The organism is Shouchella miscanthi (assembly GCF_007725405.1).
Lineage (GTDB): Bacteria > Bacillota > Bacilli > Bacillales > Bacillaceae_D > Shouchella > Shouchella hunanensis.
The window spans coordinates 1,377,908-1,493,250 of the sequence record NZ_CP042163.1; the positions used below are offsets into that span (position 1 = coordinate 1,377,908).

The 115,343-nt window shown below is 39.6% G+C and carries 105 protein-coding genes, 17 tRNA genes, 3 rRNA genes and 1 pseudogene (2 of these 126 running past the window's edge); 91 read left to right on the top strand and 35 right to left on the bottom strand.

The genetic code is table 11. The annotated features are described in order from the left end of the window. From FPV17_RS06835 to FPV17_RS21810, 4 genes are all read right to left on the bottom strand, one after another. A protein-coding gene (locus FPV17_RS06835) for a PAS domain-containing sensor histidine kinase (RefSeq protein WP_144558584.1) crosses the window boundary here: on the bottom strand, window positions 1–820 show its 5' portion. Its footprint begins 809 nt before the window's first position; 820 of the gene's 1,629 nt are visible here — the first part of the coding sequence; its start codon is at window positions 818–820; the stop codon falls past the left edge of the window. Between the two features lie 347 nt (window positions 821–1,167). Continuing rightward, a complete protein-coding gene (locus tag FPV17_RS06840; RefSeq protein WP_144558585.1) occupies window positions 1,168–2,391 on the bottom strand; it encodes a YeeE/YedE family protein in 1,224 nt (407 codons plus the stop codon). Between the two features lie 155 nt (window positions 2,392–2,546). Next, window positions 2,547–3,422, bottom strand: a complete 876-nt coding sequence (locus tag FPV17_RS06845; RefSeq protein WP_246117148.1) for a glycine betaine ABC transporter substrate-binding protein — start codon at window positions 3,420–3,422, stop codon at window positions 2,547–2,549. A 158-nt stretch (window positions 3,423–3,580) separates the two neighbouring features. Next, complete coding sequence (locus tag FPV17_RS21810; protein WP_158332026.1) at window positions 3,581–3,754, bottom strand: hypothetical protein; 174 nt, start codon at window positions 3,752–3,754, stop codon at window positions 3,581–3,583. A gap of 190 nt (window positions 3,755–3,944) precedes the next feature. Here FPV17_RS21810 and FPV17_RS21815 point away from each other — a divergent pair, with 190 nt between their 5' ends. After that, window positions 3,945–4,091, top strand: coding sequence for a hypothetical protein (locus tag FPV17_RS21815; RefSeq protein WP_158332025.1), 147 nt, complete (start codon window positions 3,945–3,947; stop codon window positions 4,089–4,091). Between the two features lie 84 nt (window positions 4,092–4,175). Here the strand turns inward: FPV17_RS21815 and FPV17_RS06850 are convergent, their stop codons facing one another. Then, window positions 4,176–5,066 carry a diacylglycerol/lipid kinase family protein gene (locus tag FPV17_RS06850; protein ID WP_144558586.1) on the bottom strand — a complete coding sequence of 297 codons (891 nt, stop codon included), beginning with the start codon at window positions 5,064–5,066 and terminating at the stop codon, window positions 4,176–4,178. 122 nt (window positions 5,067–5,188) lie between these two features. Between FPV17_RS06850 and FPV17_RS06855 the strand changes: the two genes are divergently transcribed. The 8 genes from FPV17_RS06855 to FPV17_RS06890 all read left to right on the top strand — a co-directional run bounded on the left by FPV17_RS06855 (window position 5,189) and on the right by FPV17_RS06890 (window position 15,017). Then, a complete protein-coding gene (locus FPV17_RS06855) occupies window positions 5,189–6,997 on the top strand; it encodes a hypothetical protein (protein WP_144558587.1) in 1,809 nt (602 codons plus the stop codon). Window positions 6,998–7,296: 299 nt separating this feature from the next. Further along, entirely contained in the window at window positions 7,297–8,286 is a 990-nt protein-coding gene (locus FPV17_RS06860) for an ABC transporter ATP-binding protein (RefSeq protein WP_144558588.1), read from the top strand. After that, window positions 8,276–9,274, top strand: coding sequence for an ABC transporter ATP-binding protein (locus FPV17_RS06865; protein WP_144558589.1), 999 nt, complete (start codon window positions 8,276–8,278; stop codon window positions 9,272–9,274). Before FPV17_RS06860 ends, FPV17_RS06865 begins: the two co-directional genes overlap by 11 nt. After that, the gene (locus FPV17_RS06870; protein WP_144558590.1) at window positions 9,271–10,920 is read left to right on the top strand and encodes an ABC transporter substrate-binding protein; all 1,650 of its coding nucleotides are present in this window, start codon (window positions 9,271–9,273) and stop codon (window positions 10,918–10,920) included. The genes FPV17_RS06865 and FPV17_RS06870 overlap by 4 nt, the downstream gene beginning before the upstream one ends. A 76-nt stretch (window positions 10,921–10,996) precedes the next feature. Next, window positions 10,997–11,986 (top strand): ABC transporter permease, encoded by a 990-nt coding sequence (locus FPV17_RS06875; protein WP_412766074.1) that lies wholly within the window; start codon window positions 10,997–10,999, stop codon window positions 11,984–11,986. A gap of 13 nt (window positions 11,987–11,999) precedes the next feature. Beyond that, window positions 12,000–12,908: an ABC transporter permease gene (locus FPV17_RS06880; RefSeq protein WP_144558591.1), complete on the top strand. Its 909-nt coding sequence runs from the start codon at window positions 12,000–12,002 to the stop codon at window positions 12,906–12,908. A gap of 85 nt (window positions 12,909–12,993) precedes the next feature. After that, window positions 12,994–13,515, top strand: a complete 522-nt coding sequence (locus FPV17_RS06885) for a histidine phosphatase family protein (RefSeq protein ID WP_144558592.1) — start codon at window positions 12,994–12,996, stop codon at window positions 13,513–13,515. 206 nt (window positions 13,516–13,721) lie between these two features. Next, a complete protein-coding gene (locus FPV17_RS06890) occupies window positions 13,722–15,017 on the top strand; it encodes an MATE family efflux transporter (RefSeq protein ID WP_060705271.1) in 1,296 nt (431 codons plus the stop codon). Between the two features lie 41 nt (window positions 15,018–15,058). On the opposite strand, the gene proC is transcribed toward FPV17_RS06890, so the two are convergent. Further along, a complete protein-coding gene (gene proC, locus FPV17_RS06895) occupies window positions 15,059–15,859 on the bottom strand; it encodes a pyrroline-5-carboxylate reductase (protein ID WP_144558593.1) in 801 nt (266 codons plus the stop codon). A gap of 209 nt (window positions 15,860–16,068) precedes the next feature. On the opposite strand from proC, the gene FPV17_RS06900 reads away from it, so the two are divergent. The 5 genes from FPV17_RS06900 (at window position 16,069) to FPV17_RS06920 (ending at window position 24,463) form a co-directional block, all read left to right on the top strand. After that, window positions 16,069–18,093: a HelD family protein gene (locus tag FPV17_RS06900; RefSeq protein WP_186370748.1), complete on the top strand. Its 2,025-nt coding sequence runs from the start codon at window positions 16,069–16,071 to the stop codon at window positions 18,091–18,093. A gap of 75 nt (window positions 18,094–18,168) precedes the next feature. Continuing rightward, window positions 18,169–18,807, top strand: coding sequence for a GDSL-type esterase/lipase family protein (locus FPV17_RS06905; protein WP_144558595.1), 639 nt, complete (start codon window positions 18,169–18,171; stop codon window positions 18,805–18,807). A 748-nt stretch (window positions 18,808–19,555) separates the two neighbouring features. Further along, complete coding sequence (locus tag FPV17_RS06910; protein ID WP_144558596.1) at window positions 19,556–21,274, top strand: ABC transporter ATP-binding protein; 1,719 nt, start codon at window positions 19,556–19,558, stop codon at window positions 21,272–21,274. 7 nt (window positions 21,275–21,281) lie between these two features. After that, window positions 21,282–23,156 carry an ABC transporter ATP-binding protein gene (locus FPV17_RS06915; RefSeq protein ID WP_437183324.1) on the top strand — a complete coding sequence of 625 codons (1,875 nt, stop codon included), beginning with the start codon at window positions 21,282–21,284 and terminating at the stop codon, window positions 23,154–23,156. Between the two features lie 68 nt (window positions 23,157–23,224). After that, a complete protein-coding gene (locus FPV17_RS06920; protein WP_186370749.1) occupies window positions 23,225–24,463 on the top strand; it encodes an ATP-binding protein in 1,239 nt (412 codons plus the stop codon). Between the two features lie 103 nt (window positions 24,464–24,566). On the opposite strand, the gene FPV17_RS06925 is transcribed toward FPV17_RS06920, so the two are convergent. Next, window positions 24,567–25,310, bottom strand: a complete 744-nt coding sequence (locus FPV17_RS06925) for an SDR family NAD(P)-dependent oxidoreductase (RefSeq protein ID WP_144558598.1) — start codon at window positions 25,308–25,310, stop codon at window positions 24,567–24,569. A gap of 131 nt (window positions 25,311–25,441) precedes the next feature. On the opposite strand from FPV17_RS06925, the gene FPV17_RS06930 reads away from it, so the two are divergent. From FPV17_RS06930 to FPV17_RS06940, 3 genes are all read left to right on the top strand, one after another. Then, window positions 25,442–27,097 carry a glycerol-3-phosphate dehydrogenase/oxidase gene (locus FPV17_RS06930; RefSeq protein WP_144558599.1) on the top strand — a complete coding sequence of 552 codons (1,656 nt, stop codon included), beginning with the start codon at window positions 25,442–25,444 and terminating at the stop codon, window positions 27,095–27,097. 117 nt (window positions 27,098–27,214) lie between these two features. Next, window positions 27,215–28,603: an alanine/glycine:cation symporter family protein gene (locus FPV17_RS06935; RefSeq protein ID WP_144558600.1), complete on the top strand. Its 1,389-nt coding sequence runs from the start codon at window positions 27,215–27,217 to the stop codon at window positions 28,601–28,603. A gap of 87 nt (window positions 28,604–28,690) precedes the next feature. Beyond that, window positions 28,691–30,025 carry a polysaccharide biosynthesis protein gene (locus FPV17_RS06940; protein ID WP_144558601.1) on the top strand — a complete coding sequence of 445 codons (1,335 nt, stop codon included), beginning with the start codon at window positions 28,691–28,693 and terminating at the stop codon, window positions 30,023–30,025. 104 nt (window positions 30,026–30,129) lie between these two features. On the opposite strand, the gene FPV17_RS06945 is transcribed toward FPV17_RS06940, so the two are convergent. After that, complete coding sequence (locus tag FPV17_RS06945) at window positions 30,130–31,740, bottom strand: gamma-glutamyltransferase family protein (protein WP_144558602.1); 1,611 nt, start codon at window positions 31,738–31,740, stop codon at window positions 30,130–30,132. A 196-nt stretch (window positions 31,741–31,936) separates the two neighbouring features. Between FPV17_RS06945 and treP the strand changes: the two genes are divergently transcribed. The 12 genes from treP (at window position 31,937) to FPV17_RS07005 (ending at window position 45,699) form a co-directional block, all read left to right on the top strand. Next, window positions 31,937–33,367, top strand: a complete 1,431-nt coding sequence (gene treP, locus FPV17_RS06950; protein WP_060705247.1) for a PTS system trehalose-specific EIIBC component — start codon at window positions 31,937–31,939, stop codon at window positions 33,365–33,367. Between the two features lie 141 nt (window positions 33,368–33,508). Next, window positions 33,509–35,179, top strand: coding sequence for an alpha,alpha-phosphotrehalase (gene treC, locus FPV17_RS06955; protein WP_144558603.1), 1,671 nt, complete (start codon window positions 33,509–33,511; stop codon window positions 35,177–35,179). Between the two features lie 9 nt (window positions 35,180–35,188). After that, window positions 35,189–35,905, top strand: a complete 717-nt coding sequence (treR, locus tag FPV17_RS06960) for a trehalose operon repressor (RefSeq protein ID WP_035395504.1) — start codon at window positions 35,189–35,191, stop codon at window positions 35,903–35,905. 70 nt (window positions 35,906–35,975) lie between these two features. Further along, window positions 35,976–36,461 carry a glutathione peroxidase gene (locus FPV17_RS06965; protein WP_144558604.1) on the top strand — a complete coding sequence of 162 codons (486 nt, stop codon included), beginning with the start codon at window positions 35,976–35,978 and terminating at the stop codon, window positions 36,459–36,461. Window positions 36,462–36,519: 58 nt separating this feature from the next. Further along, a complete protein-coding gene (locus FPV17_RS06970; RefSeq protein WP_144558605.1) occupies window positions 36,520–37,587 on the top strand; it encodes a nitric oxide synthase oxygenase in 1,068 nt (355 codons plus the stop codon). 54 nt (window positions 37,588–37,641) lie between these two features. Beyond that, entirely contained in the window at window positions 37,642–39,516 is a 1,875-nt protein-coding gene (locus FPV17_RS06975) for an ABC-F family ATP-binding cassette domain-containing protein (protein WP_144558606.1), read from the top strand. Window positions 39,517–39,732: 216 nt separating this feature from the next. After that, on the top strand, window positions 39,733–40,497 hold the full coding sequence (locus tag FPV17_RS06980; RefSeq protein ID WP_144558607.1) for a DeoR/GlpR family DNA-binding transcription regulator: 765 nt from the start codon (window positions 39,733–39,735) through the stop codon (window positions 40,495–40,497). Next, the gene (gene pfkB / locus FPV17_RS06985) at window positions 40,494–41,405 is read left to right on the top strand and encodes a 1-phosphofructokinase (protein WP_144558608.1); all 912 of its coding nucleotides are present in this window, start codon (window positions 40,494–40,496) and stop codon (window positions 41,403–41,405) included. The genes FPV17_RS06980 and pfkB overlap by 4 nt, the downstream gene beginning before the upstream one ends. Window positions 41,406–41,420: 15 nt before the next feature. Then, window positions 41,421–43,304, top strand: coding sequence for a PTS fructose transporter subunit IIABC (locus FPV17_RS06990; RefSeq protein ID WP_144558609.1), 1,884 nt, complete (start codon window positions 41,421–41,423; stop codon window positions 43,302–43,304). Window positions 43,305–43,429: 125 nt separating this feature from the next. After that, window positions 43,430–44,728, top strand: a complete 1,299-nt coding sequence (locus FPV17_RS06995; protein WP_246117196.1) for an amidohydrolase family protein — start codon at window positions 43,430–43,432, stop codon at window positions 44,726–44,728. A 14-nt stretch (window positions 44,729–44,742) separates the two neighbouring features. Continuing rightward, on the top strand, window positions 44,743–45,444 hold the full coding sequence (locus tag FPV17_RS07000; RefSeq protein WP_144558611.1) for a hypothetical protein: 702 nt from the start codon (window positions 44,743–44,745) through the stop codon (window positions 45,442–45,444). An 18-nt stretch (window positions 45,445–45,462) separates the two neighbouring features. Then, window positions 45,463–45,699 (top strand): protein YuzH, encoded by a 237-nt coding sequence (locus FPV17_RS07005; protein ID WP_144558612.1) that lies wholly within the window; start codon window positions 45,463–45,465, stop codon window positions 45,697–45,699. A 68-nt stretch (window positions 45,700–45,767) separates the two neighbouring features. Here the strand turns inward: FPV17_RS07005 and mreBH are convergent, their stop codons facing one another. After that, window positions 45,768–46,775, bottom strand: a complete 1,008-nt coding sequence (gene mreBH, locus FPV17_RS07010; protein WP_060705273.1) for a rod-share determining protein MreBH — start codon at window positions 46,773–46,775, stop codon at window positions 45,768–45,770. Window positions 46,776–47,115: 340 nt separating this feature from the next. Between mreBH and FPV17_RS07015 the strand changes: the two genes are divergently transcribed. Together FPV17_RS07015 and FPV17_RS07020 are read left to right on the top strand one after the other, a co-directional pair. Beyond that, the gene (locus FPV17_RS07015; protein ID WP_246117150.1) at window positions 47,116–47,508 is read left to right on the top strand and encodes a thiol-disulfide oxidoreductase DCC family protein; all 393 of its coding nucleotides are present in this window, start codon (window positions 47,116–47,118) and stop codon (window positions 47,506–47,508) included. 86 nt (window positions 47,509–47,594) lie between these two features. After that, on the top strand, window positions 47,595–47,915 hold the full coding sequence (locus FPV17_RS07020) for a hypothetical protein (protein WP_035395521.1): 321 nt from the start codon (window positions 47,595–47,597) through the stop codon (window positions 47,913–47,915). A 146-nt stretch (window positions 47,916–48,061) separates the two neighbouring features. Here the strand turns inward: FPV17_RS07020 and FPV17_RS07025 are convergent, their stop codons facing one another. Continuing rightward, window positions 48,062–48,313 carry a hypothetical protein gene (locus FPV17_RS07025; RefSeq protein ID WP_035395522.1) on the bottom strand — a complete coding sequence of 84 codons (252 nt, stop codon included), beginning with the start codon at window positions 48,311–48,313 and terminating at the stop codon, window positions 48,062–48,064. A 172-nt stretch (window positions 48,314–48,485) separates the two neighbouring features. Between FPV17_RS07025 and rnhA the strand changes: the two genes are divergently transcribed. From rnhA to FPV17_RS07065, 8 genes are all read left to right on the top strand, one after another. Further along, window positions 48,486–49,118: a ribonuclease H gene (gene rnhA, locus FPV17_RS07030; RefSeq protein WP_035395524.1), complete on the top strand. Its 633-nt coding sequence runs from the start codon at window positions 48,486–48,488 to the stop codon at window positions 49,116–49,118. A 69-nt stretch (window positions 49,119–49,187) separates the two neighbouring features. Continuing rightward, window positions 49,188–50,549, top strand: a complete 1,362-nt coding sequence (locus FPV17_RS07035; protein ID WP_060705251.1) for an aldehyde dehydrogenase — start codon at window positions 49,188–49,190, stop codon at window positions 50,547–50,549. 10 nt (window positions 50,550–50,559) lie between these two features. Beyond that, window positions 50,560–51,861 (top strand): lysine N(6)-hydroxylase/L-ornithine N(5)-oxygenase family protein, encoded by a 1,302-nt coding sequence (locus FPV17_RS07040; RefSeq protein WP_144558614.1) that lies wholly within the window; start codon window positions 50,560–50,562, stop codon window positions 51,859–51,861. 120 nt (window positions 51,862–51,981) lie between these two features. Then, the gene (locus tag FPV17_RS07045; protein ID WP_144558615.1) at window positions 51,982–53,439 is read left to right on the top strand and encodes a catalase; all 1,458 of its coding nucleotides are present in this window, start codon (window positions 51,982–51,984) and stop codon (window positions 53,437–53,439) included. A gap of 99 nt (window positions 53,440–53,538) precedes the next feature. Further along, window positions 53,539–56,583, top strand: a complete 3,045-nt coding sequence (locus FPV17_RS07050; RefSeq protein WP_144558616.1) for a GNAT family N-acetyltransferase — start codon at window positions 53,539–53,541, stop codon at window positions 56,581–56,583. A gap of 6 nt (window positions 56,584–56,589) precedes the next feature. Then, the gene (locus FPV17_RS07055) at window positions 56,590–57,444 is read left to right on the top strand and encodes an amidohydrolase family protein (RefSeq protein ID WP_144558617.1); all 855 of its coding nucleotides are present in this window, start codon (window positions 56,590–56,592) and stop codon (window positions 57,442–57,444) included. A 234-nt stretch (window positions 57,445–57,678) separates the two neighbouring features. After that, entirely contained in the window at window positions 57,679–59,442 is a 1,764-nt protein-coding gene (locus FPV17_RS07060; protein ID WP_367614631.1) for a M3 family oligoendopeptidase, read from the top strand. A gap of 371 nt (window positions 59,443–59,813) precedes the next feature. Next, window positions 59,814–60,719: a hypothetical protein gene (locus FPV17_RS07065; protein WP_144558618.1), complete on the top strand. Its 906-nt coding sequence runs from the start codon at window positions 59,814–59,816 to the stop codon at window positions 60,717–60,719. A gap of 44 nt (window positions 60,720–60,763) precedes the next feature. Here FPV17_RS07065 and FPV17_RS07070 read toward each other — a convergent pair whose 3' ends face one another. The 3 genes from FPV17_RS07070 to FPV17_RS07080 form a co-directional block, all read right to left on the bottom strand. Beyond that, window positions 60,764–61,801 carry a cytochrome d ubiquinol oxidase subunit II gene (locus FPV17_RS07070; RefSeq protein ID WP_035395535.1) on the bottom strand — a complete coding sequence of 346 codons (1,038 nt, stop codon included), beginning with the start codon at window positions 61,799–61,801 and terminating at the stop codon, window positions 60,764–60,766. A 12-nt stretch (window positions 61,802–61,813) separates the two neighbouring features. Further along, window positions 61,814–63,154: a cytochrome ubiquinol oxidase subunit I gene (locus FPV17_RS07075; RefSeq protein ID WP_144558619.1), complete on the bottom strand. Its 1,341-nt coding sequence runs from the start codon at window positions 63,152–63,154 to the stop codon at window positions 61,814–61,816. Between the two features lie 121 nt (window positions 63,155–63,275). Next, window positions 63,276–63,479 (bottom strand): FbpB family small basic protein, encoded by a 204-nt coding sequence (locus FPV17_RS07080; RefSeq protein WP_035395539.1) that lies wholly within the window; start codon window positions 63,477–63,479, stop codon window positions 63,276–63,278. Window positions 63,480–63,679: 200 nt separating this feature from the next. Here FPV17_RS07080 and FPV17_RS21820 point away from each other — a divergent pair, with 200 nt between their 5' ends. The 3 genes from FPV17_RS21820 to FPV17_RS07090 all read left to right on the top strand — a co-directional run bounded on the left by FPV17_RS21820 (window position 63,680) and on the right by FPV17_RS07090 (window position 65,429). Then, a complete protein-coding gene (locus FPV17_RS21820; RefSeq protein ID WP_158318503.1) occupies window positions 63,680–63,826 on the top strand; it encodes a hypothetical protein in 147 nt (48 codons plus the stop codon). 109 nt (window positions 63,827–63,935) lie between these two features. After that, window positions 63,936–64,277, top strand: coding sequence for a hypothetical protein (locus tag FPV17_RS07085; protein ID WP_052008038.1), 342 nt, complete (start codon window positions 63,936–63,938; stop codon window positions 64,275–64,277). A gap of 351 nt (window positions 64,278–64,628) precedes the next feature. Then, window positions 64,629–65,429: a YfkD famly protein gene (locus FPV17_RS07090; RefSeq protein ID WP_035395543.1), complete on the top strand. Its 801-nt coding sequence runs from the start codon at window positions 64,629–64,631 to the stop codon at window positions 65,427–65,429. A gap of 44 nt (window positions 65,430–65,473) precedes the next feature. On the opposite strand, the gene yfkAB is transcribed toward FPV17_RS07090, so the two are convergent. Next, the gene (yfkAB, locus tag FPV17_RS07095; RefSeq protein ID WP_060705259.1) at window positions 65,474–66,589 is read right to left on the bottom strand and encodes a radical SAM/CxCxxxxC motif protein YfkAB; all 1,116 of its coding nucleotides are present in this window, start codon (window positions 66,587–66,589) and stop codon (window positions 65,474–65,476) included. Between the two features lie 128 nt (window positions 66,590–66,717). Here yfkAB and FPV17_RS07100 point away from each other — a divergent pair, with 128 nt between their 5' ends. Both FPV17_RS07100 and FPV17_RS07105 read left to right on the top strand, forming a co-directional pair. Then, window positions 66,718–66,909: an SE1561 family protein gene (locus tag FPV17_RS07100; RefSeq protein ID WP_035395547.1), complete on the top strand. Its 192-nt coding sequence runs from the start codon at window positions 66,718–66,720 to the stop codon at window positions 66,907–66,909. Window positions 66,910–66,926: 17 nt separating this feature from the next. Next, entirely contained in the window at window positions 66,927–67,574 is a 648-nt protein-coding gene (locus FPV17_RS07105; protein WP_035395549.1) for a histidine phosphatase family protein, read from the top strand. A 43-nt stretch (window positions 67,575–67,617) separates the two neighbouring features. Here the strand turns inward: FPV17_RS07105 and FPV17_RS07110 are convergent, their stop codons facing one another. Then, window positions 67,618–68,964: a hemolysin family protein gene (locus tag FPV17_RS07110; protein WP_035395551.1), complete on the bottom strand. Its 1,347-nt coding sequence runs from the start codon at window positions 68,962–68,964 to the stop codon at window positions 67,618–67,620. Window positions 68,965–69,348: 384 nt separating this feature from the next. Further along, complete coding sequence (locus tag FPV17_RS07115; protein ID WP_144558620.1) at window positions 69,349–70,173, bottom strand: DUF368 domain-containing protein; 825 nt, start codon at window positions 70,171–70,173, stop codon at window positions 69,349–69,351. A gap of 156 nt (window positions 70,174–70,329) precedes the next feature. On the opposite strand from FPV17_RS07115, the gene pdaA reads away from it, so the two are divergent. Beyond that, window positions 70,330–71,112: a delta-lactam-biosynthetic de-N-acetylase gene (gene pdaA, locus FPV17_RS07120; RefSeq protein WP_035395553.1), complete on the top strand. Its 783-nt coding sequence runs from the start codon at window positions 70,330–70,332 to the stop codon at window positions 71,110–71,112. A gap of 30 nt (window positions 71,113–71,142) precedes the next feature. On the opposite strand, the gene FPV17_RS07125 is transcribed toward pdaA, so the two are convergent. Continuing rightward, on the bottom strand, window positions 71,143–71,505 hold the full coding sequence (locus tag FPV17_RS07125; protein WP_144558621.1) for a GAF domain-containing protein: 363 nt from the start codon (window positions 71,503–71,505) through the stop codon (window positions 71,143–71,145). Window positions 71,506–71,663: 158 nt separating this feature from the next. On the opposite strand from FPV17_RS07125, the gene rlmD reads away from it, so the two are divergent. After that, the gene (gene rlmD / locus FPV17_RS07130) at window positions 71,664–73,046 is read left to right on the top strand and encodes a 23S rRNA (uracil(1939)-C(5))-methyltransferase RlmD (protein WP_144558622.1); all 1,383 of its coding nucleotides are present in this window, start codon (window positions 71,664–71,666) and stop codon (window positions 73,044–73,046) included. 761 nt (window positions 73,047–73,807) lie between these two features. Here rlmD and FPV17_RS07135 read toward each other — a convergent pair. Then, the gene (locus tag FPV17_RS07135) at window positions 73,808–74,035 is read right to left on the bottom strand and encodes a hypothetical protein (RefSeq protein WP_144558623.1); all 228 of its coding nucleotides are present in this window, start codon (window positions 74,033–74,035) and stop codon (window positions 73,808–73,810) included. A gap of 318 nt (window positions 74,036–74,353) precedes the next feature. On the opposite strand from FPV17_RS07135, the pseudogene FPV17_RS07140 reads away from it, so the two are divergent. After that, a pseudogene (locus FPV17_RS07140) lies at window positions 74,354–74,524 on the top strand (23S rRNA (uracil(1939)-C(5))-methyltransferase RlmD); the annotation flags it as partial. 671 nt (window positions 74,525–75,195) lie between these two features. Here the strand turns inward: FPV17_RS07140 and FPV17_RS07145 are convergent. Both FPV17_RS07145 and FPV17_RS21825 read right to left on the bottom strand, forming a co-directional pair. Then, entirely contained in the window at window positions 75,196–75,381 is a 186-nt protein-coding gene (locus FPV17_RS07145; RefSeq protein ID WP_035395559.1) for a hypothetical protein, read from the bottom strand. Between the two features lie 543 nt (window positions 75,382–75,924). Continuing rightward, on the bottom strand, window positions 75,925–76,092 hold the full coding sequence (locus FPV17_RS21825; RefSeq protein ID WP_158332001.1) for a hypothetical protein: 168 nt from the start codon (window positions 76,090–76,092) through the stop codon (window positions 75,925–75,927). A gap of 392 nt (window positions 76,093–76,484) precedes the next feature. Here FPV17_RS21825 and FPV17_RS07150 point away from each other — a divergent pair, with 392 nt between their 5' ends. The 4 genes from FPV17_RS07150 to FPV17_RS07165 all read left to right on the top strand — a co-directional run bounded on the left by FPV17_RS07150 (window position 76,485) and on the right by FPV17_RS07165 (window position 80,594). Then, window positions 76,485–77,000 (top strand): RDD family protein, encoded by a 516-nt coding sequence (locus FPV17_RS07150; RefSeq protein ID WP_035395563.1) that lies wholly within the window; start codon window positions 76,485–76,487, stop codon window positions 76,998–77,000. Between the two features lie 690 nt (window positions 77,001–77,690). Further along, complete coding sequence (locus FPV17_RS07155; protein ID WP_060705263.1) at window positions 77,691–78,986, top strand: phosphodiester glycosidase family protein; 1,296 nt, start codon at window positions 77,691–77,693, stop codon at window positions 78,984–78,986. A 16-nt stretch (window positions 78,987–79,002) separates the two neighbouring features. Next, on the top strand, window positions 79,003–79,170 hold the full coding sequence (locus FPV17_RS07160) for an SHOCT domain-containing protein (RefSeq protein WP_246117151.1): 168 nt from the start codon (window positions 79,003–79,005) through the stop codon (window positions 79,168–79,170). Between the two features lie 323 nt (window positions 79,171–79,493). Next, window positions 79,494–80,594 carry an AimR family lysis-lysogeny pheromone receptor gene (locus tag FPV17_RS07165; protein ID WP_144558625.1) on the top strand — a complete coding sequence of 367 codons (1,101 nt, stop codon included), beginning with the start codon at window positions 79,494–79,496 and terminating at the stop codon, window positions 80,592–80,594. A gap of 217 nt (window positions 80,595–80,811) precedes the next feature. On the opposite strand, the gene FPV17_RS07170 is transcribed toward FPV17_RS07165, so the two are convergent. After that, a complete protein-coding gene (locus FPV17_RS07170; protein ID WP_035395572.1) occupies window positions 80,812–81,015 on the bottom strand; it encodes a hypothetical protein in 204 nt (67 codons plus the stop codon). Between the two features lie 190 nt (window positions 81,016–81,205). Here FPV17_RS07170 and FPV17_RS07175 point away from each other — a divergent pair, with 190 nt between their 5' ends. After that, a complete protein-coding gene (locus FPV17_RS07175) occupies window positions 81,206–81,502 on the top strand; it encodes a hypothetical protein (RefSeq protein WP_035395575.1) in 297 nt (98 codons plus the stop codon). A 45-nt stretch (window positions 81,503–81,547) separates the two neighbouring features. Here the strand turns inward: FPV17_RS07175 and FPV17_RS07180 are convergent, their stop codons facing one another. Continuing rightward, complete coding sequence (locus tag FPV17_RS07180; RefSeq protein ID WP_035395576.1) at window positions 81,548–82,450, bottom strand: TIGR01777 family oxidoreductase; 903 nt, start codon at window positions 82,448–82,450, stop codon at window positions 81,548–81,550. A gap of 96 nt (window positions 82,451–82,546) precedes the next feature. Between FPV17_RS07180 and recX the strand changes: the two genes are divergently transcribed. Both recX and FPV17_RS07190 read left to right on the top strand, forming a co-directional pair. After that, window positions 82,547–83,377 carry a recombination regulator RecX gene (recX, locus tag FPV17_RS07185; RefSeq protein WP_144558626.1) on the top strand — a complete coding sequence of 277 codons (831 nt, stop codon included), beginning with the start codon at window positions 82,547–82,549 and terminating at the stop codon, window positions 83,375–83,377. After that, a complete protein-coding gene (locus tag FPV17_RS07190; RefSeq protein WP_144558627.1) occupies window positions 83,378–83,698 on the top strand; it encodes a YfhH family protein in 321 nt (106 codons plus the stop codon). A 37-nt stretch (window positions 83,699–83,735) separates the two neighbouring features. Here FPV17_RS07190 and FPV17_RS07195 read toward each other — a convergent pair whose 3' ends face one another. The 3 genes from FPV17_RS07195 to FPV17_RS07205 form a co-directional block, all read right to left on the bottom strand. After that, a complete protein-coding gene (locus FPV17_RS07195; protein ID WP_081762217.1) occupies window positions 83,736–83,897 on the bottom strand; it encodes a YpzG family protein in 162 nt (53 codons plus the stop codon). A gap of 18 nt (window positions 83,898–83,915) precedes the next feature. Then, entirely contained in the window at window positions 83,916–84,071 is a 156-nt protein-coding gene (gene sspK / locus FPV17_RS07200; protein WP_144558628.1) for a small acid-soluble spore protein K, read from the bottom strand. An 82-nt stretch (window positions 84,072–84,153) separates the two neighbouring features. Beyond that, entirely contained in the window at window positions 84,154–85,134 is a 981-nt protein-coding gene (locus tag FPV17_RS07205; RefSeq protein WP_144558629.1) for a metal-dependent hydrolase, read from the bottom strand. Between the two features lie 138 nt (window positions 85,135–85,272). Here FPV17_RS07205 and mutY point away from each other — a divergent pair, with 138 nt between their 5' ends. Continuing rightward, the gene (mutY, locus tag FPV17_RS07210; protein ID WP_246117152.1) at window positions 85,273–86,376 is read left to right on the top strand and encodes an A/G-specific adenine glycosylase; all 1,104 of its coding nucleotides are present in this window, start codon (window positions 85,273–85,275) and stop codon (window positions 86,374–86,376) included. After that, window positions 86,373–87,116, top strand: a complete 744-nt coding sequence (locus FPV17_RS07215; RefSeq protein WP_144558630.1) for an SDR family NAD(P)-dependent oxidoreductase — start codon at window positions 86,373–86,375, stop codon at window positions 87,114–87,116. The genes mutY and FPV17_RS07215 overlap by 4 nt, the downstream gene beginning before the upstream one ends. A 133-nt stretch (window positions 87,117–87,249) precedes the next feature. Here FPV17_RS07215 and FPV17_RS07220 read toward each other — a convergent pair whose 3' ends face one another. Next, window positions 87,250–87,606 (bottom strand): hypothetical protein, encoded by a 357-nt coding sequence (locus FPV17_RS07220; RefSeq protein WP_035395582.1) that lies wholly within the window; start codon window positions 87,604–87,606, stop codon window positions 87,250–87,252. Window positions 87,607–87,617: 11 nt separating this feature from the next. Next, the gene (gene yfhS, locus FPV17_RS07225) at window positions 87,618–87,839 is read right to left on the bottom strand and encodes a mother cell protein YfhS (protein ID WP_035395583.1); all 222 of its coding nucleotides are present in this window, start codon (window positions 87,837–87,839) and stop codon (window positions 87,618–87,620) included. Window positions 87,840–87,935: 96 nt separating this feature from the next. Here yfhS and fabL point away from each other — a divergent pair, with 96 nt between their 5' ends. The 4 genes from fabL (at window position 87,936) to FPV17_RS07245 (ending at window position 91,410) form a co-directional block, all read left to right on the top strand. Next, entirely contained in the window at window positions 87,936–88,685 is a 750-nt protein-coding gene (gene fabL / locus FPV17_RS07230; protein ID WP_035395585.1) for an enoyl-[acyl-carrier-protein] reductase FabL, read from the top strand. A 64-nt stretch (window positions 88,686–88,749) separates the two neighbouring features. Beyond that, window positions 88,750–88,905 (top strand): gamma-type small acid-soluble spore protein, encoded by a 156-nt coding sequence (locus tag FPV17_RS07235; RefSeq protein WP_035395587.1) that lies wholly within the window; start codon window positions 88,750–88,752, stop codon window positions 88,903–88,905. 182 nt (window positions 88,906–89,087) lie between these two features. Beyond that, entirely contained in the window at window positions 89,088–89,615 is a 528-nt protein-coding gene (ntdP, locus tag FPV17_RS07240; RefSeq protein ID WP_038478372.1) for a nucleoside tri-diphosphate phosphatase, read from the top strand. 52 nt (window positions 89,616–89,667) lie between these two features. Next, on the top strand, window positions 89,668–91,410 hold the full coding sequence (locus FPV17_RS07245) for an ABC transporter ATP-binding protein (protein ID WP_144558631.1): 1,743 nt from the start codon (window positions 89,668–89,670) through the stop codon (window positions 91,408–91,410). A gap of 27 nt (window positions 91,411–91,437) precedes the next feature. Here the strand turns inward: FPV17_RS07245 and FPV17_RS07250 are convergent, their stop codons facing one another. Further along, window positions 91,438–92,499 carry an aromatic acid exporter family protein gene (locus FPV17_RS07250; RefSeq protein WP_144558632.1) on the bottom strand — a complete coding sequence of 354 codons (1,062 nt, stop codon included), beginning with the start codon at window positions 92,497–92,499 and terminating at the stop codon, window positions 91,438–91,440. 83 nt (window positions 92,500–92,582) lie between these two features. Further along, complete coding sequence (locus FPV17_RS07255; RefSeq protein WP_144558633.1) at window positions 92,583–93,887, bottom strand: glutamate-1-semialdehyde 2,1-aminomutase; 1,305 nt, start codon at window positions 93,885–93,887, stop codon at window positions 92,583–92,585. A 153-nt stretch (window positions 93,888–94,040) separates the two neighbouring features. Between FPV17_RS07255 and bcp the strand changes: the two genes are divergently transcribed. The 4 genes from bcp (at window position 94,041) to perR (ending at window position 96,331) form a co-directional block, all read left to right on the top strand. Continuing rightward, on the top strand, window positions 94,041–94,508 hold the full coding sequence (gene bcp / locus FPV17_RS07260; protein ID WP_035395593.1) for a thioredoxin-dependent thiol peroxidase: 468 nt from the start codon (window positions 94,041–94,043) through the stop codon (window positions 94,506–94,508). Beyond that, the gene (locus FPV17_RS07265) at window positions 94,505–95,458 is read left to right on the top strand and encodes a D-2-hydroxyacid dehydrogenase (RefSeq protein ID WP_144558634.1); all 954 of its coding nucleotides are present in this window, start codon (window positions 94,505–94,507) and stop codon (window positions 95,456–95,458) included. The genes bcp and FPV17_RS07265 overlap by 4 nt, the downstream gene beginning before the upstream one ends. A 14-nt stretch (window positions 95,459–95,472) precedes the next feature. Continuing rightward, a complete protein-coding gene (locus FPV17_RS07270; protein ID WP_035395595.1) occupies window positions 95,473–95,775 on the top strand; it encodes a cyclic-di-AMP receptor in 303 nt (100 codons plus the stop codon). A gap of 124 nt (window positions 95,776–95,899) precedes the next feature. Further along, window positions 95,900–96,331 carry a peroxide-responsive transcriptional repressor PerR gene (perR, locus tag FPV17_RS07275; protein WP_144558635.1) on the top strand — a complete coding sequence of 144 codons (432 nt, stop codon included), beginning with the start codon at window positions 95,900–95,902 and terminating at the stop codon, window positions 96,329–96,331. 45 nt (window positions 96,332–96,376) lie between these two features. Here perR and FPV17_RS07280 read toward each other — a convergent pair whose 3' ends face one another. Further along, window positions 96,377–96,736, bottom strand: a complete 360-nt coding sequence (locus tag FPV17_RS07280; RefSeq protein WP_035395597.1) for a YgzB family protein — start codon at window positions 96,734–96,736, stop codon at window positions 96,377–96,379. A 510-nt stretch (window positions 96,737–97,246) separates the two neighbouring features. Here FPV17_RS07280 and FPV17_RS07285 point away from each other — a divergent pair. From FPV17_RS07285 to FPV17_RS07380, 20 genes are all read left to right on the top strand, one after another. After that, a 16S ribosomal RNA gene (locus FPV17_RS07285) occupies window positions 97,247–98,795 on the top strand. Window positions 98,796–99,258: 463 nt separating this feature from the next. Continuing rightward, a 23S ribosomal RNA gene (locus FPV17_RS07290) occupies window positions 99,259–102,195 on the top strand. A gap of 208 nt (window positions 102,196–102,403) precedes the next feature. Continuing rightward, window positions 102,404–102,519 (top strand): 5S ribosomal RNA (gene rrf / locus FPV17_RS07295). The 16S, 23S and 5S rRNA genes sit together here with 16 tRNA genes alongside, the layout of an rRNA operon. A 16-nt stretch (window positions 102,520–102,535) precedes the next feature. Continuing rightward, a tRNA-Asn gene (locus FPV17_RS07300) sits at window positions 102,536–102,610 on the top strand. A gap of 5 nt (window positions 102,611–102,615) precedes the next feature. Next, window positions 102,616–102,709: transfer RNA gene (locus tag FPV17_RS07305), tRNA-Ser, on the top strand. Between the two features lie 39 nt (window positions 102,710–102,748). Continuing rightward, window positions 102,749–102,823: transfer RNA gene (locus FPV17_RS07310), tRNA-Glu, on the top strand. Between the two features lie 25 nt (window positions 102,824–102,848). Then, window positions 102,849–102,924 (top strand) — tRNA-Val (locus FPV17_RS07315). 45 nt (window positions 102,925–102,969) lie between these two features. Next, window positions 102,970–103,046: transfer RNA gene (locus tag FPV17_RS07320), tRNA-Met, on the top strand. Between the two features lie 8 nt (window positions 103,047–103,054). Then, window positions 103,055–103,131, top strand: a tRNA-Asp gene (locus FPV17_RS07325). 7 nt (window positions 103,132–103,138) lie between these two features. Continuing rightward, window positions 103,139–103,214, top strand: a tRNA-Phe gene (locus FPV17_RS07330). 9 nt (window positions 103,215–103,223) lie between these two features. Next, window positions 103,224–103,299, top strand: a tRNA-Thr gene (locus FPV17_RS07335). A 62-nt stretch (window positions 103,300–103,361) separates the two neighbouring features. Beyond that, window positions 103,362–103,446: transfer RNA gene (locus FPV17_RS07340), tRNA-Tyr, on the top strand. A gap of 4 nt (window positions 103,447–103,450) precedes the next feature. Beyond that, window positions 103,451–103,524: transfer RNA gene (locus FPV17_RS07345), tRNA-Trp, on the top strand. A 22-nt stretch (window positions 103,525–103,546) separates the two neighbouring features. Further along, window positions 103,547–103,622 (top strand) — tRNA-His (locus tag FPV17_RS07350). A gap of 4 nt (window positions 103,623–103,626) precedes the next feature. Next, window positions 103,627–103,701: transfer RNA gene (locus FPV17_RS07355), tRNA-Gln, on the top strand. Between the two features lie 5 nt (window positions 103,702–103,706). Further along, window positions 103,707–103,778 (top strand) — tRNA-Gly (locus FPV17_RS07360). A 15-nt stretch (window positions 103,779–103,793) separates the two neighbouring features. Beyond that, window positions 103,794–103,867, top strand: a tRNA-Cys gene (locus FPV17_RS07365). A gap of 36 nt (window positions 103,868–103,903) precedes the next feature. After that, a tRNA-Leu gene (locus FPV17_RS07370) sits at window positions 103,904–103,992 on the top strand. 13 nt (window positions 103,993–104,005) lie between these two features. Continuing rightward, window positions 104,006–104,079: transfer RNA gene (locus tag FPV17_RS07375), tRNA-Arg, on the top strand. A gap of 111 nt (window positions 104,080–104,190) precedes the next feature. After that, the gene (locus FPV17_RS07380; RefSeq protein WP_144558636.1) at window positions 104,191–106,548 is read left to right on the top strand and encodes a peptidase G2 autoproteolytic cleavage domain-containing protein; all 2,358 of its coding nucleotides are present in this window, start codon (window positions 104,191–104,193) and stop codon (window positions 106,546–106,548) included. A 48-nt stretch (window positions 106,549–106,596) separates the two neighbouring features. On the opposite strand, the gene FPV17_RS07385 is transcribed toward FPV17_RS07380, so the two are convergent. Beyond that, window positions 106,597–107,079 carry a hypothetical protein gene (locus FPV17_RS07385; RefSeq protein WP_144558637.1) on the bottom strand — a complete coding sequence of 161 codons (483 nt, stop codon included), beginning with the start codon at window positions 107,077–107,079 and terminating at the stop codon, window positions 106,597–106,599. A 188-nt stretch (window positions 107,080–107,267) separates the two neighbouring features. Between FPV17_RS07385 and FPV17_RS07390 the strand changes: the two genes are divergently transcribed. Further along, a tRNA-Leu gene (locus FPV17_RS07390) sits at window positions 107,268–107,348 on the top strand. A gap of 106 nt (window positions 107,349–107,454) precedes the next feature. Continuing rightward, on the top strand, window positions 107,455–107,676 hold the full coding sequence (locus FPV17_RS07395) for a hypothetical protein (RefSeq protein ID WP_144558638.1): 222 nt from the start codon (window positions 107,455–107,457) through the stop codon (window positions 107,674–107,676). Here FPV17_RS07395 and FPV17_RS07400 read toward each other — a convergent pair. Then, the gene (locus FPV17_RS07400; protein ID WP_144558639.1) at window positions 107,668–108,468 is read right to left on the bottom strand and encodes a hypothetical protein; all 801 of its coding nucleotides are present in this window, start codon (window positions 108,466–108,468) and stop codon (window positions 107,668–107,670) included. The genes FPV17_RS07395 and FPV17_RS07400 overlap by 9 nt on opposite strands. A 75-nt stretch (window positions 108,469–108,543) precedes the next feature. Between FPV17_RS07400 and FPV17_RS07405 the strand changes: the two genes are divergently transcribed. The 3 genes from FPV17_RS07405 (at window position 108,544) to ykzS (ending at window position 110,123) form a co-directional block, all read left to right on the top strand. Next, entirely contained in the window at window positions 108,544–108,954 is a 411-nt protein-coding gene (locus tag FPV17_RS07405) for a DUF3997 domain-containing protein (protein WP_035398879.1), read from the top strand. Window positions 108,955–109,399: 445 nt separating this feature from the next. Further along, on the top strand, window positions 109,400–109,837 hold the full coding sequence (locus FPV17_RS07410) for a hypothetical protein (protein ID WP_144558640.1): 438 nt from the start codon (window positions 109,400–109,402) through the stop codon (window positions 109,835–109,837). A 91-nt stretch (window positions 109,838–109,928) separates the two neighbouring features. Further along, window positions 109,929–110,123, top strand: a complete 195-nt coding sequence (gene ykzS / locus FPV17_RS07415) for a protein YkzS (RefSeq protein ID WP_144558641.1) — start codon at window positions 109,929–109,931, stop codon at window positions 110,121–110,123. 530 nt (window positions 110,124–110,653) lie between these two features. Here ykzS and FPV17_RS07420 read toward each other — a convergent pair. Continuing rightward, entirely contained in the window at window positions 110,654–111,448 is a 795-nt protein-coding gene (locus FPV17_RS07420) for a hypothetical protein (protein ID WP_144558642.1), read from the bottom strand. A 411-nt stretch (window positions 111,449–111,859) separates the two neighbouring features. Here FPV17_RS07420 and FPV17_RS07425 point away from each other — a divergent pair, with 411 nt between their 5' ends. Next, window positions 111,860–112,087 carry a hypothetical protein gene (locus FPV17_RS07425; RefSeq protein ID WP_144558643.1) on the top strand — a complete coding sequence of 76 codons (228 nt, stop codon included), beginning with the start codon at window positions 111,860–111,862 and terminating at the stop codon, window positions 112,085–112,087. Between the two features lie 299 nt (window positions 112,088–112,386). Beyond that, on the top strand, window positions 112,387–112,584 hold the full coding sequence (locus FPV17_RS07430) for a hypothetical protein (RefSeq protein ID WP_186370750.1): 198 nt from the start codon (window positions 112,387–112,389) through the stop codon (window positions 112,582–112,584). A gap of 167 nt (window positions 112,585–112,751) precedes the next feature. Here FPV17_RS07430 and FPV17_RS07435 read toward each other — a convergent pair whose 3' ends face one another. Both FPV17_RS07435 and FPV17_RS07440 read right to left on the bottom strand, forming a co-directional pair. After that, the gene (locus FPV17_RS07435) at window positions 112,752–113,864 is read right to left on the bottom strand and encodes a UvrD-helicase domain-containing protein (protein ID WP_144558645.1); all 1,113 of its coding nucleotides are present in this window, start codon (window positions 113,862–113,864) and stop codon (window positions 112,752–112,754) included. Beyond that, a protein-coding gene (locus FPV17_RS07440; protein ID WP_144558646.1) for an ATP-dependent nuclease crosses the window boundary here: on the bottom strand, window positions 113,864–115,343 show its 3' portion. It continues 158 nt past the right edge of the window; the window shows 1,480 of its 1,638 coding nt (coding positions 159–1,638); its start codon lies off the right edge, out of view; the stop codon is at window positions 113,864–113,866. The genes FPV17_RS07435 and FPV17_RS07440 overlap by 1 nt, the downstream gene beginning before the upstream one ends.

The window sequence follows — 115,343 nt, forward strand, 5'->3', positions numbered from 1 at the left end:
GAACAACTTCTCGACTTGTTATCACTTGATAAAATGTTAGTTTTAAGCGAACATGATCTCGTTCATCAATAAATGAAATGAATGGTTCTCCAATACTTTCTTCTCTATCATAGCCGGTGACGTGGATGAAATGTTGATTAAGATCGGTAATATTTCCTTGAAGATCAATCATATAAACAAGCTCAGGGCTGTAATCAAACAATGCTTTATATCGAAGCTCGCTCTCTGCTAATCGTTGTTTTGCTTGTATTCGCTCTGTCACATCTCGACCTACAACAATTAAGGCTTTACGCTCACCGCTCTCTGTAAAAAGAGGCGTCTTCGTCGTATCAAATATTTTCTGTTCCCCATTCTCTAGCGTTATAACAGTTTCACTCCTCGTTGTTTTTTGGAGTGCCCACGTTTGTTCATCTGTCTCATTTGCTAGTGAAAATTCCTTTTTAAAAAAAGGTTGTTCTTCAGCAAGCTGGCTATTTGTTTTTCCGATGTAATGATGTTGATCTAAACGGAAAAGTTTTAAGGCAAATGTATTAGATTGAATCCAACGACCATCCCCATCTTTAAAGCTGATGAAGTCAGGAATAGAATTAATAAGTGTTTCGACCTTCTCTTTTTCTTCTGTTAACGTGTTAATCTTCTCTGATTTGTTTAACAAGAAATAAATAAAAACGCTGGTTGCGATAATAAAGAAAATCCCTTTTAATTTTTGGTAAAAGGAATATAGTTCAGGCTCCCAACTTAGTAATAAATAATCGGTTCCTATCACCCAAATAAGACTAAACCCAATAAAAGAAACAATGATCTTTCGTTTTACGTTCATTTTCATGTCCACCTTTAAGCTTCTATCGTCATAAGACTACCTGCTCTATTGGGGAAAAACAACCGGATTTGAATAAGTCTGTCAATTGATGCTAGCTTTCTGATGAATGAATTATGAGAACAACGAAGAGGAGTTAGTCATGGTTAATCAGCTTCCGCCAGATCATCTGCAACAATTTGTAGGTGGGAACTTTGAGCAAGTTGGGAAGGCGTTTTTAACTTGTTTTAACAAATTGGTGGTTTAAACCAAAATCGAAGTTGGTGTGGTCGTACTCACTATACAACGTATCAAGATTTACTGGTATTAAAGAAAAAAAGCAGTAGGAATATCACTACTGCTCTTCCGTTCTAGCAAAAACGATCTTGCGGTTTAGGAACCGACAGTCCGAACAAAGGTCGTAGCTTGAGTGCCAAAAAGGTTCCACCGATGGCCATTACGCCCCAGATGTAGCCATGTGCACTAAAGGATGCAATACCCCCAAAATAAGCACCCACGTTACAACCAAACGCGAGACGTGCGCCGTAACCCATTAGCAAACCACCAATAACAGAGGCAGCCGCATTTTTTGCAGTGATGTTTGATAGTGTAAACAACCCACCTGCTGCAGAAGCGAGAAAGGCGCCTAATATAACACCAAAGTTTAAAACTGTTGTCGTATCAGCGAAGATAGATGCATGTAAGGCTTCTGTACTTCCTTGCCAATAGCCCCAGCTCTCAACATCGAATCCAATTGCATCGGCGGCTTTTGAACCCCATAACGTAAATGCTGATGTTACACCCCATGGCGTACCGCGTGTCAATAGAGTTAAGGCGTTTAACACTGCAAGTACAATTGCCGCTGTAAATAAAGGCCAAGAACCTCTAAATACGCGCTTCCAGCCAACGGCAGAGGGTACGGCTGCCATTTTTGGTGGATTTTTTTTCTTTTCAATACGAATTGTAATCCACGCAATACCTGCAAAAATAAGTAAAGATACTAACAGTGCGCCACCGTAGCCTAGTCCAGTTGACGTTGCTAAAGAAAAGGGTTCGGCTGATGGCATATCGTCCATCCAAAACGTAAAGTGGGCTGCTCCGATTGTAGAACCAATGATAAAGAAAAGTAGCGTGATAAACATAACAGATCGTCCGCCACCAACAGCATATAATGTACCTGACGCACAACCTCCACCAAGTTGCATACCAATACCAAAAATAAAGGCACCGACAAGTAAACTGACGCCTACAGGGGAAACGTATCCGTTCGCGTCTGTTCCAAAAAACGTGGTACCGACTGCTAAGATTGGTGCAAACAATAAACAGGCTACTGCAAGCATAAGCATATGCGCTCGTAAAGATTGGCCATTCCCTACAGATGCTAACCTTCGAAAAGCAGATGTAAAGCCAAATCTAGCATGAAATAATGTAAATCCAAGTCCAATTCCTATTAGTGCTAACAAGGGTTGGACAACATGTTGTGTAAGAGCTAAAAAGACAGTTAATAATATGGATACAACTATACCAACTATCACTAAAAGACGCTGTGGTGGATTCAATGGTTTTGTTTCTTCCTGTTGCGCTTTCGTAGACACTTGATCACCTTATCCTATTAAATTTATCCGAAAAGGATTGTATTATCTTATTTAAAATTATGTACGCTGTCAAGGTAAATCCATTTGTACTTAGTATGCTTTATAAAGCGGGTTTTACCAATCAAAAGTAAAAACCAAGGCTCAGGCCCTGGTTTTTACTTTTCTAACCAACTGTCAACAAGTTCACGATTTTGTTCAATCCACTGTCTAGCCGCTTCTTCGTCATCATCTAATTCCGCTTGTAACTGAAGAAGTTCTCCAAGTGTTTCATCTGTGAATTTAGCATTATTAAGCCACGTGATAACGTCTGAATGATCTTCCGCTAATCCATTTCGAGCGAGATAATAAATATCGTCTGGCTCACCATAAATGCGGTCTGGATCATCAAGAAATTTCAAGTCATATTCTCCTAAAGTCCAGTGTGGGCTCCATAATGTAACAACAATAGGCTCTTCATTTTGATAAGCATTTTGAAGTTCTGCAACCATCGCTTGTTCAGACGAAGCTGCAAGTGAGAAATCTTCTAGTCCATAATGAGGAATTACGTCATCTTCTGTTAACCCCATTAACGCTGAGCCTGGATCAATGCCATAAATGGTCCCATTAAGCTCGTCATAAGCATCTGGGAGATCAGCTATTGACTGAATATCTTCCATATATGTAGGCACCGCAAGCCCTAATGTGGCGCCTTCATAGAGCACACCATCTTCTTGAACATCAAGTTTATCATTATTCTCGTCAATGTAAGCTTTATCTGTTAATGGTAACCAAGTGTTAAAGCCGATGTCATAATCTCCTTGCTCTACACCTGAAAATAAAAATGCTTTTTCAACAGAAGCTAGTTCAACATCATAGCCCTGTTCTTCTAAAAGCTGCTCCCAAACGTGGGAAAATGCGATCGCCTCTGCGTATAAATTATAGCCTATCTGAATAGAACCAGTTGAATCGCCTTGATTGCTGTTATCGCTTCCACATGCGCTTAAAGAAACCATGGTAGCGAATGCAGTTGCGACAAGGTAATGCTTTTTCATAGTGACATGTTTCCTCCTCATTGAAATACATAAGTTAAACCTTACCATATTGTTTCGAATCGTACATCTTTTATGCACAGGATAATCAGGTTTGTTAGGGAGAAGAAGAGGGAACTACTAAAAAACACCCCATCCTATAAGGGGGTGCTCGTAAGCCATTATGGTCGAAATACTTTATTTACTTTCCAGTGCATTTCAGGGAATGTATTTAAATTTAGTTTTGAAGCTAAATGGTCTGCATGTTCATAAGAGGAAAATAACTTGTCATAAGGTGTAGAGGAGTTTTTTAGCGACTGAGTATAGCCATCGACGATACGGGTTACAGCGTACATACAACGAACTCCTTCCCTCTTGCTCTTAACTGTATTATGGCATACATAAAGAGGGACTTCATTATAAATTTTCTGAAAAAAGAGCGAGCTTTTGTAGGATTTTGTAGAATGTGCATTAAATGTATCGAGCTTGATGTGAATGTACGCATTTTTGTCGAGTAAAGATTAGGTTCTTGAGGTGAAAATATTAATGGATACAATGATTTGGATCATTATTGCGGTTATTTTGTTTGTCATCTTAGCAGGTGTAACGAAAGCCATTTTACGTATAGCCTTTTCGTTAGCAGCGGTTGCAGCCGTTATCTTTTTCATTTGGCAATTGATTAGTAGTATGTAAGTGTATGATACGAACAAAAGGCAAGTGGTTATCTGGTTAAAACTAGTTCACGAGCGCGTTAAACGACGGTTTTTTTGCGCTCGTTTACTTGTTTAGTGGTACAAGGACATCTATATAACTAGGGACAAGTTCAATCGTGACAGGTAATGACATTCCTGACTCTCCATCAACATTCGTCGTTAATTCACTTTCTGCCGATACGTGAACGCGCTTTGCTTTGAAGGCATGAACGTATTTACTATGCTCTAAAGTACCGGCTAGTAAGGAAGTACCAACCACAGCTGTATTTAATAAATTCGTATCTTGTATGATGAAGCAATGTAAATAACCGTCGTCAATTTCTGCTGAAGGTGCTAGCTGTTCAAAGCCACCAACTGAATTCGTTAAGGCTGCAATAAAGAGTAATGCTCGTCCTTCCCATGTTTGCTCATCGTATTCGACACTCATTGTGCATGAAGCATCACCTGCGAACGTTTTAATGCCTTCTTTTACATATGCAAAAAAACCGAGTTTTGATTTATCTTCTGATGGAACTTCTGATAGTGAGGTAGCTAATTGACCAGCTGCTACAACATTGATAAATAATTGGTCATTTATTCTACCAATATCTGCTCTGCGTGTAGTGGTGGAACGTAACATGTCAATTGCTTTTTCTGGTTGTAAAGGAATATGAAGTGCTCGAGCAAAATCATTTACTGTACCAAGTGGAATAACGGCTAGTTTGGGTCGATATGTTTGGTCAATCATGCCGTTTATCGTCTCGTGTAGCGTCCCATCTCCACCAAGGGATACAACTAAGTCGATTTTTTTCTCGCACGCCTCTATACAAAAAGAGGTTGCGTCAAACTCTTTTTGTGTCTCTTTTACTGCAACTGTATAGCCTATATCTTCTAGCAAGCGAGATGCTTGTTCGCCATACGTGCGTGCTTTTTCTTTACCTGAACTTGGATTTAAGATAATGAGTGCTTGTTTCATCGATTTTCACCTCTAGCAAAGTTATCATAGTTTAGTTTTCTCATATCCACAGTAAATTTGCACGTAATTGAAACCCAAATCCATTTCACTCGTAGTATACTGTGAGGGGAAGGGGAGAGTCGATGTTTTTTTGGATTATGATTATGGGGTTAACGTGTTTAAATTTAAATCCGGTTGAATGGGTGCGCGGCATGAAACAAATGCCAAAGCAATGGTTGTTGAGCCAAGTACTCCGCTACGGAATTGGAGTAGTGTTAAGTTTTGTTATTATTTATATTTTATTAGTGGATCATTCACTTACTGGATTTTTGAATAGTTTCGGATTTATCGTTGCCTTAAACTTGCTTGTATCAGGTTTTTTTCAAGCAGCGAAAGGGTTATCTACCGCAACTAAAAAGAAAAAAGTGCAGAAACTTAAAAAAGGTAATGTTCGCTTAACTCAAGCAGGAATTGGTGCTGTTTTATTTGTTGGGTTGCTTATTATGAACATTGTATACCCACTAACCATCACGCAACAATTAAGTGAATTAGGTGAAATTGAGATTTCAACCGATTCAATTGATTCAGTAACGGAAGAAAGCGTTCGATCCGTTCCACATTCTTATGCTCGATACAAATCGGAAATTGTATTCGGGAATATAGAGAACTATTCCTTTTATGAACTAGGCGAGTCCGCCATTCAGCGAATTGATGGCGAATTATACTGGGTATCGCCAATTGAATATTCTAGTGTCTGGCGTTGGCTGAGAGCGGATAGCGCACCTGGTTACGTTATGGTTAGTGCAGAGAATCCAAACGCAGAAGCGGTACTCGTTGATGACTATGAAATGACGTATGTACCGAGTGCTTTTTTAGGAGAAAACTTAGAAAGGCATATTAGAAGTCTTTATGGTGACGTTATATTGATTGATTATTCTTTCGAACCGGATAATGATGGAAATCCTTATTACGCGTATTCCTATGCGTACTATGACCATTACCGTAGTGCACCGAAAGCAGATGGCGTTATTTTAGTTGACCCAGTTACAGGAGAAACGCAGAAGTATGCGTTAGGGGAACAACCCGACTTTATCGATAATGCTATTCATTATTCATTAGCACTTGATTATGCGTACTGGTTTGGAACGTACAGCAATGGATTAATTAATTCTTTATTTGCCAAAGAAGGGGTACACCAACCAACGAGTGATGAAGAGATGATTGGTGTGCTTGGACCAGATGGGAATATGTATTGGATGATCGATCATATGAGACCCAATCAGGAATCCAACGCAATGGTAGGCTTTACGATGGTTAATGCCCAAACAGGAGATGCGACCTATTATGCAGGAACATCTGGTATGACGAATGCTAGAGGTGCAAGGGATGCCGTGAATCGCTCATTCCAACGTGAGCAATGGGAAGGTACACAACCTGTTTTGTACTCAATCTATGATAACTACACATGGGTAGTACCGGTAGTGGATCAAAGTGGGTTAATGCGTGAAATTGCTATGGTTCATGCTGACACGTCAAGCGTTGCTACTGGAACATCGAGAGAGGAAGCGTTTCACCATTATCGTCAAATGTTAGCAAACGATTTAGGAACAGATGATTATATACCGACGAATCTACTAGATGAGTTAGAGGTTGAAGGAACTGTATATCGAGTGAGTCAAGTATCTAATTCTCGTTTCATCCAAGTGCTACTAGAGGGAGAAAGTCGTGTATTAGAATTTGATATGACAGGAAATGCAGCTGCTGTATTCATTCAGCCAGGGGACGAAATTGAAGTCATTGTGAACGATACCGGAGAAAGTGTTTTGCCAGTTATTGAATTCATTAACCTTACGACGGATGAAGAATTTGGAGAGATCGAAGACTTTGAGTTAGAGGATGAAAATGAACAAGAAGTGAACGAAGAGGGAGATGTAGACTCTTCAGACGAGTAAGAAATCTAGCCCGCTGTAAACGGTGATTCTGTGAAGAATCATTTGTTTACAGCGTTTTTATATGAATATAATACTTCATTATTATTCGACAAAAATTGCAAATAATTAAAATGTGTGATAAATTATATGAAATCGTTGAAGAAATAAAGGGAATTGTCGTTAAATAGAGAATATAGAGGAGGAGTCTAGGGAAAATTTTTACTAGATAAAACTATTTAAAAACTTAAAAAACATTGTTATATGAATCAATCTTATGTATTGTTATACGTATCTTTAGTAGTGCCGTAAGGGGGGGTCTAATGGATAACATTGTGCTTCAATTGAAAGATTTACAAACGACTTTTCAATCTGGTAGAAAATCTGTGCCAGCTGTTGATGGCGTTAGTATTCAACTACATAAAGGTGAAGTTGTCGGAATTGTAGGTGAATCGGGTTGTGGGAAAAGCGTAACGTCCTTATCCATCATGCGACTTATTCCAAGCCCGCCTGGGAAAATTAGTAGAGGTGAAATTCTCTTTAATGGGGAGAACCTCGTTACTGTTTCGAACAAGAGAATGAAGAAAATAAGAGGAAAAGAAATCTCCATGATTTTTCAGGAGCCGATGACTTCTTTAAATCCTCTGTTCACTATTGGAAATCAACTTGTTGAAGCCATTCGTAATCACAATAACCTATCAAAGAAAGAGGCGCTAGAAAAGGCCATCCAGTTAGTCGAGATGGTCGGTATTCCTCGTGCAAGAGAAATTGTTGAAAGTTATCCGCATCAATTATCTGGCGGAATGCGTCAGCGGATTATGATTGCGATGGCGATGTCGTGTGACCCTGAAGTATTAATTGCAGACGAACCGACAACGGCTCTCGATGTAACCATTCAAGCACAAATTCTAGATTTGATGAGGGAATTGAATCAAGAAAAAGGAACAGCTATTTTATTTATTACACATGATTTAGGCGTAGTAGCCGACATATGTAATCGTGTTGTCGTGATGTATGCAGGTCAAGTTGTTGAAGAAGGATCGACCCGAATGATTTTAAAAGATCCAAAACATCCCTATACTCAAGGGTTGATTCGTTCATTGCCAAATATGGCTGAAAAGCAACAGACGCTTTATTCGATTCCAGGCACAGTGCCACAGCCAGGATCTATTGAAAACGGCTGTCGTTTTGCAGATCGTTGTGAATTTGCTTTTGATGCATGTTTCTTCGAAGATCCAGCTTTACTCGATTTAGAAGAAGGTCGTGCTTGTCGCTGTCTGCTATACAAGGAGGAACAAGAAAGTGTCGGCTAAGCCCTTACTAGAAATTAAAAACTTGAAGACGTACTTTGATATTAAAGGTGGCGCTTTATCTAAGAAAGTAGGAGAAGTGAAAGCGGTTGATGGCGTATCCTTCTCCGTAGAAGAAGGGGAAATCGTCGGGATTGTTGGCGAATCTGGTTGTGGGAAATCAACAACTGGAAAATCGATCTTGCGGTTAATTGAGCCAACATCCGGAGAGGTTCATTTTAATGGAGAAAATATATTGGCGCTTCCTGATGAAAAAGTTAGAAAAATCAGAAGAGATATGCAGATTATTTTTCAGGATCCTTATGCCTCATTAAACCCTCGTCATAAAGTAGGGAAAATAATTGGTGAGCCAATGCTTATCCATGGAATAGGCGATAAACAAGAACGAAAAAAACGCGTAGAAGAATTGCTTGAAAAAGTAGGTTTGCGAAAAGAGCATGCCAATCGGTACCCTCATCAGTTCAGTGGTGGCCAAAGACAGCGAATCGGAATTGCTCGGGCGTTAGCGGTTCATCCGAAACTAATTATTTGTGATGAACCAGTGTCTGCTTTAGATGTTTCTGTACAATCGCAAATTCTTAACCTAATGGAGTCATTGAAGGACGAATTTAAGTTAACCTACGTGTTTATCGCCCATGATTTAAGTGTTGTGAAACACATAAGTGATCGTGTTGGAGTCATGTATTTAGGCAAGATGGTAGAACTCGCTTCAAGTGACGCTCTATATGAAGAACCGAAGCACCCATATACAAAAGCACTATTGTCTTCTGTTCCAATACCTGATCCTGATTTGAAATCAGAGCGAACGATTTTAAAAGGAGATGTACCGAGTCCGTCAAATCCGCCGAATGGCTGTACGTTTCATACAAGATGTCCGAATGTAATGGATATTTGTAAAACAGCAGTACCAGTCTGGCAGGAAGTGGAACCAAACCATCGCGTTGCGTGCCATTTATTCAATCAAAATGATGAAAAGGGGATTATTCAATGAAAAAAGTAAAAATGAATTTAATTTCAGTATCATGCTTGTCTCTTTTATTATTGGCAGCTTGTGGAGGCGATGAAGATACAGCAAGTGATGGAAACACAGATACAAATGACAATGGAAATGGTACAGAGCAAACAGATGGCGGGGTATTGATTTTCGCTAGAGGCGGAGACTCACAAGGATTGGATCCTGGTGCCGTAACTGATGGAGAATCATCACGTGTAACAAAACAAATCTATGAAACATTAATTGAGTTTGAACAAGATTCATTTGAACTAAAAGAAGGGTTGGCGACAAACTGGGAGCCTAGTGAAGATGGATTAAGCTATGTCTTTACATTAAGAGAAGGTGTAACGTTCCATGATGGTACACCGTTTAACGCGGAGGCTGTTAAAGTCAATTTTGAACGTTGGGCAGATCCAGATCACGAATTTGCATTTCGAGATGAAGGCTATACGTACAGTGTATATGGAACACTATTTGGTGTAGGCGAAGAAGATGTCATTGAAGAAATTAACGTTGTTAGTGATTATGAAGTTGAATTTGTTTTAAATGAGCCGTTAGGTGCGTTTTTACAAAATGTTGCGGCAAGTTATTTTGGTATTATCTCTCCAGCGGCTTTAGAGGAATATGGGACAGATATTGACGAGAATCCAGTTGGAACGGGTCCGTTTAAGTTCGAAAGCTGGCAACGAGATTCAAGCATTGTATTAAAGAAAAATGAAGATTATTGGGAAGAAGGACTTCCGTACTTAGATGGTGTTACGTTTTCTGTTATCGGCGACAATTCAGCGCGACTCTCTTCTCTCATGTCAGGTGATATTGATTTAATGGATGGATTGTCACCAGATGATATCGCCCAAGTTGAAGGCGCAGATGGGTTCGAAATCTTTGAGCGTGTACCAAATAATATTGGGTACCTTGGTTTTAATACCGAAGTAGAGCCATTTGATGACCCACTCGTTCGAAAAGCATTTAACCATGCAATCGATAAAGAAGGTGTCATTGCAGCTGTATACGGTGGACAAGCTACCCCAGCTAAAAATGCAATCCCGGAAGATTACTTAGGACATAATGATGACATCGAAGATTACGAATATGATCTAGATTTAGCGAAAGAACTCTTAGCAGAAGCAGGACTTGAAGATGGATTTGAATTTGATTTATGGACGATGCCTGTTGCTCGACCTTATATGCCAAATCCAATGCGCGCAGCTGAATTAATTCAAGCAGAATTAAGTGAATTGAATATTACCGCTAACATTGTAGAAAAAGAATGGGCTGTTTATTTAGAGGAAATTGAACTCGGCTATCATGATGTATTTATGCTTGGATGGTCCGGTGTCAATGGCGATGCTGATTATTTCCTAGGAACCATTCTTCATACTGATGGTATTCCAGGAAGTAACCAAACGTTCTATAGCAATGAGGAAGTAGATGCACTATTGGATCAGGCAAAACGAACGGTCGATCCAGATGAGCGAGCGAACTTCTACGAAGAAGCACAAGTGCTCATTCATGAAGATGCGCCTATGGTTCCACTTGTTCATTCGATTCCCGTGTTAGCAGGTTCGGATATCATTTCTGGTTATGTTCCTCACCCATCAACGAGTGAAAGCTTGAAGCACGTTTCACTTACAAATCAATAACATCGATGAAAGGCGGTAGCATGAATGCTGCTGCCTTCTTTATCCAAAGAATAGAGGTGAAACTGTGTTTTCTTATATGTTACGAAGAATCGCTTTACTAATTCCTGTTTTAATTGGGATGACGGTTGTCACGTTTTCGATTATTTGGCTCATTCCTGGAAACCCAGCACAAACAATCTTAGGCGAACAAGCTTCTCCTCAAGCAATTGCAGAATTAGAAGAGCAGCTAGGCTTAAACAACCCATTTTGGGTTCAATATGGTAGTTACATAGGAGATTTACTAACAGGCGATCTTGGGGTTTCCATGCGAACAAATAATGAAATCATTACCGAGATCTGGCCGTATTTAGCTGCAACGATGGAGCTAACGTTTTTTGCCATGTTATTTGCCATCATTATTGGCGTAAACGCAGGTATTGTCAGTGCGTGGAAACAAAATTCATTTTTTGATTATGCATGTATGCTTATCGCTCTTGTAGGGGTATCAATGCCGGTTTTCTGGTTGGCATTGATGGAGCAATGGATCTTTGCACAGGAGCTAGGTTGGCTTCCGACTGTTGGAAGAAGCGATCCACGAGCACCGATTGAACCAATTACTCATTTTTATATTATTGACACGTTATTAAGAGGAAATTTTGATCAAACCATAACGGCTATACGCCATCTTGTTTTACCTGTCATTGCTCTTGGGACGATCCCAATGGCGATTATTGCTAGGATGACACGGTCAAGCATGCTAGAAGTATTGCGGTCTGACTATATTCGTACGGTTCAAGCAAAAGGCTCTAGTCAAGGTATTGTCGTTTATAAACATGCACTAAAAAATGCATTTATCCCAGTATTAACGGTTGTAGGTTTACAAGCCGGCGCATTACTCGGTGGAGCCATCCTAACGGAAACGATTTTCAGTTGGCCTGGGGTTGGTCGGTATATTTATGAGGGTATTTCGTATCGAGATTACCCAGTTATTCAGTCAGGCATTTTAATTGTTGCTACCATTTTTGTGTTTATTAATCTCATTGTCGATCTTCTTTATGCATCTATCGACCCGAGAATTAAATATTAAGGGGGATTAAGAGATGGAATCAAGACCAATAGCCACTCAACCTCATCAGCGTCCTCCGTCGAAAGAAGAAAAAACAAGGTCGATATGGGGAGATACGTTCTACCATTTATTCAAGAATAAATTAGCACTTGTCGGTGCTGTTATTTTAACGTTCTTTATTTTGCTTGCTATTTTCGCCCCGTTATTAACGTCGTATACGATCGACAAAACGGATCCTTCCATTCGTTTAATGCCTCCTTCATCAGAACATTGGATGGGGACAGATGATTTAGGACGAGATGTTTTTACTCGTGTTGCACACGGTGCACGAATTTCTCTTTTAATCGGCCTCTTTTCAATTAGTGGTGCGCTTGTCATTGGAACCACACTTGGATTAGTAGCAGGGTTCTACGGACGTTGGGTCGATATGCTTATTTCTAGAATTTTTGATATTATGCTCGCATTCCCAAGTATTTTATTAGCCATTGCCATTGTAGCGATTTTAGGACCATCTCTACAAAATGCGATGTTGGCCATCGCTATTATTAATGTGCCGATATTTGGTCGAATTGTTCGTTCAAAAGTGATCAGTTTACGAGCAGAAGAGTTTGTCTTAGCCGCAAAAGCGCAAGGTATGAAAAATGGACGAATTATGTTTCATCACATTTTACCCAATAGTTTAGCGCCAATTATCGTGCAAGCAACTTTAGGATTTGGGATTGCGATCATAGAAGCAGCCGCACTTGGATTTCTTGGAATGGGAGCTAGTCCACCCACACCAGAATGGGGAAGAATGTTAGCTGATTCTAGAGGTTACATTCAAAATGCTTACTGGACGGTACTATTCCCAGGTTTGTCTATCATGCTGGTAGTATTAGGATTTAATATGTTAGGAGATGGATTAAGAGATGCCCTTGATCCAAAAATGAAAGACCAAGGGTAATAAAGGTATACTGAGAAGCGAACATGAAACATTTCCATGTTCGTTTTTTCAATTTATTCATACACACTAAAAGGAGCTGTTCTACATGAGTGGAATTCTTTATTTCGTAAGGCATGCTGAAGCAACAGGGCAAGAACCGTCTGCCAGATTAACGAGTAAAGGGAAACAAGATGCGAAGGATTTAGCTTTGTTTTTTCAAGAGAAGGCGATTAACATGATTTTTTCAAGCCCTTACAAAAGGGCAATTTCAACGATTGAACCGACAGCGGAATTGTTAGGATTACCAATTGAGCAAGAGGAAAGGCTAATGGAGCGTTGTTTAAGTCCGGTCTCACTTACCAATTGGCTTGTGCATTTACAGAGAAGTTTTGCTGACGATTCCTATTCTCTCGAAGGTGGTGAATCGTCCCATGAAGCTCAAGCGCGTATTCTGTCTGTCGTAAACAGCTTAACTGAACCAACCATTATCGTAAGCCACGGAAATCTTCTAGCGTTACTTATCCGCTATTATCAGCCTGAATTTGGTTTCAGCGAATGGGAAGCGATGGGGAATCCGGCTGTTTATGAACTCTGCTTAAAAGAAAGAAAGGTTAATTTGGTAAGGTGAATGCGTAGAATAAATGACAAGATGAGGTTCTATTGAGTAGACGATTGGTAAATGAATGAGGCAAACAGAAAAAGATTGACGCAGTACTACGAAAATTTGCTATAATACATACGATTTGATTTCGTTTGAGTTAAAGAGAAGGTGGAAATTTGGGAAGAGAAGATACTGCAAATCCGTTGGAAACTGAAAAGATTAGTAAGCTCTTTATGCGGTATTTAATTCCATCATTGGTTGGCATGCTATTAATGGCCATTAATCTAGCAGTTGACGGTATTATGGTTGGCAATCGACTTGGTCCTGTTGCGTTAGCTGGTGTAAACATTGCTGGTCCAGTCTATACCATTTTTGTGGGCTTATCGTTATGGCTAGGGATTGGTGGAGCGACTCTATATTCACAAGCAATGGGTAGAAAAGAAAAGGGACGTGCGCAAGTCATCTTCACCCATTCCATTTTACTAATTGGGTTGGGGACCATTGTAATAGGCGCTTTGGCTTTACTCTTTCACGAGCCACTTGTCTACGCACTAGGTGCAAATGAGGAAACAGCTCCATTTGCTGCTGCGTATATGAATGTTTTCTTAGTTTTCGGTTTTATTTTCACCTTGGAAAATGCATCAAGTATTTTTGTCCGTAATGATGGCAACCCAACGCTTGCTATGGCAGCGCTCGTCACAACGGCTTTTTCAAATGTGGGCATTAACTACGTTATTCTGTATGTACTCGATTTAGGGGTGCGTGAAATCGCATTCGGAACGATCATTGCTGCGTTCTTAGGCTTACTCGTTCTATCTTCACATTTCTTTACGAAAAGAAGTAATTTAAAGTTCGTAAAGGTGAAATTTGATTTATTATTATCAAAGCAAGCTTTACGATTCGGGTTTCCAAGTTTCTTAGCAGAAGTAGGCATATCTGTTTTTACAGTCTCTCATAACATTATGTTTGCACGTCTTGCGGGTACAGTGGGCGTTGCCGCTTTTTCCGTTGTCAATTATGTGCATGCAGTTATGTTGCTCATGTTCTTAGGAATGGGAGCAGCGGTTCAGCCTATTGTTAGTTATTTTCATGGTGCAGCAGAACATGAGAAAAAAAGACAGCTTATGAAACTAGCTATTCGAACAGGTTTTGTTGCCGGACTCATTTGCTTCTTAATTGGCCAGTTCGCAGCAGTCCCAATTGTGAATATCTTTGGAGATTTCCCTGAGGAAGTAAAAGAGTTAGCGGTAAGAGGCATACGATTATTCTTTATAGCGTATTTAGTTATGGGGGTAAACTTTGTACTGATGACGTATTTCCAGTCAATTGGAGAGGTAGCGATTGCAACATGGATTACCGCTGGGAGACAGATCATTCTAATGTTGCTGTTTTTATTAATAGTACCGTTCCTTTTAGGCGTTCATGCGATTTGGCTTGCCATTCCTTTTGCCGAAATAACCGTATTAATACTTATTTACGTTTATTTGAAGAGGAGTAACATTCACTTTGGTGAGAAACGTGTATTTTAAAGAAAAGGCTGTAGACATTGTCTACAGCCTTTTCTTATATACTAGTTGCTTTTTGCTTTGGCATGATCGGTTACTGCTTGAACACCACGAGCAATGGAACCACTAAAATCATCTGCCTGTAACGATTTCAAACCAGCTTCAGTAGCACCACCTGGTGTTGTGACTTGATCACGTAATTCTGTTGGTGTAAAACCTGCTTTAAGCATATCTGCACTTCCTGCCAGCATCTGAACAACGAGATTCCGAGCTTGAGATTGGTCAATGCCAAAAGATTGTGCAATTGATTCAAGCTGAATGACAAATTCATAAACGAAAGCAGGTGCGCTTCCAGTAACGGCAGTTAATTCGTGAATAAGTGATTCGCTTAGTTGGGCACCTGTCCCGATAGAAGCTACTAATGATTCGACATAACTTTTTTGTGTATCCGTTACATGTGAACCGTATGTATAAAGGCTTATCGAAGCTCCTGCTTGCGCTGCCGTATTCGGCATGATCCATGCAGTTGCTACCCCAGCCGGTAATTGTGCTTCAAGGTCAGAAGGTCCGATACCCGCAGCTACAGTTAACACGAGTTGGTTCCTAACGAGAGGACGTAACGTTTTCAAAATAGATGGGTGTGCAGAAGGTGGAGCGGCAATCAGAATGACATCCGCTTCAGTAACCTTTTCAGACCAATCTGAAATCGCTTCAATTGGATAAACCTGTGTGAGCTTATCTAAATGAGCTTTGTTTGTTTGATTACTTACGTATACGGGTGAGAATGCTGGATTTGGTTTAGCTAGAACGCCTTTAAATACAGCTTCAGCCATTCTTCCAGCACCGATAAATAATAATGATGGCAACGTGACTTCACTCCTTTAATATAGTAAAAGACTTACGCGAAAAAAAAGAAAAAAGCGTAAGTCTTTTATGAAAAAATACCAAATACTGGTATAAATATTTTAGGTAATTGAACTATATAAAGCTTATCAAACTGAAAAGAAAAAGTCTATATTTTTTTTAAAAAATTATGCAAAATAAGAAAAGAGACTTGAGAGAGGGTGAATATAATATGAACCAGCATGATTACGAAACGGCTGTGTTAAAAGCGTCATTAAAAAAGATTGATCGAATGTTTACACATGTTCAGCAAATTCCGATTTACCGAGGAGATGACTTTACTCAACAAGTGTTAGAAGATCGACGGGAAGCGAAGCGACAATCTCTCCGAATTGCAAATGAAGAACCATATTTTGCTCGCTTAGATTTTCTTGATTTTGAAAATGAGGACAAGAAAGCCCTATACATTGGTAAAGTTGGTGTACATGATGATGAAGAGGATCACCCTTTAGTGATTGATTGGCGAGCACCGGTTGCTTCTTTATTTTATAGTTTTAACGGCAGTGAAGAGGATGTCTATTACGAATCGCCAGATGGTATCGTGGAAGGCGAAATCCAATTAAAACGAAATGTAGTTATTCGAGGGCGTGAATTAAAGCGAGTTGTGGATAGTTACGTAGAGGGCCAAGAAAGTAGCGGTGGGGATGAATTCCTTCTCTATAAGTTAGGTGAACAAAAAGACAACAAATTAAAAGACATTGTATCGACCATTCAAGCAGAGCAGAACTCAATTATTCGCTCTGATGTAAAGAAGCCATTGCTTATTCAAGGGGCAGCAGGTAGTGGAAAAACAACGGTTGCTCTTCACAGGTTGGCCTTTCTTCTTTATGAATACAGAGAGCGTTTAAAAGCAGAACGAATGATGATCTTTGCTCCAAATGCAATGTTCCTTGATTATATTGCCCAAGTGCTTCCAGAGCTAGGAGTAGGCGATATTCAGCAGTCTACTTATGTTGATTGGGCTTTGCAAAAATTAGATGATTCCTATGAAGTGGAGTCAACAGAAGACCGGATCTTCACTCGTTTTGAGCTACAGGTTGAACCAGAAAATCAAGTCGTTATTAAAGAGAAAGGGTCTCTCGCTTTTCGAGATCAACTTAAGAAATACGTGGAGGAAGAAGTAGCCAATCGTCTACCAATCAAAGATTTTATACCTTGGGCGAGTGGCCTTGTTCAGAAGGAGAAGATACAGGAATGGATAACCCAGGATTTCGCTCATTCTGCTCCTTTAAAGCAAAGAGAACGACTGCAAGCAAGGTTAAAGCGCTGGGTTGAAATAGAGGTAAGGATGTTTGAGGATGAGAAAGAACGCAAAGCGTATAAAACAGAAGGGTTGAAGGCAGTAAGAAGTTATATGAACAGCTGGAAAAAACCAGATGAATTAAAGCTGTATCTGAATTTTTTACAGCAACAAAACCACCCAATCTCTCAGTCACTGCGCAGTGGTAAATTGTTTATTGAAGATCTGGCTCCAATGGTCTACATACACCAACAATTAATTGGTATAGATAAGGAAGCTCGCTTTGATCACTTAGTGATTGATGAGGCACAGGATTTATCGCCCTTTATCATTTCCTTATTAAATGACTATACGAGAAAAGGAGGCTTGACGATTCTAGGAGATCTTGCTCAAGGCATACACGGTGAAGAAGGCATTGTTACGTGGGACTCGTTTATAAAGGTTCTTGGTCAGAACTGTACTTACGTGCAAATGGAAAAGAGTTATCGCTCAACGATGGAGATTATTGAATATAGTAATGGTATTCTTGAACAGGTCGAAAACCATCCGCCTTTAGCAAAGCCTGTTTTTCGAAGTGGTGAGCCTGTGAAAGTGATCTCTTATTCACTGTCTTCCATGCTTCAGTGGCTAAGTGATGTAAAAGCGTATGAAACCATAGCCTTTCTAACTAGGACAAAGAAAGAAGCGGAAACGCTTGCTTTGGAATTAAAAGAAGCCGCTATTTCAGCGACGCTAATTCGTGCAGGGGATACAACGTACAAAGGCGGAATCTCCATACTACCAATTTACCTGTCAAAAGGGTTTGAGTTTGACGCTGTTATGCTAACAAATGTATCAAACCATCATTATCCAAACAATCCTGTTCATCAAAAGTTGCTTTATGTAGGTTGTACAAGAGCACTTCATTCGTTATCACTTTCATATGAAGGGACGCTCTCCCCCATTATTCCATTATAGTTAGTTGAAAGAGGAACGTATGCCGTTCCTCTTTTTTTGGCAACTGAATAGAGTGGATAGAAGGGAGGGTTTAGTTTGGAACGTAGAGGAGTTAACTACTTAGCGATCGGCGATTCACTAACTACGGGTGTAGGCGCTTCAGGCAAGCCTGATGGGTTTGTTTCAATCTACCGACATTATGCGAGTGGTGCTTTACAAGCTCCTGTGAAAACACTAACAGTAGCTCGGAGTGGTTTAACAACTGGTCAAATCCATCGTCTCGTCTATCAGCAACCAGTGACATCCATTACGGAAGCCAATTTCATTACAATTACAGGTGGTGGAAATGATTTAATTCAATCCGTGCAATATGGTCGACAACCTTTTTCCGTTGAAAAAGTAGAACATGCAATTAAAAACGCTATTTATTGGATGACTCAATTGGTTTCGTATATAACGGAAATCAAACGAGGTAAAGCCATTCCTTACAAAATCATTGTGTTTAATAGCTATAATCCACTGGACTCTGTACCATTTGTGGACCAGTCTATCAAGTCGTTCAACCGCGGAATACAATCATTAACACGGTTTCCACATGTACAAGTTGTAGACGTCTATCAGGCTTTTAAAAGACGAAATCACTATGTTCTTTCTCGCGATGCTTTTCATCCAAATAACAAAGGCTATAGTATAATGGCGAATGAGGCAGCAAAAAAAGGTTTTCAGCTAAACTAAAGTGTGGATTTTTAAGTCTATTCATTTAGAGCGGCTTTGCATGGTCAAGAGGAAGTCGGTATTTATTCGTCAGCGCCTTGAATGGAGAGACAAAGAGGAATGGACAAAGTAACAGTTTTTTTAAATCAATGGGACGGCTGGTTCATGTTTAGTGAGTCGCCGTTCTCTTTTGCGATTAGTCAATCACTACTATTTTTATTTGGGAAATGACGGGTGTAGTGTTCCGAAACGTATGGAACAGATTGTGGCTTAGAACAACCTCATCATCATGTGGAAGGTTCTGTCTGATTGCATTACAGTTTACCGTATAATCAACAGGGTATATCTAACTAATTTTTGACTTTTTTCTGTATGTTTTACATAGTACAACAGATCAAATCATTGTATACTAAGGGAAGCAATGATGAAGAGGGGGATCGGACGTGAACGCGCGGTTTGTTAAATTAATCTCTGCTGCTTTTTTTGTGTGTATAGCTGGTATACTTGTTTTTGCGATTACTGGATAATGAACGTGATAAATATAGATGGAAACGTTTAATAGTACTAGTAAAGTCGACAGTAGAATGTGTAATTATGTTAGTGAATAAACATGTTGAGTATATGTTTTCGTAAACGTACATGAATAGAATGATGACATTAGTCCCCGTAAAAATACGTTATGAAAAAAATTCTAAGTGCATTCTTAGGATTTTTTTTGTTTATATCGATTATAATAGTCTGAAAGAGAAAGATAGAGGGGTAGATAGATTTGAGGACAGTTTTTTCTTATTTGCTGTCGTACAAGTGGGCTGCAATTATTGCGTTTATTTTTATGCTGTTAGAACTGACAGTTGAATTAATCCAGCCTTTATTATTGGCCCGAATCATTGATGATGGCATACTTCAAGAAGATTTAACAACCGTTATCGTTTGGGGAAGTGTCATGATTGGCTTATCCCTCGTTGCGTTTGTTGCAGGCATACTGAACTCATTTTATGCAGGACATGCAGGGCAAAGCACAGGGTTCGATTTACGAAACGCGATGTTTAAAAATATTCAGCGGTCCAGTTTGGACAAATTGCAACCGTTTGCCACCTCTTCATTAATGACGAGGCTAACAAACGATATAACGCAAATTCAAAATACCATTTTTATGGGGTTACGTATTATGGCTAGAGCGCCCTTACTCGTTGTAGGTGGTGCCTTTATGGCTTTTTTAATAAATGCTAGACTGGCATTCTTTCTAATTCTTACCATTCCAATCCTTATTTTCTTTTTACTATGGATTTTGAAAAAAGGTGTACATATTTTTGGACAAGTTCAAAACCAAGTCGACAAGGTCAACCATGTCGTTCGAGAAAATTTGACAGGGATTCGACTTGTTCGAGTTTTTGTACGTAAGGCTCATGAAGTCAATCGTTTTTTTGTAGAAAGTGATACGCTACGAAAGCGTATGGTGCAGGCATTTCGATTGATGGAACTAACGATGCCAGTTCTTTTACTTTTAATGAATGCATCGATCTTGCTTGTGCTATGGTTCGGTAGCTTTCAAATTGATAATAATACCGCACAAGTTGGCGATGTTGTGGCAATCGTTAACTACGCAACGAGAATTACATCTGCTCTAGGTGTATTCGCAATGATTATTATGGTGTTTTCAAGAGCAAAAGCATCAGCATTGCGAATTGAGGAAGTTTTGTTAGAGCCTGATGATGAACTAAAAGGTCAAGTGCAGCTCCCGCAACCTCCTACATTTAAGGGTGAGGTTCAGTTTCAATCGGTATGGTTTTCTTATGATGGGCAAAAAGAGCCTGTTTTAGAAGACATTTCGTTTCACGTACATGCAGGGGAGACCGTTGCAGTTTTAGGTGAAACCGGATCTGGAAAGACTTCTTTGTTTCAACTCATTCCGAAACTTTATGAAGCGGATTCTGGTGAAGTGACAATAGATGGAACGTCCATTAAACACTGGAATATACAAGAGCTCAGAAAGCAACTGGGCTACGTCCCCCAGTCTATTCGTCTGTTTTCGGGAACAATTCGAGAGAACATTGCTTGGGGAGTCCCAGATGCTTCACTTGAACAGATTGTTCTAGCAGCTAAGGCAGCGCAAATTCATGAGACGATTCAGAAACTAGAACAAGGCTACGATACTGTGGTTGGACAACAAGGAGTCAATTTATCAGGGGGACAAAAGCAACGCATTTCAATTGCACGTGCATTGCTTCGTGAACCTAAGATCTTACTTTTGGATGATAGTACAAGTGCGTTAGATACAAAAACAGAAGAACAGTTTTTACATGCGCTAGAGGATTACTCATGTACGACACTCATTATTACGCAAAAACTTTCGACAGCGAGGAAGGCAGATAAAATTCTATTGCTAGAATTCGGTAAGATTGAAGGCTACGGGAGTCATGAGCAGTTAATGGAACAATCATCGTTTTATCGTAAAATCCATCAGTCACAATACGGGAAGGAGGAGTAGCGTGTCTATTAAAACAATCTTAAAAGAGCCGTTTCAATATAAAAAAATTGACTGGCGTCATTATCAACATAAGCAAAAAGAAGATCAGCCTTCAAAGCCAGCTCACCCACATGCTGCAAGAGTTGGTAAAAGTCAAAAAGCCCGTGACTGGAAAGAAGCAACGCGAAGAATTCTTGCATATCTACGCAAACGTCAGAGTGCCATTTTTGTTGTTATGGCTTTAGTTATCATCAGTTCCTTACTTATGTTAGTAGGTCCCTTTCTTATTGGCGTTATTATTGATAATTATATCATTCCAATGACGTTTGATGGGTTAGGCACCATCTTACTTCTTTTATTCGCTTCTTTTATTGGTTTATCAATTGCAACGTTTTTTCAAAATTTTATTATGGTTCGTATCGCGCAAGCTACGATTTATGAGATTAGGAGAGATTTGTTTAACCATCTACAACAACTGCCGATTCGCTTTTTTGATAAAAGGCAACATGGCGACATTATGAGTCGAGTGACAAACGATATTGAAAATATATCGGCAACCTTAAATTCATCTATCGTGCAAATTTTATCGAGTGTTGTTACATTTATCGGTATTTTAGCAGTCATGTTATGGTTATCACCCATTTTAACGATTGTGACGATGACGGTTATTCCTCTTATGTTCTATGGTTTAAAATGGATTACGAAGCGAACGCAAGTGTTTTTTAAAGAGCAACAACGTACTCTTGGGACATTGAACGGTTATTCAGAGGAGACGATTGCGGGTCAGCAAATGGTCAAGACGTTTTCTCGTGAAGATACGGTCATTGATGGATTTACTCAGCGAAATGAAGCCTTAAGAGTAGCTGGCTTTTGGGCGCAAACCTATTCTGGTTTTATTCCAAAAGTCATGAACGTCTTAAATAATTTAAGCTTTGCTGTTATTGCTTTTATCGGGGGAGTAATGGCGGTTAATCAAGTTGCTGGTGTTACTATTGGAATGATTGTTATCTTTGTAGAATATGCTCGTCAGTTTACAAGACCACTGAATGACTTAGCAAACCAGTTCAATGCTTTACTTTCTGCATTGGCAGGGGCTGAGCGAGTATTTGAAATCATGGATCAAAAGCCAGAAGAAGAAACGGAAGATGGTTCTTTTCAAAGTGATTTACAAGGCCATGTGGCGTTTGAACAGGTAAGCTTTTCCTACGGGAAATCTCCAATATTAAAGAACGTCTCATTTACAGTAAAGCCAGGTGAAACCGTTGCATTTGTTGGTCCAACTGGAGCTGGGAAGACGACGATTATTAATTTGCTGACGAGGTTTTACGATGTGAATCAAGGTGCAATTACTATTGATGGAACCGACATTCGAAAGCGTAATCGACCCGACTTGCGAAGTCAAATGGGCGTTGTACTACAGGACTCCTTTTTATTTCAAGGAACTATTCTTGAAAACATTCGCTATGGACGACTTACGGCAACTGATGAAGAGGTATACGAAGCGGCGAAGTTGGCAAATGCCCATAGCTTTATTAAGCGACTGCCAAAAGGGTATAAAACAACGTTAAAGCAAGATGGCGGCGGCATTAGTCAAGGTCAGAGACAATTAGTCTCAATTGCCCGTGCGTTATTAGCGGATCCAAAACTATTAATCCTTGATGAAGCGACTTCTAGTATTGATACTGTAACAGAGATGAAGATTCAAGAGGCGCTAAAGCGTTTGATGCATGGACGAACGAGTTTTGTAATTGCGCATCGGCTAAATACAATTGAAACAGCTGATAAAATTCTCGTTTTGCAGGCAGGAGAATTAACGGAAATGGGTTCACATGAAGAGTTAATGGAGAAAAAAGGCTTTTATTATGAATTGCAACGAACTAAAAATATGGACGCAATTCTATAAATTAGAAAGGAATGATGCAAACAGTGTCGAAATGATAAGCATAGTGAATGAGGGGGATGCTAAATGACATGGTTATTGAAAAACTCATTATTAATGTATTTGCCATTGTAATCCCCGTGCTTATCTATGGCCTTCGGGCTGAAGGTAGCTGGAAAATTCAACGTTCATTAACGATGTTTTTATTTATGAGCGGAGCGGTTTTATTGTGCCTGTTTTTTTCCATTAATGTTGGAAACATTCAATGGGACTTACGCTATATTCCGATACTGCTTGCGTTTTTATATGGAGGTAAACGAGCTGGTTGGGGCGTTGCAGCTATTGCGGTAGTAGGCAGAATAGGTCAAGGTGGAGATCTATTTTTACTAGGGGTAGTACTGATCGTGTTAACTGCTCTTTTTTATGCCTTATGTGTTAACCGCTTTTATATGTTACCACCTAGATGGTCAAGAATTCGTTATGCATCGTTGTTAGTGATTCTTCCTGCCACTATTCAAACCTTTGGTACCTTATACTTAATTAACTATGAAAACCACCTGTCTGAATCGTGGATAGCAGGATGGTTGTATATTGTCTTTCTTGTCGTCACCGTTGTGCTTGTTACTTATTTATTTGAGACTTTATTAGAAAAAGAGCGTATTGTAGCAGAGCTCGTTGCGACTGAAAAAGATTTTACAAAAGGGGAGCTGGCGGCTTCAATTGCCCATGAGGTACGAAATCCGTTAACAGTGGTAAAAGGGTTTGTGCAATTATTGTCAGAAGATAAACAACATGCTGAATATCATAAACTGATTTTAAGTGAACTGGATCGGGCAGAATCCATTATTTACGAGTTTTTAAATACAACGAGACCGCAAACGAACGCTACCTTTCATTTAAACGAAACCGCACGTGAGGTAGTGGCTTTACTCACTCCCTATGCACAAGAGCGGTCTATTCAACTGACAATCGGCACATGTGAGCAAGCCATCGTAAACGGGAACGAAAACAAGGTAAAGCAAGCGCTGATGAATTTTGTGAAGAATGGCATTGAAGCGTCAAATGAAGGGGATACTGTAACCATACAATTAGATCGTTTAAAAGATCGAGCGCAAATTGAAATCAATGATAACGGTGTAGGAATGAGTAGACAGCAATTAAAGCAGTTAGGCACAGCGTATTTCACAACAAAGGAGTCAGGCAATGGAATCGGAACAATGGTATCCATTCGTATAGTGGAAATGATGAACGGGATGGTAACATTTAAAAGTAAACCTGGAAAAGGAACAAAAGTAGTCCTTTCATTACCGATAGAAAAGGAAAATGAATAGGAAATATAAATTTTCCATATAAGAAGATGGAAGGTAGCGAATCATACTTGCTATCTTTTTTGTTTATAGTTGAAGGTATGCTGGTATACCAGCATACCTTTGCTTAAAGATAGTCATCGACACGAACGATTTGTCCATTTGCAAAAGTGGGGTTCTGTAGACAGCGAATAAGAGAACGGGCGACGATAGATGCAGGCTGAAGTCTTCCGCTTTCATGAAAGCGCTTAAACTGTGCTACAGATGGGAATTGGTTTTCTTGAAAATGTCGAATGGTTTGTTGCATAGTCGTATCCATGATACCAGGGTTAAACCCAGCTACTAAAACAGGTGACGAGGCATCTTCCTGTTCTTTTGCGATTGAATGTACAATCATATTTAGCCCTGCTTTTGAGCTAGAGTAACCGGACCAGCCACTAATAGGCTTTGAAGCTACTCCTGATGTAACAAAGAGCATTCGTTTTGAAATCGTTAACGATTGCACGGACTGAATAAATAAATTGCTTAGTTCGAGAGGGGCTACTAAATTCACTTCGACTTGTTGACTAAAGCTTACCTTTTCGAGAGTGCCGAGCCTCCCTACAGGATTAATAAGAGCAGCGTTATAAATAAATAACATTTCTGTGGCAAGCGAAACATTAATTGAAGCGAATACGTTTGAAAAAATATCCTGACGTGTAGCTACATGGCTAGCATCGAAGGGTACATGAGTAAAAGATGGATGTGTATGTATCTCTTTTGGTGCTTCTGTTCTTGAGAATCCAATCACTTCATACTGTTCTTCCAGCAATTGCTTAACAACGGCTGCCCCTAATCCTTTTGAGCTACCAATAACGATTGCAATGCGCATCTGTTTTTCTCCTTTTTGTTTAGTATAGTGATTCGTTACTAACCAATCAATCAATGTGTTTGAAAGATCGGTTACGTGGAATAATATAAAAGAAATGTCTGATTGGGCTACTAAGATGGGGGAATGATGAAATGACTTTTTCGTCAAAAACACGAAAAAACTCACTGGAAGACATGCAACGTAATGAATTAGACTTATTAATTATTGGTGGAGGCATTACAGGTGTAGGAACAGCACTTGATGCAGCTACAAGAGGGCTAAAAGTAGGTTTAGTCGAAATGCAAGATTTTGCAGCAGGCACCTCAAGTCGATCAACAAAATTAATTCATGGTGGTCTTCGGTATCTAAAACAATTTGAAATTAAGCTAGTGGCTGAAGTAGGAAAAGAACGAGAAATCGTTTATGAAAATGCACCCCATGTAACAACGCCGCTAAGAATGATGCTTCCATTTTATAAAGGTGGTACCTTTAACTCCCTTACAACATCAATTGGTCTGCGTGTATACGATAAATTGGCAGGTGTCAAAAAATCAGAACGAAGAACAATGATGCGTGCGAAGAAGGCGTTGAAGAAAGAGCCGATATTGGCTCCTGACCAGCTAAAAGGGGCAGGAATGTATGTTGAATATCGGACAGATGATGCCCGCTTAACAATGGAAGTAGCGAAAACAGCTTCAATGTATGGAGCACACTTAGCCAATTATGTGAAGGTAGAGTCGTTTACGTATGAAGATAATCACGTTAATGGTGTAGTTGCAAGAGACTTACAATCAGGGGAAGCTATTGTAATTCATGCAAAGCACATTGTGAACGCAACAGGGCCTTGGGTTGATACACTACGTGAGCAAGACCGCTCAAAACAAGGAAAGACGATTCACTTAACAAAGGGTGTTCACCTTGTTTTTTCAAAACGAAAGCTACCCTTAAACCAAGCACTTTACTTTGATACACCTTATAACGATGGGCGAATGATGTTTGCGATCCCTAGAGATGAAAAAGTGTATGTCGGAACAACGGATACAAATTATAAAGGATCAATGCATGAACCAGGTGTAACAAGAGAAGATGTAGATTATATTATCGGAGCTGTTATGGCTCGGTTTCCTGATCATAAAGTAACAAAAGATGATATTGAATCAAGTTGGTCGGGGTTGAGACCGCTCATTCATGAGGAAGGAAAGGACCCGTCTGATATTTCTCGTAAAGACGAGATCTTTGTTTCGAGTAGTGGCCTAATTACGATAGCAGGTGGAAAATTAACAGGCTACCGAAAAATGGCGGCTGACATTACAGACCGTGTATGTAAGTCTTTAGAAGACAGCGGGGTAGACACATATCCGCAATCAAAGACGAAACACCTTGTGTTAAGTGGTGGAAAAGTTGGTGGTTCTGATCAGCTGGAGCATTTCAATAATGTCCATATTGAAGCTGGCGTACAGTTGGGATTGGATAAACCGATTGCAAAAAAATTGGTTGAGCGATATGGTTCAAATGTGCCTCAAGTCTTCGCTTATTTAGATGATTCGAGGGCAGAAACGTATCACGTACCAAAAGATTTATGGGCTTCTTTACGATATGCCATTCAGTACGAGATGGCACTCACACCAGTAGACTTTTTCTTGCGTAGAACATCAGATTTGCTATTTGATATTCAAACTGTCTCAACGTTTAAGGGGCAAATTGTTCAAGCAATGGCGGATTTACTATCGTGGACAGAAGAAGAAATGAAAGCACACCAAGAGGAGTTAGATGAGCAAATTCGTCTCCTAACTCTTACAGATATCTAATCATAAAAGGGACTTACTAGAAAGCGTTATATCTAGTAAGTCTTTTCATAAATTGCAAAAAAATATGTAGTTTGGTATAATTCAAAGATTGTTTTAGTTGACTATTGGAGGATTTATATGGACGCATTTCACGATCTTATAAAAAGTATTAATGGTGTTACATCGTACATACTCGTCGCTGCTTTAATTAGCGTAGGGATCTATTTTACATTTCGGTCTAATTTTGTTCAATTTCGTTTATTTCCAGAGATGTTTCGGGCCATTACCGAAAAGAAAACGAAAAAAGGGGAAGTTTCTGCTTTCCAAGCGTTTTGTATTAGTGCTGCCTCTCGTGTAGGTGCTGCCAATATCTCTGGTGTAGCATTAGCAATCGTTATGGGAGGGCCTGGAGCAATTTTTTGGATGTGGGTCATTGCCATTATTGGTATGGCGACAGGTTTTATTGAAAGTATGCTAGGACAAGTTTATAAAGTACGTGTTGATGGTCAATTTCGTGGAGGACCAGCTTATTATATTGAGCGTGCGCTAGGAAAACGATGGTTAGGGATCGTTTTTGCAGTGTTAATTGCTGTTACATTTGGGTTTATCTTTAATTCACTACAGGCAAATACGATTGCCGTCGCATTTGAAAACGCGTTCCAATTTGATCCACTTATTGTCGGAATTATTATTTCCCTTGCAGTCGGTGTCATTATTTTTGGGGGAATTCGTTCTATCTCTGTATTTTCAGGTATTGTTGTACCGATTATGGCTGTACTTTATCTTGGAGTTGTGGGATTTGTCGTTGTAACAAATGCAGAAGCGATTCCAGCGGTGTTCTCATTAATAGTAGGAAATGCATTTGGCTTTCAGGAAGCAAGTGTCGGAATCTTTGCTGGCTTATTAGTCGGTGCTCAAAGAGGCTTATTCTCAAATGAGGCTGGAATGGGGAGTGTGCCGAACGCCGCTGCGACAGCGGATGTGTCGCATCCGGCAAAACAAGGGCTTGTTCAGTCGTTGGGGGTGTTCTTCGACACAATTATTATCTGTTCAGCAACCGCTTTTGTAATATTGTTAACGGATGTCTATTCTTCTGCTTCAGAAGGAGTGAATGGTGTGGCGTTAACGCAGGAGTCATTAAGTCTGCTAGTCGGTGATTGGGCTGTCCCATTCATTGCAATTGCTATCTTTTTCTTTTCGTTTACTTCTCTCGTGGGAAATTATTATTATGGAGAGACGAATCTTGCATTTATTAAAGAAGGAACTGGTTGGCTTCAGGTCTACCGTCTAGCAGTCATGGGCATGATCGTATTTGGCTCTCTTGCTAGTATTGGACTTGTGTGGGATATGGCGGATGTATTTATGGCGTTTACAACCGTTGTAAACTTAATCTCCATTGTGCTTATAAGTAAAATTGCCATTGCCGTTATTAATGACTATGTATTACAGCGAAAAGCAGGGAAAAATCCTGTATTTAAAAGCAAGAACATTCCTGGCTTAAAAAATGCAGATACATGGGACGATTAAAAACAAGCGACTACGCTTGTTTTTTTTCTGTCTTAAATTACGAACTTGTCTCATACCTTATTAAAGAGAGAAAAGGAGAGATGAGCTTTGGGTACGTTTTTCCGTGGTGTTCTTGTTTTGAGTGGAGCAGCTTTTATTGGAGAGTGTTTGGAATTTGTTATTAATATGGTGTTAGCTAGAGAATTAGGTGATGAAGCATTTGGACTATACATGGCGATATTGCCCACAATGTTATTTGTTGTTGTTTTAGCAAGTGTGGAGCTGCCAGTTGCGATATCAAAGTTAATTGCTGAAAAGGAGCCAAAGTATCATTGGGGTATACTAGTACAGTCCTTAAAACTAGCAACCATTTGTGCGGTAACTGTGATGGTAGCAGCACTTCTCATTTTGCCACACTTAAGTGTGTTACAGCAGTATCATGTTGGTGTACAGTGGATGCTCTTTTTACTTATACCAGTCATTACGTTTTCGTCTGTCGCAAAGGGCTATCTAATTGGTGCACACCAAACCTCTAAAATTGCAATCGCAAATATTTTAAAACGAACTGCACAGCTTAGTGGATTGCTCATTGTGTTTTACATGTTTTCCTTTACGAGCGATCTTGCTATTTTTATGGCGTTATTGGCATTGAAACTGAGTGAACTACTTGTTCTTTTTTATTTAGTGGTTGTATTTATTCGCAAGATACACGAAACAAAAAAGGGTCACCCACAAAAGAAAGTCAGTCAAAAGGAAGTACAGAAAAAGCTATTGGCTGTTTCCATTCCGACAACAGGCTTACGCATCTTTCATTCTATTACGTTTGCAGTAAAACCGTTCTTAATTACAACGGCTCTTACCAATGCAGGAGTTCTTGAAAGTGTCGCCCTCGTACAGTACGGAAAACTAGCAGGGATTGCCTTTACAATCGGGTTCTTTCCTGCATTTGTAGCGCATTCTCTTCTTGTTGTGCTAATACCTATTGTTGCTGATAGCTATGCAAAACGTCAGTATGATACGCTTCATTATTATCTGAGACTGTCGTTACTTGTTACATTTGGTTATGGATTACCAGTTGTACTCGTGTTTTATTTTTTTGCTGAACCAATAACGACCATGTTTTTTGGGCCATCACCAGCAGCCGACTACTTGAAAATCTTAATTCCTTATTTTTTATTCCAGTATTGTGCTACACCATTACAGGCGTATTTAATTGGAATTGGACTCGTTAAAGATGCGTTTCTTCATTCATTCTACGCAACGGTCGTATCTTTCTGTTTAATGATTTCGTTAGGTTCAATGCCAAGTTTACAGATGAACGGTATTATTATTGGCATGAATATGAGCGCAGTCTTGCTGACCATATTGCACTATATTACGATTTGCAAGAAACTAAAGCTAAATATGTTCATGCGGCCAGGTGAAAGCAGGATATTTAGATAATGAGAGAAGTGCAATAGAAGTAAAGGAAAAACGAAAGAAGGATAGATATTAGACTCCCTCCAATGTAGTCACTTAATGTGAAGTCGTTGGAGGGATTTTTTGTGTTAAAGCGAGGAAATGGCACTGTCAGTTCGTGTTTCCAAGCCACCGACATACGAACCTTTTGTTTCATCTCTCCAAATGATTTGGCCTCTTCCGAATGAAATGACATCATTTGCAACGCTAATTTCGTGACCCTTTCGCGCTAAGCCTTCTGCAATATGTCGTGGAAATGTTGGTTCTACTATTACTTTATTTCCTTCAGTCCATTGCCAACGAGGGGAGTCTAGAGCAGCTTGAGGGTGTAAAAGAAAGTCGATCGTATTCATAATTACCTGCACATGCCCTTGTGGCTGCATAAATCCGCCCATAACACCAAATGGGCCAATACCTTTTTCATCCTTAGAAAGGAAGCCGGGGATAATAGTGTGGTACGGACGTTTCTTCGGTGCTAACGCATTATCGTGGCTAGCATCTAAAGAAAAAGCATGACCGCGATTTTGTAAGGAGATACCGGTGTCAGGTACAACAAGTCCTGAACCGAAGCCCATGTAATTCGATTGAATAAACGAGACCATATTGCCTTCCTCATCAGCTGTACAAAGGTATACGGTCCCACTACCGACGGGTTTACCAACTGTCGGCAAGTTAGCCTGATCCGTAATTTCTGCTGCTCGTTTAGCTGCATAGGTTTTGTTAAGTAAAGACTCCGTTGGTACACTCATGTGACCCTCATCGGTTATATACGCTTTTCCGTCAGCAAAAGCAAGCTTAATCGCTTCAATTTGTTTGTGATACGTTTCTACGCTTTCTTTTTCGCCAATTTCTAATGCTTCGAGAATATTTAACGCAATTAGCGCAATTAAGCCTTGCCCATTAGGGGGAATCTCCCATACATCGTACCCTTTATAATTTGTGCAAATGGGTTGAACCCACTCAGGTTCGTATGCTGCTAAATCTTCTTTACGTAAATAGCCGTTATGTTTTTTAAAGAAGGCATCGATCTGATCAGCTAATTCCCCTTCGTAAAAAGCTCTTCCGTTTGTTTCACCAATTAAACGCAACGTTTTGGCATGATTGGGAGATCGCCATATTTCGCCGGGTTCAGGGGCACGGTTATGTAACGAAAATGTATCGAACCATGCGGTAAATTCTTCAGCTGTATGTTGCTTCTTAAAGCGATTGTAGCTCATTTTCCATTGTCTTGAAATCGTAGGGGTGACCGCAAAGCCTTCTTCTGCAATGTCGATGGCTGGTTGGAGTACATCTAGTAACGATAGTTTACCAAATCGTTCGGAAAGACTTGCCCATGAAGCAGGTGCACCAGGGACCGTTACTGGTATAAGTCCGGTTGTCGGCATTGAATCAAACCCTCGCTGTTTCACTTCCTCAATGGTTAATGCTTCAGGTGATGGACCGCTACCGTTTAATCCATAAATGGCTCCATCTAGCCAGACTATTGCAAAGGCATCGCCACCGATTCCATTTGAGCAAGGTTCCACAACAGTTAAACAAGCGGCTGTCGCAATGGCAGCATCAACTGCATTTCCTCCTTGCTTTAAAATGTCTCTACCAACCTGAGCGGCAAGTGGTTGTGATGTTGCGACCATACCTTTTTTTGCATAAATCGGCATTGTTGTGGAAGGATATGGGTGGTAGTGTGGATCAAATTCCATTTTATGAAGCCTCCTTTTTTAGTAGTGTAACACGATCAAAAAGAGGGAAGAAGAAATTAAGATTAAAATGGCTATCATTGTTATTGACTAATTTGTATATACAAGGTATGATCAATGCGAATAATATATTTGTATATACAAATTAGAGAAGAATAAAAGCGACGTTTTTGAAAACGTTAGCAAAGGAGGAAACAAGATGGCTGTTAACTATAAAAAGTCTGCTGAGCAGATTTTAGAGGCCATTGGCGGAGAAGCAAACATTTCTTCTGCCACTCATTGTGTAACAAGACTGCGTCTTGTTTTACAAGATGAAAGTCAAGTTGATACAAAGGCGTTAGAAGACCTTGACGTTGTGAAGGGGACATTCTCAGCAAACGGACAGTTTCAAATTATTTTAGGAAACGGCGTTGTTGATAAAGTGTATAAAGAATTAATGGCGCTTACGGGACGTGAAGAGCAGTCAAAAGACGATGTGAAAGAAGCGGCTGCCAAGAAAGGTAACCCCTTACAAAGAGCGATTAAAGTATTGGCAGATGTCTTTATCCCTATCTTGCCAGCAATTGTAACGGCTGGTTTGTTAATGGGGTTAAACAACGTTTTAACTGGTGATAACATTTTTTATGATAACGCATCAATCATTGATGTTCATCCTCAGTGGACTGATTTTGCGGATATCATTAACGTGATTGCCAGCACCGCCTTTACGTTCTTACCAGCGTTAATAGGGTGGTCAGCCGTAAAACGATTCGGTGGCAGCCCGTTACTTGGTATTGTGTTAGGGTTAATTCTCGTTAACCCAGCATTATTAAGCGCGTGGGATTACGGAAGTGCTCGTGAAGCAGGGGAGATTCCTGTCTGGAACCTGTTTGGATTAGAAATTCAAAAGCTTGGTTACCAAGGCCAAGTTTTACCAGTGTTCGTCGCATCCATTATTCTTGCAAAGATTGAAGTATTCCTAAGGAAACGCATACCTGATTCATTCCATTTACTAACGGTTGCACCAGTTGCCTTACTTGTAACGAGCTTTATCACATTTATTGCTGTTGGTCCAATTACATTTGCTATTGGAAATGGCATTGCCGACGGATTTATTTGGTTATTTAGTGCGGTTCCTGCCATTGCTGGATTCTTATATGGAATTATTTATGGACCACTCGTTATTACCGGCATGCACCATACCTTCTTAGCTGTAGATTTACAGTTAACGAGCGGTGGCGCAGGTGGTACGTTCTTATGGCCAATCTTAGCGCTTTCTAATATTGCCCAAGGGTCTGCAGCATTTGCTATGTATTTTGTATTGAAAAACAAGAACTTAAAAGGGTTAGCGAGTACATCCGGTCTATCAGCTTGGTTGGGAATTACAGAACCAGCATTATTCGGAGTGAACCTTCGCTTCCGCTTCCCGTTTTTAGCAGCTATTATTAGCTCTGGTTTTGCAGGCATGTTCATTTCTGTTCAAAGTGTGTTAGCAACTAGTGTTGGTGTAGGTGGTGTACCTGGAATTTTCTCTATCCAGCCTGGTAGCTGGGGGGCATTTGCAATTGGTATGGGAATCGTCATCTTATTGCCGTTTATTGCAACGCTCTTATACGGCAAGATTCGAAATCCGAAAAGCCTACATGAATAGGAAAGTAGTGCAAGAGTTAGAACTATAGTAATTCATAGAGTTTTTTAAAAGGAAGACTTGCCTTAAGCAGGTCTTTTTTTACTTGTATATACAAGTGTGGTAAACTAAGTACGTATGATACCAAAGAAAGGGTGAACTGTAATGGAATGGTGGAGAAAAAGTACGGTTTATCAAATTTATCCAAAGAGCTTTAATGACACAACAGGTAATGGTGTCGGTGATTTACAAGGGATCATTGAGAAGCTTGATTATATAAAAGAATTAGGAATTGACGTTATTTGGTTAACACCGATTTATACGTCTCCACAACAGGATAACGGCTACGATATCGCGGATTATTACACAATTCATGACGAGTATGGAACTATGGAAGATTTTGATCAGTTGTTAGAAGAAGCCCATTCACGTGGCATTAAGGTCATAATGGACTTAGTTGTAAACCATACTTCTACAGCGCATCAGTGGTTTCAATCGGCGATGCAAAGTAAAGACGCAGATTTTCGCGATTTCTATATATGGAAAGAAGCAATAGAAGGAAAAGAGCCAACAAATTGGCAATCAAAGTTTGGTGGCTCTGCATGGAAATGGAATGAAGCGACCCAAGACTATTATTTGCACTTATTTGATGTGTCTCAGGCCGATTTAAATTGGGAAAATGAAACAATGCGTCAGCATGTGTATGACATGATGCACTTTTGGTTTGAAAAAGGAATTGACGGTTTTCGCTTAGATGTCATTAATTTGATTTCAAAAGACCAGCGCTTCCCAAATGATGACGGTAGTGTAGCTCCTGGTGATGGACGTAAGTTTTACACAGATGGACCACGCGTTCATGAGTTCATCCACGAAATGAATCAAGAAGTATTGTCTAAATACGACAGCATGACAGTAGGAGAAATGTCCTCGACAACGATTGAAGACTGTATTAACTATTCAAATCCGAGGCGTCAAGAGTTATCCATGACGTTTAATTTTCACCATCTAAAAGTCGATTATCCAAACGGTGAAAAGTGGACTGTTGCTGACTTTGATTTTGAACAATTAAAATCAATTCTATCTGAATGGCAAGTACGAATGCATGAAGGTGGGGGCTGGAACGCGCTCTTCTGGTGTAATCATGATCAGCCACGAGTTGTGAGTCGTTACGGTAATGATCAAACGTTTCACCAACAATCTGCCAAAATGCTTGCTGCGACGATTCATCTTATGCAAGGTACGCCTTACGTCTATCAAGGTGAAGAGTTTGGCATGACCAATCCATATTTCACCTCTATAGATGATTACAGAGACGTAGAGTCGTTGAATATGTATAATGAATTGCTTCAGGCTGGTAAAAGTGAGAAGGATGTTCTAGAAATTTTACAACATAAATCACGTGACAACTCTCGTACGCCTGTCCAGTGGAACGATGAACGTCACGCTGGATTTACGACAGGAACACCTTGGATTCATGTTGCACGCAATTACAAGCACATTAATGCTGAAAAGGCGTTAGCAAATAAAGACTCGATTTTTTATTTTTACAAAAAGCTCATTTCACTTCGGAAAGAGTACGATGTGATTACAGATGGAAATTACACGCATTTAACACATAATCATCCGACTGTGTTTGCGTATGTAAGGGAAAATGAACAGCAGAAGCTTCTCGTTATCTCAAACTTTTATCGTACTAAATCCGTGTTCACGTGTCCCGCTTCTATGGTATCGTTAGAAGGAGAACAAGTCATACGAAATTACGATGGCGAAAAAAAGCTAACAGCATCATTAGAGTTAGAACCTTACGAAACCATCGCATTTCTGTTAAAAAAGTAGGGCGATACGTTGAAAAGTAAATTCCATTCCATTTACCAACATTTAATTCGTGATATTCATGAAGGACGCTATATGCCAGGTGATACATTGCCGTCCGAACATGAGCTATCGACTCAATTTCAAGCTTCGCGAGAAACCATTCGTAAAGCGTTAAAGCAGCTTTCTGAACATGGGTACATTCAGAAGATTCAAGGGAAGGGCTCTGTTGTATTAGATGTACAGCGACTTGATTTTCCTGTTTCAGGCGTAACAAGTTTTCAAGAGTTAAATCAAAAATTAGGTATGAATGCATCAACAGCTGTTGTAGCGTTTAATGAACTAAAAGCAACAGCAGAACAAGCTCACTCATTTCAACTGCCAGAGGGAGACAAACTTTTAGAAATTGCTAGGGTGCGGATGATTGATGGAGAACGTATTATTCTTGATAAAGATTGGTTCCCGAAAGCACTTGTACCAGGGCTAACAAAAGATATTTGTGCTGGAAGTATTTACGCCTATATTGAGGATATGTTAGATCTCACAATTAGTTTTGCCAAAAAAGAGATTGTCGTTGACGTTGCCACCCAAGAAGATGTAGAGCTTCTTGATGTTGAACCAGGGAGTCATATCGTTGTTGTGCACAGTTTGACATACTTGGAAGATGCAACTTTACTGCAAATCACAGAATCAAGACACCGTCCAGACCGCTTCCGCTTTGTAGAGTTTGCTAGAAGACATAAGACGTGAGCAAATTAGTTTTCTTGTGGAGGCAGAACCTTTATACTTGTTGAAAAGAAGCAATGGAGGAGAGGTAAACATGTCTGTATTTGATTACACGGTAAAAACGAGTAAGGGTGAGGATTTTCCGTTATCAAATTATGAAGGTGACGTTCTTCTTGTTGTGAACACAGCAACGAAATGTGGGTTTGCATCACAATTTGATGGCTTAGAATCGCTTCACCAAACGTATCAAAGTGACGGATTGCGTGTATTAGGCTTCCCAAGTAACCAATTTATGAATCAAGAGCCAACATCTGATGATGAAATGGAAAGTGTCTGTAAATTGAATTTTGGTGTGACCTTCCCTCTTTTTGCAAAAACCAATGTAAAAGGGAAAGACGCTAATCCGCTTTTTAAGCACTTAAAAAGTGAAAAAAAGGGTACAATAGGCGAAGAGATTAAATGGAACTTTACGAAGTTCTTAGTTGATCGAAATGGTCATGTCGTGAAGCGGTACGCTCCGCAAACGAAGCCTAGTCAAATAGAAAACGATATTAAAGCGGAAATCGATAAAAAGCAATAGCCAAAAAACTGTGTAGCAACCGGCTACACAGTTTTTTTTAGGAGGATTGTTGACATTTATGGGAATGGAACGGGAGCAACAAGCGATAGCATTTCTGAAGCAATTTTATGAAGAGACGAGCAAAGTAGGAGTCTCAGAACGTATTGAAGAGGTCCTTCAAGAGATTAACAGTAGGGGATCGTATACATTAACGTCAGATGAGCTTATGTATGGCGCAAAATTGGCATGGAGAAACAGCAATCGCTGTATCGGACGACTTTTTTGGGAGCGAATGCATGTATTTGATGCGAGGGATGCAAGAACGGAAGATGACGTTGTTGATGCGTTGAAGCGACACATTACGTATGCTACAAATGATGGGAAAATTATTCCTACGATTACGATCTTTCCAGAAGGAGATTGGGTACGAATTTTGAATCATCAGCTCATCCGTTATGCAGGATATGAAAAGAACGGAAACGTCGTTGGTGACCCAGCCTCACTTGAATTCACACGACTTTGTGAATCATTAGGCTGGAAAGGGAATGGAACTGATTTTGATGTGTTGCCCCTTGTATTTTCCATTAAGGGCCAGTCACCTGTTTATTATCCTATACCAGAAAAACTTGTGAAGGAAGTGCATTTGCATCACCCAACTTACAAATCGTTTCGTGATTTAGGATTGAAGTGGTATGCGGTGCCGATTATTGCTGATATGAGGCTAGAAATCGGAGGACTATCCTTTTTTGCTGCCCCTTTTAATGGCTGGTATATGGGAACAGAGATAGGCGCACGTAACTTAGCTGATGATTTTCGCTACAATCGCTTAGAGCAAGTAGCAGATCAATTAAATATTGAGCGAAAGAAAGAATCCTCACTATGGCGAGATGAAGCGTTAGTTGAGTTAAATCGTGCCGTTTTACATTCGTTTCAACGAGATGGCGTTAGTATTGTTGATCATCATACTGCTGCAAAACAATTTCAGCAGTTTATTAAAAATGAAGCAAAGCAGAATCGAGATGTAACAGGAGACTGGACTTGGTTAATTCCGCCTATGTCTCCGGCACAAACGTCTATTTTTCATCAGTCATTTCAGAATGAAATCAAGTCACCGAACTTCTTTTATGAAGACGCGTCTTATCAATAGTCCAGTGTGCTATACTGCATAGATAACGAATCATATGGAAAAAGGAAGATGTTCATGAGTTTAGTAAGAGTTGAGGGGCTAAGTAAAACGTTTGGGGAAAAGGCGCTTTTTCACTCTATCGATTTTACAATTGAAACAGGAGATCGAATAGGACTATTAGGTGTAAATGGGACTGGTAAATCCACACTTCTTAAAGTGTTAGCGGGAGTGGAAGGAAAAGAGGCAGGCCACTTCTATCACGCAAACGACTTTACAATTGAATACCTATCACAGCAACCGGAACTTCCAGATAACGAGACGGTTCTTGATTATATTTTTAAAAGTGAATCAGAGTTGTTGCAAACGGTCGCTCGTTATGAAGAAGGGTTAGCAATACTTGAAAAAGATCCAATGAATGAACGGTTGCAATCAAATTTGATTACATTACAAGCCCATATGGATAAAGTCGATGGATGGGAAGCAAGTACACAAGCAAAAACAATCCTTAGTAAATTAGGTGTTTTTGATCTCACAGCTACGCTTGCTACATTGTCCGGAGGCCAAAAGAAACGAGTAGCTATTGCACGGTCGCTTATTCAGCCAGTTGATTTGCTACTGCTTGATGAACCTACAAACCACCTTGACCATGAAACCGTTGAATGGTTAGAGGGACACTTAAATCACTATCGAGGTGCACTAGTTGTTATTACCCATGATCGCTATTTCTTAAATCGAGTGGCCACAACGATCTACGAATTAACAAACGGAAACCTATATCAATATGAAGGGAACTTTGAAACGTATTTAGAAAAGCGTGCGCACCGGGAAGAACAACTAGAGCAAGCAGAGGCAAAAAGACAAAACTTACTTCGACGAGAAATGGCTTGGCTTCAAAGAGGCGCAAAAGCACGAACAACGAAGCAAAAGGCACGAATTCAGCGAGTGGAAGCGTTAAAAAATCAACAAGGCTTAAAAAGTAAAGATCAATTGGACGTTGCGGTTGGTTCACAACGTTTAGGAAAGCAAGTAATCGAATTAAAAGAGGTTAGCAAAACCCTTAATAATAAGCCTTTGTTTACAAACCTTTCCTATCTGCTTACTAATCAAGAGCGATTAGGTATCATTGGTGCTAACGGGAGTGGAAAGACGACGCTCTTAAATATTATGGCAAATCGCATGGAGCCTGATAGCGGTGCATGTATAATTGGAGAAACGGTAAAAATTGGTTATTACACTCAAGAAGATGCTGAGCTTGATGGTAATTTGACCGTTATTGACTATATTAAACAAATAGCTGAAGTTGTGTATACCGCCAAAGGAGATCAAATTACGGCTGAGCAAATGCTTGAGCGTTTTTTATTCCCAAGAGCACAACAATGGACTTATATTCGCCGTCTTTCAGGTGGTGAGAAGCGCCGTCTTTACTTGCTTCGGATATTAATGAGCGAACCCAATGTACTATTTTTAGATGAGCCAACCAACGATCTCGATGTGGAAACACTGGCGGTTTTAGAGGACTATATTGAAACCTTTCCTGGTACAGTTGTGACCGTTTCTCATGATCGGTATTTTCTTGATCGTGTCGTCGAGCAAATGCTAATTTTTGAAAATGGAACCATTCAACGTTATCAAGGGGACTATACAGATTACCTAGAAGAGAAACGTATGGAAGTCGTTCCAAAGAAAGAAAAAGAACCAACCGTTGAGCGGAAAAAAACCAGTAAAAAACTTTCCTACAAGGAACAAAGAGAATGGGAGCAAATAGATGAAAAAATCGCTTCACTTGAAGAGAAGCAAGCGTCGTTAGAGGTGATCATCCAAGAAGCAGGTAGTGACTACGGAAAAATCGCTGATACGATGAAGGAAAAAGAAGTCGTCGATGCTGAACTTGATCAGACACTAGAACGTTGGGCAGAACTAGCTGAAAAAGTAGAACAGTTAAATGAATAAAATAGACAAATGAATAAGATTCATACTGAACGCTAGTAACGGACAATTTAAGGGAGAAGCTAGTTGAAAAAGCTACCTCTCTCTTACAATACGATTACTAGCGTTTTTGTGACGTTTACAGGATAAAGTTGTCACATACAAAATGATCGAAAATGATTGATTGTGAGTGTTTTTGAATGTATAATGAAAAAGTCTTGTAAGCAAAGAGGTGTATGTATGTTAACTGTAGAGAGACAAGAAATGATTCTTAAGCTAGTTCAAGAACGGGAAGTAGTAAAAATCTATGAGCTTATTGAAGCTACTCGTTCTTCAGAATCAACAATACGAAGAGATTTAACTGAACTTGAACAAGGAAAGAAATTAAAGCGCATACATGGTGGTGCGACGGTACTTCAAACGATGAGAGATGAACCAACGATGGCTCAAAAATCATTCAAAAACAGTCATGAGAAAAAGCAAATTGCTAAACGAGCAGCTGAATGGGTGGAAGATGGCGATTGTATTTTTTTAGATGCTGGCAGTACGACATATGAAATGATTCCTTATTTAAAAGGAAAGACTATAGAGGTTGTGACAAACGGTGTCATGAATATTCAAGCGTTGCTAGAAGCAGATATTCATACACATGGTCTTGGGGGTCATGTGAAAAAAGGTACGTATGCGTTTGTTGGAAGAGGCGCTCTTGAAGCCATTTCAAGTTATCGATTTAACAAAGCCTTTATTGGCACAAATGGGCTTACCCTTCAAGATGGATTCACCACACCTGATCCCGAAGAAGCCTACATTAAAGCAAAAGCCATTGCATTTGCTCAGCAAGCTTATGTGTTAGCTGATCATACAAAGTTTGGCGACATTACATTTTCTACATTTGCTTCTATCCAGGACGTACACATCGTAACAAGCTCATACGTTGAAGAAGAAAGAAAGAAGCTCTATCAAGAATTAAAGAAAAGCACGGCAGTAGAGGTGGTTAAGCTATGATTTATACGGTGACCTTAAACCCCGCAATGGACTATTATGTGTCCCTTCCAACATTACATGTAGGTCATGTGAATCGCTCAACAAGCGATCGAAAGGTAGCTGGCGGGAAAGGTATCAATGTATCAAGGGTGTTGAAGGGGTACGGGACTCATTGCGCAGCTCTCGGCTTTATTGGTGGATTTACAGGAGACTTTATACATGAAACCGTTAAGAAAGATGGAATTGACTCAAACTTTATCCGTATTCAAGGTGATACACGTATCAATGTAAAGATAAAAGCAGAAGAAGAATCAGAAATAAATGGTTTCTCTCCTGAGATCACAATTAGTGACAAAGCCGCTTTAGAGCAACAGTTTAAACAATTAAAAAAAGACGATATCGTTGTGTTAGCAGGGAGCATACCCCCATCGCTACAAGCAAACTTATATGCAGAGTGGACAGAACAATTAAATGGACAAGGTGTACATGTTTTTGTTGATACAAGTGGTGAAGCGCTAAAACAGGTTATTAATGCCAAACCATACTTTATTAAACCGAATCAACATGAGTTAGCGGAATTAACACAATCAGTCATTACCACAAAAGAAGAGGCGATTCCTCATGCCAAAGCTCTTGTTGAACAAGGTATTGACTATGTTCTTGTTAGTTTTGCAGGAGATGGGGCGTTACTGGCAACAAGAGATGGTATTTACAGTGCCAATGCACCAAAAGGAAAATTGATAAACTCTGTCGGTGCTGGTGATGCGACAGTTGCTGGATTTATTCATGCTTATCATGCAGGAGCAAGTCTAGAAGACGCCTTTCGTTTCGGAATGGCTTCAGGAAGTGCAACCGCATTTTCCCTTGGTTTTGGTGAACTAGCGGAAGTAAAACGTTTAGAAAAAGAAATTGAAGTGAGCACCACATAAGGAGGAAGATACGAGATGAGGATCTCTGACTTACTAAAGAAAGATACCATTATACTTGACTTACAAGCGGTTTCAAAAGCAGATGTCATTGATGAATTAGTGATGAAGCTTGATGAAGCAGGGCGATTGAATAATAAAGAGGATTATAAGAAAGCTATCTTAGCAAGAGAAGATCAAAGTACGACGGGGTTAGGTGAGGGAATTGCCATTCCACATGCAAAAACAGCGGCTGTTCGAACACCTGCAATCGCCTTTGGTCGTTCTGTTGCTGGGATTGATTACGAAGCACTAGACGGACAACCAAGTCAGCTATTTTTTATGATCGCTGCTTCTGAAGGTGCCAATAATGAACACCTAGCAACTCTCTCAAAGTTATCAACATTTTTAATGGATACAGCTTTTCGTGATCAACTCCTTGCCGCTCAATCGATTGATGACGTTATTGCAGTAATCGATAAAAAAGAAATAGAAGAAAGTGAAGAAGAAGAGGAAGTTCAGTCTACATCTGCTGAGGATACATTTATCATCGGTGTTACCGGATGTCCTACAGGTATCGCCCATACGTATATGGCCGCTGATGCGTTGAAAAAAGAAGCACAAGAGCGAGGCTTCTCTATAAAGGTAGAAACAAATGGTTCAGGCGGGGTGAAAAATCGTCTTACAAAAGAAGATATTGACCGAGCAGATGGTATTATTGTTGCTGCTGACACAAAAGTTGAAATGAATCGCTTTGATGGGAAACGAATTGTCATTGCGCCAGTAGCAGATGGTGTTCGAAAGCCTGCCCAACTAATTGATCGCTCTTTAACAGGAAAAGAAGCGGTTTACTCAGCCCAAGGCGGTCATAAAGAGGATCACGGGGAAAGCCAATCAAGTGGTGGTTTTGGAAAAAGTGTTTATAAGCATTTAATGAATGGTGTTTCCAATATGCTTCCATTCGTTATTGGTGGCGGAATCCTACTTGCTATTAGCTTCTTATTTGAAGTGGATGCGCTGTTAGGAGAAGACAATGTTGTTACGAATATTCTAGGCTTTATTGGTGGCGATAATGCATTTGCCCTCTTTATTCCAGTACTAGCCGCTTTTATTGCGATGAGCATTGCAGACCGTCCCGGGTTTGCGCCTGGTTTGATAGCAGGTTACATGGCATACAATGGAGATGCTGGGTTTTTAGGAGGCTTATTAGCAGGTTTCCTTGCAGGTTATATGGCTTTAGGTGTGAAAAAATTACTTTCTGGTATTCCACAGTCTTTGGACGGTTTAAAAACCATTCTCTTTACGCCAGTCTTAAATATACTCTTTACCGGCTTAATTATGTATGTCCTTATTACCCCACTTGCCTCTGTAAACACCGGTTTACAAAACTGGCTCGGTAATTTAGGAACAGGGAATATGGTCATATTAGGAATTGTTCTCGGTATTATGATGGCAATTGATATGGGAGGGCCGATTAATAAAGCCGCCTATACATTTGGTATTGCTATGCTTGATGCAGGGAATCTTGGGCCTCAAGCGGCTGTTATGGCAGCAGGAATGGTGCCACCGCTAGGAATAGCGATTGCGACAACGTTCTGGAAGCATAAATTTACAAAACAGCAACGTGAGTCTGGACGAACCAATTATGTACTTGGTGCATCCTTTATTACAGAAGGTGCCATTCCGTTCGCGGCAGCAGACCCGGTCCGTGTTATTTCAGCAAGTGTTATTGGTGCAGCAATTGCAGGAGGGCTGACAGGGTTGTTCCAAATTACGTTGCCAGCTCCTCACGGTGGCGTGTTCACCATGTTGCTCGTAAATGATTCAACGTTCTCCTATATGGGGCTTTATGCACTCGCAATTATTATTGGTGCCATTGTGACAGGTGTTCTATATGGCATGATGAAACGACCAATTGATTAATAGGTAATCGAGCCTGCTCTATAGGAGCGGGCTTTTTTGATTTTGAAACATGTGGGTATAGAAAGAATATGGTAAGCTTTTTACAAATAAAAAATAGCTGTTAAGGTGGTGGCTGTGTGAAGCAAATGGAGACACTTAACGTATTAAACTTGGAAACAGGACAGTTTGAAGGCCAAACCATTACAATTAACGATGGAAAAGTTACAGAAATGATGGAGGCACCAATTTCTCATTTGCGAACGTATGCATTACCTGGACTGGTTGATAATCATTGTCATATACAGCCTGCATATGCACCACTTTTTACAGCTGCTGGTGTTACAAGTGTTCGGAATACAGCAGGAAATTCGCTTCATTTAAAGCCATTAAAGGATCACCAGTACGCCTCCTTTGACCCGACCATTTTTACTGCTGATCGAATGATTGATGGTGTACCCGGCTTATGGGGGAAGACGAGTAGTGGCTCGTTCTCTACGCAGTCTAAACATGACGCTATAGAAGAAGTAAAGCGACAAGTTGACGTAGGCGCATCTTTTATAAAAGTCTATGGTCAATTAAAAAGAGACGTTATGGAGGCAGTGGTAAACGAAGCCGCCAAATATAAACTTGACATTAGCGCTGACTTATTAGCCTCTACCGATGTTGACGCACGAACAGCTGCCAAAATGGGTATTCGTTTTTTAGAACATAATTCTGGAATCATTCAGTCTCTTGTTCCAAATTGGCATTGCTTGCTTTCAGAGAAAGAAGATAGAGCGTTACTTGAGAAAGGTTTAGACGAAGATAAGCTTTCTACCTTGTGTGAAGAATTGATAACAGCAGGGGTCGTAGTCGTACCAACCTTAAGTTTATTTGCACAAGGAACAAAAGAGTCTCATTGGAGCATTTCAACATCTGTTAAAACGAGCGCGTTGACAAGCTTGGAGGAGCATTGGAACTATGTACGACCATACATTCAGTCAAGTAAACAAACACGACTATTGGAAGTGAACAAACAAATCACGACTGCCTACCATGAAAAAGGAGGCACAATATTAGCTGGAACGGATTCACCTGCAGGAGTCGATACGTACCCGGGTCAGCTTTTACATCGAGAATTGCAATTACTCGTCCAATGCGGTCTCTCTCCTTTTGAAGCGATCCAATCAGCAACATCGATTCCTAGTAAACTTTTCGGTTTGAACAGTGTCTGTAAAGTAGGGGGACAAGCGGACCTTGTTATCTTGAAAAGCAACCCTTTGAAAGACATTTCAGCAACACGACTGATCGAATGGGTTGTGAAAAACGGTATGTGGCATCGACCAGAGGCGCTTATTGCTAAAGCCGAACAAAACCAACAGACATACAATCAAGCTTCGTATGATAAGCAAGAACAAGTTTATTATGACTATATGAATAAACAGTATCCTCATTTAATGAAATAAAGAAGGTGTTCTAAATGGAAAAACAATTGTTCTGTTCAATGAATGTGAAAACCCCCTTTGAAGAAGAACAACAACTCGTGTATGAGCCATTTTGGCAGATGGGCATGATGAAAAATGAAGAAAAACGGATGCAGCGTATTGAAACGTTACTAGGTGTGAACCAACTTCAAGCGGAAAGAACGAAAGTATTGAAGCAGCAGCAGATGCAACGAGATGCCATTCAAACAGCACTAGAAGTAGGATGTGTTACCGCATGGATTGGGCCATCTGCTGGAGAAGAGCTTGCATTTATGGAGTTAGCAGAGCGTTTAAATCATTCAGAAAGGTTAACGCTTCGACTAGTTCCTGGCCCCCTGCACATTCATGAGCGCGCACCAGAGCTGTTTACGGAATTAGCGCAGCAACCTCCATTAACAAAGAGGGAATGGAGCGTTATGGTCCCATCGTTTTCAAACGTAGAACATGAAAGATTAGTAGAACGAATCGATCGGTTTACACACGAAGTACGTAAGGATAGCTACTTCGATCCAGAAGTCCTTGAGGTATTAAGGCAGTTTGATAAGCCTGTACCAATTGAAAAAGTTGTTGCTGAGATTTACGCTAAGCGGCCTGAATACCCGGTAGCTTTTTACTTTCAACGTGTGCGTGAAAACATTCGAAAAGGGTATATCAAACAAGAGCAGCAAGCTATTTATTTACATGATCAGTTGATGTAAGAAGGAGGTGTATGGATTGTGGAACTGGTCTCCTATTCATATTGGAAACGAAACCAAATAAAAGCCATATTCAACCGCTTTCCATCATCAGTTGTTACCTTTCGAATGGTAAGGAACTATTATTTCGTATATTCGGTTCAGTGGTCTGAGATGGATACAATGGTGATACGAGAAGACTTAAAAGAGATGGAATGGCTTCTAAATGAGGAATTAGGTTTAGTGCATTTCTATAAGAACCGAAAACGTGCATATTAAATAAACGAAGAGGTTAGGTAAAAAAAAGAAGCGCATAGCGCTTCTTTCATACCATGTTCTAAACCTGGTTAAACAGTTGCTTTTTGAAGTTTATCGATAAACGATAATGAACGGCCAGTTCCAATTGCAACCGACTCTAAAGGATTCGGAGCAACATGTACAGGAACGAAGATTTCATCCGAAATCCACTCTTTTAGTCCGTTTAAAAGGGCACCGCCTCCAGTAAGAAGAACTCCTTGATCAACGATGTCTCCACTTAATTCAGGAGGACAATCTTCAAGTGTTGCTCGAAGTGCTTCTAATAATTGGTGCAAGAGCTCGCCCATGGCTTCTTGAATTTCGAATGAATGGAGTTCAATCGTTTTTGGTAGCCCATTTACGAGATCCCGTCCACGAATTTCCATTGTCAGCTTCTCGTGCTCAATTGGTGCATAACCGATGTCTATTTTTATTTGTTCTGCTGTTCGCTCACCAATTAAAATGTTGTATGTTTTGCGAACGTATTGAATAATAGCTTCGTCAAGTTTATCTCCGCCAACGCGAACGGAATTAGAAGAGACAACCCCACCATAAGAAATAATCGCCACTTCAGTTGTGCCACCACCAATATCGACAACGACATTTGCCGTTGGCTCTTCAACAGGCAAGTCAGCGCCAATAGCGGCTGCAACAGGCTCCTCAATAATATGAACGTTTTTCGCACCACAGCTACGTACCGCATCTAATATGGCACGTCTTTCAACGGATGTTGATCCAGTCGGCGCACAAACAACTACATTTGGCTTGCGCATGGCAAGTCCCATATTTTTGCTTGCTTTTTTCATAATTTCTTTTAATAAGCTAGCTGTAACATCGAAATCAGCAATAACACCATCGCGCAATGGACGAACGGCAACGATATGTGAAGGGGTCTTCCCTACCATTTTCTTTGCTTCGATTCCAATCGCTAATACATCTCTTGTATCTATATTAAGTGCTACGACAGATGGTTCGTTTAAAATAATACCTTTTTCTTTACTGTAAACTAAAATGTTTGCTGTTCCTAAATCAATGCCTATTTGTGCAGTTGAAAACATAACCAATCACCACATTTCCTTCTATTTCTTTGACTACATGATAGTGTACCAACTGTGTGGAGAGAGATAAAGTGAAAAAGGATGGAAAAAACGTTTCAATTCGATTTGGAGATATAAGTCGTAATGCCTGCTTTGTTACAGAAATGTAAAGAAGCACCTAAATATAGGGGCTTCAAAAGGTGGGGGAGGGATTCATGTAATGGAAACAAATTAAGAAAATGCCCTCATTGAGTCATTACCGTTGTGTAACCTATGTAAACAGGATGAAAAAAATGATTCAAACAATAGGAATGTTAATGTTTGTTATGATAGGCTAATGATAGAGGAAGGATGTGATCGTGTGGGTGGAATTCTATTGTTCGATGGTGTATGCAGTCTGTGTAATCAGCTAGTAGACTTCGTCATGAAACGAGACAAAGAAAAATACTATCAATTTGCATCTCTCCAATCTGAAAAAGGCCAATCACTTTTAAAAGAATATCAACTTGAAGTCGATTTAAACACAATGGTGGTCATTGAAGATGGAAAAGCATATGTAAAAAGCGATGCAGTATTAAAGGTAGCACCTAAATTGACTGGGGGTTGGTTTATACTGGGAGCTGGAAAGTGGGTTCCACGTTTAATTCGACATAAGCTTTACGATGTAGTAGCTGCAAATCGTTATCGCTTATTCGGCAAGAAAACCACATGTCGTCTACCAACTGAAGAAGAACGAAGTCGGTTTTTAACATAATTTTTGATGAAGTTCGTGATTTTTCTATTCTGTACAGATGAAAGAATTGTGCTATAATTACAAAAAGCACGAGGGGGGGCATCATAGTGAAACAGACTGAATTGCAACCATATTTGAAAGAACGATTAGAGAAAGCGAAGGTACAATTTGAACGTACAATTGATTGTAAGCATACAGAGTTTGACGATTTATATCCTTACATCTCAGAACAGCCAACGTTTTTTTGGTACAAACGATATGTGGCTTGGCAAGAGCTGTTAACACTTGTTGAGATGGCTTCAGACTTTGAAGTGAAATGGGAAGAACTTTTCCTTAAAAAGCAAACGATATACATTAAAAAACGAATTTTAGATGCGAAAGTATTGGATAACTGGTACGAGCAATCAACTGCCGATTCTGCACAATAAAATAAATAAACACTCACTCCTGAAATCACGCAACCTGATTTGAGGAGTTTTTTTTGGTTCATTCCATTGCATGAAACAGGAGGATATCTGCTGCTCATGCCACTGAACAAATTCGTAACAATAGGGAGAATCATTCTCTGACACAGCTAATGAAGTGTGATAGATGCGTAGTTTTGACTATAAATTTCTTTTATTTTCTCCCCTATATCTTCTTCTAACTCTTCACGAGTAGGCATGCTATCATAATTTTGGATGATATGAAACGTTTGTAACGATAAGAGTAAATAGGGGTATTTGTCCCCTTTATCTAACACGAGAACGAATAGTTTTTCTTTTTCCGTACAGACAAAATTTCCAATTTCCTCCACAGAGCGTTTTCGATCCACATTAATTTCCATGATTCGCCTCCTCTTTGCTTCAGCTTAGACAAAAATTAAACGTTTTAATCAAGGAAGTAGAGGCGTAGTGATGAAGATTTATAGTGTGATACACTACATGAGTAGAAGAATAATAGAACTGGTTTAGGAATGTCCTAGTAAACGTAGTTGACCAAAGTGAGGCGAAGAAAAAGTGGCAAAGCAAAAATATTATGTTGTATGGGCAGGAAAAGAGCCTGGTATATACGAAACGTGGTCAGAATGTGAAAGGCAAGTGAAAGGGTTTAAAGGAGCCCGGTACAAATCATTTCCAACAAAGACTGAGGCGGAACAAGCGTTTTCAGGGAAACCAGGTCAAGGGATTAAAAAAACAGCTAAGAAACCGTTACAACGAGTTCAACAGGATAGTGGAAACGACGTCATTTGGGACAGCATTAGTGTAGATGTTGGAAGTCATGGGAATCCAGGACGTGTGGAGTACAAAGGTGTTGATACAAAAACGGGCGAGGTTTTATTCGAGAAAGAGCCAATTAAGCTCGGAACAAATAATATGGGTGAATTTTTAGCAATTGTACATGGGCTTGCTTATCTAAAACAGAAACAACTATCAAAACCGGTTTATTCTGATTCTAAAACGGCCATTAGTTGGGTGAGAAAGAAAAAAGCAAATTCAACATTGCCACGTGATGAAAAAACAGAAGAGATTTGGTCCCTTATTGATCGAGCTGAGAAATGGTTAAAAGAAAATCCAAATCATCACCAAGTATTAAAATGGGATACAGAACGAAACGGTGAAATTAAAGCTGATTATGGTCGAAAAAGTTAAAAGTGAACGTTTTTCATTTCGGGTATAGGGAATACTTTACAAGAACACATAAAAGGGGACGTGACGTTTATGTATGCAACATTAAAAGGTGTTCAGCAAGAATTTGTCTTTTCAGGTGCCATGAAATCTTTTCATGCTAGAAAGCAGCAGCTAGAAAAATTAAAAGAAATGCTTCATCAACATGAACAAGAATTTCTTAGAGCAGTCAACAAAGATTTAAATAAGCAAGAAGCAGAAGCCTTTATGATGGAACTTGGAACTGTGCACGCTGAAATAACGCATGCGCTGGAATCATTAGAAGAATGGATGGAGCCAGTAACAGTGAAAACACCTGTTACACATACCGGTTCAAAAAGTTATTTAGTAAATGAACCGTACGGAAGTGTATTGATTATAGCGCCGTGGAATTATCCAATTCAATTAACGTTTTCTCCTTTAGTAGGGGCGCTAGCAGCTGGAAATAGTGCGGTTATTAAGCCTTCAGAATTAACACCTCATACGTCAAGTGCAATTGCTGCAGCTGTTCGCGCAACATTTGCTCAAGAAATTGTCGCAGTCGTAGAAGGCGATGCCAAAACTTCGGAAGCTCTGTTAAAGCAGGGGTTTGACTACATTTTCTTTACAGGGAGTGTGGCCGTAGGAAAAATTGTTATGAAACATGCTGCCGAACATTTAACACCCCATACCCTTGAATTAGGTGGAAAAAGTCCCGCCATTGTTGCCGAAGACGCAAAGCTTGACTTAGCGGCAAAGCGAATTGCATGGGGGAAATTTACGAATGCGGGGCAGACGTGTATTGCGCCTGATTATGTAATGGTTCACGAGTCAGTCTACGAAGATTTTTTGAAAAAGCTTAAAAAGCATACGTACAATCTGTTCTCCCAACGAACAAAAGAAGGTACGTTCACACAAATTGTAAATGATAAACATTTTGATCGATTAGCAGCCTTTTTAAATGATGGGGAAATCGTATTAGGTGGTCAGAGCTCAAAGGAAGACCGTTTAATAGCACCTACTCTATTAACAGATGTTGATTGGGATGCCCCTATTATGCAAGATGAGATCTTTGGACCGATTTTACCGATCTTTCCATTTGAATCAGCAACAGAAGTCCTAGTAAGAGTCCGATCGTTCCCTAATCCACTTGCTTTATATGTGTTTTCAGAAGAGGAGCAAACGCAGAAACTTTACACCGAGCAGCTCTCGTTTGGGGGCGGCTGTATCAATGATACGATTATGCATGTAGCGAATCCTTACTTACCTTTCGGTGGGAAGGGGCCAAGTGGCATTGGGGCATATCACGGGTATGAGAGTTTCCGTACTTTTTCTCACCAAAAGGGCATGCTAAAACAAACAACCGCTTTTGATATGCCGTTACGCTATAAAAGCGGTAAAGTTATGAACAAAATTATTCGAAGTGTTTTCAAATAGGAGCGTGTATATGAAAGAGAAAATTGATGTCATTGGAATAGGAATTGGTCCGTTTAATTTAGGACTTGCTGCTTTACTCGAGGAAAAGACGAACGTAAAAAGCGCATTTTTTGATGAAACAAATGTGTTTCAATGGCATCCTGGAATGTTATTAGATGGGACCGATTTACAGGTCCCATTTTTAGCCGATTTAGTTTCATTTGCAAACCCCACGAGTAAGTATACGTTTTTAAATTATGCTCATGTTCATGACCGCTTAATGTCATTTTTCTTTTTTAACCGTTTCGACGTACCAAGAAAAGAATATAATGCTTACTGCCGCTGGGTTTCAGAACAATTAACGAACTGTCATTTTGGGAAAAAGGTAGTAAATGTCCGCTATGTAAAAGAGGATGAATGCTACGAGGTGACGGTAAAAGGGAATCATCAAACAGAGCACTACTATAGTAAACATCTTGTTGTTGGTACTGGTAGTGAGCCGATGGTGCCAATAGAATTGGAAGAAGGGTTGAATGATGACCTCATACATTCTAGTTCTTATGGATTTCATGAAGAGAAGATAAAACAAGCGAAATCGATTACAGTCGTCGGATCTGGACAAAGTGCGGCCGAAATTTTTTATAAGCTTCTTGACGACCAAATTCAATATAACTATGAATTAACGTGGTTTACTCGCTCACCGGGTTTCTTTCAGCTTGAAGACTCAAAAATTGGTCAGGAACTTTTTTCGCCTAGCTATGTGGATTATTTTCATAGCCTTTCATATGATACGAGAAAAAAAGCTCTTCCGATGCTGGGGAACTTGCGAAATGGTGTACAACAAAAAACGCTTCACAAAATTTATGACAAGTTGTATCACCGTAGTATTGAATCCCATCATGCGCCAGCACTTGTTCAAGCAACAACGGAAGTGAGTCGTGTAGAAAAGAGTGCTACGAAAGGATACACACTTTTTGCTAAACAGTGGCAAGAAGATAAATCGTTTAAACATCGCACAGACAAGGTTGTATTCGCGACTGGCTACAAACCTAGACTGCCTCAATGGTTTCAAGAAATGCTAAAAGAGGTGGAAATGGAATCAGAGAAGGAATTTGCTGTGACTCGAAACGCAGCTTTACGTTTTCTTGATGGAAGAAAGAACAACGTCTTTTCATTAACGAATCTAGAGCATGCGTTAGGGACAAGCGCAACCAATTTAGGATTATCAGTAGAGCGAAATGTACGAATCGTAAATGAGCTGGCTGGCGAAGCAATCTACAAAGAAAGTCCAGGGTCTGTGTTTCAACGCTTTTCAAGCGAAGAGAATAAATAATAATGATTATTAAAAAAGAATTCTTTTTGCAACAGGTTTGAATGCTTCTAGGAAGGGGAACAGTTTATCATTGCAACAACGGAATAGAATGATACCTGTTTTCTGAAGGAGGCACTACATATGACACGTTTAACAGATAATCAAGGTCATCCGATTTATGACAATCAGAATTCAAGAACAGCCGGGCAACATGGTCCGACTATGCTAGAAGACTATCATTTAGTAGAGAAGCTAGCTCACTTTGACAGAGAGCGTATACCTGAGCGGGTTGTCCATGCACGAGGCGTTGGTGCGTATGGCGTTTTTAAGGTGAAGACGAATATGAAACGTTATACAAAAGCTGCTTTCCTTGCTGAAGATGGAAAAGAAACGCCATTGTTTGTTCGTTTTTCTACTGTTATTCACGGTGGTACCTCTCCAGAAACATTGCGAGATCCTCGTGGCTTTTCTGTGAAGTTTTATACTGAAGAAGGCAACTATGATTTTGTTGGCAACAATTTACCCGTGTTTTTCATTCGAGATGCGATTAAATTTCCAGATGTCATTCACTCATTAAAGCCCGACCCACGTACAAATATTCAAGATCCAGATCGTTACTGGGACTTTATGTCTTTATCACCTGAAACAACGAATATGCTCATGCATTTGTTTACAGATGAAGGCATACCAGCTTCCTACCGAGAAATGCGGGGATCAAGTGTCCATGCGTTTAAGTGGGTGAATGCACATGGGAATATGGTCTATGTAAAGCTGCGTTGGGTTCCGAAAAAAGGGATTCGCAACTTATCAGGAGAAGAAGCAGCTGAAATTCAAGGGAAAGATTTTAACCATGCAACAAGAGATTTGTATGAAGCAATTGAAAAAGGTGACTTTCCAGAGTGGGATCTCTATGTTCAAATTCTTGACCCTGCAGACCTTGATCACTTTGATTTCCATCCACTGGATTCAACGAAAGACTGGTTAGAAGAAGACATTCCTTATCAACACGTTGGTACAATGACATTAAATCGTAATCCGGATAATGTGTTTGCAGAAACGGAGCAAGTTGGTTTCAATCCGGGAAATCTTGTACCAGGAATCGAACCTTCAGAAGATAAAATGCTTCAAGGAAGAATCTTCTCTTACTCTGATACGCAACGCTACCGTGTAGGCGCAAACTATTTAAATTTACCAGTCAATTGCCCATTTGCTCAAAAAGCAAACTTTCAGCGTGATGGTGCAATGCCAATTGGACAGCAGACAAATCGAATAAATTATGAGCCGAACCGTCACCAAGAAACACCTGCTGAGGCGGAAGAGTATGAAGACTATAGAGCGCCTATTAGCGGTACAATAGGTAGAATAGCGATTGAGAAGAAAAATCATTTTGGTCAAGCAGGAAAGATCTACCGTAATTACGAAAAAAGTGTTCAAGAAGCCCTCATAAAAAATATTGTTGGTGATCTAGAACAAGTAAAAGAAGAAACCGCTTTACGTGCAGTTTGTAATTTCTATCGAGCGGATGAAACCCTTGGCCAAGCATTAGCAAATCAATTGAAACTTGATATTTCTAGCTATGTGCAACATGCTGATCACTAAAGAAATCTTTAATTCCAAAAAGAACCAGCCTTAAAAGGCGGTTCTTTTTTTGCGCTAAAGTAAAATTTATCTTATGATAACTGAAAAAGGGGGAAGGTTATGAAAATTGTAGATTATGAGAAAAAATTTGCTGAAGCTACGGCAATAATGTGGAATGAGAGTCGTGAAAACTTTGGCGGTGGCGACAAAGTTGAATCGGCAGAAGATCGTGATAAAGACGAGCGAAACTCAGGGAATTTGTCAACCATGTTAGCCCTTCAAGAAAACAAGGTGGTAGGCTATTGTGGTTTGGCTGAATTTAAAACGGATAAAGATGCACTATACATTCCATTATTGAATGCTCACCCGCAGCATATCGGTAAAGGGATTGGGAAACAGCTTGTGCTTGAGGCCATCAAACGGACCTATAAAGCAGGGTGGCCTCGTCTTGATTTACATACTTGGCCAGGTAACACAAAAGCTGTTCCATTGTACAAACGATGTGGTTTTTTCTGGGAAGAGCGTGAAGAGACAACCCATTTAATGAACTTTATACCTCTTGTTCTGCAACACCCATTTATAAAGAGATCCGTGACTGAAACAAACTGGTATCAAGCATTAAAACGGGATTTAACGGTAAAACCGGATGTGGAAAAAGAAAATGAATTTTCCGTTTTTACGTATCGCTTTGAGTTCGAGCATGATGAGGTCTCAGTTGGAATTGAGCATTCAAGTCGAAAGGTCTATAAGATTGAAACCGCAGAGGCAATGGTAGAGTATTTGCTTCCTCATAAACAATTGTTCCCGAATCATCCATATGAAGCCACTCTTAAAATTCATAATAAAAAGAATTGCCCTCTATCTATTCACGTAACTGAAACGGTTGATAACCGTTTACAAATGAAGATGGCAGTAGATGATGTACTAGAAAAGAATGAACAGAAAACCTATCGTTTTCCGTTTATTATTTCTGAGGTTAGGAAGGAAGATGAAGCAATCTCAGATGGCGTTACATACCCAATGGCACGTATGCCCCTATTTATGGATGGGATAGCTTGTCCATTAGCGTGTGGATATTCAATAAAAAAACCATTTGCACTTCAAGCAAAACCACAGTTAGAACAAGGGAAGGTTTTTTTTCAACTAAAGAATCATCTACCGACAAGTCGACAAGTGAATGTGCGTGTGAACGACCATCCGCTTGTTCAGTGGAATCAAAGCGAAGCAGACGTTTCTCTGGCTGCTACTGGTGTAGAATCATTTACACTCACATGTAAGCAAAAACGTGCTGGTGTCGTGCCATTGTTTGTAGAGCTAGCGAGTGAAAGCAAGGGCCGACACCAATCTTTAAGCTATACTGAGCAGGTTCCTTTTCTTGTAGAATCAGACGATACCATTGGTTTTTTCGAAAAGGAGCGAAGTCTTGTTGTTGTGAATGGAAGACGTCAACTCGTCTTTGATTATGAAACGTACTTCGTCACGATGAAACAATTCGGTCAGGACGAACCTTGGACTATGCTTTATCCTAGCTTCAATGAACCAGTATCGAATGAACTGGCTCAAACAGGCTGGACTTTACTCAAGCCGGAAGTGACAGATAATGGTGTACTCATAACAATTAACTATCCTATTCATAATGGAGATGCGCAATTAACCATTGTGTACGAGTGGGAGAAAAATGGAATCATTGAAGCAAGCTATGTTCTTAAAAATAAGAGTAGAAACGTGTTAGATTTAAAACAACTGATTATTCCTTTTTACTTTCAACCTGATTCGATCTATTTGCCTATTAAGGGGGAAGTGGTGCATGTGTCCCAAATAAACCAAGTGTGGATTCAAGATCTACCTTTAGACAAGCTTAGTGATCCATGGGTGTTTATGAAGTGGGCTAGTAGTACTCTAGGAGTTGAGGGAAAAGATGGTGCAGAATGCTTAGAGATCGATGACGACTTATGCGTTCGTTGGAAATTAGATCCGCTTCAAGTTGGGGAAGAATCCACTTCTAAGAAACTACTTCTCTATTCAAATGTAGATAACAGCATTGATCATTTTATGGCTAGAAAGCATACGAAGCCAGTTGTAAAACCATTAAAACAAGTGGCGTTTGCTACTCATGGTTTCTACCATCGAGGTGGTGAGGTAAACGTGGCACTTCAAACGAATCCCAATCAACCAGGTCATGGGATGATTACAATCGTTGATGACAAATCTGTTACTTATCCGTACGAACCGATGAAGGGCACAGAAACCATTCAGCATAAATTAAACCAACCAGACCAACCAGTAACAACACTTGCCGTTACTGTTCAAGGTAAATCCATCCGATTTACTCATTATTTACAAGCGCTATTTGTTGGGGACAAGACGGTCACGACACAAGTAGAGCAGGAGAATGGAGTAGAGGTTCATCTTGTTGATAATGGTGTTTTCACATTTAAAGCTGCCAATTCGTTTTATCCGTCGTTGTATTCGATTAAGACGAAAAGAGAGTGGCTTCATCACTCTTTCCCTACAGCAGGTGCAAAAAGTTGGTGGAATCCATGGGGCGGCGGCTTTATGACTATACCTACTAATCTACAATTGAGAACGGTATATGAACAAAAACGTCAGACAAGCTTTGTGACGAGAGTGGATAATTGGAATCAAGAGTGGACGGGGATTAGAATATCTATAACCTTTTCAGATCATCCAATTTGGAAAAATGCCACGATTAGCCAATATTTTCTTACGTTGCCAGGATGTATGTTGCTGACACATTATACAGAACTGGAAGATAGACAGGATCGAATCGATGAGCAAGAATGGTTAATGGGATGTTTTTTTAATCGTGATCAATTATTTCTTTACCCTACTAATTCGAATCAGCTTTCGTTTCGATTAGGAGAAAGGACACAAACATTTGCTGGAAATCAATTAGAAAAAATAGCGCGCCTCTATTGTGAAGAGACGGAAGAGACGCTTCTTATAGCTAGACCGAAGCACCAACGCAAACCAGAATTTTATGAGAATAATGATGTATTCTCGTATATGACTAGGGAACCGATTAACTGGCAGCAGGAGAATGGATTTGCTGTTTCACAGCCACATTGTTTTGTATGGACAAAAGGTTTAGTGCAAGCAGAGGGATGGGAATGGTTAACTTCATTGCAATTTAAGGAGGAATAACGAACGTTGAAAATCATTGATGCACATGTTCATTTTTCAAGAATTCACACCTTCCAACAAACAGCAGTCGATGCAAGCATGCTCGCTTATGACCATACGGGGATTGAACGGGAATGTCAAGATGCAAATGTCATCGCAACAGTTGGCATGGGTGTGGAAGAGAGTGTTACCGGTGCTTTTCCCGACCATTCCGCTCCCGATTTAATGGGGCTGAATTTGCCGAATCGACCACAAACAATGGGCATTTGTATCGGGATAAACCCTTTTCGCTTTTCGACAGAATCAGCTGAAAAGCTAGATGCTTTACTAGAAGAAAAAGAATATGTTGGGGTGAAGATTTATTTAGGGTATTATCCATATTATGCATTTGATGATGTGTATCAGCCTGTTTATGAACTTGCGAAAAAGCATCGTGTTCCAGTTGTATTTCATACTGGTGATACGTATGCAGAAGGAGCCATTCTAAAATACGCACACCCCTTAACCATTGATGAGGTTGCTGTAAAGCATCGGGATGTGACATTTGTTATGGCCCATTTAGGAGATCCGTGGTGTTTAACCGCGGCAGAAGTGATGTATAAGAATCGGAATGTGTATGCAGACTTATCTGGTCTAATTGTGGGAACAACAGATAAAGTAGCGCAGCATATGAAAAAAGATAATTCATACTTCGATCATTTTAAACATGCGCTTATTTATGGGGATGCTTATGAGCGCTACATGTTCGGTACCGATTGGCCACTTGTCCCAATTAAGCCATACGCAGAATGGTTAGGTGGGATTATTCCAGAAAAGCACCATGAGGCATTCTTTCACGATACTGCGCTTCACGTATTTCCGAAATTACATGCATTGATATAAGCATAAGCCTGCCTTTGCTCTCATACGATTAAGTGAGAACAGAGGGGGCTTTTATTATGTTGAATTGGTGGACAAGGTATTGTAAGCAGGAGAAAGTGTTACTACTCGTAAGTGCTTTAACTGTTTTGTTTATGGTTTCAAGTTTGTTCTTTTAACTATAACGTGCAAATCTAATCTATTAATGGTACGCTATTACGGAATACGAAATAAAACCGTTTTTTTTTTGAGGAGGATATGATGAAAGAAACTGTTCAGTTTCCAATGACGTGGGATCTACATTCAATTTTTGAAGGCGGAAGCGATTCAAATGAATTCACAGAATTCTTCAACGAAACAAACAAGCAATTAGACCAATGGTTAGACAAACCGTCCGTTCAAGTGGAAGAATTAGTCCAAGCGATTGAAACCATTAGCCCAAGACTTTGGCAAACAGCTGCATTCGTCTCTTGCCTAGCCGCTCAAGATGTAAAAGATAAACAGGCGTTACTTTTAGCAGAAAACGTTCAAGAACAAAAAGTGAAAGCACAAAAGCTTTATTTATCTTTAGAGGAAGAATTACGAAGTATGTCTGATGACGCATTCAATCGACTGCTTACAAATGAGCAAGTGAAGCCGTCTGCTTACCTTCTTAAGAAAACCCGTTCACATGCATTAGATAAAATGAATACAGAAAAAGAAGAATTAGCAACAAAACTTGCCAAAGATGGCTATCATGCATGGGGTTCCGTTTACAATGAAGCTGTCGGACGAATGGTTATACCGTTTGAAGAAGATGGAGAAACAAAGATGTTGTCGGCAGGTCAACTACATAATCGCTTAGGAAGTACAGATCGCCAAGTTCGAGAACGAGCATCAGAGGCTGCTTTACATGCTTGGGAAGAGCAGGCACCATTGTTTACGCAGACGTTAAACCGTTTAGCGGGCTTTCGCTTAAAGCTTTATGAAGAGCGTGGGTGGGAAAATGTTTTAAAAGAACCACTAGAGCTTAACGGTATGACGGAAGACACTTTAAATACAATGTGGGCGACCATTACAAAAAATAAACCTGAATTCTATGCGTACATGGATAAAAAAGCAACATTACTCGGTGTGGATCAGTTATCGATTCATGATGTAGGTGCGCCACTTCCACTCGAAGATGCGTCAAAAAATACCATTCCATACGAAGAAGCGTGTCACTTAATTATTAAACATTTCAACCGGTTTAGTCCAAAAATGGCTGAGTTCGCAGAAATGGCACTGCGTGAAGGTTGGGTAGAAGCAGAAAATCGTTCTGGAAAGCGTCCAGGAGGCTTTTGTACGAACTTCCCAATGAATAAAGAAACACGTATTTTCATGACGTATGACGGGTCGATGTCGAATGTTGCTACCCTTGCCCATGAATTAGGACATGCCTATCACAGCTGGTGTTTAAAAGACAATGACGTACAATCACAAAAGCAATATCCGATGAGTATTGCCGAGACAGCTTCAACGTTTGCAGAAATGATTGTAGCAGACGCTCTTGTTGACGAAGCCGAGAGCTCAGATGTTAAAAAGATGTTGCTCGAAAATAAACTGTCCCGATCTCTTGCTTTCTTTATGAATATTCATTCGCGGTTCTTATTTGAGACACGGTTCTATGAAGAGCGTAAAAACGGTATGGTACCAACAGAACGTTTAAATGAGTTAATGGTAGATGCTCAAAAAGAGGCATATGGCGATAAATTATCTTCATACGATCCTTATTTTTGGGCATCAAAACTACACTTCCACATTACTGGGCAGCCATTTTATAACTTCCCATATACATTCGGATATTTGTTTAGTATGGGAATCTATGCGCGAGCTTTAAAGTCTGAAACATCCTTTGAAAGTGCGTATATCTCCTTGCTGCAAGATAGCGGAAGCATGACAGTCGAAGCATTAGCAGAGAAACATCTCAATGTAGACTTAACAAAACCTGACTTCTGGCAAGAGGCCATTGATGTAGTGTTAGAAGACATTCGCAAATTTTAATAAGAGAAATACGTACAGCATACTAGCTGTGCGTTTTTCTTTTATAGACAATTTCAAATGGAATAGTGGATGTTTAGCTCTATCCAATTAGGGAAGTTTCACTATAGTGTAGACTCTCCACGTGAGTCTTCTGGTGGCTTCTTGTATGGGATAGATTTAGTAAAAGAATAAAAAAGTAAAATAAACACTGACAAAATGGAGGTTTAAGTGTATCTTAGTTATAAAATAAGGGAAGTGTCTCATGATCCCTTCCACGTGCTAATGTGTATGCGCTTAATGAATGTGTATATGTGACAGATAGATTTGTTTGTAACATACGTTATAAATAATAAGAAGTTTTGCTGTTTTTAAGAATGAAAGGAGCAATAAAGGTGAAAAAAGCGTCGTTTTTCCTTTTATGCAGTGCTATGATGCTCACGGCTTGTGCTGACGATCAAGAACCTTCGGAGACGGAACAGGTTGATGAGGGGAGCAATGAACAAGTAGAGAATGATCAACTTCAAGGGGATCAAGACGAAACCGAGGTGGAAGAAGAGACCGAAACGGATCATGAGTTTGATGACTCTTCAGAAGAAGAGGAAGAAAAGGATGAAAAGGAAGTAGAAGACCAGTCTTCAGAAAAAGATGAAGCAGACGAAGTCATTGCTGAAGAAGATGGTTTAAATCCAGAAGGCATCATTCATCGAGCAATTGAGGCAGAAGCGCAATTTTCATCTTACTCACTTGAGTGGCAACACCACGATGTAGCGGATGATGGGTCCGTAATGGAGGCCAAGGGTTTTACGCTCATTAAATATATGGAAAACGAAAACGGCCCTGACTATTTTTATCGAGAGGATTCCGGTGTGGAGTTAGAAGAGAATGAAGCCTCTACGATCTATGAGGCACAAACGCCAGAAGCGAGGACTCTCTATATTGAGGGCGAAGATCAAGTAACATTGCAAACAGCTGCTGATGAATTTGTTCCGACTATCTCCATTCGAGATCTTCATGAATTTATCAATCAAAGTGCTGATTATCAACTGAATTATAGAGGGATTTTTGAAACAGAGGGGTATGAAGCGTACCATATCTTTGCTGTAACAGAAAATGAAGACACAGAGATTAACCTTTGGTTTGACACAGAAACAGGCATTCAAGTACGGCAAAATGAGTTTTTTGCAGGCTATAATGGAACAGTTTCTCGACTGACCATGTTTGATTCAGATGTAGAACTCACAGAAGCAGACTTTCAAATAAGCAATATTAGTCAATACCCAGTAGTAGATGAACGTTAATGCAAAAAGAAGCACTCTTTAAGAGAGGCTTCTTTTTTTAGTGTCTAATAGTCGTGACCGTCGCTTTGTAAATACGCTTTATCTTTAAAAAACAAGCGCCAAAACCATATAAAAACAGGGATTAAGATGGCGAGGCCAATAATAAAGCCAATCAATAAATAGTGAAACATCGTTTCGTTCGTGAATGAATTGTATATCGTGACGTCTGGATACAGTAGGTATGGCAAGTGCGCCATCCCGTAGGCTAAACTGGCAAGACCAAACTGGATGACTGTGAAAATAAGCGCCATCCGTGGCTGCCCTAATTCTCTGTTTTTTGATGGCCACCATAAAGCACTATAGCCAATGGCGAAAGCAAATAATGAAGCTGTATACCATCCCCATAAATCCATAAAATTGTCAAACATCCACGGCGCTTCTGGAATAAGCGTAAAGATTGCTGCGATAGCAATGACCAGTGTGAGTGGTCCAAGGATTAGGGCGTTTCTTCGATAGGTTCGAGCGGTATCAAAATCCCCAGCTTCTTTCGCATAATCAGCCATAAAGAGGGAGGAAATAAACAGCTCTGTCATTAAGCCGAAGCCGATATGCGTATAGAATGCTGGACTTTGCAGGAGACCATCTAAGAGGATATATTGTTGGTCTCCTGCAACGGTTACGAAGCCACCAATCGCCGCCGGCAGAATGCTTATTAAGATAGCAGGAATAATGAGTCCGCAAATGCCGGACACAAGTGTAAGCACTCTTGAATACTTTTCTGTACTAAAAGCGTAAACCATAAACGCACTTCGAATTGTTAACAGTAGAAGTACTAGGCATAGTGGCACAATCATTAATGTACCTAGTGTAGGTGCGGCACCAGGGAATAAGGCAACGAATGCGACAACCAGTAAAACAAGAAACACGTTCGTCACTTTCCACGCCGGTGACAAAAAGTTATTGGCAATACGTGAGGCTTGAACATTATTTCTTCGCTCATAATACATTGCCCAAAAACCTGTTCCAAAATCAATTGAACCTGCTACTGCGTAAATAAATAATAGGATCCAAATTAATAAAATGCCTAAATATACTGGTTCCATTCGCTATCCTCCTTATGATCCAATCGCATTCATGTCTTGTGCAAGAGGATTACGTTTAAAGTAGAAATAAAGTACAAGACTTGTGATAACTAAGAGAACCGCATAGAGTACAGCGAAAAAGAAGAAAATGATCCCTAAGTTTCCTGAAGTAGTAGCGGCTTCAGACGTACGTTGAATGTTGAAAATGGTCCATGGCTGCCTACCTGTACAGCTGAAAATCCAGCCTGTCTCAATGCCGATCATTGCAAGTGGACCAGATGCAACAAACGCAGCTAACATCCACTTCGGAAACACAAAATTTTTAGTCTTGCGTTTTAGAAACCAATACAATAATCCACCTCCAGATATGGCAATTAATCCTCCACCAATAAAGACCATAACATTAAATAAAGTGTGGACGATGAGCGGTGGCCAGTCTTCTTGTGGAAAATCATTTAAACCCTGTATGACACCGTCTGTTGAGTAGGTAGCAAGCCAGCTTAATAGACCTGGAATTTCGATCCCACCGATCACTTCATTTTCCTCAGGACTTGGAACCCCGAATAGCGTTAATGGTGCATTCGACTGAGTTTCAAACAAACCTTCAGCAGCAGCGAGTTTAATCGGAATTTCCTCATAAAGCATCACCGTAGTATCATGACCTGTTAAGCCAGTCCATAAAGACATTCCTAATCCAAAGATGAGTGCTAACAGCATTCCTTTATGGTGGTAGCGACGCTCAGCATCAGTAATCGATGGTTTCATTAGTTTGTAGGCTGCAACAGCGACGAGCACAAAAGCACCTGTCATATAAGCAGTGCTAACAACATGTAATGACGTTGCCCAAAAACTAGTCGATAACGCCGCTGATAAAGGATTCACATTTGTAATCGCTCCGTTTATAATGTCGAAGCCTTCAGGTGTGTTCATCCACGCATGAGCGCTCGTAATAAGAACAGCTGAAGCAACTGCACCAAAAGCTATAAAAAACGAGCTAATGATACGCATAGGCGTTGTGAGACGATCAGCCGCATAGACATAAATCGCTAAAAATAAAGATTCAAGGAAAAACGCAAAAATTTCAATTTGAAACGGGAGCGCAATGACCTGTCCAACGATTTCCATAAAACCGGGCCACAGGAGAGAAAGCATGACAGCAACAATCGTTCCTGTTGGAATGGCAACCCCTAGTAAAATCGCTAAGCCCTTCGTTAAGCGTTTTGCTAAAACAGCGTAGTCGTTATCTTTGCGAATAACACGCATTAGTTCACCGAAAAAAATCATTAGAGATATACCAACGGTTAGGGTAGCGAAGATGATGTGAAATGCCATTGACGTACCAAATAACATTCTTGAAAGTAAGACATTATCCATGTGAATCCTCTTTTCACTTTGTTTAAGAGGTAATTTGTGCAAGTAAAAAAAATATATACAAAAAAAACTCTCTCAAGTTCATTCACTACTAAGAGTGAGTAGAACGAGAGAGAGTTCGTATTTAGTAACGACGTGACTTGGTAGAAGTGTTGTCTACTGAAGCTCGATTCTTTTTAAGAGCACGTTCGTATAACTTGTCGTCTATTTTTGAAAGTGCATCCGCATCCTTCAACAATTCATCTCGATTTCTAGCCATTAAGTCTTCATAACGAACAGAATGTCTTCTGCGCAAATCCATCACCTTTTTCTGAATATTTCCTAACATCAGTATATCACCTCTATTTGTATATGCAAGGGGAATTTGTTACAAATTTTCGATAAAGAAGATTTATGTCGAAAAAAGTCACGAAAAAAAGTTTGTGTATTTTTAAGGGATACACTTTACACGTAGGGTGTACATTTGGTAAACTATTCTGCATATATAAATGAAAATAAGGGCACGTTAAAACAATGGAGGGAAGCTTAATGACAGAAAAAGATCGTCAACGTATGGAAAGTTTAGAGGCCAAGATACATGCGCTTTCAAAGGAAATGAATGAACTTAAGCAAAAATCCTATCCAAATTTTGAACAATTAGAAACGGATAAATCATTGGTACAGACATACAATTAGAGCTGTCAGCGTAATTTCGCTGACAGTTTTTTCATTCTTCTTTGCAAAAGCGTCGAAAATTGTTTTAAAATGATACTAGAACAAGTTAGTGCATAGGAGGATGAAGATAATGGGTAAGCGTAAATGGGGTTTCATTCTTGTAACAGCAGTTGTTGTTGCAGTCGCGTCGAAGAAGGAATGGCGTGAGCGGGTATGCGTAGAAGCAAAGCTTGCTTGTAAGCAAGCGGAAGAGGCATATACGTTCCTGCGTGATAATCGAGAAGAGATGGTTTCTCAAGCAAAAGAGACGATTGAAGGTGTGAATCTTCTTTGGAAAGATGTTGCTAATGATGTTCGAGCAATTACGGAGAAAGCGGTTCACATTCGAGAAACTTCAGAAGAAGCGATTCATGCAGCAAAAGAAGCAGCAGATGAAATTAAAGCTTTAAAAAAACAACGAGAACTTGAATAGAAAAAAAACAACGGGTTATTCTAAACGTAAGGACGGTAGCTATGCTACAGTTCTTCCTATAAATCAATTGCGGTAGCTTGATGTTGAGTGTCACACGTTTTCTAACTAGAAGAGGTGGTTGCGTTGAGCAATGTAAATGTCTTTTTTATCATGTAAGACCATACATGATGAAGGAAGGTGTTTCCAAAAGACAACGATCGACTCTACCCTAAAGCAGATGATTTTAAGGCAAACAACAGCAGCCAAGCGCTGCTGTTGTTTTTTTTTGGTAAACATTCTCTTTTTCGATGTGGATAAAACATTTACGATTGTTTAACACTAAGCACATCAATAAAAAAAGGAGAAAATTTGATGAAAAAGATAATGATCGCATCCTTACTATTTATGCTCATTCAATCAAATCTTACGTTTGCTGCAGAAGAGCCGCAAAAAGAAGAAAATACGTTTATGATTCCTCAGTCTGTGTTATCGATATCAAAAGAAAATACTTATAAAAATCCGACTCAAGATTTGCCATATTTACAACCAAGTGAATTGGCACAGCAACTGTTGGATTCAACTCATGAAGAAATTGAAAATCCAGATCTTATCCGTATTATGAATGAATCATCCATCCAATTTGCCAAATTAGGTTTTGCTATGAAAGCATCCATTTATTTAGGCGAATGGCCACTTGCTTATGAATCAAAAGGAACAGAAGTGAATTGGGAATATCAAAAAGTGAATACGAATTACATTGATAATCGAGGCGGAAATGCGCCAAAAACAATGTCGTATTATCAAGAGCAGCAGAAGAAAATAACCGGTGGATTAACAGCGAAGATACCTAATTCTGAAGCTGTAGAAAAAATGATGATGATTTCTGCAGCAGAAAAAACGAATCTTCCTTTAGCGTTTGATACGGTTATTGGACAAAGCACGGCGAAGAATAATCAATACAACGTGCCAGCAAACCAAGTAGGATACTTGTATGGCTATGTGCCGGCTGTTCATGAAAAAGGGGACGTCACATACGGAGAAGTCTATTTAACGTTACGAGGTGGGAAGCCAAAGTTAGACGTAAAAAACGTAACGGAGCAAGGAATTGGTGCTTGGATTCCGGTTCAAGATAATTTGTCTTTTACCTTTATGGCGTCAACAAAACCTAGATAAAACAAAAAAGAAGTTCACGCTTCGTGTACTTCTTTTTTTGTTTGCTACAAATTTGAGCTTCTTTTTGTAAAGTCAATGTCACTGTAATAAGCATCACGTACAAGTAAGTTTGGCCCAAGACATTTTACAGCTGGACAATGACAGGAAATCCCTGCATTTAATGAAGAGGTTTGCCAAATTTTATAGGCGTCTGGTAACGATGTATGCTGTATATTTCCCAAATCAGGCGCATCTCCAAAATCGGTGACAATGATATCTCCAGAAAACAAGTTAATATTTAGTCGAGAACGTCCATCAGGGTCATTACGAACCGTCACGTTCTTCTCTGCATACAATCGTTTTTGTAAATTGAGATCATCTTGGTTATCGGAACAAGGGTAAAAAGGTAGGGTTCCGAACAACATCCATACGTTAGGATCACGATGGTCTAAAAGTCGATGAATGCCGTCGCGAATTTCACTAAGTGAAGCGGTCTCCAATGCGGAGGCAAAATCACTAGGGTACATAGGATGAACTTCATGACGCTGACAACCCATTTCAACAATTTGTTTGTGAATGGATTCAAGGTGAGGCAACGTTCGTTTGTTAATCATTGTTTCAGCTGATACCAATACGCCTCTAGACGTTAATGATTTAGCGTTGTCAATCATCCGGTTAAACATAGCTTCACGTTGTTTTTCTCCTGGTTTACGCTCGGCATGAGCAAATCCGATAAGGTGAAAATCGTCAATGCTACCGTAATTGTGGGAAATATGTAGCACATCTAGATAAGGGATAATAAGATCATAGCGTTCTAGCGGCATTGTTAAATTAGAATTAATTTGCGTTTTTGCACCACGTTCATGAGCGTATTTTAAAAGCGGGACAACGTATTCTCGAACTGACTTCATTGACATCATCGGTTCTCCGCCAGTAATACTAAACGCACGAAGTGTTGGAATGTCGTCGAGCCGTTGTATAATCAATTCTAGTGGAAGCGCCTCAGGATCTTTTGGAGATAGTGTATAGCCAACAGCGCAATGTTCACACCTCATATTACATAAGGTAGTCGTCGTTATTTCTATATTCGTTAATGAAAGTTGGCCTGCTTCAGCTACATCTAAGTAGGCTTCCCAAGGGTCGTGTTCTGGTGTAATGCTTGTAGAATATTTTGTAATCATTTAAATCATACTCCTTTACTACAACGTCTATCTTATCGTATCTTGTAAAGAAACAAAAGACTGTTTGAGAGTATATGCATACTTTGTTAAACTTAAGCCATTGCATGTAAGTTAAAAGGAGAGATAAAATGGGTCGTGCTGTATCAACAAAGAATGAACAACTTGATTATTTACAAAAGCGATTTGAACTATTAGCATCTGTTATTGAAGGAATGGATGCCGACTCCGCTAGTGTCGAAGAACTCGATTCAATTTTAAAGATGATTGACGACATCGAGGTGAAATGTCAACAATTTCGACGAGACTGGCCAAACGCTTAAAGAAGGAGGCGGTAACTATGAAGCTATATTTTATTCGCCATGGAGAGTCAGAAGGGAATAAACAGGGGAAAATTCAAGGGACAATGGACTTTCCATTAAGTGACCTCGGGGAACGACAAGCCGACGCAGTAGCTGAATTTACGAAATCTTTATCGATTGACCAAATTTATACGAGTGATTTGACCCGTGCTCTTCATACCGCACAAGCGATTACAAAAAAACATAATCAATCTTTAAAAGAAACCACACTATTACGAGAAGTGCATTTAGGTTCCATTCAAGGAAAAACAAGAGAAGACATTTATACTCTGTACCCTCACTTAAAAGGAAAGCCTCTTGTTGGTGCTGATATAGAAGGATCTGAAACAACAGATGACCTCAGTGAACGTTGTGAACAATTATTTGCTCTTTTAAAAGAGAAGCATGCCAACGACGAATCGATTTTACTCGTTTCCCACGGGGGCTTTATCAGCATGGTACTTACGTATTTAATTGTCGGTAAACAGTGGGGAGAAGCAAGTCGTCCATTTGTAATTGGCAATACGAGCGTTAGCCTTGTTGAGTGGGATCTCGAATCAAATCGTTTTTATATCGACTATACAAATCGAACGGCTCATTTAGAAGCAGTTAAAGCGGACTACCAAGCCCGTAAAGGAATTTTATAAAAAAAGACGCATACAGCTACTTGTATGCGTCTTACATTATTTTTTAAGAAGTACCGTAAGCTTGATAGTGATCCTCAACGTCTTCTTCATCCGATCGCTTCAATACTTCTACTAATTTAATTTGGTGACCATCAAAGGCCTTTACAGTAAACGCATAGTCATTAAAAATCATGGTTTCGCCTACTTCAATATCATACTTTTCCGTAAGTACCCAACCACCAATTGTATCTACTTCATCTTCGTTTAGTTCAACGTGAAGCAATTTATTGACATCAGATATGAGTGTCTTTCCATCTAAAAGGTAATGATCATCATTAATAGTGCGAATAAGAGGGTCTTCTTCCACATCAAATTCGTCTCTAATTTCGCCAACAATTTCTTCGATAATATCTTCAGCCGTTATCAAACCAGCAGTGCCACCATATTCATCAAAAAGAATTGCCATATGTGTCTGTTTCTTCTGCATTTCTACAAGAAGATCATTGACTGGAATCGATTCAATTACGTTGATGACCGGACGTATATAATTCTCCAACTTTACTTCTTCGGTAATGGCTGGAGAAACAATATCTGTTAGGACTTCTCGAACATTGACAATGCCCAAAATGTTGTCTTTATCACCGTTTACTACTGGATAGCGTGTGAATTTCTCTTCACGCATAATGGCTAAATTGTCGTCTAAACTATCTTCTATAGAGACGGCAGAAATTTCAGTTCGAGGAACCATAATTTCTTTTGCCAGCCTGTTATCAAAGTCAAAAATTTTGCTAACATACTTAAACTCAGACTGATTAATTTCCCCACCTTTGTAGCTATCAGAAATGATTAGGCGCAGCTCTTCTTCCGAATGGGTTACTTCATGCTCTGACATTGGTTTAAAGCCTAAAAGGCGGATTAAAATCCGAGCAGATCCGTTTAAAACCCAGATAAAAGGATAGAGTAAGCGATAGAACCAGACGAGTGGACGGGCAATTAAAAGAGTTACCTGTTCTGCTCGTTGGATCGCGATCGTCTTAGGGGCAAGTTCACCAATAACAACGTGTAAGAACGTTGCAAAGCTAAACGAAACAACGACAGCAAGTGTTGTTACCATTGCAGGCGGTACAACCCCTTCAAAAAATGGATGAAGCATTTGCTCGAACGTTGGTTCAGCTAAACGCCCAATCCCAAGGGCTGTAATCGTAATCCCGAGTTGGCAAGCGGATAAATATTCATCTAAATGCGTCGTTACCCTTTTCGCGTACTTCGCTGATCTCTTTCCAGCTTCTAAATGTGGTTCAAGCTGCGTACTTCTAATTTTAACGATTGCAAATTCTGATGCCACAAAAAATGCGGTTAATCCAATTAATATCGCCACAGCGATAAGGCTAAGTCCCTGTTGTATGTCCAAATATTCCCCTCGTAAAGAGGGAGTCACCTCCTGTAGTGTTCAAAAAATAGGCTAGTTGAGCTTCCTAGTTTGGAACAACAGGCTAACGCATATTCTTTACCAAATGTGTAAACGTAGTGCGTACAATGACAATGTGTTTTATGTGAAGTAGATGGTTTCGCAAGAATAGCGGAAGCCCGACTCGATTGGGAAGCAAACGAGAAGTTCCAAACGATAGTTGCACGCATGTATCGTTTTTCTATCTACTTTGTACTCTCCACCATCGAATCACCCCGCTCTCGTTATTAAGTACTTATATTTTATGGGAAGAATAGAAGAACGTCAAACACTTTATTTAAAAAAATTAACAATTCAAAAAAGTGCTAAACATTTAGTTGTTTAGCACTAGGTGCGTTCAGCTCGTCCAAAAGTGAGCGCTGTTACTAAGCCTGCTAAGAACGTAAAAAATGTAACAAGACCATATAAAAAGCTATCAGGTAATGAAGATGGCATAATAACGAGAATGGATCCTGCTACAAGACCTAACATAATGGAATAGGTAGCTTGTGTGTAGGTTTTTAAGAAATAACGTATTACTCTACTTGTAAATAGTACGCCGAACACCACACCTAAGCCAATCGCTGAAATCACAGGCAAATGCAATGAATCAAGAGCAGAAATAGCCGTGTAATAAGCGCCAAGGACCATTAACACTAATGCACCACTAATGCCAGGCAAAACAAGCGCCATGCTTGCTAGTACACCAGAAAAAAATAAATAAATGTATGTTCCAGCATTGAAGTCGGTAATCACCGTTTCCACAGGCTCGCCGATAAGGCTAGTAAGAGCCATTAGCGTGAATGAAACAAGAATGAATCCATAATGGTAGGATTTAAAGCGTTTGTTCGTTTCAGCATGCGCAGAGCGCCATAAAAATGGAAGAATACCAACTACAAGGCCAACAAATAAGAACATTGTTGGAATGGGGTGCTCTGCGAGTAAGTATTTAATAAATTTTGCAGCAATCAGTAAAGCAAAAACCATTCCAATCCCTAAAGGTATTAAAAACCCTAGTGCTCGCTTTATGTTTCCTTTTGTTATGTCGCTTAATGAGCCAAGTAATTGTTCGTAAATACCCATTAACATTGCGATTGTACTCGCGCTTACGCCAGGAACGGTTTCAGTAACTCCCATTGCAAAGCCGCGAAAGAAATTTGTCCATTTAAACATGCACGTGCCTCCAATATTCATTCATACACCAATTTCAATCAAACCATAGCGTATCTGAACATGCAAGTCGAAAAAAAACGAAAGATGTGTAAATCGAATAGTTTTTTACTGTGAACCTCATACTAACATCAAGTACAATTTAACGGGAGGAAAGATATGAAAAGATGGTTGGTTTTTAGTCTTATATTCTTTGCATTTATAGCAGTTGCAGTAAAGCCGGCTTACGCTTTCGATAATACGAAATTTAACTGGAGTTATAAGCCTGCGCCTACTCATACACCAGCTGATACAGAGGAAAAGTATAAAGCGTTATTAAAGCAATCGGACAGTTATTATATCGGAAATACAAATGAAAAAGCACTCTATTTAACGTTTGATAACGGTTATGAGAATGGCTATACGGAAACGGTTCTAGATGTATTAAAAGAAAAGAACGTTCCAGGTGCTTTTTTTGTGACAGGGCACTATTTAAAAACAGCGGAGCCATTAGTCAAACGTATGGTGGATGAAGGCCATATTGTTGGAAACCACTCCTTCCACCATCCGAGCTTGCCAGCAGTAAACGACAGCAAGCTCAAAGATGAGTTAGATTCTGTTAAAGACATGTTTACAACCATTACTGGGGAAGAGCAAATGCGGTATTTGAGAGCGCCTAGAGGGGAATTTAGTGAACGTACACTTATGTTGTCAAAAGAATTAGGCTATACAAATGTATTCTGGTCTCTAGCTTATAAGGACTGGGAAGTCGATAAACAAAGAGGAAAAGAGTATGCATTTGAACAAGTGATGAAGCGAATACACCCAGGTGCTGTTATGCTCATTCATTCGGTTTCACCAGATAATGCAGCCGCCTTAGGCGATATTATTGATGCTTGTGAAGAACAGGGCTATACATTTAAAAGTTTAGATGACTTAGCGTTGGATCAACCACTACCATAAATAAAAAGGAGCTGCATCTGCGGCTCCTTTTTAATTCATTTGACTATCGTAAGCAATGGCACTTGCGATCGTTTCCAAAGTAGACAGATCGGTTACATCAAATGCAATTGATTCTTTTGTCCGTACAATCATCATCCCAATTTCTGTGCTAGCAGCGTTTTTTACAGGGAACTTTAATTCACCATTACATTCCCATCGTAAATCATTGCTAAAGCAAGAAGCGGCAACAAGTGTATGGTTTAAATCTTCATACATATAGATGCCAACCCAGTCAATATAAGGTACTGTCTCAACTAAGCTTTCAACTGTTTTTTCAAATACATAATCTGTGTCTTGTTTTTTGTAAACGTGAGCCATAATTTTTAGAGAAGCTATATCCGTAGGAATAGACAACTTATCACCACCTCCGAACACAATTACTTCTCCATTTTATCAGAAGTTTTCATAAGATGAATTAGAAAGTTTAGGAAGGGTAGAAAAATTTGTTATACTATGTAAAAGAAAACCCCAATACATTAGGGTTTCAATTAGGAGGAAAAAATTAAATTTTTATGAATGACAAGGAACAAAGTAGTATTCAACTAACAAAAGGTCAACGGTTTCCACTTACAATTAAACGCTTAGGTATTAATGGTGAAGGTGTAGGCTATTTCAAAAAGAAAGTCGTGTTCGTTAAAGGAGCGTTACCGGGTGAAGAGGTCGTTGTAGAAGTAACGAAAGCAAGCCAACGGTTTACTGAGGCGAAAATTCGGAAGCTACGAAAAACGTCACAAGAACGCCAAGCCCCGCCATGTCCAATATACAATGAGTGTGGTGGATGTCAGCTTCAGCATATGGACTACGCCGCAACGTTACGCGGGAAAAAAGACATTGTGGCACAAGCTTTTTATCGCTATACGAAGCTAAGCGAAGAAAAACTCCCTTTAAACGATACGATTGGTATGGACAATCCATGGTTTTACCGCAACAAAAGCCAATTACAAACGCGGAAGACGAATGGCACAGTTGCGGCAGGCTTGTATAAAGAAGGGACTCATGAACTCATTGATTTATCGGAATGTCTTGTCCAGCATAAAGAGCTTAATGCAGTGACGCAAGTAGTAAAAACAATTTTACAAGACTTATCGATTCCGATTTATGACGAGAAAAAACATAATGGACAAGTAAGAACCATCGTCACGCGAGTTGGGTTTGAATCGGGGCAAGTACAACTAGTGCTTGTAACCCGGACAAAAGAGCTTGCGAAAAAAGAGTTACTTATTGAGAAAGTACGAAAGAAATTACCGCAAGTCACATCATTTATGCAGAATATTAATCATGAGCGGACTTCACTTATCTTTGGCGAAAATACTCATCATTTAGATGGGGAAGAAACGATTAACGAACGACTAGGTGAGTTTGCTTTTGATTTATCTGCACGCGCATTCTTTCAGCTTAATCCAGCCCAAACGGTAAAGCTCTATAACGAAGCAAAGAAAGCAGCGAAACTAACTGGAAAAGAAAACGTAATCGACGCCTACTGTGGTGTTGGAACAATTGGACAGTGGGTAGGTAAGAACGCTAAAGAAGTACGAGGGATGGACACGACGAAAGAAGCGATTGCTGACGCACGAAAAAATGCTAAGCAACACGGGATTCGTGCATCCTATGAAGTAGGAACAGCCGAAAAATGGATGCCGGTCTGGTTAAAGGAAGGCTTCAAACCGGATGTTGTGATTGTAGATCCTCCTCGAAGCGGATGTGATGGGAAGCTTCTTCAATCAATTGTAAAAGCAAAACCAAAACGAGTGGTTTACGTATCGTGCAACCCATCCACCCTTGCAAAAGACATTGAACAACTGATGAAAAAAGGCTATAAAATCAAAAACATTCAACCTGTCGACATGTTCCCATGGACGGCGCAAGTTGAAAGTGTAACCGAGCTAACCCTGTAAATACAGGGTTTTTTCTCGTTTGGGTGGCAATGATCACATTTTGGCGATAATAAAGCACCAGAATAAAAGCTAATCCTGATGTTTCTTTTGTAGCTGATAGAAGAAAGTAATCAAAGTATCAACAATCTTTAAAATCAAATAATAAAGAATGACTCCTAACAGTGTTAGAAAAATAAAGCCAAAAGGATGTTGTTCTCCAAAAACTTGAATCGTAAAATGCACTGGTGAAGGGAGTATGAATTGAGTTAAAATTAAGGCAATTATGATGGTGAAAATATGTTTCAATTTGTCATAACCTCCTTAGATAGTAGTAATTCAAATTAATTTTATTACTATCATAAAATTAATTTGAACTTCCTTGTTGTTGATTAATATTCACCTTTTTATTAATTTAATGAAACTGGAACATGTACTAATTCTTTTGTGTTTTTTGGATTCGAGAATAAATCTTAATGACAAGTTTAAATAGTTTATGGATGATAAAAAAAATAACACAGGTCACTAAAGCTATAAAAATGGTGGCCAACGGATTATTTTCTCCGAATATTTGTACTAAAAAAAGTCTAGGTGAAGGAAGAGTGATGGGTAATAAAATTCCTATTAGCACCATTGCGATAAAGAACCACAAGTTGAAAAAACCTCCACTATTGTTTTAAGATCGGATGAATTAAAAATTATTAAATTCATGAAGTTCTCCAGATGTAGGTGCTAAGCAATGCTGACCTGGAATGCAACCCCAAGAAACTCTATTTGTAGTATAGTTATAAAAAAATGTATTTGTTAACTGCTTGTTTGTAAAGAGCACCAGCTTGTCTTTTAATGTTTAACTCAATGTTTCGAATGTTGTCTTTAGTCCATTGGACAGGTGATTTACCGCTATTGTATTCAATTACCCAACCAGCCGGTATGGAACCGGTACCTAATACTCTACCGACCCTACCATTAACATCACCACTACTTGTATGTTGTAATTGAATATTAGTCTGCATGATTTCAATTGTATCGTTTTCATCACTTTTTTCCTCGGCTTAAGCGGATGATGGTAGAAGTAGTGCAAAAATTGCTACAAGAATTAAGCGTATAAAATTTGATGCAGGACTTTTCATTTTAAATGACCTCCAAACTTTTTTTAGGTTAACATATTTTACATAAAATTCAAAAAATATATTTCGACAAATCTTAGAGTAATATAAAAAGGTGATAAATGATATGAAGAGAAGCTGAGGAATTATATTTGGTTAATTAAAGTTCTGACAAGTCACTCACTATCTTTTTTGAAGTGGATGAAAAATTATCCCTCTCAATTCATCATCAAAGCAAAACCAAAACGAGTGGTTTACGTATCGTGCAACCCATCCACCCTTGCAAAAGACATTGAACAACTGATGAAAAAAGGCTATAAAATCAAAAACATTCAACCTGTCGACATGTTCCCATGGACGGCGCAAGTTGAAAGTGTAACCGAGCTAACCCTGTAAATACAGGGTTTTTTCTCGTTTGGGTGGCAATGATCACATTTTGGCGATAATGAGTTTTTCCGTGAAGATCTTTGGTAACGTGAGATTTTGCAATAGAAGAATTTCTTGTCATTAGTGTCTCCATGGTAAATCTTTTCTTACTTTTTGGTATTGGTTTTACTTCTTTCTTTACGAGGGTGAGGAATGATTACTGTCCATGTCAAAAATAGAGAAGAGGCAAGTATTAAGGCATTCAGCCATTTTACTTGGTCATCATGAATTATGCTCAATATTAAGTAAACACTACCGCACACGAGAGCTACTATAAGAGAGTCAAACCATTTGTTAAAATGATACATGGGAATACCTCCTATGTTTTTCTTTTCTTGAAAATGAAAGGAAAAACACATAGACCAATCGTTAATCCAGTCGCAATAACAAAATGAGTTAACCAGTTCTCTATGAATGGATGGTCGCCGAAGCGAATGAGAAAGCTGAGTAAGTATGTAAAGACAAAAGATAGTAGGAAAACAATAAGCGCATCTAGCAAGGGATTTTTATAATCATAAGAACCTCCAATAAATGATGTTCAATCCAGTACCCTTGAGGGAGGTCGTAAAAAGATTAAGTTCCAGGATAAGACAATTACGAAGTGGTCAAAGGGAGTAGGTTCACCCTACCCCTTTAGGACTTTATTCTTTATCAAATACAGTTCTGTTTTTTTCACGTGACGTAACATAACAGATGAAATAAACGACTGTTGAAATAACAATAATTCCGAGGACTGATTGTGTATTAAGTCGTGAGACAATCATTAAAAAAATGGCTACTGCAAAACCTACTGCTAGGGCATTCCTGAAACACTTATTAGCGAACATTTTTAATCCTCCTAAAATAATTTATAGAAAACCATACCTCTTGTAAGGAGTGCTAAAACTAAGAATTTTTTTCATATAAGAACTTTTGAGGGCTTTAAGCGAACGAATGAACGGACGTGAACACGTAAGGTCAAACTAAAAAGGACCGTATACGCTTTCTATTACTGTTTTTTAATTCCGTGATAGGGTAATGGAGTAACACGAGGGAGGGTCTCATGAAGAATATGAAGCTTGCAATAATTAGTATGAGCGTTGTGTTTTTTGTAGCAACGATCATAAGCCTTGTTTATTCCCTAAGTAAAGGAGAAGCTAATGCTATTTATTTAATCATTTCGGATTTTTTTCTTGCCGGATTGTTTATAACAACAATTATCTATGCGTATAAGCGAAACCACAAAAACGATAATCGGATAATGTTAGGCATAATGTGGTTATTTCCCCTATATTTTATCGTAAGTGGAGTATACAGCTTTATAAGACTTTGAATCACTGATGCGGTGTGCCCTGCAGCTTAAAACAAAAAATAAGCAGGCTTGAGCCTGCTTATATATTCTGTATTCTCCAGACATCACCGTCTAATAGAATAAGATCTAAATTCAACTTTTTAACTTCAAGTTGCGCAGAAGCTAAATCAGTAAAGGTTTTCTCGTTGCGTTCTGAATCCACTGAGGTTTCTGTAATCCCGTTAACGTACCGAACAACTCTGTACATCGGCATTCTCCTTTGCGGCTTAGAAAAAAGCCGTAAAGACATTGTCTCATATTTACGAGCAACTTTGAACAGAGCGTAAACAGTTTACATACCCTTACATCTTTATAGGTAAACATAATTTTAGGAGAATAAACAAGAGAAAGAGGGATCCTATAAAAAATTGTCTAAATGAGCAGTTACTTAGAAGATATACAAGACAGAGATGAAGACGAAGTTATATTGTGAGTATTATGCCCGTTACTTATGTGGAATCAAAAGCACGGTAAACAACACTACGAGATCAAGTAATGATGAAACGCACATGATTTTGAAAATAAAAAGATTATTGGTGTGAATATAAGCTATAATTTTATAAAAGTGCTTATACATTAAAGGTAAAAGGGGATGTGTTGATGAATGCTTCGTTTTTTCTGCGATTTAAAGCTTTTATGATTGATTATCTACTTATTCTCATTTATTTACTTATTCTATTTATAGTCAATGTACTAATATTTCCATCTCTACAAGAATTTTTTACAGGCTCGTTGATTGTAGCGCAATTTGCAGGATTTATCATGGTCACATTCCCTGTTTCACTTTATTTCATTATTAGCGACTCTTCAATTGGTAAACAATCTTTTGGAAAAAGGAAAGTCGGTATACGAGTTGTGGGATACAATGGGCAAGAACTATCAATTTTTCATTTAACTTTTCGAACGATGTTAAAATTTTTGCCTTGGGAATTGTCACATTTTCTTGTGTATCGTCTTGTTTATATAGGTAATAATGAAGTCCCATTTAGCTATTATTTGGTTGGCGGGCTCATTTACGCACTTATGTTTTCGTATATATTGTCAGCCATTTTTACAAAAAAAAGACAATCCCTGTACGACATTGTGGCAAAAACACAAGTATTGAAAATTAAATAAGTATTTGAGTAAAAGGTTTAGCTAAAACGGAGGTGTCATAAAGTTACGGTTTTGGAGCTTAGTCCTATGAAATTATTCCTCGCAAGATTGATGATACCATATGGTAAGACTGTGTGGAGTGCATTTTAAAAGAACTAGAAGAGGGTAAAGCACTTCATTTATTGTTTCATTAGTAACTTCTTAATTGTATATAGCTGTATAGAATGTCATTCTCATAATAAGAAGTAACATACCAATTATTCATAACTATACTTTAGGTGCAATCATCTACGCGGGGTAATTGTATTGATTTTTCTACGTTGTTACTATGAGTACACTTATTTTCCTAGGTCTTTCTGATAAAAAAATGAGATTAAGAAAAAATAAATTTGATGTACTGAAGAGAGCTTCCTACTAGGTGGTTCTCTTTTTGTGTATTAAACCCTGATTTTGTTATTCCAATTATCATAAATGGATTTCAGTTTACTACATTGTGTGAAGAAGACCAGTTGAAAGAGACCAACTCAACTATCTATACACGAACTAAAAAAATGATTAACGACCTTTGATAAATCTTGCTTCTGGTCTCTTTGTGTATTGAACCAATATAAATACGAAGAGATATAGATGCTACTTGTAATGGAAAGCAGACTCAGTAAGTGTTGCGATTTCAACGTAGTTCTCTCAATGGTCAAAATGGAGGAGTGTCAGATGACAAACGAAAATAGTAATAGTGTGAACATGCTTGAAGATTCAGCTTTTTATAGTGGTGTTACAACTAGAGAAGGAAGAAAGAATGGTACTACTTACTATGTAACTGTAATCGAAGTTTCAGAAGGGGGCACTCTTAAACATGGGTTAGCTAATAACGCACAAACAGGTGAAACTGCAAGGTCATTTGCACAACGTAACTCAAATACAGTTACAATAAATGCAGGTATTTTTCACCCTACTCAAATGACTTTATCGGGAGTCAATATTGTTAATCGGAGGATTCTATCCGATAGAAGAACAGATAAAGCTAGATACATCCTTGCGTTTAATGATAACAATCAATTTAAAGTATTTCGACCTCAGACTACAGCAACCACAATTATTAATGAGGGTTATACGAATGCAGTCACTGGGTTTATCCCTTTAATAGAAAATGGTGCTAAACTTCCGCAGACTGTTTATGATGACTATGAGCATAATCAAAATCCTCAGCCCGCACAAATTTTTGGTCAAAAGATTACTGGAGATATTGTCATTTTGACTGTAGATGGTCGTACGAATTTTGATAGGGGCTTCACTTCCCATGAGTCAGCAGAAATCATGTTGCAAGAGGAGGTTGCTTTTGCTTTTACACTGGATGGCGGTGGAAGTGCTCAAACTGTAGTGAGAGGTGCCATGGTTAATCGTTCAATCGATAATAATGGCATGACTGAAAGAAAAGTACCTGATTTCTTCTACATTCAAAAACCAGTGAACGGTGTTTCGGCTCAAGATCTTTACTCGTTGGGATCTGACGTTGGCAGAATCTCTAAACGCCTTCAAGAAGTAGAATCTATGGTACAGCGAATTGATGAATACAACAGGGGCTTTATACAACTTCGAGGAGAGGAGGGTTATAAAACCCAAGGAATTGAAGTGTGGGAGGGTAACAAGCGAAAAGTGAAATTAAATTTACGAGAAGAATTTATGTCTTTGTACGATTATCAAAATGATCGAACAGTCTTTAGAGTTCAACCAGATGGTACGATTTCATCTTTAAAAGGGACACTAGGAACGTTCCACAGTCAATCCAAAGCTGTAACAGATGCAAATGCAATAAGCGAGAACGGTCGCTACTGGATCAGACAAACTGACGCTACGAATGTTCCTGCCGGACAAACAGCTTGGATGATTGATCACTATCAGTTAAATAATGATGCTTTGCAAATAGCTACACCATTTGTACAATCTTCCATTGGATTAAGAAAACGTAGAAAGACTGGTGGAACATGGACATCTTGGATTAACGCCTAGCATATTGACTCCTTAGTTGTTTGGAAAAGCTCATATTATTTGCGAACGGAAATCTAATCAAAAACCCCTTACTGAAACAGCTTTTTCAGTAGCAGATGAAATTAAAAAATTTAAAGAATTACTTGATGATGGAATCATTACAGAGGAAGAATTTCATAAAAAGAAACTTGAGCTTTTACGTTAAAAAGAACCCTTATTGGTATTGCCCCTAAATAGTTAGAGTGCCAAGCTAGCATTTGGGGTGTAGTACCATTAAGGGTTTATTTTTTTGTCCGGAATTAGATGGATGTGAGCAAAGATCCAAATAGCTCACATGCCTAAGTATGTTGTGGTTCTTGGAATAAGCGAATGATTAATCAAAGAAAACTTGTACGTTTCAAGAAAATATTAGGAAAAACGCTAAAAAAGAAGAAATTCTTTTATTTTTCGACAGCAATATTTTTATTGTTGCTTTATAATAAACAATAATTACATCGTACATCATCGTAGTGAAGAGGAGGGTCTTTCTTGTCTGAATATCTATATCAACTTGTTAGAAATTATTTAAGTATAGAAGGGAATAAGCAAGTAGACATCTCAAAAGCAACAGGAATATCGAAGCCGCTTATTTCTATGTTTTTGGATAAGAAAGGTCAAAAAGATCTGCAATTTTCTAATTCCTTTGCTATTATTCGCTATATTGAAAAAGAAGATTACTTAGATGTGATGGATGATTACTGTCGGACGCTGACAAAGCCGATTGGTATTTTGAGTTCGCTTGAATATGCTTCGAATTTTAACAGAAGAGACTTGCTTGATGATTTGTTATCTGTTCATCAAGATCATAAAGGCGAAGTGAAAGAATGGATAGAGATATACCGGTTTGAGCGGGATAAAGATTTACTGACTTCAGAAATGGCGTGGGAAAGATGTCGAAGCTTATTTGGGAAAGTGACTATTCCAGAAGCGCTTTTAAAGCTGGAATTAATTGAATCCACGTTAACATTTAAACAAAATTTCTATGATATGAACAACTTTCTGGCGAGAACGGATCGGAAAGTACATGTGTTACGAGAAGGGTTCTTGAAAGATTCGTTGTTACTTAAATACGATTTACAGCGAGCTTATGATAGTTTATATAACCGCATCGATATTCAAGATGCGATACAAAATGCCAATAACATTCTTAAAAGTCCTCTAGCTTCTGATTTCATTGTAGCTAGTGCAAATCACTTACTTGGACACGCCTATCAGGGCCATTCCGTCGATTTGGCTATACGTTATTTGGAGATGGCTCAAGCTTGTTATAAAAAAGCAAATTCAAAGAAACACGAAGAAATGGAGCAAGATATTGCGTTTGTCTTAAGTATACACAATGTTATCCATGACCGTTGTTTAAGTTGTGGAGATGAAGAAGAAGTGGCACATCAACACTACGTTCGAGGGGAGGTGAATAAAGCAATACGGTTGCTTAAGAATCAAAGTCAACTAAGTCCTTTTGGTAAGCTCTATTTAGGTTTATGTACAAAAAATGTACATCAAGTGTTTGAAGGTTACGGCGAAATGAAGCAAAGTGGTAACAATTACTTTGCAACGTTCTTCACAACAAAGCTAGATAGTATAATTTAAAGAGGTGTTGGCGTATAAAAAAGGTAATGATAAGTATCATCGTTGTGATGTTATTTTTACTAAGTTCGCCCTTTGCTCAACTGACAACTGGTACTATACCTGAGTTAGTTGAAATAAAAGGCGGACCGACGCAACCCGGCGGATCTTAATAGGACTGTAAAACCATTTTAAACATATAGATAAAGAAACTACATTTCGTTTATGATACAAAGACTCCTTAGAGAGTCTTTTTTCGTTTTGCAAGAGTTTTGTGGAGGGACGCTCTTATTTCTCGGTAAAAAATGATGGTGTTCATAAACAGAATTCCCCCGATTACTCTTACGCTACGCGCAAGCCACTCTAGCTCAATTGTTACAGAAAGCATAGTGAGGATTGGTCCAAGTGCAAGCAGTAAAAGCATGATCGTACGTTTTGTGTTCATTCTGTAGTCCTTTCCTAAAACAATATATGCTTACAGTGTAGCAAGAAAAATAAAGAGTAGGAATCTTTTTCAGTTGTAACATGGTAGTAGTGCAGTGGGAACAATATTTATTTGAACTAGGCATTTGTTTTAACCGTGGTACAATCGTTACATAAGATAAAAGAAAAACGTCCACGGAGTGTGAGGAGTTATGCAGTTATACAAGACACATATTATTCATCCCCATACCCATGTACCTCTTATTGTGTATTACAATCAAACAGAGGGATTTGTTAGCTTTGAGCGAGATGAAAAGGTTTTAAAAGCGATTTATAATGTGAAGCGGGACTTGGCATTAAACAAGCAGTTTCAGGAGAGTCTTCGGAGAGCAACGCAGCTTTGTCAAACACAATATCCGCTTGATACGTTAAGGCAAGCAGAGCAGTTTTTAAAGAAGCTTGGTATTGAGGAACAGAGTATCAAGTTCGAGAAAGTGCTGCTTCATTAAAAAATCGCATGGTATCAGTTGTATCTGAAACCATGCGTTTTATCGTTAGTTTAACAATTGTTTAAGTGCGGCTACCGGTTCACTGTAGTCAAATGTAAAACCGTGTTGAATGGCTTTACGAGGAAAGATGTAAGCTCCGTCGAGGATCAGCGTACTCATTTCACCGAGGGCGGTTTTTATAGCGAAAGATGGTGCAGGCATCCAATGTGGACGACTCATCACATTAGCAATGGTTCGGTTTAGTTGATTCATACGAACAGGGTGAGGCGCAGTGGCATTTAAAGGGCCAGAGATTGCTTCTTCCTCTATGGCAAATAAAAACAAGCGAATTAAATCGTTTATGTGTATCCAAGACATCCATTGCTTCCCTGAGCCCACTTTACCGCCAACAAAGAATTTGTAAGGAAGAAGCATCTTCGGAAGTGCGCCTCCTTTTGTGTCTAAAACTATGCCAATTCGCACGTACACTGTTCGAATTCCAAGTTCTGAGGCTAAAGATGCGGCGTTCTCCCATTTTTGTGTAACTTCACCGAGGAATGGTGTGTTCGCTGGTTTATCCTCTTCTGTAAATTGCTGTGTATCAGAATAGCCATAGTAGCCCATAGCTGAACCATTTACGAAAACGGTTGGCTTTTTTTTCAGTTGTTTTATAATGGAAATCAATTCGGTCGTTGCTTCTAGTCGACTTGAGAGGATGCGTTCTTTTTTTAATGCTGTCCACCTCCCCATAATGGATTCTCCAGCCAAATTAATAAATGCGTCTGTGCCTTCTAAATGCTCAGCAGGAGTGGCATCTGGTTGAAGCCATTCTACATAGGAGATGTGTTCTTTGCTTTGCTTATTTGCTGCATTTCGCGTTAAAATAGTGACGGTATGTCCTTGCTCGACTAAATAGTTTGTTAATTTTTGACCTACTAATCCCGTACCTCCAGTAATAGCAATATTCATGTCCTGAGCTCCTTTATCATCGTTTGTTCTTGTTATACCCTTTACCGTAACGAATAACACGTTAAGGAATGACTAGTAAAGAAAGGAGCGAGGTTGTTGCCGATCATATCAAAGATCACGATGCAAAAAAAGGCTAAACAGCGTTACAATATTTTTGTACTTGACCGTCAAATTGAGCGTTATTCGTTTAGTGTGGATGAAGATATTCTAATTAAATACAACTTGCGTAAAGGGATGGAGCTTGATGAAGACGCCATGAAAGAAATTGCCGAAGCGGATGAGGCAAAGAAGACGTTTCATTTGGCTATTCATTATTTATCATTTCGAATGCGTTCCGAGAAAGAAATTAAAGAGTATTTAGTAAAGAAAGAGCGCGAAGAAAGTCATATCGCACAAGCCATTCAACGGTTAAATGCGGAAGGATTAATCGATGATTTAGCGTTTGCGCACGCTTTCGTGCGCTCAAAAGTAAATCAAAGTTTTATTGGACCAACTAAATTAAAGCAGCAGCTTTTGGAAAAGGGTGTTGCTGAAAAGCATATAGAATGTGCTTTGAGTGAGTATGATGTTAACTGGGAAGTCAACCGTTTGGAAAAATGGAAGGACAAGCAAGATCGAAAATCAGGCATCGTTAAAGATTCTAAACAGCAGCAACTTAAGAAATGGCAAACGCAACTTATGGCAAAAGGATTTCGTTATGAGGCGATAAGCCGTCTAATGCGTACGTTTACAGATGAGATGAACAACGACGAAGAAAAGCAGGCATTAGCGTATCAAGGGGACAAATTGTTTCGGACTTATAAAAAAAGATATACTGAACCTTACGAGTTAAAACAGAAAATGATTCAAGCGTTATATCGAAAAGGTTTTTCGTTTGACGATTGTAAAGCGTACGTAGATGAACAAATGAGAGGAATGTCTGAGTAAATGGAAAAGCGATTTAGTGACATGGATGAATATGAGCTGAAGCTAGAGATTGCAATGTTAAACGAGAAAGCTAAAAAAGCTGAGCAGTTAGGCAATAGTAATGAATTTGCCGTTTATGAAAGAAGAAAGACGATTGCGCAGTCGTATTTAGTAGACCCCGATTCCATTGAACCTGGACAAGCGTATCGAATGACTGATGGGGTTACAATATTCGAGGTGTCCTATATGAATGGCCGTTTTGCTTGGGGGTACCGAACAGGTGAAAGAGAGCTTGCGGGCGTCCCAATCTCGTTATTAGCTGATAAAATAACGGATAAATAAAAAAGAGGCTTTCTTTTCGAAAGCCTCTTTTTTAGCGCTAGGTACGTTTTCGCATCTGCGCTTCAAGCACGATATTGTGTTGACTTTGCTGGGTTTCACCATTCACTTGGTGGAAGGCGTGCTTTGAATTGGCACGCGGTGACATGAACGGATCTTGGTACAAACTGTTAAAACGCGATTTACTATTTTCCTTACCCATGAATCATTCCTCCCAGTATTAAAACGTTTTAAAGTGGTTGGACGAACTCATTCGTTCTTTTGGATGATCATTAATAGATCCATCCGGACGCTTGGATGCGGCTGCATCGGCGTTATCGGCTTTATTACCATTAAACGAAATCGGATTCGGAAAGTTTTTCGCTTTATTTCGCACTCGTGAAACCCCCTCCGCCTTATCGGCTTACCGTTAATATGACCGGATGAGGAACTAATTATTGGAGGGAATTATAACCAGGCTACGTAATAATTTTTAACTTCTTTCTTAATGTTTCTTCACTATAAACCCATCCTGTATAGGAAGTAATAACGTTTAGCTGTTCATCCATCTTTACAATCGCAACAAATGGATAGTATCCGTTGCTGCGATAGCGTAGGTCTACAAAACGGACTTCATAGCCATTGTCATCAGTTGCTTCCATCTCCCAACGATATGTTGGTGAAAAAGAAAGGAATGCGGCTAGATTCTTATCCGAACGTGCCGCCTGCATAACTGAATCGTTTGGAATCGGATCAAACGTATAGCTTTCAAAGAAATGAATAACACGATCTTTTGATTGTGCAACGTACAACATGTCAGGTGTACGTATGACTAAATGCCATTTGTTCCAACGAATCGTTGGAGATACAAAAATGTGGGAAGCATTTGGGTGTATTTGTCGTGCTTGGCGAACCACCTTTTGTTTTTGTTTATAGCGCCAAACATAGTAACAAATAAGAAACAAATAAATCCCAATAAACGCTGGACCTGAAGGTAGACCAAGAATCCAAAGCATAATCCCAAAAACATGAGAGCCGAAAATAACAGGGTCAAAAATATTAATGACACCGAGTGCAATCCACCTGTTGCTAATCGGGCGCAATGCTTGTGTCCCATATGCGTTAAAAATATCGACAAACACATGTAAGAAAACAGAAATAGCTGCCCATAAAAGTAATGTTGGCCAATAGGCGTCTTGAAAAAAGAGCATCAGTCCACCTGAGACGATAAACGGCCAAAGAAATAATGCCGGTAACGAATGGGTAATGCCTCGGTGGTGCCGAATATAAACGGCATTATTTCGTAATTTAAGGATTGTATCGAAATCTGGAGCATTTGAGGCTACTAAAGTTGTAGCTAATACGGCTGTCGCCATATAAGGAGATGCTGAGACATTTGGATCTAACGTCGCAAGTCCAGCCAGCCCCACACCCATAACAATATGTGTGGATGTATCCATTCTCTATAACATCCTCCTTTAATTTGTGAAACATTCGTACGTTATCAAGCGCTACAATTGTTACGCATTTTTTTAACTTATGCTATAGTTATACCCGTCGTGAAGTAAACTAAGCATTCTTTCATGATGAATGTATTGATGCGACAAGTCAAGATGGTAGGTGATTGTTTGAAAAACCTTGATCAACATAAAATAGAGTCGTTTCAAACCAATTTAGTCCATTGGTATGAACAACATAAACGAGACCTCCCGTGGAGAAAAAATCAAGAACCTTATCAAATTTGGGTTTCTGAAGTCATGCTTCAACAAACAAGGGTTGATACGGTTATTCCTTATTACGAACGGTTTATGCGCTCATTTCCAGAAATGGAAGATTTAGCGTATGCGGACGAAGACGCCATTTTAAAAGTTTGGGAAGGGTTAGGCTACTATTCCCGTGTTCGGAATTTGCAAAAAGGTGTTCGTGAAGTTGTAGAGCACTACGGAGGGCAAGTACCAAAAAGCAGAAAAGAAATGGAATCATTAAAAGGTGTAGGTCCATATACAGCTGGAGCGATTTTAAGTATTGCGTATGGGTTGCCAGAACCTGCTGTAGACGGGAATGTAATGCGGGTGTTGTCTCGAGTCTTTCATCTAACAGATGACATTGCTAAGCCGAGCACGAGAAAAGTTCATGAAGCCATTCTGTACGAAGCCATCGACAAAAACAATCCGTCTAGTTTTAATCAAGGGTTAATGGAGCTAGGAGCACTTGTCTGTACACCTACGTCACCTGGCTGTCTACTTTGTCCTGTAAGGGAACAATGTGATGCATTCTCATTAGGTATCCAAGAAGAATTACCGATAAAAAGTAAGAAAAAGAAAGCAAAAACAATTCATTTAGACGCTTTCCTTCTCGTCAACCAAGATAAGAAAGTGTATATCGAAAAACGCCCTTCTGAAGGATTATTAGCCGGCTTATGGCAATTGCCTATGCTACCACAAGCATCTTCAGATGAAGAGAGACAAGGGGTTCTTCATCATACGTATTCAATAACAGAGAACGTTCAAAAGCAACCTTTTCATGTTAAACATGTTTTTAGCCATATTATTTGGGAAATAGATCTTTATGTAGGTGATGTCAGTTTACTGGCTGTTCCAGAACACTGGAAAGCAGTATCGAAAAAAGAATTAGAAGGGTTTGCGTTTCCGGTATCGCAACAAAAAGTATTAAGCTATTGTCTAGAGGAGGATTTACTTTGAACCTACAGTTAAAAGGGAAAACCGTGTTTGTAACAGGTGGAACGAAAGGGATAGGCAGAGCGATTGCGCTTGCATTTGCAGATGAAGGATGTAAAGTGGCTGTATGTGCAAGAGGAGAAGGGGAAGCGTTTCCGACTGACATTCCCGTAATTTTAGGGGATGTGACCAACTTTGAAGAACGAGAGCGGATTTTTCAAGAAGTGACAGCACGAATTGGTCCAATAGATATTTTAATTAATAACGCAGGCGGAAGTAATGGTGCGGAAATTGAAAAAACAACGATGGATGAATTCCATCAGGCGTTTGAATTGAATTATTTTTCTGCAGTCCATTTTTCAAAGCTCGTTTTGCCGGGAATGAAAGCAAATAAAGAAGGGGCTATTCTTCATGTCAGTTCTATTTTTGGTCGTGAATCAGGTGGGAAAGCAACGTATAATAATGCAAAAGCAGCGTTAATTAGTTTTACGAAAGCGTTAGCTGATGAAGTGATGCATGAAGGCATTCGCGTTAATAGCGTGGCGCCAGGAAGTATTTTACACCCCACTGGTAACTGGCAGAAGCGTCTCGATGAAAATCCTGAGAAAATAAACCAGTTTGTGCAAACAAACATCCCTGCAGGGCGTTTTGGCAAGCCAGAAGAAATTGCGGATGTCGTCGTATTCTTGGCTTCCCCAAAAGCTAACTGGGTAACTGGATCGAGTTTACAAGTTGATGGTGGACAGTCAAAAATGAATATGTAGATGCGTAAACTAGCTAAATGAGCTTCAAAGTGCTAAGAATATTCGGATGAGTTTATTCTTTCCATACAGAAACAGGGCTATAACCGATAAGGTTTACTCCATGACCTTAAACGATAAAGCCCTGTTTCTGTACTTATAAACCTGGTGTCGTGTCGTCTTCGTTTTGAAGGTGTATTTCGGAAATTTTCTGTTTTGTTTCTTCTGTTCCTAATGTATAGAGTCGATCGTATATATCATTCATACCAGTTTGATATTCGTCTTTATCAGCATCAGCTGTTAAATCATCAAAATGCTTAAAGCTAAAGAGATTTCCCAATTCAACATCGTGCTTATGAACTTCACGGATGAGTCGTTCAAACTCTTCCTTTTCCGCTTCCGTAGCGGAAATTTCATATTCAATTAATTGTCCATCATCTACTTTTGTTAAGCTAATGTTGTCCATACTAATTGGATTTAAATTAACGTAGTAAAGCTGTTTACTTTTATCCATCGTTTCTCTCCTTAATCATAATGAACTTCTGTTCCGCTTGTCCAAGTTGCTTGATGATGAAGTCCACCACGCTTTTCAATTTCTTCAATAATGGCTTTATGCTTTGAATTTCCTTGTACATTTAAATAAGCAGTCATTTGTTGCATCCCGTGATGAAAGAAAGCTAATTCTTTATCAGTCCAATCTGCTGGTTTCACCATCTCTAATTCAGATAAATCTCGTCCTACATACATGGCTTATCCCTCCTATTGTTATTAGATTGTCTGTTATAAACCGTGGCTATACGTTATAATGAGGCGAATAGACAGTAAATAATTGGAGGATTTCATATGGAAAGAAAAGTTGCATTAGTTACTGGAAGCAGTCGTGGTATTGGTAAAAAGATTGCCATTAAACTTGCCCAGCAAGGCTATAATATTGTCATTAATTTTGCGAGAAGTCGTTCTCAAGCAGAAGAAACAGCCGAAGAAATTCGTGCTTTAGGTGTAGACGTGTTAACAATAAAAGCGAATGTTGGAAAGCAAGATAAAATAAAAGAAATGTTCGCGGAAATTGATGAGCATTTCGGACGTTTAGATGTTTTTGTTAATAATGCAGCGTCTGGCGTTCTACGTCCTTTAATGGAGCTTGAAGAGAGCCATTGGAACTGGACAATGGACATTAATGCGAAAGCCCTTCTTTTTTGCGCGCAAGAAGCAGCAAAACGGATGGAAGTAACAGGGGGAGGAAAGATTGTTAGTTTAAGCTCACTTGGCTCTATTCGCTATTTAGAAAATTATACAACGGTAGGTGTATCAAAAGCGGCCGTTGAATCATTAACACGCTATTTGGCTGTCGAGCTCGCTCCAAAAGGCATTGTTGTGAATGCTGTTTCTGGTGGTGCTGTGGATACAGATGCATTGACTCATTTTCCAAATAGAGAGGAATTGCTAAAAGATGCTGCTGAGCGAACACCCGCAGGAAGAATGGTTGAAGCAGACGATTTAGCAAAAGCAGTAATGTTCTTACTATCAGACGATTCCAGTATGATTTGTGGTCAAACGATCATTGTAGACGGCGGCATCTCACTTTTAGCTTAGCCTAAAAATTTTTGTATAGAAATCACCTCCTCGGGAGAAGTTAAATAGCGTGGAGGTGATAACCATGAACAACAAAGCATCTAAAACAAACAAAAACCAAGTGAAGAAGCAAAACCAAGCTTCTGAACAAGGGTACAACGCTGAATTCGCAAGTGAAACAGATGTACAAGAAGTGAAAGAGCAAAACGCTCAGTCTGCTTCTAAGAAAAACCAACAGTAATTGTTGGGAAAGAACACCTTTTTCCATTCGGAAGAAAGGTGTTTTTTTATGTCACATTCCTTCTATATTTGCGTTATAGAGTGTTTACGTTTTAAATAAAGTATGAACATTGTATAATATAAATGTAGAGTAGAGTTGGATAGTAAACAATTTGGTAAAAATAATACCGAAGGGAGAAAAGTATGAGCTTTCCTAAGGAAGGCAGCACCATCCAAATACAAAGTTATAAACATAATGGTACGCTTCATCGAATATGGGAAGACACGACGATTTTAAAAGGGTCTTCTAAAGTAGTAATTGCAGGCAATGACCGAATCATTGTACGAGAATCTGACGGTCGGCATTGGCGTACACGTGAACCAGCGATTTGTTATTTTGATGCGGATCAATGGTTTAATACAATTGGTATGATTCGTGCAGATGGGATTTATTACTACTGCAATATTGGAACACCCTTTACATGGGATGAAGAAGCGCTTAAATATATTGATTATGACTTGGATATTAAAGTATATCCTGATATGACGATGAAGCTGCTTGATGAAGATGAGTATGAACTGCATAGCAAATTAATGCATTATCCTCCCGAACTTGACGCCATCTTGAGACGGAGTGTAGATGAATTAATTTCTTGGATTCATCAACGAAAGGGTCCGTTTGCACCTCAATTTGTTGAAAATTGGTATGAACGGTACTTGCAATATCGGTAAAGGTGAGCTTGTGAAAACAGGCTTACTTTTTTCCTGAGAAAAGAGGATTAACTTGAATACGATTAAACGTTATATGTTTTTTGTGAAACCATACAAAAAGCAAATTGGCATTACCATTTTAATTGGCATCTTAAAATTCGGTATCCCGCTTTTGTTTCCTCTAGCCATGATGTACATCATTGATGATATCTTACTAAATGAAACGATGGCAAGGGATGATCAATACAAACAGCTATACTGGATTCTGGGCGGAATGGCCGTACTTTTCATCGTATTACGCCCACCGATAGAATATTACCGCCAATATTTTGCTCAGTGGATTGGAAATCATATTCTATTTGATATTCGCGACCATCTCTTCACGCATATACAAAAGCTAAGCTTACGTTTTTATTCTAATCGTAAAGTGGGAGAAATTATTTCCCGTGTTATTCATGACGTAGAGCAAACAAAGAATTTTGTTATCACAGGATTAATGAACGTGTGGCTCGATTTGGCAACGATTGTCATCGCCATTATCATTATGTTAAATCTAAATGTTTGGTTAACCCTCGTTGCGATTTCAATGTTCCCGTTTTATGGCTTTTCAATTAAATACTTTTATCAGCATTTACGAAAACTAACTCGGGTACGATCGCAAGCATTAGCCGATGTCCAAGGCCATTTGCATGAACGTGTTCAAGGGATGAATGTTATTCGAAGCTTTGCTAATGAGGATTATGAGCAAAACCAATTTTCTCACCGGAACAAAAACTTCTTAACAAAAGCGCTTGACCACACGAAATGGAATGCAAAAACCTTTGCTGTTGTAAACACAGTGACGGATATTGCTCCACTTCTCGTGTTATTTGTCTCTTCCATTTTTGTATTACAAAATGGTTTAGAAATTGGCGTTATGAGTGCGTTCGTACTTTATATGGAACGTTTGTATGGACCGTTACGCCGGTTGGTTAACTCGTCCACAACATTAACACAATCCATTGCGTCAATGGATCGTGTGTTTGAGTTTATTGATGAGAAGTATGATATTACAGATAAACCAAGCGCAACAGCCCTTACTCATGTGGATGGGAAAATGACGTTTGATCGAGTTTCTTTTTCATATAGCGAGGATGACCATCCCATTTTGAAAGATATTCGATTAGACATTCCAGCAGGACAAACCGTTGCCCTCGTCGGTATGAGTGGTGGTGGAAAAAGTACATTAGTTAGCTTAATTCCACGCTTTTACGATGTGACAGCTGGGCGCATTCTAATTGATGGTAAAGACATTCGTGATTTAGAAGTGCGGACCTTACGTGATCACATTGGAATGGTGTTGCAGGACAACATATTATTCAGTGATAGTGTCAAAATGAATATTAAAATTGGAAAGCCGGATGCTACAGATGAAGAAGTGATAGTGGCGGCGAAAGCAGCGAACGCTCATGACTTTATCTTAGGCTTGGAAGATGGGTACGATACAGAAGTAGGGGAAAGAGGCGTTAAGCTCTCTGGCGGGCAAAAACAACGTATTGCGATTGCGCGTGTATTTTTAAAAAATCCGCCTATTCTTGTATTCGATGAAGCAACTTCTGCTTTAGACCTTGAAAGTGAGCATTTCATACAAGAAGCGCTAGAAAAGCTAGCGAAAGACCGGACAACATTTATTGTAGCTCACCGATTGTCTACCATTACAAATGCAGATCAAATCGTTGTCATTGAAGACGGAACGGTGAAGGAACAAGGCACACATCAAGAATTAATGCAGGCAAAAGGGGCTTATTATAAGCTTTACAGTGTACAAGAAGTATAAAACCCAGGAGGGGCTCCCTCCTGGGTTTTATTGATTCTCATCTTCTGGTGCATGTGTGTGATGATTTTCTACTAGTGTATCCAAATGCTCTAGTTCTTGCTGGTATTCAATTAATGCTGAGATCGCAGGTAAAAAACTGTGCCATTGAGACAAATCAAATTGTTCTTCTTCATAAAGTGTAACAAAAAGATTTGTCATCGTTGATTGGCCTTTTTCAATTTCGTCAACATATTCATCAGTTGCGTGGGTATTCACTTTCCCGTTATAACGTAGAATAATTCTTTGGTGATAATCGGTTAGTGATAAAATTTGTTCTTCAATGCGACTTTGCACATTTTCCGGCAGCTGCAAATAATCTTCTGATCGCTTTTCAATCGCCTCAAGAGCTTGATACGCTTTCTCGGTTGTTTGGATCATCTGTCTAAATACAACAACTCTTCTTCGCTGCGAAAACGTTTTGGCGCGAAAGTAATTTCGCTCTTCTCGGTATAAAGAAAAAAGATTATTCGCTTTATCAAGTTCTATACGTTGATGCTTAATGTCTTCACGAAGTACAGTCGTATCCGCATCATGGCGGGCAAGTAGATTTAACCACTCTTGAATCGCGTCGGTTACGGTTGTTACCTTATCAAACACTTTATTTTCGTACCTCGGTGGAATAAATGCTAAATTTATAAGAAAAGCAGCTACAATACCGATTAAAACAAGAATAAAGCGTTCAGAGGCAAACTGGAGAAAATTATCAGAGGGGCTTTCCATTATGATAATAATCGTCACAATCGCTGTTGGAATAATGGCTGCCTCAAGTTTTAGCTTAATAAAAATGGCAATCGAAACGGTAACAACAACCCCTACAACAAATGGTTCGTGCCCAAACGTCATGACAAATAAAACACCAATTGTTGCACCAATAAGATTGGCTTGAACTTGATGGCTAAAGGTTCGTAACGTCCTAAATAAAGACGGTTGAATCGCGAAAGCAGCAGCGATAGCCGCAAATGTTGGTGGGCTAATGCCTAGCCACCTAGCTAAATATAGTGCTAGAACAACTGCTAAACCCGTTTTTAATATCCGTGCTCCAAGTCTCATGTACGGATGTTTCCTTTCTTTTAGTCACCATTTTAGAATCATATCTCTTACTCTTATGCAAAATGATAACCTTATACGCACAATTATTGGTAAAAGTGGTTTGCGACGATGCTAAATGCGTTTTCCGCGGCCGCAATCGTTTCTTCAATATCTTTTTGTGTATGCGCTGTAGTAAGGAACCATGCCTCGTATTTGGATGGGGCTAAATGAATTCCTTGATCAAGCATTGCTTTAAAAAATAAGCCGAATTGCTCGCCATTTGTATTAGATGCACCATCGTAATCGGTAATTTGCTCTTCAGTGAAAAATACCGTCAATGCACCTTTTAAGCGGTTAATCGTAATCGGAACATTCGTTTTCGCTGCAGCGAGGTACAACCCTTCTTCAAGTGTCATACCAAGTTCATCTAGCTTTTCGTAAGTTCCTTCTTTTTTTAATACATTTAAACAGGCAATACCAGATGTCATTGATGCTGGATTACCGGCCATTGTTCCTGCTTGATATGCAGGTCCAAGAGGAGCAACTGTTTCCATAATATCTACTCGACCACCGTAAGCGCCAATAGGTAGACCGCCACCAATAATTTTCCCTAAAGCAGTCATATCAGGTTTTACTTGTAGAAGATCTTGCGCTCCCCCATACATAAATCTAAAAGCTGTGATGACCTCATCATAAATAACAAGTGCACCTGCTGCATGGGTTAATTCATTAATCTTTTGAAGAAATCCAGGCTCTGGTTCAACGATGCCGAAATTTCCAACTATCGGTTCAACGAGAACGGCAGCTGTTTCAGGTCCCCACTTGTCTAATGCTTCTTTAAGAGCATCGCTGTCATTGAATGGAACAGTAATGACTTCTTTGGCAGTACCCTCTGTAACGCCAGCTGAATCAGGGGTTCCTAACGTAGATGGCCCGGAGCCTGCAGCCACAAGGACAAGATCAGAATGTCCGTGATAGCAGCCAGCGAATTTAATGATTTTTTCTCTGCCAGTATAAGCACGTGCTACTCGAATTGTAGTCATAACAGCTTCTGTGCCTGAATTAACGAAGCGTACTTTTTCTAAAGAAGGGATGGCCTCTTTCAGTATGTGAGCAAACTCATTTTCGAGCCGCGTCGGTGTGCCGTATAAAATGCCTTTTGCAGCTTGGTCTTGAATGGCTTGTGTAATGTCTGGATGAGCATGACCAGTAATAATGGGGCCGTACGCAGCTAAATAGTCAATGTATTTGTTTCCATCAACATCATAAAGATAAGCTCCTTCACCTCGTTCCATAAATACAGGTGTTCCGCCGCCTACACCTTTGTAAGCTCGGGATGGGCTGTTCACGCCACCTACAATTAAGTCTTGTGCTTCTTTATAGTGTTTTTCGGATGTATTGCGATTCATATAACCCTCCATTATGGTTTGCACATTTTTTGTACCCAACTATGATAGCATATGTTGCCGTTTAAGTGAGAATAAAAGTAAACAGGCGTTCTTTATTGAAGAAACATTTAAAATCGGATACGCTAGAATAAAAGTATAGATGGGGGATTACAAATGAACTTAATCGGAAAAGAAGCACCAGACCTAACACTTCCAGCAACAGGAAATAAAGAGATAACCTTATCTGATTACAAAGGCTCTACAATCGTACTTTATTTTTATCCTAAAGACATGACGCCTGGTTGTACGACCCAAGCGTGTGATTTTAGAGATCAAACTGCGTTGTTTAAGGAGCAGGATACAGTTGTTATAGGAATTAGTCCAGACCCTGTCGATCGCCATGAGAAGTTTATGGAGAAGCATGACCTGTCTTTTCCGTTACTAGCGGATGAAGAATTAAAGGCTGCAAATGCGTATGATGTATGGCGGTTAAAAAAGAACTTCGGTAAAGAGTATATGGGTATTGTGCGTTCTACGTTTGTGATTGATAAGAACTTTACTGTTGTAAAGGAATGGCGTGGTGTTCGAGTAAAAGACCATGTTAATGAAGTATTAGAGTTTGTAAAAGGACTTCCATCATGAGTGAACAAGTGTTATTTGTTGTCAACCAAACAGAGGAGAGACAGCATGAGTTGAAAAAAACCTATCAACAGGTTCATTTTGAATTCTATTCTTCTATAAAAGAAGTGACCTCTTTTGCTGACACAACCGTACTTGTTACATTTGGTGAAGATGTAACCCCTACAATTCTTGAGCAGGCAAAAGACCTAAAATGGATTCACGTACTGTCGGCAGGCGTTGAGCACCTTCCATTTGAACAAATTCTTAATCGGGATATTCTCGTCACAAATAGTCGAGGTATCCATGCAACCCCAATGTCAGAACACGCAATGTGGATGATGTTGGATTATGTTAAACGAGCGCAAGACTATCGGCAGGCACAAGCAGAAAGAGCTTGGGTACGAAACCAAAAACCATCAGAACTTACAGACCTAACGGTTGTTTTGCTTGGTACAGGAGCGATTGCGAGTAAGATTTCAGAAAGAGCAGCCGTTTTCGGTATGAAAACAATTGGAGTCAATACGGACGGTAGACCGGTTCATCCTTTTGATGACGTGGTATCTATGCGTGAGTGGGAGTTAGCGTTAAAGCAGGCTGATTTTCTTATCAATGTTCTCCCTGCTACAGAACAAACAAAGAAGATTCTAAATGAAGATGCATTTCGTCTTGTTAAACAAGGTGCAGTTTTTATAAACTTAGGTAGAGGAAATGCTGTAGTGGAACACGAATTAATTCGTGTATTGGATAATAAGCATATAGATCATGCATATCTTGATGTCTTTAATGAAGAACCATTATCAAGTGATTCTCCGCTTTGGGGGCATCATTCAGTAACGATTACTCCTCATATTTCAGCATCCACTTCTTTTTATATGGAGAGAGCGCTAAAAATCTTTAATGAAAATCTTTCGCTCTTTATAGAAGGAAAAGAGAACTTTATTAATGAAGTTCATAGTAAGAAAGGATATTAAAAGGAGGAGAACCAATGAAATTGCTCGTGTGTATCATAGAAGACTTTTATGCGGACTATGTAGAAAAAGACCTTAGAGAGAAAGGTTACCGAATGACGGAACTCTCAAGCTCAGGTGGTTTCTTGAAAAAAGGAAGTACAACGTTCCTTTTTGGCGTACATGAAACCGATGTCGACCAACTACAACAATCACTAAAAAATGCGTGTTTAGAAGTGGAAAAACGGAAGCAACGAAAAGAGAGTAAAACCCATCGCTATACATCGTTTCTTGTACCAGCAGCTAATGCTACTCCGTTATTACTACAAGATCAAACGTAACGGTTTGGAGGCTACTCTAGAAAGAGTGGCTTTTTTGGTGAATCGTTACTTGCTAAATGAGCGTTTACAACTTATAATAAATCTAAAGTAAGAATAGTTTTTATTGAAAGTGAGGGTGCAGACCATGGCCAATCATAGCTTGTTAGAAGCAATTGATGCGCTTAAAAGCACTCGTGTGCGTATGACTCCGCAGCGTCATGCAATACTTGAATTCTTATATGAGACGAAAGCTCATCCAACCGCAGATGAAATTTATAAAGCTTTAGAAGGTCGCTTTCCTAACATGAGCGTTGCGACTGTTTATAATAATTTACGCGTTTTTAAGGAAGTCGGCATCGTGAAAGAGTTATCGTATGGTGATTCTTCAAGCCGTTTTGATTGCGTTACGTCAAATCATTATCATGTTATTTGTAAAAACTGTGGAAAGATTGTTGATTTTCACTATCCGGGTTTGGATGAAGTTGAAACGCTAGCTGAGCATGTAACTGGATTTGAGATTGAGAACCACAGAATGGAGATATACGGCACGTGTGTTACGTGTAAAACGGGACATTAAAAAAAGTCACTCTAAGAATTAGAGTGACTTTTTTTGTGCTTCATTTTAATTTGTAGTTTGTTTTTTTTCATTGTAGGCTTCGTCAAATTCACGACCCTCTAGAGAACGGTCCATCGTTAATGGTTGGTCACAATGCATACAAGCATCGACTCTACCCAAGACTTTTGTTGGTTTCTCGCAAGAAGGACAAACAACTGGAACAGCTCTTGTAGATAACATGCCAATAAAGAAGTAAACGACTGTACTTCCAATCACTGCAAGTAAACCAAGAATCATTGCGATAACCATCACAACAGGATAGTCTCGAAAGAATATGCCTATGTACATAATCAAGATGCCAATAAAAACGAGACTTAAAGCGAATGTACGAATCTTATTTATTTTGTTTGAATATTTCAGGCCCATTATCTTTTCCTCCAATATTAGTATAGAAGGTTTATTCTATTAGTAGATACAGGTATAGTATAACATAGAACGTTCAAGATTTATGGCGATCTTTCTATACGTTTTAGAATGATACGTTGTATAATCTATGAATAGATCGGCTAAGTGGTAAGGTTGCTTTAGTCGCGGTTACAATAGAATTAATAAGTTTTAAAAAAAAGTTTATAAAATGTATTGACGACTTTTTGTCGCCATGATATATTATTACATGTCGCCAGGGCAACACGGTAACAACGGCGAAAATAAAAAAGATATTGACCGAATGATTATCAATATGGTAAGATCATGAAGTCGCAAAAATGAGTTCTTTGAAAACTGAACAAAAGCCAAGCGTAAAAAGAGATACAAGGTATCTCGTCAATGAAGTTAGACACAGCTTTAAAATGTGCAACAGCTTAGGATCTTCGACTAAGATCGCAACGTCCATGTTGCAACGTCGAAGTCAACACATCCGTGTGTAAGTAAACACTTTTAACGGAGAGTTTGATCCTGGCTCAGGACGAACGCTGGCGGCGTGCCTAATACATGCAAGTCGAGCGGACAGAAGGGAGCTTGCTCCTGGAAGTCAGCGGCGGACGGGTGAGTAACACGTAGGTAACCTGCCCCTTAGACTGGGATAACTCCGGGAAACCGGAGCTAATACGGGATAATAGTGAGAATCACCTGATTATCACTTGAAAGACGGCGTCTAGCTGTCACTAAGGGATGGGCCTGCGGCGCATTAGCTAGTTGGTAAGGTAACGGCTTACCAAGGCGACGATGCGTAGCCGACCTGAGAGGGTGATCGGCCACACTGGGACTGAGACACGGCCCAGACTCCTACGGGAGGCAGCAGTAGGGAATCTTCCGCAATGGACGAAAGTCTGACGGAGCAACGCCGCGTGAGTGAGGAAGGCCTTCGGGTCGTAAAGCTCTGTTGTGAGGGAAGAACAAGTACCGGCGTAACTACCGGTACCTTGACGGTACCTCACCAGAAAGCCACGGCTAACTACGTGCCAGCAGCCGCGGTAATACGTAGGTGGCAAGCGTTGTCCGGAATTATTGGGCGTAAAGCGCGCGCAGGCGGCTTCTTAAGTCTGATGTGAAATCTCGGGGCTCAACCCCGAGCGGCCATTGGAAACTGGGAAGCTTGAGTGCAGAAGAGGAGAGTGGAATTCCACGTGTAGCGGTGAAATGCGTAGATATGTGGAGGAACACCAGTGGCGAAGGCGACTCTCTGGTCTGTAACTGACGCTGAGGCGCGAAAGCGTGGGGAGCAAACAGGATTAGATACCCTGGTAGTCCACGCCGTAAACGATGAGTGCTAGGTGTTAGGGGTTTCGATGCCCGTAGTGCCGAAGTAAACACATTAAGCACTCCGCCTGGGGAGTACGGCCGCAAGGCTGAAACTCAAAGGAATTGACGGGGACCCGCACAAGCAGTGGAGCATGTGGTTTAATTCGAAGCAACGCGAAGAACCTTACCAGGTCTTGACATCCTTTGACCACTCTGGAGACAGAGCTTCCCCTTCGGGGGCAAAGTGACAGGTGGTGCATGGTTGTCGTCAGCTCGTGTCGTGAGATGTTGGGTTAAGTCCCGCAACGAGCGCAACCCTTGATCTTAGTTGCCAGCATTTAGTTGGGCACTCTAAGGTGACTGCCGGTGACAAACCGGAGGAAGGTGGGGACGACGTCAAATCATCATGCCCCTTATGACCTGGGCTACACACGTGCTACAATGGATGGTACAAAGGGCAGCGAAACCGTGAGGTGGAGCCAATCCCATAAAGCCATTCTCAGTTCGGATTGTAGGCTGCAACTCGCCTACATGAAGCCGGAATTGCTAGTAATCGCGGATCAGCATGCCGCGGTGAATACGTTCCCGGGTCTTGTACACACCGCCCGTCACACCACGAGAGTTTGTAACACCCGAAGTCGGTGAGGTAACCTTTTGGAGCCAGCCGCCTAAGGTGGGACAAATGATTGGGGTGAAGTCGTAACAAGGTAGCCGTATCGGAAGGTGCGGCTGGATCACCTCCTTTCTATGGAGTTTTTACTCTAGTCGATGTATGACCTCGGGTCATATAGCGCTTTGGATCTTTTGTTCAGTTTTGAATGAACTCTGTTTCATTCTTATAGTGTTTTGACAAAGAGAAACAAGAAAATCGAGGATGGTAGTGTTCGATTGAGAGAGCGTAGTTATCTACGTGATTGATTGAGAAGCACGTGCCAGACGAAGAGATTCACCGTTTATCTGACGTCAAACTTGGTTCTTTGAAAACTAAATCATAATCAATCAACTCAAATTAAGTTTTGTTCATCGGTGTTACAACTGTTTGAACGAGACGTCAAGAATTCATAAACCTTTTAGGTTAACTGTTTGACAAAGAGACCCAAGTAGATTAAGGATGGGGAATGCTTGATGGAAGGAGCGTAGTTCGCTACGTAACTGACAGAAAGACAGGAACCAGACGAAGAGATACGAAGGGAATCTGAAGTAAAAATGGATAAGTTAGAAAGGGCGCACGGTGAATGCCTTGGCACTAGGAGCCGATGAAGGACGCGACGAACAGCGATATGCTTCGGGGAGCTGTAAGTAAGCTTTGATCCGGAGATTTCCGAATGGGGGAACCCACCATCCGTAATGGGATGGTACTCCTGCCTGAACACATAGGGCAGGGTGAGGCAGACCCGGGGAACTGAAACATCTAAGTACCCGGAGGAAGAGAAAGCAAATGCGATTTCCTGAGTAGCGGCGAGCGAAACGGAATCAGCCCAAACCAAGAGGCTTGCCTCTTGGGGTTGTAGGACACTCTATACGGAGTTACAAAGAAACGGAGTAGGTGAATTGTCTGGAAAGACAAGCCGAAGAAGGTAACAGCCCTGTAGCTGAAACTTCGTTTCCTCCAGAGTGGATCCTGAGTACGGCGGGACACGTGAAACCCCGTCGGAATCTGGGAGGACCATCTCCCAAGGCTAAATACTCCCTAGTGACCGATAGTGAACCAGTACCGTGAGGGAAAGGTGAAAAGCACCCCGGAAGGGGAGTGAAAGAGATCCTGAAACCGTGTGCCTACAACTAGTCAGAGCCCGTTAATGGGTGATGGCGTGCCTTTTGTAGAATGAACCGGCGAGTTACGATAACGTGCAAGGTTAAGCTGATGAGGCGGAGCCGTAGCGAAAGCGAGTCTGAATAGGGCGAGTAAGTACGTTGTCGTAGACCCGAAACCGGGTGATCTACCCATGTCCAGGGTGAAGGTCGGGTAACACCGACTGGAGGCCCGAACCCACGCATGTTGAAAAATGCGGGGATGAGGTGTGGGTAGGGGTGAAATGCCAATCGAACTCGGAAATAGCTGGTTCTCCCCGAAATAGCTTTAGGGCTAGCCTCGAGTGATGAGTTTTGGAGGTAGAGCACTGATTGGACGAGGGGTCCCCACAGGATTACCGAATTCAGTCAAACTCCGAATGCCAAAAACTTTAACTCGGGAGTCAGACTGCGAGTGCTAAGATCCGTAGTCAAGAGGGAAACAGCCCAGACCATCAGCTAAGGTCCCCAAGTATACGTTAAGTGGAAAAGGATGTGGAGTTGCTTAGACAACCAGGATGTTGGCTTAGAAGCAGCCATCATTGAAAGAGTGCGTAATAGCTCACTGGTCGAGTGACTCTGCGCCGAAAATGTACCGGGGCTAAACGTATCACCGAAGCTATGGCAATCCCAGTAGGGATTGGGTAGGGGAGCGTTCCAAGGACTGTGAAGCTAGATCGTGAGGACTAGTGGAGTGCTTGGAAGTGAGAATGCCGGTATGAGTAGCGAAAAGAGGGGTGAGAATCCCCTCCGTCGAAAGCCCAAGGTTTCCTGAGGAAGGCTCGTCCGCTCAGGGTTAGTCGGGACCTAAGCCGAGGCCGAAAGGCGTAGGCGATGGACAACAGGTTGATATTCCTGTACCACCTCGTATTTGTTTGAACGATGGGGGGACGCAGAAAGGTAGGGTGAGCGCGCCGCTGGCTGTGCGCGTCGAAGCATGCAAGGCTGGAACATAGGCAAATCCGTGTTCCGTGAAGGCTGAGCTGTGACCGTGAAGGACCCAAGGGTCCGAAATCCCTGATCCTCCGCTGCCGAGAAAAGCCTCTAGTTAGAATACAGGTGCCCGTACCGCAAACCGACACAGGTAGGCGAGAAGAGAATTCTAAGACGCTCGGGAGAACTCTCGTTAAGGAACTCGGCAAAATGACCCCGTAACTTCGGGAGAAGGGGTGCTCTATTAGGGTGTTAAAGCCCGAGAGAGCCGCAGTGAATAGATCCAAGCGACTGTTTAGCAAAAACACAGGTCTCTGCGAAGCCGTAAGGCGAAGTATAGGGGCTGACACCTGCCCGGTGCTGGAAGGTTAAGAGGAGGGGTTATCCCGTAAGGGAGAAGCTCTGAATTGAAGCCCCAGTAAACGGCGGCCGTAACTATAACGGTCCTAAGGTAGCGAAATTCCTTGTCGGGTAAGTTCCGACCCGCACGAATGGTGCAACGACTTGGATACTGTCTCAACGAGAGACCCGGTGAAATTATAGTACCTGTGAAGATGCAGGTTACCCGCGACAGGACGGAAAGACCCCATGGAGCTTTACTGTAGCTTGATAGTGAGTGTTGGTACCATTTGTACAGGATAGGTAGGAGCCTTGGAAGCCGGAGCGCTAGCTTCGGTGGAGGCGTCGGTGGGATACTACCCTGATGGTGCTGACATTCTAACCTCGACCCGTGATCCGGGTCAGGGACATTGTCAGGTGGGCAGTTTGACTGGGGCGGTCGCCTCCTAAACAGTAACGGAGGCGCCCAAAGGTTCCCTCAGAATGGTTGGAAATCATTCGTAGAGTGCAAAGGCATAAGGGAGCTTGACTGCGAGACCTACAAGTCGAGCAGGGACGAAAGTCGGGCTTAGTGATCCGGCGGTGCCGTATGGAAGGGCCGTCGCTCAACGGATAAAAGCTACCCTGGGGATAACAGGCTTATCTCCCCCAAGAGTCCACATCGACGGGGAGGTTTGGCACCTCGATGTCGGCTCGTCGCATCCTGGGGCTGAAGTAGGTCCCAAGGGTTGGGCTGTTCGCCCATTAAAGCGGCACGCGAGCTGGGTTCAGAACGTCGTGAGACAGTTCGGTCCCTATCCGTCGCGGGCGTAGGAAATTTGAGAGGAGCTGTCCTTAGTACGAGAGGACCGGGATGGACATACCGCTGGTGTACCAGTTGTTCCGCCAGGAGCATCGCTGGGTAGCTACGTATGGACGGGATAAGTGCTGAAAGCATCTAAGCATGAAGCCCCCCTCAAGATGAGATTTCCCATGGCGTAAGCCAGTAAGACCCCTTAGAGATGATGAGGTTGATAGGTCAGAAGTGGAAGTGTGGCGACACATGGAGCGGACTGATACTAATCGGTCGAGGGCTTATCCTAAATTTCTTGAGTTTGAGTGGATGATTTGATTTAGTTTTGAAAGAATCACCGATTCTTTTAACAAGAAGGATTTCATTCCTTTGACAAAGAGCAACAAGAAGATCGAGGACTAGAAGTGCTTGAAGGAAGGAGCGTACTTGCGTACGTGACTGACAGAAAGACACAAATAGGACGAAGAGATTCGCCGTTGATCTGACGTCAAAATAAGTCTGGTGGCAATAGCAAAGAGGTCACACCCGTTCCCATGCCGAACACGGTCGTTAAGCTCTTTTGCGCCGATGGTAGTTGGGGGCTTCCCCCTGTGAGAGTAGGACGTTGCCAGGCTTACATCAATACATTTTCCACAGTAGCTCAGTGGTAGAGCTATCGGCTGTTAACCGATCGGTCGCAGGTTCGAATCCTGCCTGTGGAGCCATAGCTGGAGAGCTGTCCGAGCTGGCCGAAGGAGCACGATTGGAAATCGTGTAGGCGGTGTAAAACCGTCTCGAGGGTTCGAATCCCTCGCTCTCCGCCAGATTATATTCATACATAAAAAATCGTAAATTAGTGTAATGGCCCGTTGGTCAAGCGGTTAAGACACCGCCCTTTCACGGCGGTAACACGGGTTCGAATCCCGTACGGGTCACCATTTTTAAACAGATGCATACTATATTGGAGGATTAGCTCAGCTGGGAGAGCACCTGCCTTACAAGCAGGGGGTCGGCGGTTCGATCCCGTCATCCTCCACCATTTATTTTCATTTTTATATGATGTTGTCACCATTATTTTTAACGACGCGGGGTGGAGCAGTCTGGTAGCTCGTCGGGCTCATAACCCGAAGGTCGGTGGTTCAAATCCGCCCCCCGCAACCAAAACATATGGTCCGGTAGTTCAGTTGGTTAGAATGCCTGCCTGTCACGCAGGAGGTCGCGGGTTCGAGTCCCGTCCGGACCGCCATACATAAGGCTCGGTAGCTCAGTTGGTAGAGCAACGGACTGAAAATCCGTGTGTCGGCGGTTCGATTCCGTCCCGAGCCACCACTTACTTTTGCCGGTCTAGCTCAATTGGTAGAGCAACTGACTTGTAATCAGTAGGTTGGGGGTTCAAGTCCTCTGGCCGGCACCACTGAAAAAAGTTGTTGACAGAACTAGCGGTATTAGGTAAGATAAGTATTGTCTTTTCAAAGTGGAGGGGTAGCGAAGTGGCTAAACGCGGCGGACTGTAAATCCGCTCCCTCCGGGTTCGGCGGTTCGAATCCGTCCCCCTCCACCATCCTAGGGGTATAGTTTAATGGTAAAACGAAGGTCTCCAAAACCTTTGATGTGGGTTCGATTCCTACTACCCCTGCCATTATTTAATTAAATTGATTACGGCGATCGTGGCGAAGTGGTTAACGCACCGGATTGTGGTTCCGGCATTCGTGGGTTCGATTCCCATCGGTCGCCCCATTATTGGGCTATAGCCAAGCGGTAAGGCAACGGATTTTGATTCCGTCATTCCCTGGTTCGATCCCAGGTAGCCCAGCCATTTTTGCGGAAGTAGTTCAGTGGTAGAACACCACCTTGCCAAGGTGGGGGTCGCGAGTTCGAATCTCGTCTTCCGCTCTTTGTTTATCCTAAGGCGGTATAGCCAAGTGGTAAGGCAGGGGTCTGCAAAACCCTTATCATCGGTTCAAATCCGGTTACCGCCTCCAACAATTTAATAACTATGAGATGGTCCTTACATACATGCCGGGGTGGTGGAATTGGCAGACACACAGGACTTAAAATCCTGCGGTTGGTGACAACCGTGCCGGTTCAAGTCCGGCCCTCGGCACCATTTCTCATAGTAAGCGCCCGTAGCTCAATTGGATAGAGCGTCTGACTACGGATCAGAAGGTTAGGGGTTCGACTCCTCTCGGGCGCGCTTTTTTTAAAACCAGTTTAATTTAAGCTGGTTTTTTTGTTTTTTTCAATACTGCTTCTCTCTCTATAAAGAGCTACCGTTTAGTAGCTACATAAAAAAGAGGTGAAAGCAATGGAAAAGCAAATGGAGCAATCTTTTGATCAATTAAGCAATACTGTCGCGCAAATTGAAGATGCACGGGTCGTTTACATTGATGATTTCATACCAGAGGGTGCAAGTGAAGAAGATCAAACGCCCTATTTTGAAGAGGCGCTAGGGGACGGAAACGTTAAATTGATTCTTGGTCCTAAACGATATTTTGCAACGGTTCGGCTCCCAAATCGAACCGTTTTAGAAGGTCAAGGTATGGAGCTCACCACTATACAGACACCCGATACAGCAGCGAACGAAGAATGGACCGTATCCGTAAAAGACAAAGATAATGGTGGAGAGTATATTGTTGTCAAAAATCTGAGCTTAGATGGAAATAGACGAAGAGGTGCAGAACCTGCTGGAGGAAGTCGTTCTAGTTGTTTAACGCTTCACGGAGTCAAATACGCTTGGATTACGAATGTGTTCGCGTATAATAGCACCCTACATGGATTTGATGTTACTTCGACAGGACTAGACTACCATTATGGTGGAGACGGGACGGTTGATAGTGGGCCATCACAATACGTATGGATCGATTCATGCAAAGCGACTGACTGGGTTGATGACGGCTTTACAACACACCACAGTGAATTCATTACTCTATCAAATTGTTATGCGTATGATCCTTCAACGAGAGGAAATCAAAATGGAATAGAGATTGACGATGGGAGCCGTCACATACTCCTGACGAATAATTATACTTCCGGTTGCTACGGTGGAATTGAAATAAAAGCACATGATAATTCTAGCGCTGCTAGCAATGTGCATATTAATGGACATATTTCAAAAGAAGATGCTCGAAGCTATAATTTTCGACACATCGGTCATCATACAGGGGAAGATCCAGATTCAACGACGGCTTTTCATTTAACGGCTACAAACCTTGTTGCTTTGCATCCTAATAATAAAAAAGGGTTTCAAAACAATATTGACCCTCGTGCACTTGTTATAAGTGCATATACGAACGTAAGCATTACAAATTTTACTGCAATTGGTGATGAATCGTATGATTTTCGAAATGGTCCTGTCGTTGCGATTCAGTATAAAGCTAGGAATGTCACTTTGAATGGTGTGAATATTAGTAGATTTCATCGTGCAAGTGATGGTGTCATTGTTTATGGGGGAAGCAACCGAGGAAACCATATTTCATTAAACAATATCAACCTTTACGACGCTGGTGATAACAATGGGATTTTCGTAGGAAGCGGACATAGTCATGTAACGGTTAATGGTGTTAATGCCATCCACTCAAGAAATGGTGGAAAGAATGCTGTTGAGTCAACAACAAATTCAATTAATATTAGTCATGTAAATGCAAGCGGGTATGAAACTGCTGTAATCAGCGGTGGCGTTCGATACACTAACCCAATTACGGTTATTTCAGGTGGCGCTAGGTTGGCATCTAGCACTGGAGAGCCAACACATGATCAATCAATTATACTTGCAAGTACAGCTTCACCTACAGCCATTCAATCCAAAACGATGGTGGCAGCTTCATCTAATTCACATGCAGAAGGCGAAGGCTCTGTTGTAGTAGGAAGTGCAGGTAATTCTAGAGCACGTGGTCCTCGAAGTAGCATAATAAGTTCAAGTGCAGCAATTGCAGGTCAACCAAACGGAGGGTTTGGATCAATGGTGCTTGCGAGTAACCTGACGAGTAATCCCACTAGTTATTCAGTAGTAGGGGGATATGGTGCTTCAGGGAATTCAAGCAGTTCCAATCGCAAATGGGAGCTTAATAGTAGGAACGGAACGATTAGAGCTTCTGGACAAATTACAGGTTCAAGTACATTCACAGATTTTGCTGAGTACTTTGAAAGTGTAGATGGAATGCCAATTGAAACGGGCATGTTAGTGACATTAAAAGGGGACAAAGTTCAACTAGCAAATAAGGATGACATTATTATTGGTGTTATTACGGAAACGGCGGGTGTTGTATTAGGTGAAGCATCATTCCACTGGAAGAACCGTTATTTAACAAACGAATTTGGTGGTTTAATACTTGAACCACAGCGTGTTCGCACATACGATGTAGACGAAGAAGGGAACACATTGCCAAGCTATCGCGAAGAGAGTGTTCTATTACCATTAGAGAACCCTATGTTTGATTACAATGAACCCTATGTGGACCGCAAAGAACGAGACGAATGGAATATTGTAGGTATGATGGGCCAAGTATATGTACGTGTAAATGAAGATGTACAAATAGGTGATTATTTAATGGCCATTAATGGAATAGGACAACCTAGTGAAAAAGGGAATGTAAAAGTCATGAAGCTAACAAAGGCTTATAACGCTGACTGTGGTTATGGTATTGCGCTTTGTTTCATAAAATAATGGATGAAGAAAGAAGAAGCTCAATAGTTTCTTCTTTCTTATACTTGATTACTTAACAACGACATCATGTTCTTCCGCTAATAGTGCTAATTCTTCTCTATAATGGTGCATAAGGGAGCTCGCTTCCATCAACGTGTCATTTGCTATCGTCATAGAATCAGAGCCGAGGCTTGCAATAAACTCTTCTGAAAGATGATAGCCTTCCAATCGAGTTGATGCTGCTTCGATATAAAGGTTGTGCAAGTCACTTACTTCAGATGTAGCTGGACGAATCGTTTCTAAATCAGAAACAAATTCACTATACGGATAAATGACATGTTCAGCTAAAAAGTCAGCGGCGTCATCCGGTTCGATTTCACCAATCGTAAGCTTTTCAAATTCAGACATAATTGCTAACTCTTTTTGAGAAAGCTGCTGCAACTCATCAGAATTAACATAAGAGTCCAGATCAACTTGAACATTATTACTGCAAGCAGCTAAACATATAAAAGGTAATAAAACAAAAAATGACATAGTGAATTTATTTATCATCCTATCCTCCTATGTGAAATGTTGAATGAATTGGTATTTATTAGTACTTATTAGTACCCTTGTGAAGTGTACTTAAACATTTACATCTTCTTAGGGAATTGAATGCAATTATCACTATTAAAAATAGAAAAAAACGTTGACGAATCATTTTGACGATGGTATATTATTAGTTGTCGATAAGTTGTTATGCCGGTGTGGCGGAATTGGCAGACGCGCACGACTCAAAATCGTGTTCCTTTGGAGTGTCGGTTCGACCCCGACCACCGGTATCGTAAAACGTTGATATAGTAGTACTTTAAGCTGTTTTTCCTTTATGGAGAAGCAGCTTTTTTTCTTTTTTACGCGCACTATTTTTTATTATGAGGAGGGTATTTATTGAGTCGACGAGGTAAAGTCAATCCTAAATTAATTGTTACTGCAGATGAGAGTACTATTAAAAATTTCGAAGAGGCCATATCTTTGTTTTTAAAAGAATGTCGTATAAAAAATTTGGCTAATGATACTTTAATTTACTATCAAAGAGAACTATTAAGTTTTGTTAAATTACTTGAGGATCAAAAAAAGACGCTGGTTAGCGTCTTTTCCAATTTAATTTGAGCCTTTAACGTAAACTTTAATATTAAAAGGTTTCATAATCCCATTCATTTGAGATGCATAAGCAGCGTTATTTGCTAAAGTTACAGTAAAGTTACCGTAATAATTTTTGTATCCTAACCATGTAAAATCCCATCTATCTGAGATTGTAGCAGTATAAGTCCATTTCCCGTTACTTCCTTTTCTTGCATTCATAAAGTAACTTACTTTATTAAGTGCTGTATGAGGCTCACCGCCGGTTAAAGTAACTGAACCTGAACGACCAAATCCTGATAAATTTTTATTTTGGTTAACTTGTTTTTTTACTTCATTTTTCCATGCAGTGCTATCTCTTACCTTTTTTGCTAAGGAAGAGTCATTCTGTAAAGTGATGTTATTGGCTTTATTCACACTATTTACTATGAAAGACGCTGTAGTTGGATGATTATATCTATTTTTAACAACTGTTACTGCAGCTAATTCCCATGCGTTTTTCGGGCTAAAGATTAATACATGTGGCTCAATGACATCTGGGTCTTTTTCAACAATTTCAATACTATTTAATAATTCATCTTCATCATCTTCAGACCATTCAACCCAATCTTCGCCGTTGTCGAAGTTATCCAAAAATTCATCTTCATGCACTTCAAAAAGTTCGTCAATTTCATAATCTGTTAAACCTTCTAGATCTTCATCTGTTATTTCATAACTCCCCTGTTCTTCAAAATTAATGATTTCCTCAGAACCTTGTGCAACGCCTCCTACACTTACAGCTAACAATAAAGAAAAAGATAGACTACAAAAAAATTTCTTCATACTTACCCCCAATTTGTAATATAATTAAGATAAATTGCTTCATTACTATATCATGGAAATGAAAGGATTTACCATATGTCGAAAAATATTTATATTTTGTGTATTTTGTCAATAATATTAGTGGGCTGTGCTGGGTTAGGCAACCAATCCTTTATTTTAGATGATGGCTACTCTGTGATGCATATATCTGCTCATGATGCAAAATTAATATATGATGAAACAGGGGAAAACCTTAGTGGGAGCACTGTGGTGCCTGAGAAAGTAGTAAGAGTAAATGAAACTGATCGCTATATTATAGCTGAGCAGGAACTTCTAGATAGAGATGGCAATCCAAAGAAAGAATATAGATATTGGATTGAGGATAAGGATAATCGTGAAATAGTTGGTCGAAACATGGATTATAGTGAATTTGAGGATAAGTTAGTTGAATTATCTATTGAGGATCTAGAATTATTGGATGTTGATTCATTTCCAAGTATGAATTAGTTAAAATATAAGTTAATACTAGATTAAAACAAAAAAGGCACTCAAACAGATGTTTAAAAATAAGAGAGAATGCAAGTTCGAGTAATTTAAATCGTGACTTAAAAACAGTGAAAAATAAATGCACAGTTAGAGATACAATCACAATAATCTCTGATCAAGAAATTCATACACGCTCTTTATTGATTTAATAAGGCTTGAAAGTCCTTTTTAATTTCTTCCTGTGTCGTTCTAATTTTGAGATTTTCTTAAACGTTAAATAAGAACAGACGGTAACAACAATAAGCAACCACTCATGATCTTCACCACGGTTATCAATTATTTTTATTATGCTTAATTCCTCCTAATAGAAAAATTGTAACATAAGCAATAATTTAATTAGTTTTTATAACATTTGATTGTGTTTATAATTATTTAATTTTTATGTTAAAGTGAAATTAATTATGGATTGCCTTACGTAACTGTTTTATGGTTAGGAGAAAAAGCTCTGAGGGAAATCAGCACTTTCAAACATGACGAAGAGGAATTTCAGTTAAGTTTCAACGAACATTTTAGTTCAGCTAAAAAACAACTTGAAGAAATTAATGATTTATTATTGTCTTTCCATCGAGAAGAAATAGATTTAAAAGGCTTGAGAATTGCGGTTAACGAGAAAAGAGAAGAGTTAGATCGACTTTTATTTAACTTTGATGATATCGGATTGCCAACTAAGGTTAATACCGTTCAAACCGAAAATTTGAATGAGTTAAGTGATCTTATTGCTTCTATCAATAATGTGGCAGTAGTGTGCTCCAATGAGAGCTATAATGACAGGGCGCTAATTCAATTAATAAGTAAGTATTCACAAGATGCAAGCGCAGCTCACGATCGTATAATTTTAGAATAACACATAAAAAGAGGATTACCTTTCGAGGTAGTCCTCTTTTTATGTGTTATTAAGCAAATACCCTCTGCTCTAATATGGTAGAGGTGATCACATGACTAAGGAACTAGCACAAGAAGTATTAGACCAGCTACGTAAAGGCGAGATAGAGGAGTACAGAGTGGAAAAGGACGTGTTCCCGATCTTTCGGCTGGTGTTTCTGGCTCGAGAGGATATTAAGGATTTTAGAGGGGCAGCGCAGCACCATGGGGCTATCGTATACATGTATGAGCAGGGGTGGACGGCATAAAAATATATGAAGTGAGTTTGTCTCTTATCCCGTAGGTTCTATTGGGATGTGGGTCGGTTTGCGGGCGTTCGCCATGGGTATAATATAAACTTCGGATTTTACTAAATTTACATCGGCACAATTATATGATTTTATGAATGAGCATAAATTTTTGGCTGACGATAGAACCCATGTGAATGTTTATTTTAATTCACAGGATAGGCAAGGCTCGGCTTAGGTGCTAATAGATTATAAGTCTGAACGGGTAAACGGGAAGACTTATGCAAATTTCTGCTTATGAATTGATAGGCAAGCGGATGAAATTCTGAGGAAGTACAACGAGGTTCGCAGAGAGCTAAGAGAGTAATACTCCTGGCCCGATGAAATGAAAGCGATGTTGGACAGGCTAAAGGGGCTAAACATAAAGTAGCTTATAAGAAAATTACTTATAGGGAATGTTTTCCTGAAATGGCAGATGAATTGGGTAATTCATACGAATATGTAAGGAAAATAAGCATGAGAGTAAATAGATACTTTAATGCACTTACCAGTTAAAAGAGAGTGTTGTAAAAGCACCCTCTTTTATTAACCAATAATGTCTCGTTTAACTTCTTCAATTGTGTGGTATGAGGTATTTTAGAAATTGGTAATAAATAAATTTTGTTTAATCTGGGGTTGTAAATACCTAAATTAGACACGTCTTTAAATTTAGTTTTATTTTCTGAATTTATCCCCATAAGGTAATAAATTAATAATTGGAGCGTGTGCTTGCTGGTTGGGGCGTTTGAGAGGACTTTAAACTCCCATAAAGTTGATTTTGTAAGGAAATCGGCATCTCCAGTATTGATGTTAGATGTGTAAGCTCCTTTGAAGTTAAATCCCTCGTCAATTATAGGGCCATATTTTTTGAAAAAACGTTCTGATCTTTCAAGCATAATTCTAATATTATCGATGGTTTTTTGATTAGGGTTTTCTTCTAGAGGTTTATAACTTCCTCTGAATCTATACGCAGAATCGTAATTGGCTAGATGACAGGCTTTAATAATTGATACTTCATCGAAACCAATTATGTCTATAAGCAGATTCTCTGCTCTATCATGATGTTTCCAGCCTAAAGTTGATGCTCCATTTAAAGAAACTCTGAATGATTTTTCAGAATCGCCGTTATGTATTAATCTTGTTAAGTAATCGACTACAATTCCAATTAAAGAAGGGCTTAAGTTTTCCTCTTTCCTATCGTGCAAAAATTCTACTTCTTCAATGCCTATAACAGAAAAATCTTTCGGATTGATTAATCCGCCTTTTGGTTGTTTATAATTTTTAATTACAGAAGTCACGCTGCTCATTAGACCACCCCTTTTTTGAATTATAGCAAAGGGGAACATTAATGGAACAAAAATCTTGCTAAAATCTGATACACTAATAGTATGGAAAATACCCAACATGTTAAATGCGGTGAAGCCAATGATTCATCATTACAGTACTAAATACGAAGAGGCTGGTGTGAACTGCGCTGAGTTATGGATTCAAATAGATCTGTTTGGAAGGTGCTTCTCTCTTTTTAAAAAGAAGATCATCCTATAGTATCACGTACCGTATGGCGGACAAACGCCGACAACAATAACGACCTTTGTCTTGCTTGCGCAAGCGTGATGAAACCCTTAAAAGCGTGTACGAGCTTAATAGCCGTATGAGCTTTTATATGTTAGGCTTATTAAAAAGGAGTGATAACGATTTTCCTCGTCAGAATGTGGCCAGTGTTCGCATTTATCACAATTGGCTTATTTTTACTTACAACTGTTACAGACGCTGTATGGATTGAAGCGCTTAACACATTTATTTTGTTGTTTACTCTCGTGTTAGTAGGAATTGATAGATATTCTAAAGACAAAGAGAGACAGGAGAAGCCCAGAGTCTGGCATTATTACGCGTTAGGGCTAATAGGACTGTTTGTCCTGTATGATCAAGTATTGGTGCTTATATAAGATGCAAAGACCGACACATTGTGGGTCTTTTTTTATATTCCAAGCCTATTGGCTTAAAGAGAATAAACATTAAGAAAGTCGATCCCAATAAAGATTGCTTAAAGTGTGTATTTGCCCAGAAGGTATACAATACAGAGGAGAAGACAAGAATGTTTTGTACGTATGGGACAGGGTGTATAAATAAATAGTCTCGAGAGATATGCTTTAATCTAAACCTTGATATAGTTAAAGGAAATTTAACTATATCTAAGGAGCGGTGAAGATGAGATTGATATTTTATGTTTTACCAAAGGGTGGTTTTGGGCGCACTACAACTGATCAAGGTGGTAGCGTTTGTTTTCAAAGTCTATAAATTAGATGGAATAGGGCAAGGGAGCTTTGAGTATCAAGTTAATTATGAATTTGTTGATAAAGACTTAGCTGGAGAAGTTTTGTTCCTATCTATCGGGGTAAAAGTGAAAGTTAGTAACGGAGAATATTTATTGGCATTTGAATAACACCTAAAAAGAGAACCACCTTACGAGGTGGTTCTCTTTTTGTCTATCCTATATTAAAAAAACTTTTGAGCACATGTTGTGTAAATTAAAGCGGATTTCAGTGTCAATTAACTTAAATCTAAGTTTCTTTAAAAGTAAAAATCAGTATCAATCCTAACTAAGCAAACTTAATCAAAGACTTGAAAAGTTTGGTAAATTTCTGATTCTATATTGTTTTTACATACAATTGCTACACTATATTTAGCTCTGGTTATTGCAACGTAAAATTTGCATCTTATATCAAAATTGTCAAGGGCTTTGTTTTCAAATAACCAATCTGATATTTTTTTAGTTGGGTAAATAATTACTCTATCGCGTGTTGCTCCTTTTGATTCCCCGAAATTTTTAATCTCAGTGAGGGGAATTAATTTTTTCCTACGGGAATATCGTAATTGAGTTGGAGAATACTTGCTCAAATATCTTTCAACATCTTTTTCTTTAACTAGAAATACTCCATCATGGCCAGTTGTTTCATTGTGAAGTGAATTGTAAGTTGGATAATCAGGGAATAATTGATTAGCAAAATCGCAGATAGCTTGGTTATTTCTCCAACTTCCTCTCAAAGTGTCTGGATCAATTTTATACTTTATAGATTTGCATTCATTTATTAAAAATTTCTGGATGTCACCCTGGGAATACTTCTTATAAATTTCAGGAAAATGTGTATGATAAGTAACTTGCCTAGGGTCTCCAGCAATTTTAATTGTTGAGCCGGATTTTAATAGAAGTTTAATTATTTCTAAATCGTAACCAGCCATATCCTGTATTTCGTCTATATAGATATGTTTATACAAGCTGGTAATTCTGTCAATTACATATCCATTACTCAAATTATTGCACCGCGTTACAAATTTCGAGATTTTATCGGAATAAATTTGAAATTGATCTGAGAAAAAGTGTTTTTCAGTTACTTCTTCTTTATAATAAATAGGGAATTTTTTTGTTTTATATTTAAGAGCTGATTTCTCATTAACCAAGAGTAATCCGTTTATGTTTCGCTCTGTTAGTTTCCCTTGATAAGGTTTAGCACCATGTTCAATTAAAAACGAAAACCATGTTTTGATTGTAACGTTATGAGGAATTACTCCTTTGTTTAATTCGAAAAATTTATTTTTAATCTCTTTTTCGTTTTCTTCTGTAAAGGTAGTAATTAATACGCTTTCTGTACAATCTATAGCTTCCCTTACAATGTGTGTTGTTTTGCCGGCTCCAGCGGAGGCAATTAAAAGAGTATTTTCCATTAAAGTGCCCTCATAATAAAATTTGGATAGTTTATTTTATCTTCCGATGAAAATATTTTTAACGCACAGTCAGTTTTGTTAGCTTTCATAAATTTATGTAACTCATCCTCGTTAGAATATTTTGTGTTAAAAATCGAATTGAGTTTTGTTAAACTATTTTCACGTAGCAAGGCTGGCTCCAAAGTATTGTAATTAAAAGGCTTTTTATTTTTTCCTAAAGTGAGGGAACCAGTATGTACAGTCTTGTCGTAACAAATTTCAATATTTGACTTTTTATTTTTTCCTATATAGTTAGAATATTTTAGTTCTAATGCATCTAAATTCCCATCATTATCTGTAATAACTTTTACAGGAATTTCTAAGTGCTCGGCAATTTCTAAAAATCTTAAAAAAGAGGTTCCAACTGAAATAATTTCTACTTCATCTTCAATAGCTAATTTACCATTATTATTGTCTCGATACGCTTTTTGAACAACTAATTCATCAGAATCTCCCTCTACTAATATTGCTTTCTTACACAATATTAATCGAAGAGTATCGTAACCAGAAACTTTCTCAAAAAATACTTTAGATTCAAGTTGATCAAACTTCACAGTTTTTTGTTTGTTAAGTAAGATTAAATTATCTAGTCCTAGTTTGTTTGAGACAAAACTACTATGAGTGGAAAGAATAATCTGTTTGTCATGATAATTATCTTTAATACTATTCAGCAGTTGGTTAAGACGCGTATGACTTATATGACATTCTGGCTCTTCAATTAAAATGATGGATGAAGCCTCGCTCCTTTTGTTAGATAGGGCTAAGTCCGTCTTTATAATTGATTGCTCACCTTTTCCTATGAATTCGAAAGGTATTTTATCAAGCTGAGTTATTAAACTACCATCCCAAGTTGAGCGTGAACCTAAATCAACAGACAGTTCTATTTCTTTTTCGCTCAGTTTAGACATACTATTTATTTTTGAGTTTATCTCACTAATTGATTGATCTTTAGAAAACGTTTCTTTTACTTTTCTATAGGCTTGTGCAACTTTAGTTTTTTCGTCAGTTTCTAAAATGTTTTTGACGATTCTTGAAATGTAGATATCCGATCCGTTTTGAAACTTACTAAAGCCAACATCTATAAACGATGATTTTATAGGAATGCTTCTAGAGGTTAATGCTTTTCTAGAAAAAGAGTACCAATCCACATCGTAATATTCAATTGGCAGACTTTCCAAGTTTCCTAGCTTGACTAAAGATTCATATTCCTCATGATATTTTTCGTCCAAAGCGATTTTAAAAGCAACTCCGCTCGTCTTTCCGATTTGGTCTTTTTGGGTGTATTTATCGCCTTCTAAAACTGGGATTAATTCATCAAAGTATAGTTCAATCAAAATGTAAGGAGGTTTAGAAATATTTCCATTATTCATATCAGTTAAATACTGATTTACAACATCATAGTTAAATAAGTATTGAGATAAATTACCTCTAAGAGTTTTT

What these genes read in the sequence shown, in the direction of transcription:
- FPV17_RS06845 (WP_246117148.1), bottom strand. Translation starts at nt 3,422, where the DNA reads ATGAAAAAGCATTACCTTGTCGCAACTGCATTCGCTACCATGGTTTCT.
- FPV17_RS21810 (WP_158332026.1), bottom strand. Translation starts at nt 3,754, where the DNA reads ATGTACGCTGTAACCCGTATCGTCGATGGCTATACTCAGTCGCTAAAA.
- FPV17_RS21815 (WP_158332025.1), top strand. Translation starts at nt 3,945, where the DNA reads ATGGATACAATGATTTGGATCATTATTGCGGTTATTTTGTTTGTCATC.
- FPV17_RS06850 (WP_144558586.1), bottom strand. Translation starts at nt 5,066, where the DNA reads ATGAAACAAGCACTCATTATCTTAAATCCAAGTTCAGGTAAAGAAAAA.
- FPV17_RS06855 (WP_144558587.1), top strand. Translation starts at nt 5,189, where the DNA reads ATGTTTTTTTGGATTATGATTATGGGGTTAACGTGTTTAAATTTAAAT.
- FPV17_RS06860 (WP_144558588.1), top strand. Translation starts at nt 7,297, where the DNA reads ATGGATAACATTGTGCTTCAATTGAAAGATTTACAAACGACTTTTCAA.
- FPV17_RS06870 (WP_144558590.1), top strand. Translation starts at nt 9,271, where the DNA reads ATGAAAAAAGTAAAAATGAATTTAATTTCAGTATCATGCTTGTCTCTT.
- FPV17_RS06875 (WP_412766074.1), top strand. Translation starts at nt 10,997, where the DNA reads ATGTTACGAAGAATCGCTTTACTAATTCCTGTTTTAATTGGGATGACG.
- FPV17_RS06880 (WP_144558591.1), top strand. Translation starts at nt 12,000, where the DNA reads ATGGAATCAAGACCAATAGCCACTCAACCTCATCAGCGTCCTCCGTCG.
- FPV17_RS06885 (WP_144558592.1), top strand. Translation starts at nt 12,994, where the DNA reads ATGAGTGGAATTCTTTATTTCGTAAGGCATGCTGAAGCAACAGGGCAA.
- FPV17_RS06890 (WP_060705271.1), top strand. Translation starts at nt 13,722, where the DNA reads ATGCGGTATTTAATTCCATCATTGGTTGGCATGCTATTAATGGCCATT.
- FPV17_RS06900 (WP_186370748.1), top strand. Translation starts at nt 16,069, where the DNA reads ATGAACCAGCATGATTACGAAACGGCTGTGTTAAAAGCGTCATTAAAA.
- FPV17_RS06920 (WP_186370749.1), top strand. Translation starts at nt 23,225, where the DNA reads ATGGTTATTGAAAAACTCATTATTAATGTATTTGCCATTGTAATCCCC.
- FPV17_RS06925 (WP_144558598.1), bottom strand. Translation starts at nt 25,310, where the DNA reads ATGCGCATTGCAATCGTTATTGGTAGCTCAAAAGGATTAGGGGCAGCC.
- FPV17_RS06930 (WP_144558599.1), top strand. Translation starts at nt 25,442, where the DNA reads ATGACTTTTTCGTCAAAAACACGAAAAAACTCACTGGAAGACATGCAA.
- FPV17_RS06935 (WP_144558600.1), top strand. Translation starts at nt 27,215, where the DNA reads ATGGACGCATTTCACGATCTTATAAAAAGTATTAATGGTGTTACATCG.
- FPV17_RS06945 (WP_144558602.1), bottom strand. Translation starts at nt 31,740, where the DNA reads ATGGAATTTGATCCACACTACCACCCATATCCTTCCACAACAATGCCG.
- treP (WP_060705247.1), top strand. Translation starts at nt 31,937, where the DNA reads ATGGCTGTTAACTATAAAAAGTCTGCTGAGCAGATTTTAGAGGCCATT.
- treC (WP_144558603.1), top strand. Translation starts at nt 33,509, where the DNA reads ATGGAATGGTGGAGAAAAAGTACGGTTTATCAAATTTATCCAAAGAGC.
- FPV17_RS06965 (WP_144558604.1), top strand. Translation starts at nt 35,976, where the DNA reads ATGTCTGTATTTGATTACACGGTAAAAACGAGTAAGGGTGAGGATTTT.
- FPV17_RS06970 (WP_144558605.1), top strand. Translation starts at nt 36,520, where the DNA reads ATGGGAATGGAACGGGAGCAACAAGCGATAGCATTTCTGAAGCAATTT.
- FPV17_RS06975 (WP_144558606.1), top strand. Translation starts at nt 37,642, where the DNA reads ATGAGTTTAGTAAGAGTTGAGGGGCTAAGTAAAACGTTTGGGGAAAAG.
- FPV17_RS06980 (WP_144558607.1), top strand. Translation starts at nt 39,733, where the DNA reads ATGTTAACTGTAGAGAGACAAGAAATGATTCTTAAGCTAGTTCAAGAA.
- pfkB (WP_144558608.1), top strand. Translation starts at nt 40,494, where the DNA reads ATGATTTATACGGTGACCTTAAACCCCGCAATGGACTATTATGTGTCC.
- FPV17_RS06990 (WP_144558609.1), top strand. Translation starts at nt 41,421, where the DNA reads ATGAGGATCTCTGACTTACTAAAGAAAGATACCATTATACTTGACTTA.
- FPV17_RS06995 (WP_246117196.1), top strand. Translation starts at nt 43,430, where the DNA reads ATGGAGACACTTAACGTATTAAACTTGGAAACAGGACAGTTTGAAGGC.
- FPV17_RS07000 (WP_144558611.1), top strand. Translation starts at nt 44,743, where the DNA reads ATGGAAAAACAATTGTTCTGTTCAATGAATGTGAAAACCCCCTTTGAA.
- mreBH (WP_060705273.1), bottom strand. Translation starts at nt 46,775, where the DNA reads ATGTTTTCAACTGCACAAATAGGCATTGATTTAGGAACAGCAAACATT.
- FPV17_RS07025 (WP_035395522.1), bottom strand. Translation starts at nt 48,313, where the DNA reads ATGGAAATTAATGTGGATCGAAAACGCTCTGTGGAGGAAATTGGAAAT.
- FPV17_RS07035 (WP_060705251.1), top strand. Translation starts at nt 49,188, where the DNA reads ATGTATGCAACATTAAAAGGTGTTCAGCAAGAATTTGTCTTTTCAGGT.
- FPV17_RS07040 (WP_144558614.1), top strand. Translation starts at nt 50,560, where the DNA reads ATGAAAGAGAAAATTGATGTCATTGGAATAGGAATTGGTCCGTTTAAT.
- FPV17_RS07045 (WP_144558615.1), top strand. Translation starts at nt 51,982, where the DNA reads ATGACACGTTTAACAGATAATCAAGGTCATCCGATTTATGACAATCAG.
- FPV17_RS07050 (WP_144558616.1), top strand. Translation starts at nt 53,539, where the DNA reads ATGAAAATTGTAGATTATGAGAAAAAATTTGCTGAAGCTACGGCAATA.
- FPV17_RS07060 (WP_367614631.1), top strand. Translation starts at nt 57,679, where the DNA reads ATGATGAAAGAAACTGTTCAGTTTCCAATGACGTGGGATCTACATTCA.
- FPV17_RS07070 (WP_035395535.1), bottom strand. Translation starts at nt 61,801, where the DNA reads ATGGAACCAGTATATTTAGGCATTTTATTAATTTGGATCCTATTATTT.
- FPV17_RS07075 (WP_144558619.1), bottom strand. Translation starts at nt 63,154, where the DNA reads ATGGATAATGTCTTACTTTCAAGAATGTTATTTGGTACGTCAATGGCA.
- FPV17_RS07080 (WP_035395539.1), bottom strand. Translation starts at nt 63,479, where the DNA reads ATGTTAGGAAATATTCAGAAAAAGGTGATGGATTTGCGCAGAAGACAT.
- FPV17_RS21820 (WP_158318503.1), top strand. Translation starts at nt 63,680, where the DNA reads ATGACAGAAAAAGATCGTCAACGTATGGAAAGTTTAGAGGCCAAGATA.
- FPV17_RS07085 (WP_052008038.1), top strand. Translation starts at nt 63,936, where the DNA reads ATGGGTAAGCGTAAATGGGGTTTCATTCTTGTAACAGCAGTTGTTGTT.
- FPV17_RS07090 (WP_035395543.1), top strand. Translation starts at nt 64,629, where the DNA reads ATGAAAAAGATAATGATCGCATCCTTACTATTTATGCTCATTCAATCA.
- yfkAB (WP_060705259.1), bottom strand. Translation starts at nt 66,589, where the DNA reads ATGATTACAAAATATTCTACAAGCATTACACCAGAACACGACCCTTGG.
- FPV17_RS07100 (WP_035395547.1), top strand. Translation starts at nt 66,718, where the DNA reads ATGGGTCGTGCTGTATCAACAAAGAATGAACAACTTGATTATTTACAA.
- FPV17_RS07105 (WP_035395549.1), top strand. Translation starts at nt 66,927, where the DNA reads ATGAAGCTATATTTTATTCGCCATGGAGAGTCAGAAGGGAATAAACAG.
- FPV17_RS07115 (WP_144558620.1), bottom strand. Translation starts at nt 70,173, where the DNA reads ATGTTTAAATGGACAAATTTCTTTCGCGGCTTTGCAATGGGAGTTACT.
- pdaA (WP_035395553.1), top strand. Translation starts at nt 70,330, where the DNA reads ATGAAAAGATGGTTGGTTTTTAGTCTTATATTCTTTGCATTTATAGCA.
- rlmD (WP_144558622.1), top strand. Translation starts at nt 71,664, where the DNA reads ATGAATGACAAGGAACAAAGTAGTATTCAACTAACAAAAGGTCAACGG.
- FPV17_RS07135 (WP_144558623.1), bottom strand. Translation starts at nt 74,035, where the DNA reads ATGCAGACTAATATTCAATTACAACATACAAGTAGTGGTGATGTTAAT.
- FPV17_RS07145 (WP_035395559.1), bottom strand. Translation starts at nt 75,381, where the DNA reads ATGTTCGCTAATAAGTGTTTCAGGAATGCCCTAGCAGTAGGTTTTGCA.
- FPV17_RS21825 (WP_158332001.1), bottom strand. Translation starts at nt 76,092, where the DNA reads ATGTACAGAGTTGTTCGGTACGTTAACGGGATTACAGAAACCTCAGTG.
- FPV17_RS07150 (WP_035395563.1), top strand. Translation starts at nt 76,485, where the DNA reads ATGAATGCTTCGTTTTTTCTGCGATTTAAAGCTTTTATGATTGATTAT.
- FPV17_RS07155 (WP_060705263.1), top strand. Translation starts at nt 77,691, where the DNA reads ATGACAAACGAAAATAGTAATAGTGTGAACATGCTTGAAGATTCAGCT.
- FPV17_RS07170 (WP_035395572.1), bottom strand. Translation starts at nt 81,015, where the DNA reads ATGAACACAAAACGTACGATCATGCTTTTACTGCTTGCACTTGGACCA.
- FPV17_RS07175 (WP_035395575.1), top strand. Translation starts at nt 81,206, where the DNA reads ATGCAGTTATACAAGACACATATTATTCATCCCCATACCCATGTACCT.
- FPV17_RS07180 (WP_035395576.1), bottom strand. Translation starts at nt 82,450, where the DNA reads ATGAATATTGCTATTACTGGAGGTACGGGATTAGTAGGTCAAAAATTA.
- FPV17_RS07190 (WP_144558627.1), top strand. Translation starts at nt 83,378, where the DNA reads ATGGAAAAGCGATTTAGTGACATGGATGAATATGAGCTGAAGCTAGAG.
- FPV17_RS07195 (WP_081762217.1), bottom strand. Translation starts at nt 83,897, where the DNA reads ATGGGTAAGGAAAATAGTAAATCGCGTTTTAACAGTTTGTACCAAGAT.
- FPV17_RS07205 (WP_144558629.1), bottom strand. Translation starts at nt 85,134, where the DNA reads ATGGATACATCCACACATATTGTTATGGGTGTGGGGCTGGCTGGACTT.
- mutY (WP_246117152.1), top strand. Translation starts at nt 85,273, where the DNA reads ATGCGACAAGTCAAGATGGTAGGTGATTGTTTGAAAAACCTTGATCAA.
- FPV17_RS07220 (WP_035395582.1), bottom strand. Translation starts at nt 87,606, where the DNA reads ATGGATAAAAGTAAACAGCTTTACTACGTTAATTTAAATCCAATTAGT.
- yfhS (WP_035395583.1), bottom strand. Translation starts at nt 87,839, where the DNA reads ATGTATGTAGGACGAGATTTATCTGAATTAGAGATGGTGAAACCAGCA.
- fabL (WP_035395585.1), top strand. Translation starts at nt 87,936, where the DNA reads ATGGAAAGAAAAGTTGCATTAGTTACTGGAAGCAGTCGTGGTATTGGT.
- FPV17_RS07235 (WP_035395587.1), top strand. Translation starts at nt 88,750, where the DNA reads ATGAACAACAAAGCATCTAAAACAAACAAAAACCAAGTGAAGAAGCAA.
- ntdP (WP_038478372.1), top strand. Translation starts at nt 89,088, where the DNA reads ATGAGCTTTCCTAAGGAAGGCAGCACCATCCAAATACAAAGTTATAAA.
- FPV17_RS07250 (WP_144558632.1), bottom strand. Translation starts at nt 92,499, where the DNA reads ATGAGACTTGGAGCACGGATATTAAAAACGGGTTTAGCAGTTGTTCTA.
- FPV17_RS07255 (WP_144558633.1), bottom strand. Translation starts at nt 93,887, where the DNA reads ATGAATCGCAATACATCCGAAAAACACTATAAAGAAGCACAAGACTTA.
- bcp (WP_035395593.1), top strand. Translation starts at nt 94,041, where the DNA reads ATGAACTTAATCGGAAAAGAAGCACCAGACCTAACACTTCCAGCAACA.
- FPV17_RS07265 (WP_144558634.1), top strand. Translation starts at nt 94,505, where the DNA reads ATGAGTGAACAAGTGTTATTTGTTGTCAACCAAACAGAGGAGAGACAG.
- FPV17_RS07270 (WP_035395595.1), top strand. Translation starts at nt 95,473, where the DNA reads ATGAAATTGCTCGTGTGTATCATAGAAGACTTTTATGCGGACTATGTA.
- perR (WP_144558635.1), top strand. Translation starts at nt 95,900, where the DNA reads ATGGCCAATCATAGCTTGTTAGAAGCAATTGATGCGCTTAAAAGCACT.
- FPV17_RS07280 (WP_035395597.1), bottom strand. Translation starts at nt 96,736, where the DNA reads ATGGGCCTGAAATATTCAAACAAAATAAATAAGATTCGTACATTCGCT.
- FPV17_RS07380 (WP_144558636.1), top strand. Translation starts at nt 104,191, where the DNA reads ATGGAAAAGCAAATGGAGCAATCTTTTGATCAATTAAGCAATACTGTC.
- FPV17_RS07385 (WP_144558637.1), bottom strand. Translation starts at nt 107,079, where the DNA reads ATGATAAATAAATTCACTATGTCATTTTTTGTTTTATTACCTTTTATA.
- FPV17_RS07400 (WP_144558639.1), bottom strand. Translation starts at nt 108,468, where the DNA reads ATGAAGAAATTTTTTTGTAGTCTATCTTTTTCTTTATTGTTAGCTGTA.
- FPV17_RS07405 (WP_035398879.1), top strand. Translation starts at nt 108,544, where the DNA reads ATGTCGAAAAATATTTATATTTTGTGTATTTTGTCAATAATATTAGTG.
- ykzS (WP_144558641.1), top strand. Translation starts at nt 109,929, where the DNA reads ATGACTAAGGAACTAGCACAAGAAGTATTAGACCAGCTACGTAAAGGC.
- FPV17_RS07420 (WP_144558642.1), bottom strand. Translation starts at nt 111,448, where the DNA reads ATGAGCAGCGTGACTTCTGTAATTAAAAATTATAAACAACCAAAAGGC.
- FPV17_RS07435 (WP_144558645.1), bottom strand. Translation starts at nt 113,864, where the DNA reads ATGGAAAATACTCTTTTAATTGCCTCCGCTGGAGCCGGCAAAACAACA.